Genomic DNA, 112,732 nt, shown 5'->3' on the forward strand with positions numbered 1-112,732 from the left:
CATCGCCACCGGGCGTAAGGTCGACCCGCGCCTGGTGAAGTCGATCGACGGGGTCGAACAGCCCTCAGGCGCCGGTGAGCCGATGGCCGTGAACCAGAACAACCTGCGCAAGCTCCGGCGCGCGATGTACTCGGTCAGTAACGACCGGCGCGGAACGGCCTATGGCAGCCGCATCCTGACCGACGAATTCCGCATGGCGGGCAAGACAGGGACCAGCCAGGTGCGAAACATCACCGCCGCCGAGCGGGCCGCCGGTGTGATCCGGAACGAAGATCTGCCGTGGGAGCGCCGCGACCACGCGCTGTTTGTCTGTTTTGCCCCGTTCGACAAGCCGAAATACGCCGTCTCGCTTGTTGTGGAGCATGGTGGCGGCGGCTCGGCCGCTGCGGCACCGATTGCCCGCGACATCATCCTCCAGGCGTTGTACGATGGCTTTCCCCCGCTGGAAGCCTACCCCGCCAAGGACCGCAGCCGTGTTTCCGCCCAGCAGGAGAGGCTGCAACGCGAGTTGCGCCCTGCCGCCAAGCCTGAAGACAAGGACCGCGCATGAGTTATCTCGAGTATTCGGTCAAATCCACGCCCTCGGGCCTGCGCAAAATTCTCTACATGAACTGGCCGCTGACGCTGCTGCTGATCTCGGTCGCATCCGTTGGTTTCCTGATGCTCTACTCGGTGGCCGGCGGGTCGTTCAGCCCGTGGGCGGAACCCCAGATCAAACGGTTTGCCGTGGGACTTGCGGTGATGACCGTCGTGGCGCTGGTTCCGATCTGGTTCTGGCGCAACATGGCGGTTGTCGCCTACAGCATCTCGCTGCTGCTTCTCGTCTTCGTCGAGCTCTTCGGCGCGGTCGGCATGGGCGCCCAGCGCTGGATCGACCTTGGATTCATGCGCCTGCAACCGTCCGAGTTGATGAAGATCACGCTGGTGATGCTGCTGGCGGCCTATTACGACTGGCTTCCCGGGAAGAAGACGTCGCGCCCGTTGTGGGTTCTGATCCCGGTCCTGATCATCCTTGTGCCCACCGGGCTGGTTCTGAAACAGCCCGACCTTGGTACAGCGATCCTGCTGCTGGCGGCGGGCGGCGGGTTGATGTTTCTTGCCGGTGTCCACTGGGCCTATTTCGCGGCGGTTATCGCGGCTGGCGTGGGTCTGATCACCGCTGTTTTCAAAAGCCGCGGCACCGACTGGCAGTTGCTGAAAGACTATCAGTTCCGCCGCATCGACACGTTCCTGGATCCTTCCTCCGACCCGCTTGGCGCCGGATATCACATCACACAGTCCAAGATCGCCTTGGGCTCGGGCGGCTGGTCCGGGCGGGGGTTCATGCAAGGCACTCAATCGCGGCTGAACTTCCTGCCCGAGAAACACACCGATTTCATCTTTACCACGCTGGCCGAGGAATTCGGTTTCATTGGCGGCTTCTCGCTTTTGTCGCTCTATGCCTTGATCATCGTTTTCTGCATCGTCACCGCACTCGCCACCCGCGACCGGTTCTCGTCTCTGGTCACGATGGGGATCGCCCTGAACTTCTTTCTGTTCTTCGCGGTCAATATGTCGATGGTGATGGGACTGGCCCCAGTCGTAGGCGTGCCCTTGCCCATGGTCAGTTACGGCGGTTCGGCCATGCTGGTGCTGATGGTGGCCTTTGGTCTTGTACACAGCGCCCATATTCACCGACCACGCTGACCCCGAAAAGGATCCCAAATGGCCGTAAACGTACTCTTTTCCGCGCGTCCTGCGCTGTGGCCGGTCTATGAGCCGCTTCTTTCAACCTATCTTGGTGAGTTGGGTATCGATTTCGACCTGCGCACGGAATTCCCGCCCGAAGAGGTCGACTATGTCGTCTATGCCCCAAATGGCGGCCTTAGCGACTTTACACCCTATACCCGCCTCAAGGCCGTGCTGAGCCTGTGGGCCGGGGTGGAAAGCATCGCGGGAAACATGACACTGACCGTCCCGCTTGCCCGTATGGTCGATCATGGCCTGACCCAGGGTATGACGGAATGGGTGGTCGGACATGTCCTGCGGTACCATCTGGGAATGGATGCCCATATCCACGGCCTAAAAGGCGAATGGCGGCAGGACGTGCCGCCGCTGGCCAGCGAACGGTCGGTGGCAATTCTGGGACTGGGGGCCCTGGGACAGGCCTCGGCGCTGGCGCTGTCGGCACTCGGTTTCCAGGTCACGGGGTGGAGCCGATCCCCAAGGCACGTCTCCGGCATCACCTGCCTGCACGGCAGCGAGGGGCTGACCCAGGTTTTGACCGCGGCCGAGATACTGGTGCTCCTGCTGCCCAGCACACCGGCCACGGAAAACACGTTGAGAGCCGAGACGCTGGCGCTGCTGCCGCGCGGGGCGCGGATCATCAATCCGGGCCGTGGGCCGCTGATTGACGATGCCGCTCTGCTGGCAGCGCTCGACAGCGGGCAGGTCGGGCACGCGACGCTCGATGTGTTCCGGACCGAGCCGCTGCCATCCGACGACCCCTACTGGACCCATCCCAACGTCACGGTCACCCCGCATATCGCCTCGGAAACCCGCCCCGTGACCGCCGCACAAGTGATCTGCGAGAACATCCGGCGCGGAGAGCAGGGTGAACCCTTCTTGCATCTGGTTGATCGCGAACAGGGCTATTGAAGGGGCCTAACCCGCCCCTTCATCTCGCTGAAAATACTCCCGCCGGAGGCGAGATTTTTGACGAAAAATCTCAGGCCGCGATCAGACCGCGGCCCTTCAGGAGGGCCTCGACCCCCGGCAAGCGACCACGGAAGGCAAGATAGAGCTCTTCGGCCTCGCGCGATCCGCCGGTCGACAGGATATGCCGTTCCAGCGCCTCGGCCCGTTCGGGATCGAACGCGCCACCCGCCTCCTCGAAGGCGGCAAAAGCATCGGCATCCATCACCTCGGACCACATGTAGCTGTAATAGCCCGAGCTATAGCCATCACCGGCAAAGACATGGGCAAAATGCGGGGTCGCGTGACGCATGCCGATGGCGTGCGGCATGCCCAGCGCCGCCAGTACCTCGGCCTGTTTCTCCATCGGATCGACCGGCGCCGGTCCGTCGTGGAACGCAAGATCCACCAGCGCCGAGGACACGTATTCCACAGTCTGGAAGCCCTGATCGAAATTGGCAGCGCCCAGCACCTTCTCCAGCATCGCCTGCGGCATCGGCTCCCCGGTCTCGGCATGGGTGGCGAATTCGCGCAGGACCTCGGGCACCTCCAGCCAGTGTTCGTAAAGCTGGCTGGGCAGTTCCACGAAATCGCGCGCCACCGAAGTGCCCGATATGCTCTCATAGGTCACGTCGGACAGCATCTGGTGCAAGGCATGGCCGAACTCGTGGAACAATGTGCGCGCATCGTCATAGGACAAAAGCGCGGGGTCCCCTTTGGCAAAGTTGCAGACATTGATCACAACCGGTGCCTGCACTTGCGGGAACCGCGCCTGCGACCGCATCGCCGAACACCAGGCACCCGAACGTTTGGACCCGCGGGCGAAATAGTCACCGATGAACACCGCCACGTGCTGGCCATTGCGGATCACCTCCCAGGCGCGGCAATCGGCGTGGTAAAGCGGCACGTTCAGCGGCCTGAGCTCCAAACCGAACAGGCGGTTGGCGCAGGCAAAGGCCGCCTCGATCATGCGGTCGAGTTGCAGATAGGGTTTCAGCGCGGCCTCATCTAGATCATGGTCCGCCTTGCGCCGTTTCTCTGCGTAGAAATGCCAGTCCCAAGGTTCAAGGTCGCCATTGACGCCATCGGAATGCATCATTGCCGTCAGCACCTGCGCATCCGCCTCGGCGCGGGCACGGGCGGGATCCCAGACCTGCAACAGCAGATCGCGCACCCGGGCCGGTTCGCGCGCCATCTCGGTTTCCAGCTTGTACTGCGCAAAGTTGTCGTACCCCAAGAGCCGCGCACGCTCTTCGCGCAGGTGCAGGGTCTCGGCCGCGATCGCCCGATTGTCGGTCTCGCCGCCATTGGCGCCGCGCGCCATCCAGGCGCGATAGGCGCGTTCGCGCAGATCACGGCGGGGAGAGAATTGCAGGAACGGCACGATCAGCGAACGCGACAGGGTGACAACCGGGCCACCCAGCCCCTTCTCGGCACCGGCGGCGCGGGCGGCATCCACCACAAAGCCGGGCAACCCGTCAAGATCGGCCTCGCTGAGGGTCATGAACCACTCGCGCTCATCCGCCAGCAGGTTCTGGGTGAACTGGGTCCCAAGGGTGGCAAGCCGGCCCTTGATCTCTTTCATCCGAGCCTCTTCCGGGCCGCTCAGCGCCGCGCCGGATCGCACGAACCCGCGATGGGTCAGCATTAACACCCGGTTCTGCTCGTCTGTCAGATCCAGTGTCTCGCGCGCCTCCCACACGGCAGCGACGCGCGCAAACAGCGCCTTGTTGGCCGAGATCTCGGAATAATGCGCGGCCAGTTTCGGTGAAAAGTCGCGCTGCAAGGCCTCGCGGGTCGGATTGCTGTCGGCCCCGGCAACCGTAAAGAACACGCTCAGCACCCTGTCCAGCGCTTTGCCGGCTGCTTCCAGCGCTTCGATCACATTGGCAAAGCTCGGTGATGCCGAACTCTCGGCGATTGCCGCGATCTCGGCTCGGTGGGCGGCCAGCGCCTCCTCCAGCGCGGGGGCAAAATCTTCATCCTTGATCCGGTCGAACGGGGCGATTTCGAACGGTGTCTGCCATTCGGCTAGAAGCGGGTTGGTCATCTGGATCTCCTTTGCGGCTCAAGCTAGGAGCGCGCGCCGGGATGGTCCAGAGGGGCAATGTCGCGAACCGGCTTGCATGTAGGTTTCATGCCCCTCACCCTCGGACCCAAGGAGGACTACCCATGCACAAGACCAATCGCCCGACAGGCCCGATGACCACCGCCATTCACGCGGGCGAAGCGCCGGATCCGGCCACCCTGGCCTCGGCGCCGCCCATTCACATGTCATCGACCTTTGTGTCCGAGGATGTTTCGGGCTTTTCCGCCCATGACCTGACCCCGGACAGCCCCTATGCCTATTCCCGCTGGGCCAACCCGACCGTCGCGATGCTTGAGGCCAAGATTGCCGCGATGCAGGGGACAGAGGCCTGTTTGTGCACCGCCTCCGGCATGGCGGCGGCTGCGGCGATCTTTTTCACCTTTCTGTCCGCAGGGGACCACGTGATCGTGTCGGATGTCTCTTATGCTGGCGTGGCGGAACTGGCCCGAGACACCCTGCCCCGGATGGGGATATCCGTCAGCACCGTGGACATGACCGATCTCGAGGCCGTGGCGGCGGCGATCAGAACGAACACCCGGCTCATCCACACAGAAACACCAGTCAATCCCATCGGGCGCCTGACCGATCTGGCCGCCGTTTCGGCATTGGCACGGCAGGCGGGCGCGTTGCTGAGTTGCGACGCCACCTTTGCCTCGCCCATCGGGATGGATACTGTGGCGCTCGGGGTCGATCTGACCATGCATTCGGTGACCAAGTACATCTGCGGTCATGGCGATGCCGTCGCGGGTGCAGTTTGCGGCCGGGCCGATCTGGTCTCGAAAATGCGGGTCGAGGCCGCCATTCATCATGGCGGGGTCCTTTCGCCTTTCAACGCATGGCTCATCGCACGCGGCGCGGCGACCCTGCCGCTGAGGATGAAGGCGCATGCCGCAGGGGCACAGGCGGTGGCCGAGTGGCTGGAGGCGGACCCGAGGGTGACCCGCGTCATCTATCCGGGCCTGCCCTCGCACCCCCAGGCGGATCTGGCGGCACAGCAGATGTCCAACATGTCGGCGATGATCTCGTTCCAGGTGGGCGATGCCGCAACCGGCGAGCGGATCGCACGGCAAATGATCGAGCGGATGGAGATCATCCATTATGCCGTGTCGCTGGGCCATCACCGCAGCCTGATCTTCTGGATGGGAACCAAAGGGTTGATGGACAGCTCGTTCCGGCTCGAAGGTCGTCAACGCGAGGCCTACCGCGCCTTTGCCGGGGATGGCATTTTCCGCCTGTCGGTCGGCCTTGAGGATCCCGAAGACCTGATAACCGACCTCGACCGAGCATTGGGCTGAAATCTTTCGACAGGCGCGCCGGAACTTGATCTGGCTTAAGGTGGAGATCCGCGGCTTCTGCCAGAGTGGGTGCGCCTTTCCGCAAAGGGAGAATCACCCATGGCCAAGAAGACTTCCGCCTTTCCCACCCCCGAAGCCTTTGCAGACATTCTCAAATCCCTGCAAGCTCCGGCACCGATGAATGCACTGGTCTCACCTCAGATGGAACAGTTCTGGGATGCCCAGGAAAAACTGCTGAGCGAATCCGAACGATTTACCCGCCACTGGTTCGAACGCCGGCATGAAGCGATCCGAACGGCGCTGGATGCCGCCCGGACTGCAACCTCGGCAGAGCGGCCAGACCCGGCCAAGACGATGGAGGCGATGGTCGAATGGCAACGCCATTCCGTCGAGCGGCTGGTCGAGGATGCCCGCGAATGGTTCGACACCGTGTCGCGCTGCGCGGACTACGTGACCAAGACCGAAGCCGAAGCCGTCGAGGAAACGATTGGCGAGGCCAAGGAACTGGCTAGAAAGACGACCCGTTCGGCCAAGTCCGAACCGATCTGATCCGGTCGATCAAGGGAGGAGGACCAGATGTACCGCAACATTCTTGTTCCGGTGGCTTTTGACGACGGTCACGACACGAAGGCGGCCTTTCTGGCCGCCCGCAAACTGGCCAGTGAAAACGCCAAGTTCACCGTTTTCCACGTGATGGAAGCAATACCAACCTATGTCACCGCGCAGATTCCCGCCGAAGTTCTGGCGCGCAGCCACGACGATGCCCAAAAGGCTCTGACACAAATGGCAGCCGGTCTGCCGGGCGCCTCGGCGGTCATGGCGACAGGCCATGCCGGACGCGCCATTGTCGATCATGCCGCCGCGCATGACATTGACTGCATCGTCATCGCATCCCACAAGCCGGGCCTGGAGAACCTGTTGCTGGGGTCAACCGCCGACCGGGTGGTACGACACGCCAAATGTGCGGTGCATGTGTTACGCTAGCTTTGCGTCGACCCGCCGCAGATTGGACAATCTGATCGCCGGGTCAGGCGGATCTTGCGGCTTTCCCCGTAAAGCGCGTCATAGATCAGCATCTCTCCCTTCAGGGCCATTCCCGCCCCGGTGATCAGCTTGATCGTCTCGACCGCCATCATCGCGCCGACAACACCGGGGAGCGGGCCGATCACGCCAGCCTCGGAACACGAAGGCGCCAGGCCGGGTGCGGGCGCTTCGGGAAAGATGCACTGGTAACATGGGCCGTGGTCGGCTGGGTGGAAAACGCTAAGCTGCCCCTCCCATTGCGCCAACGCGCCCGAGACCAGCGGTTTGCCTTGCGCAACCGCGACCTGGTTCGCCAGATAGCGTGTCGCAAAATTGTCCGTGCCGTCGAGGATCAGATCGTATTCCGCAAAAAGCGCCTCCGCGATCTCTTCGGTCAGCCGCCTGTGATAGGGGCGGACCACGACATTGGGGTTCTGCGCCTCCATCGCCGCCTTGGCGGAAAACACCTTGGGCATGCCGATATCGGCATCGCGGTGGATCACCTGCCGTTGCAGGTTGGCATTCTCGACCACGTCGTCATCAATGACCCCAATGGTGCCGACACCGGCCGCAGCCAGATATTGAAGCGCAGGCGCACCCAGCCCGCCCGCGCCAATGACCAGCACCTTGGCCTGTTTCAGCTTTTTCTGCCCCGGCCCGCCCAATTCGCGCAGCACGATATGGCGGGCATACCGGTCCAGTTCCGTTTCGGAGAACAGGGCGGATTTGGTTGCCACGGTCTGTGGTTGCGCCCGCGACTTGAGCCAGGTCAGCAATCGCCCATACGCCAGGGCCAAGGCGGCAAAGCCGCCGATCAGCAGCCACAATGCGGGTGATTGCCCGGTCGCCATGCGAACGGGATGGCCATCCGGCAAGGCGACTTGCGCCAGCATTACCAGCACGAACAGCGCCACCATCAGGCCGATCCGGGCCTGCCGCGATACGCCCATGGCCAGGCCTACGCCCCAAAGAACTGCCGCAAGCCCCAGAACCAGAAGCATCAGCCGCGCCCCGTCGATCCGAACCCACCTGAGCCCCGGGCGGTTTCATCCAGAGTTTCCGTCTCCTCGAACACAGCTTGCAGCACGGGGGCGACCACCAGTTGTGCAATTCGCTCACCGTGCTGAACCGTGAACGGTTCGGTTCCGGCATTCAGCAGGATCACCCCCAGCGGGCCACGGTAATCGCTGTCGATGGTGCCGGGCGTATTGGGCAGGGTGATTCCATGTTTCAAAGCCAGGCCGGACCGGGGGCGAACCTGTATCTCGTATCCCTGCGGTATTTCGACCCGCAGCCCGGTCGGGATCAAGGCCCGCGCCCCGGGCGCCAGCACGACAGATCCGCGATCCGGCAGATTGGCCCGCACATCGGCGCCAGCCGCGCCTGCGGTTTCGTACGAGGGCAATGCAATATCCGCATCCGTGCCCTCGTCTCGGCTTACCCGTATCGAAACCATCTTATTCCCTCATGATCCCGCACGACCGAGCGCCTCGGCGATCCGGAGCGCCAGCCTTTCGGCCACCTGGTCCTTGCCCATGCGTGGCCATTCCTCGGCCCCGCTATCTGAAATCAGGATGACCGCGTTTTCGCTGCCGCCCATGATGCCGGTTGCCGGGCTGACGTCATTGGCAACGATCCAGTCACACCCCTTGCGCAGACGTTTGGCCGTCGCGTTCTCGACAACGTCGTTGGTCTCTGCCGCAAACCCCACCACGAGTTTCGGGCGCCCCTGCTCCAGCCGGCTCACGCGTTTCAGGATGTCCGGGTTTTCGGCGAACTCCAGCTCCGGCAGCCCGTCTTTCGATTTCTTCAGCTTGCGGTCCGAGGCGCTGGCGACCCGCCAGTCCGCCACGGCTGCCGCGAACACCCCGGCATCCACGGGCAGGGCCGCATCGACGGCCGCATCCATTTCGCGCGCGCTTTCCACCCGCACCACATGCACGCCCTGGGGCGGCGGCACGCTTGCCGGTCCGCTGACAAAGATCACCTCGGCCCCCAAGGCGGCCAGAGCGCTAGCCACGGCTGTCCCTTGGGCACCCGAAGACCGATTGGCAATGTAGCGCACCGGATCGATCGGCTCGTGCGTCGGACCGGAGGTCACCAGAATACGCCGCCCCTTCAATGGACCGTCGCCCAGGGCTTTCTCGACAGCTGCCACGATCTCCAGCGGTTCGGCCATCCGGCCCGGCCCGTATTCTCCGCAGGCCATGTCGCCCTCATTCGGGCCGACGAACCGGATGCCATCCCTAGCCAGCTGATCCCGGTTGCGCCGGGTCGCCGGGTGCTGCCACATGCGCACATTCATCGCGGGCGCAACAAGCACCGGCGTATCTGTCGCCATCAGCAGGGTAGAGGCAAGGTCGTTGGCCAGACCGGCCGTCATCTTGCCCATCAGATCGGCAGTGGCCGGAGCGACCACCACAAGGTCGGCCGAACGCGACAGCTGGATATGCCCCATCTCGGCCTCGTCCGTCAGGTCGAAAAGGTCGCGATACGCCTTCTCGCCCGCCAGCGCGGAAACCGACAACGGAGTGACGAACTCTTCGGCAGCCGGCGTCAAAACGGGTGTCACCGCCGCCCCGCGTTCGCGCAAGCGCCGGATCAGGTCCAGCGTCTTGTAGGCGGCGATGCCGCCGCCGATGATCAGAAGGATACGTTTGGATGCCAGCATGTCCGCGCCATTTTTCCCCAAGGATCGGCCCGAACTTAGGAGAGGTAGCGCACAAGTGCCAGCGGATAATCCCCGGCCTCAGCTCTTGTCGAATGCCGCACAGGGGTCTTCGCGCGGCGCTGCCGGGCTGTCGATCACCGCGTCGAAGGTCCCTTCGATTGCACCCTCTTCGGACTGGCCCAGCGTGAAGACACGCAGCCCGGGCTGGACCCGGGACAGGAAGACCGGAATGCCGCGATCGCTGCGGGCATGTCCGTTGCCGGTGATCACCGCGATCGGGCCGCCGGTTTCCTCACGCGCCCGCAGGATCGCACGGGCGAGAACCGCGTCGCGCAAACGCTGAACCGCAACCAGTTTCGGGAGCATTTCGGGCGGCATCGCATTGCAATGCGATGCCTGCTGATCCGCCTCGCGGGCGGCCTGTTCCTCGTCCGACAGCGATACCCCCAGACCAAATCGCGCTGCATCTGCGCCCAGCGCGGCAGCCGCGCCGGTTTCCATCGCCGCGCGCGCCGCCGTACGCGGCACCAGAGCGCCATAGACGGGCGCATCGGCGGCCTGGAAAACCGGCAGATACATCGCCAGCGGCGGCCAACCCAGTTCGGCCCATCGCAGGATACGCGCCAGTTCCTCGGGATCCTGAACGGCCTTGCGGGTCAGCCGGGCCGCGCCCTCTTCGGACAGCATTTCCCAGACCACAGCAGATGGGGCGAGCGCCGTTACCGCCTCGGCCTGGACAAGGTGATGCTGCGGGTTGTCGTGGGTCTCGCCCAGAATAACCACATCGGCCTGACGCATGTCGTTCAGGACATCCGCCGGGATCAGATCACCGGACATGGCCGCCTTTATTGGCGCGACCAGAAACAGAACAAGGGCAAGGCCCGGAATCGCAATGGCTTTCATGCCAAGAAGTGTTGCACCTCACGCGACTGCGCTTCAAGGCTCTTGCGCATCTTGGCAAAGGCCGCCGCTTCAAGCTGACGCACCCGCTCCTTGCTGAGGCCAAGTTCCTCACCCAGGCTTTCGAGTGTCCTCGGCTCTTCGCGCAACTTACGTTCGCGCACAATAAACCGTTCGCGTTCGTTCAGCGCCTTCATCGCCGTCAGCAACCATTCACGCAGTTGGGCGTTATCATGGGCGTGCTCGACAAGTTCGGCCGCCTGTGCGCCGTCATCTTCCAGCGCCTCGATCCATTCGCGCCCTTCCTCGTCCGAGGCCTGCGTCGCATTCAGCGAAAAGTCTGACCCGGACAACCGCCCGTCCATCATCTCGACATCGCGCAAAGGCACACCAATCTCCGAAGCGATCATCTGGTGCAACTGATGCTGGTCCAGGGCGATCCCGTCCGACGCCGCCTCGCGCTCCAGCCGGGCCTGAACCCGCCGCATGTTGAAAAACAGGGATTTCTGGCTGCTGGTCGATCCGGTCCGCACCATCGACCAGTTCCGCATCACATAGTCCTGAATGCTGGCCTTGATCCACCAGACCGCGTAGGTCGAAAACCGGACACCCCGGTCCGGGTCGAACTTGTCGGCGGCCTTCATCAGCCCCAGACCCGCCTCCTGGATCAGATCGTTCATCGGCGCTCCATACCGGCGGAACCGCGCCGCCATCGATATGGCCAACCGCATATATGCGGTGATCAGGCGGTGCAGCGCCTGTTCGTCCCGTTGGTCTCGCCAAGCATACGCCAATCTCAATTCCGTTTCGGCGTCCAGCAACTCGGCCTTCATCGCCTGCTGGGACATGCTTGTATCTCTTGGGCTATTATCCAGTGCCATTCATCACTCCCCAATGTCCGGCGCCAAACTTGACTTTTACCTCGGTCGTATTGTCCTTACGCAGAAACCAGGATTGCGGATCACCTGAAAGGTAAGAAATTTGCATCCCAAATACACCTTGATTATTGGCGGTGCGGCATCCGGCAAATCCGCCTTTGCAGAGGAACTTGTTGTAGCGACTGGGAAATCCCGGAAATATTTCGCGACTTCACAAGTGTTTGATCAGGAAATGCGCAGCAAGGTGGACCGGCATCTGGTGCAACGCGGCACCGGGTGGGAGACCATCGAGGAGCCGCTTGAACCCGGACCGACCCTGTCGGCGCTGTCCGCTGACGACATCTGTCTTTTCGATTGCGCCACGATGTGGTTGAGCAACCAGATGCTGGCCGGTGCCGATCTGAAGGCCGCGCAGAGCCGCCTGATCGAGGCAATCCGCACCTGCCCGGCACAGCTTGTCATGGTCACGAACGAGGTTGGGCATGGCATCGTTCCGGACAATGCGCTGGCCCGGCAGTTTCGCGAGGCACAGGGGCGGCTCAACATCGCGCTTGCGGCAGAGGCCAATCTTGTGGTGCTGGTGACGGCGGGCCTGCCTCTGGTCCTCAAGGGACAGTTGCCATGACCCGGCTGCATCTGATCCGGCACGGACCCACACATGCCAAAACCATGGTCGGCTGGTCCGATCTGCCCGCCGACCTGAGCGACACCGACCTGCTGGCGCGCCTCTCGGGACATTTACCACAGGACGCGCTGGTTGTTTCGTCTGACCTGATCCGCGCCGCCGACACCGCCAGTGCCATCCAGGGCGACCGGCATCGGCTGCCGCACCGCGCCGGCCTGCGGGAAATCAACTTTGGCGCATGGGAACTACGCCGCTATGCCGAGATCGAGGCCGAGGACCCGGTGCTTGCCCGGGCGTATTGGGAAACGCCGGGGGACACATCGCCGCCCGGCGGCGAAAGCTGGCATCAGGTCTGCGACCGCGTGAATGCCGAGATCGACGCGCTGATCGTCGCGCATCCCGGGTCCAATCTGATCGTGGTAGGCCATTTCGGCATGATCCTGACCCAGGTGCAACGCGCTTTGGCAATCACGGCGGAACAGGCGTTTTCGCACCGGATCGACAACCTGTCGGTCACCGAGATCACCCGAATGCCGGACAATTGGCACGTCGGCCGGATCAATCATCTCGTGTGATGCGCGGAACCACGAAACAGCGTTTTACGCGACATGAGTGTCCTGCCTAAATTGCGTCCATGACATACGATCTGTTTATCGGCGACCGCATGTTTTCCAGTTGGTCGCTGCGCGGTTGGCTGATGCTCGAGAAATTCGGCATCCCCTACCGGTCACATATGGTGGGGCTCTATTCCGGGACCATGTCCCAGGATCTGGCCCAGCTCGCGCCCGCGCGCCAGGTTCCTGCGCTGCGTACCCCCGAGGGGGTCGTGGTCGGCCAAAGCCTTGCCATGGCCGAAACGCTGGCCGAACGGCACCCGGACGCGGGGCTCTGGCCCTCGGATCCGGCGCAGCGTGCGACCGCGCGCTGGCTCTGCGCGGAAATGGTGTCGAGCTTTACCGCGCTGCGGGGGCAATGCCCAATGCAGTTGTTGCACATCTACCAGGGGTTCGAGCCATCCGAGTCGACCCGCGCGGATCTGGAGCGCATTGAAACCCTTTGGGCACATGCCCGATCTGTCTCCGGCGCGCATACCGGTCCACTTTTTGGTCGCTACTCTCTGGCCGATGTCTTCTATACGCCGGTGGCGGCGCGGATCATGGGCTATGGCCTATCCGTCAGTGCGGCCAGCCGCGCCTATTGCCTGGAACTGCTCAGCGACACCAGCGTGCGGCAATGGCGCGCGATGGGGGCGACCGTAAATTACGATCCGATGCCCTATGCAATGGACTTGCCGACCTCGCCCTGGCCGGTCGGCACCAGCGGCTCGGCCCGTGCAGTGGCAAACGGCCCATCGATCAACGCCAACTGCCCCTATTCCGGCAAGCCGGTCACCGACTATCTGGAAATGGACGGCCGGATCTGGGGCTTTTGCAACCCGTTCTGCCGCGACAAGACCGCAGCCGACCCCGGTGCCTGGCCAAAATTCATCGCGATGACCGCAGCCGGTTAACCTTTCTTAAACCTGCCTCGCGGTAGCAACGAAGTGTTAACCAAGAGACAAGAACGAATGGTCGCCCGCGCCTATACCGTCGCCTTTCAGGGGGTCGAGGCCCGCCCGGTCGAAGTGCAATGTGCCGTGACCCCCGGCTTGCCGGCGTTTTCCATCGTCGGCCTGCCGGACAAGGCGGTGTCCGAGGCGCGCGACCGGGTGCGGAGCGCACTGAGCGGCATGGCCATTGCCCTGCCGTCCAAGCGGATCACCATCAACCTGTCGCCTGCCGACCTGCCCAAGGAGGGCAGCCATTTCGACCTGCCCATCGCGCTGGCGCTGCTGGCCGCTTTGGAAATCGTACCGGCGGATGCCGCGGAAAGCACACTGGCACTGGGAGAGCTGTCGCTCGACGGGACCCTGATCCCGGTGACGGGCGCCCTGCCCGCCGCGATGACCGCGGCCGAGGAAGACCGGATGCTGCTCTGCCCCAAGGGGTCGAGCGCCGAGGCGGCCTGGGTCGATGCGACCAAGGTGATCGGGGCCGAAACCCTTGCGGCCGTCATCCGCCACTATACCGGACAGGCTCCGATCGACGCGGCGCAACCGGGCGAGGTGCAATCACCGGCATTCCTGCGCGACCTGCGCGACATCAAGGGGCAGGAGCGCGCCAAACGCGCGCTGGAGATCGCCGCAGCCGGGCGCCATCACACGATCATGGTGGGCACGCCGGGATCAGGGAAATCCATGCTGGCGGCCCGTATCCCCGGCATCCTGCCACCGCTGACCGCGATCGAGGCGCTGGAAACCTCGATGATCCATTCGCTGTGCGGATTGCTGGACGAAGGCGGCATCAGCCGAACGCGCCCTTTTCGCGAACCGCATCACACCGCCTCGATGGCGGCCATTGTCGGTGGCGGCAAGGGGGCCAAACCCGGCGAGATCAGCCTTGCGCATAACGGGGTGCTGTTTCTGGATGAGCTGCCCGAGTTCTCTCGGACCGTTCTGGAGACCCTGCGACAGCCGATTGAAACCGGCGAGGTGATGGTCGCCCGGGCCAACGCGCATGTGAAATACCCCTGCCGCTTTATGCTTGTGGCGGCGGCCAACCCGTGCCGATGCGGATATCTGACCGATCCAGCGCGGGCCTGTTCGCGCGCGCCCGGTTGTGGCGAGGATTATCTGGGCCGCATCTCGGGCCCGCTCATGGACCGGTTCGATCTGCGTATCGAGGTGCCGCCGGTGGCCTTTACCGACCTCGACCTGCCGCCCAGCGCCGAAGGATCTGCCGAGGTCGCGGCCAGGGTCGCGGCCGCCCGCGAAATTCAGACGATGCGGTTCACCGGACAATCCGGCATGCGTCAGAACGCCGATGCCGAAGGCAAGATTCTGGACGAAATCGCCACGCCAGATGCCGAGGGCCGGGACCTGCTGCTGAAGGCTGCGGATCGGTTCGGCCTGTCGGCGCGGGCCTATCACCGCATCCTGCGGGTGGCCCGCACCATCGCGGACCTTGCAGGGGAAACAGATGTAAGGCGGCCGCATGTGGCCGAAGCGCTCAGTTTCCGGGTGGCAGCAAAGGCGCTTGCCTGAGCCATTACTTCCGCGTCAGAGCTTGGCCTCGATCGCCTCCCAGATGCGGGCGGCGATGTTGACGCCGTCGAACCGCTCCAGTTCCTGGATGCCGGTGGGCGAGGTCACGTTGATCTCGGTCAGATAGTCGCCAATGACGTCGATGCCGACAAAGATCTGCCCCTTTTCGCGCAGAAGCGGCCCGATGGTGGCACAAATCTCTAGGTCGCGCTCGGTCAGTCCGATCTTTTCCGGGCGCCCGCCCACATGCATGTTCGACCGCGTCTCGCCCTCGGCTGGAACGCGGTTGATCGCGCCGACAGCCTCGCCATCGACCAGGATCACCCGCTTGTCGCCCTTGCGGACGGCGGGCAGGTATTTTTGTACAATCAGGGGCTCGCGCGAGAAGCCGGTGAACAGCTCGTGCAGCGACGACAGGTTACGGTCGTTCTCGTCCAGACGGAACACACCTGCGCCGCCATTGCCATAAAGCGGTTTCAGGATGATGTCCCCATGCCGGGCCTTGAACGCACGGATCGTATCGAGATCGCGGGCAATTGCGGTCGGCGGGGTCAGCTGCGGGAAATTCAGCACCAGCAGCTTTTCGGGATAGTTGCGCACCCAGAACGGGTCATTCACCACAAGGGTCTGGCCCTTGAGCCGATCCAGCAGATGGGTCGAGGTGATGTAGTGCATGTCGAACGGCGGATCCTGACGCAGCCAGACCACGTCGAAATCGGCCAGATCCACCTCGCGCAGCGGTCCCAGAACCGCCGGGTTTCCCGCCACCCGTTGCACGGCCATGTCATGGCCACGCGCGGTGATCCGCCCTTCCTGATAGGCCAAATGGTCCGGGCCGTAGTAAAACAGTTCGTGTCCCCGCGCCTGCGCCTCTTCGGCCAGCCGGAACGAGCTGTCGGCGTTGATGTTCACGGCCCCGATCGGGTCCATCTGAAAGGCGATCTTCATATTGTGTCCCTCGCTAGCGGCTGTCCGATACATGGCGCAGCCGGCAGCGGGGTTCAATGGTCATCCATCATGACCAAAGGCATTCTCGAGGATTTGAAACCGGCCCATACTGTCGACCAGCGCCACATCAAAGCGCACGGGCGTCAATTGCCCCAGCGGTTCTGCCGCCAGGAATTCTGCGGCCGCCTCTTGCAACCGGATCATCTGCCGGGACCCAAGGCTGGCCGCGGCGCTCTCGAAGTTGCGGCTTTGCTTGACCTCGACAAAGATCAATTCATGATCTGCGCGGATGATCAGGTCAATCTCGCCACCTTGACCGCGCCACCGGCGGTGATCGACGCGACAGCCCCGTCTTTCGTATTCCAGCGCGATCCGCGCTTCTGCCGCGTCGCCGGTCAGATGATTGCGCAGACCGCGACGGGTGCGAGACGTCATATCACCGTTTTCCCAGTTTCAACGCCATCTGGTAGACCGGCCGCCGCGGCACGCCGTGCATGCGCGACACCAGATCGGCCGCATCCTTTACCGAATGACTTTCAAGGGCTTCGATCAACGATTGTTCTATATCGACTTCCTTAACCGGATCCGAACGCGCCCGGTCCACCAGAAGGACGATTTCACCTTTCACCGGGGAATCCACCAACGAGGCGCCTATGCTCTCCAGGCTGCCCCGCCGTATCTCTTCGAACTTTTTCGTCAACTCCCGGCACAAGGCCGCCGGGCGCTCGCCCCCCAGCACCGCGCACATGTCGGCAAGACTGTCGCCCACGCGTTTGGGCGATTCGTAGAAAACCAGTGTTCCGGGAACATCGCGCAGGACCTCAAGCCGTGTTTTTCGGGCCGACGTGGAATTGGGCAGGAAACCGGCGAAAAAGAACGCATCGGTCGGCAACCCGGCCAGGGTCAGCGCGGCCAGGGCCGCTGACGGACCCGGGGCGCATGTCACCATGTACCCCGCTTCGGACGCGGCTTTGCTCAGCTCATACCCCGGATCCGCGATCAGCGGCATCCCCGCCTCGGACGCATAGGCGACCGACCGTCCCTCGGCCAGCGCCTCCAGCAGTTTCTCCCGCGCGGCCACACCCGAATGGTCATGATAGGCAATGACCCGCCTGCCATCGAGGGGCACGCCGTGAATATCGAGCAAATGTCTGAGAGAGCGTGTATCCTCGGCCGCGATGACATCGGCCGATGCCAGCACATCCAACGCCCTCAGCGTGATGTCGCGCGCGGCACCGATCGGTGTTCCGACAAAGTACAAACCTGCGGGCAATCTGAGCTTTTGGTAATTCAACGCTGGACCCGTGTTTTGTGACGTTTATTATCGCGGCTCGACCAACGCGGCGGTCTGCCGCCGGATTAGGGAGCTATTCATTAGATGTTTGCCATTTACAAGCCCGCCCGCAAGTTGGCCCTTTCCGCTTTGGCAATTGCGGCTGCCGCGCTGCTGGCCTCATGCGACACCGGCACGATCGGAGGCGGGGGGCCGACCATCAATACCTCGAAACCGGTCCCGGTGGCGTTGCTTGTGCCGCGCGGATCGGCCCAATCCGGCGATGCCGTACTGGCCCAAAGTCTTGAGAACGCGGCCAGAATGGCCATTGGCGACCTGCAAAACGTGCAGATCGACCTGCGTGTGTACGATACCGCGGGGAACGCCAATACAGCCGCAGCGGTTGCGCAGCAGGCGGTGGCCGATGGCGCCAAGATCATTCTTGGCCCGGTCTATGCACAAGCTGCAAACGCAGCCGGCCTGGCGGTGCTGAACCAGAACATCAACGTCCTTTCCTTCTCCAACAACACCAAGATCGCCGGCGGAAACGTCTTTGTCCTTGGGCCGACCTTCGACAACACGGCGAACCGGTTGGCCAGCTTCGCGGCCCGCCAGGGCAAGGGAAACATCGTCGTCGTGCACAGTAACGACGAAGCGGGGCAGGTCGGCAAGGCCGCGATCACCAACGCGATTTCCCAAACCGGGGCAAAACTGGCCGGATCCGTTCAGTTCGAACAGTCGCAGCAGGGCGTGATCGCCGCCGTTCCACAGGTCAAGGCCATGGTCGACGGGACCGGCGCCGATTCGGTCTTTTTCACCGCGACCACGGCGGGTGCCCTGCCGCTCTTTTCGCAACTGCTGCCCGAAGCGGGTGTTTCCCCCGCAGAAAAACAGTTCATCGGCCTGACCCGCTGGGACATTCCGTCTCAGACCTTGGCATTGCCGGGCGTACAGGGCGGCTGGTTCGCGCTTCCCGATCCATCGAAATCCGCCGCCTTCACGGCGCGGTACCAGGCAGCCTATGGCGGTGCGCCGCACCCGATCGGGGGCCTGGCCTATGACGGGATCGCCGCCATCGGCGCGCTGGTCGGCGCGGGCAAGGCGGATGCCCTCACCGGTGCCGCCCTGACGCAAGGCGCCGGTTTCCAGGGTGTCGGCGGCATCTTCCGCCTGCGCCCGGATGGGACTAATGAGCGGGGACTGGCTGTTGCCACGATTCAGAACAAACAGGTGGTTGTGATTGACCCTGCCCCACAAAGCTTCTCCGGCGCCGGCTTCTGAGCCGGACCGAGCTGTCAACCCGATCCGCCCGGACCTGACGGGAGATCTTGTATGCGATCCGGCCTCGGTTTTTGACGCTGAGGCCGTTCTCGCACAGGTCCAGGCGGCGGCGACGGACGCCGCCGACAACGCCGCCTTGCGCGCGGCGGTGGTTTCGATCCTTCGGGAGGTGCAGAAGTCAGGGCGCGCGGCGATCGCAGATGCGTTCGCCGCCCATCCTTTTGCCGCGCGCCCGATGACCCGCGCCTATACCTATCTGACCGACGGGCTGGTCAAGACGGCGATGTATGTGGCCTCTGGCCTGCTTCACCCTTTGGCCAACCCGACCCAGGGCGAGCGCATCGCAGTCATGGCTGTCGGCGGTTATGGGCGTGGCGAAATGGCCCCGCATTCCGATGTAGATCTGCTGTTCCTGACCCCCTACAAGATCACCGCCTGGGCAGAAAGCGTGATCGAGTCGATGCTCTACATGCTCTGGGATCTGCGGCTGAAGGTCGGGCATTCTTCGCGCACCGTGGCGGATTGTGTCCGCTTGGGACGCGAGGACTTCACCATCCGAACCGCCATGCTTGAACACCGGTTCCTGACCGGCCACCGGCCCTTGGCCCAGTCGCTGGACAAGAAGCTGAAATCAGACCTGTTCAAGGACACCGAGCGCGAGTTCATCGAGGCCAAGCTGGAAGAGCGCGATGCCCGGCACCGCAAGCAGGGGCAACGCTATATGGTCGAGCCCAATGTCAAGGAAGGCAAGGGCGGGCTGCGCGACCTTCAATCGCTCTACTGGATCTCGAAATACGTCTACGGGGTCAAGGACACTGCCGAGCTCGTGCCTCTGGGTCTTTTCACTCCGACAGAATACCAGACCTTTGTGCAGGCCGAAGATTTCCTTTGGGCCGTGCGGGCGCATCTGCACATCGTCACTGGCAGGGCCACAGAGCAGTTGACCTTTGACCTCCAGGTCGAGGTCGCCGAGCGCATGGGCTATGAGGATCGAGCGGGCCGGCGCGGTGTCGAAGTCTTCATGCAGAGATATTTCCGCGAAGCCACCCGCGTCGGCGAGCTGACCCGGATATTTCTGACCAAGCTCGAGGCGCAGCACATGAAAAGCGCGCCCATCCTCGAAAGGATTTTCCGGCGCAGACCCAAGACCAAGCCCGAATACAAGGTTGTGCACGGGCGACTGGACGTCGTTGACCCCAAGGCTTTCCTGTCCGACAAGCTCAATCTGCTGCGCCTCTTCGAGGAGGGGCTGCGCACCGGGATGCTGATCCATCCCGACGCCATGCGGCTGGTCACCGCCAATCTTGCCCTGATCGACGACGACATGCGCAACGACAAGGAAGCGCAACGCCTGTTCCTCGATCTGCTGCTGAAGCACGGAAATCCGGAACGTGCGCTCAGGCGGATGAACGAACTGGGAGTTCTGTCGGCTTTCATTCCAGAATTCGAGCCGATCGTGGCAATGATGCAGTTCAACATGTATCACAGCTACACGGTGGACGAGCACATCATTCAGACCATCGTGAACCTAGCCCAGATCGAAAAAGGCGAATTGGTCGAGGCGCTGCCGCTGGCCTCGTCCATCCTGAAAGCGGGCGTCAACCGCAAGGTACTGTACACCGCCCTGCTGCTGCATGACATCGCAAAGGGGCGCCCCGAGGATCACTCCATCCTGGGCGCCAAGATCGCCCGCAAAGTGGCACCTCGACTGGGGCTGAACAAGGCGGACTGCGATACCGTCGAATGGCTGGTGCGATACCATCTGCTGATGTCTGACATGGCGCAGAAACGGGATATCTCGGATCCCCGCACCGTGCGCGATTTTGCCAAGGCGGTGCAGACCGTGAAACGCCTTGATCTGCTGACCGTGCTGACGGTCTGCGACATCCGGGGTGTGGGACCCAATACCTGGAACAACTGGAAGGCCACGCTGCTGCGCGCCCTGCACGCCGAAACCAAGCGTGCGCTGGAAACCGGGATGGAGGACCTCAACCGCGAGGGCCGGGGTAACGAGGCCAAAAAGGCGCTGCGCGAGGCGCTTGCCGACTGGCCGCGCGAGGATCTCAAGACGGAAACCGGGCGCCATTACGATCCCTATTGGCAGGGTCTGAATCTCTCCACCCATATCGAATTTGCCGAAATGCTGCGTGCGCTTGAGGAAAGCGGCGATCCGGGTGCCGTCGAGATTCGCCTAGTGCCCGATCTTGACCGCGACGCGACCCGCGCCTGTTTCGCCATGGCCGATCACCCGGGTATCTTTTCCCGGATGGCAGGCGCGCTGGCGCTGGTGGGGGCAAACGTGGTCGATGCCCGCAGCTATACCACCAAGGACGGCTATGTGACCGACGCCTTCTGGATCCAGGACGCCGAAGGGCACCCTTATGAGGCTGCCCGTCTGCCCCGGCTGAGCCAGATGATCCTCAAGACGCTCAAAGGCGAAGTGGTGGCGCGCGAGGCGTTGAAATCCCGCGACAAGATCAAGAAGCGGGAAAAGGCGTTCAACGTTCCGACCCATGTCACTTTCGACAACGACGGGTCCGAGATCTATACCATCATCGAGGTCGACACCCGCGACCGGCCCGGCCTGCTGTATGATCTGGCCCGCGCGATGGCGGCGGCCAATGTCTATATCGCCAATGCGGTTATCGCGACCTATGGCGAACAGGTTGTCGATACCTTCTATGTCAAGGACATGTTCGGGCTGAAATACTATTCAGAGACCAAGCAGCGCGCACTTGAGAAGAAACTGCGCGAAGCGATTTCCGAAGGCGCGAAACGGGCCGCATCATGAAGCCCATTCGCCTCATGTCCGGATTTTTCACGGTCGGATTCTGGACGCTGGCCAGCCGCATTCTCGGTTTTGTCCGCGAAATGATGCTGGCGGCCTATATCGGCCCCGGCCCGGTGATGGACGCCTTTGTCGCCGCTTTTCGCCTGCCCAACCTTTTCCGCCGCTTCTTTGCCGAGGGCGCCTTTAACGCCGCCTTTGTGCCGATGTTCTCGAAACGGCTGGAGGCGGACGAAGACGCCGTTCTCTTTGCGCAAAAGGCGCTGAACCTGCTGACAGCGGCTGTGCTGACCCTGGTCGGGTTGGCCATGGTGTTCATGCCAGGCCTGATCTGGCTGACGGCCAGCGGGTTCGCGGGGGATGGGCGCTTCGATCTCGCCGTGGGCTACGGCAAGATCGTGTTCCCCTACATTTTCTTCATGTCCCTCGCGGCGCTGTTCTCGGGCGTTCTGAACGCGACGGGTCGTTTTGCTGCCGCCGCCGCCGCACCTGTGCTGCTGAACATCTTTGCCTGTTCGGCAATGCTTGCGGGCTCAATTTTTGGTGGCGCTGTGATCAACTGGCTGATCTGGGTGATCCCGGCTGCGGGCGTGGCGCAACTGGCGCTGGTCTGGATCGCAACCGAGCGGGCGGATATCCGTCTGCGCCCCGGCCTGCCCCGCCTTGACCCCGAGATGCGCCAGCTGGTTCGTGTCGCCTTTCCCGCCGCTCTGGCGATGGGGGTTACGCAGATCAACCTGGTGGTCGGTCAATTGGTGGCCTCGCGCACCGAAAGCGCGGTCAGCTGGCTGTTCACCGCCGACCGCCTTTACCAATTGCCGCTGGGCGTGGTCGGTATCGCGGTCGGTGTGGTGTTACTGCCCGACCTGTCCCGGCGCCTGCGCGCGGGCGACATGGATGGGTCGCGCGATGCCTATTCGCGGGCCGGAGAGTTCTCGCTGATCCTGACCCTGCCTTCGGCTGTGGCCCTGGTGGTGATGCCGCTTCCCCTGGTCTCGGTTCTTTTCCAGCGCGGCGCCTTCGGGCCCGAGGACACCGCTGCAACCGCGATTGCGGTTGCGATCTACGGTTTGGGTCTGCCTGCCTTTATGCTGCAAAAGGTATACCAGCCGCTGTTCTTCGCCCGCGAAGACACCAAAAGCCCGTTCCGCTATGCGGTGGTGGCCATGGTGGTGAACGCCGGGCTGGCCTTTGGCCTGTATCCTATCGTCGGCTGGATCGCCCCGGCGATTGCCGCCAGCGCGGCCGGCTGGGCCATGGTGGCACTCCTCGCCACTGGGGCGCGCCGGATGGGCGATGTGGCCCGTTTCGATGCACGTTTCAATCGCCGGGCTGGCCGAATTCTGGCCGCCTCGCTGATCATGGGCGCGGCGCTTTATGCTGTGCTTATCCCGTTTGGCTGGGTTCTGGCCTTGCCGGGCTGGCGCTATCTCGGTCTGCTGTCGCTGATCCTGCTTGCCGCAATTGTCTACTTCGGGGTCGGGCATTTGATCGGCGCGTTCCGCCTGTCGGAATTCCGCCGCGCGCTGAGGCGGTCATGACCCGGCTGGATTGCCCTCCCGGCACCGTCCTGTTTCGCGCAGGCCAGGAATGCCCGGGTTTTCTGCGCCTGGACGAAGGGTCGATCCGCGTCACCCTGACCGCCGCCAATGGGCGCGAGGTGGTTCTCTACCGGGTCGGCCCCGGCGATGTGTGCCTGCAAACCTTTGCTTGCCTGACCGAGGGGCGCAGCTACAGCGCCGAGGGCGTGACCGAATCCCGCGTGCGGGGAACCCTGATCGGACACGCCGAGTTTCGCCGCGCAATGGCCGAAGACGAAGCGTTCCGGTCCGAGATCCTGCACGCAGTCGCCCGCCGGTTCGCCGATTTCGAACACCTTGTCGAAGACGTCGCGCTGACAGGCTTCGACACCCGCCTTGCCCGCGTCTTGTTGCGGCTTGCACAGGGAGATACCGTGGCCGCCACGCACGAGGCGCTGGCAGCCGAGACCGCATCGGGCCGGGCCTTTGTCAGCCGCCGACTGGCCGAGTTTACCAGACAGGGGCTGGTCGAGCTCGCCCGTGGGCGCGTCACGCTGCGGGACCGCGCCGGATTGGAACGGATTGCCGCAGAAGAACGGTGACACTGTCACCGACACGCGGCGCGTGATCGTACAGAACCGGGGCATCCATATCATCCAGGAAGGAACCCGGACATGACCCGTAACGAAGGCACCCTTGATCGTGCAGCCCGAATCATCCTTGGGCTGATCCTGCTCTCGCTGACTGTCGTCGGCCCGCAAACCATGTGGGGTCTGATCGGCATCGTACCGCTTCTGACCGGTCTGGTCGGCAGTTGCCCGCTCTACAGCATTTTCGGCATCAGCACCTGCCCGCTGAAGAAGTGACCTCTGGCGGCCGGGCCGTCAATCGTGACGGATCCGGCCGCGGATACGGGACCAGCCGCCGGGCGCCAGAAAGAAGGACAGCGCAAACCCGGTCGCAAATCCGGCAAGGTCGGCCACCCAGTCGAGGCCACCGCCAAACAAAAGCCCGAACAACAGTTGCGCCCCCATCAGGAACGCGATCAGGCTGAAGGCGCGGGCCTGATTCTCGCCCACCCGTGAAAGGTTGCGCCACAAAAGCCAGGTAAAGGCGCCGATCAGCCCATAGACCGGCGGGAAGCCTCCAACCAGCGCCACCGGCGAGTCGGTGAGGACACCATAGCCCAGTGCGCCCACGGCACCCGAAGCGATGAACACCACCAGCATGGCAACGCTGCCAAAGCTTTCGGCCACCATCTTGCCCATCGCCAGCACAAAGACGCAGACAAAGAGCGACTGGGTAAAGGACACATTGACGAACGGATAGGTCACAAACCGGATCACATGTTCGACAGGCCAGCGTCCGGAGTCCCACATCCAGGCCAGGATATCGGGTGAAAACGCATAAGACTGCATCGCCGCCAGCCGCCAGCCCACCGCCTGCGGCCCCCCGACGATCCCCCGCGCGCCAAGCGAAAAGGCCAGTTCTATCCCGATGATGAACAGCACCAACGCCACCACGACGGGCGGCAGGGGGTTCACGGGCGATGTATCGTTATCACTGCTCATGGGCGGGCCTTTCCCGGCTGTTGACGTCCCTTTGCCTCATGGGTAAGCGACGGGGGCCGAATTTTCCAGACGGGAGTTCCCCATCATGACCGAAACCAAATTCACGCCGCGCGTGTTTTCCGGCATTCAGCCTTCGGGAAACCTGCATCTTGGTAACTACCTCGGTGCGCTCAAGCGATTTGTGGATATGCAGGGACCAGAGATGGAGACCGTGTACTGCATGGTCGATCTCCACGCGATTACCGTCTGGCAAGACCCCAAGGAACTTGCGCATTCCACGCGGGAACTGTGCGCAGGCTTTATCGCAGCCGGAATCGACCCGGAACAGTCGATCCTGTTCAATCAAAGCCAGGTGCCCGAACATGCGCAACTGGCCTGGATCTTCAACTGTGTCGCGCGCATGGGCTGGATGCAGCGCATGACCCAGTGGAAGGACAAGGCCGGCAAGAACCAGCAGAACGCATCGCTGGGCCTGTTTGCCTATCCGTCGCTGATGGCCGCCGATATCCTGATCTATCATGCCACCCATGTGCCGGTAGGCGAGGACCAGAAACAGCATCTGGAACTGACCCGCGACATCGCCATCAAGTTCAACAACGATTTCGGTGTCGATTTCTTTCCGGTCACCGAACCGGTGATCGAGGGCGCCGCAACCCGGGTGATGAGCCTGCGCGACGGCACCAAGAAAATGTCGAAATCCGACCCCTCCGACATGAGCCGGATCAACATGACCGACGGTGCCGACGCCATCGCGCAAAAGATCCGCAAGGCCAAGACCGACCCCGACGCCCTGCCCTCGGAGATCGACGGGCTGGAGGGGCGGCCGGACGCTCGCAACCTGATCAACATCTATGCCGCCCTTGCCGACCAGAGCGTCGAACAGGTGCTGGCGGATGTGGGTGGCAAGCAATTTGGCGAGTTCAAGCCGATGCTGGCCGAACTGGCCGTTGCGAAACTGTCCCCGATCTCGTCCGAGATGGCACGTCTGATGAACGATCAGGCCGAGATCGACCGCATCCTGGCCCGTGGCGCCGAACGCGCCCGCATCATCGCCGAACCGATCCTGCGGCAGACCTACGACATCGTGGGCGTGGTCTCGTCCGCACGCGGATGATGTGCACCCGCGCAGGCGATTTGCGCGGGATTTCGGCCTTTCGCATGGCGCGTCTTCGCCCGATATTCAGGGGAAAGGAGACGCGCCATGACCTATACCGCCCCGGCTGGCACCTGTGTCGGCCATGTTCATCTGAAAGTATCCGACCTCGACCGGTCCATCGCGTTCTATCGCGATGTCCTGGGGTTCGAGTTGCAGCAGAAATTCGGTGACAGCGCCGCCTTTCTCGGGGCTGGCGGATATCACCACCATATCGGGCTGAACACCTGGCACAGCCGGGGCGGCCCCCAGCCGCCTGCACGGGCAACCGGTCTTTACCATTCGGCTTTCCTGTACCCCGATCGAAAGGCCCTTGGCACAGCCGTGCGCCATGTGCTTGAGTCCGGCGTGCCGCTGGATGGTGCCGCCGACCACGGGGTCAGCGAGGCGGTGTATCTGAGAGACCCGGACGGAAACGGGGTGGAGCTTTATCGCGACCGACCCGTGGATGAATGGCCACGCCTGCCCGATGGCAGCCTCGCCATGGGCAGCGACCCGCTGGACCTTCACGCTCTTATCGCCGACGCAGGATAGATCGGCCCCCGAGAAGGGGGCCAATCTGTTCGAGTTACGCCGCTTTCGGCTGCAAGATCTCGTCGACAATCGCGTCGGCGACTTCTGCCGGGCTGACGGCCAGAGTACGGGCGCGCGTCAGGATCCGGTCCATCGTCCGGTCAAGCGCTGTCAGCTTTTCGGCCACCCATGCCTCGCGCCCCGAAATCTGCTGGATCTCGGTCGCCACATTGATGATGCCGCCGCCGTTTGCTACGTAGTCCGGCGCATAAAGGATACCACGGGCGTGCAGGCGCTTGCCGTCATCCGGTGTGGCAAGCTGGTTATTCGCGCCACCGGCCACAACGGAAACCTTCAGCTGCGGGATCGTCTCGGCATTCAGGATCGCACCAATGGCGCAGGGGGCAAAGATGTCGGCATCGACCCCATAGATCGCATCGGGGGCAACGGCGGTCGCGTCATAAAGCTCTGCCACACGGGCCACCTGGGCGCTGTCGATATCGGTCACGATCAGTTTCGCCCCAGCCTGATGCAGATAGCCGCACAGATAATGCCCGACATGGCCCAGCCCCTGTACAGCGACGGTACGACCCGTCAGGTCGACGGAACCCAGACGGTGTTTCGCCGCCGTACGGATCGCATAGAAAATTCCGCGCGCGGTGATTGGCGAAGGGTCACCGCTGGCGAACGCCCCATCCGCCAGCCCGGCGACAAACCTCGTGCGGGTACCGATCCGCGCCATATCGGCGGGGGTCATACCCATGTCTTCGGCCGTCCAGTAGCGCCCGTCCAGCGTGTACACCGCCATACCGAACGCTTCGAGCAATTCCGGTGTCTTCTGTGTCGCCGGGTCGGCGATGAGCACTGCCTTGCCGCCACCCAACGCCAGATCGGCCGCGGCGTTCTTGTAGGTCATGCCGCGCGACAGGCGCAGTGCGTCGGTCAGCGCGTCAACCTCTTGCGCATAGCGGCGCATCCGCACCCCGCCCGCAGCCGGGCCGCGCAGAGTGGAGTGAATGGCAATATACCCGACCAACCCGCTGGCCCGGTCCTCGATCCGCACCACCTCTTGATGGTCGGGTGCCTCTACGGCGGTAATCTGCATGGAATCCTCCGAATATCCTGGCCGGAAACTGCCACAGACCGGTCGCCGTTTTTCACCAAGATTGCGCGGTGAATGAGATCAGGTTAGAGGAAAACTATAAAAATCATCGCCAGAATGGAGATTTCCCCCAAATGGATCAGATCGACCACAAGATCGTCCGCGCCCTGCAAAAGGATGGCCGGATGACCGTCACCGAGTTGGCGGACAAGGTCGGGCTGTCGCCCACGCCCTGCGCCCGGCGGCTGGACCGTTTGCAACGGGATGGGGTGATCACCGGCTACAGCGCGACTGTGGACCCCGCGAAACTGGGGCTGTCTGTCTCCATCTTCGTCTCGGTCGAACTGGAAAAACAGGACCGGGCGGCGGTGGACGCCTTTGAAAAGGCGATCCTGCGCTGCGACGAGGTGATGGAATGCTACCTCATGACCGGGTCGCGTGACATTCTTCTACGGGTCGTGGCCGCCGATCTGGCGGCCTTTGACAGGTTCCTGGAAAACCGGCTGATGAAAATTCCCGGGATTCGAAATCTGCGCTCCAACTTCGCCCTACGCACGATGGTGCGGCGCGATGCCTTGCCTGCAACGGGGCGCTAAACAGGTCTGGACCTCTGACCCAACCGCGCCTAACGTGACGGCATTCCGAAGGAGGCGACCATGGCAACTGGCAAGAACATCCGCACCTATTTCGAAGGATCCTGGCATGACGGCGACGTGCCGATCATGCGCGCGGCGGATCATGGTGCATGGCTGGGTTCCGGCGTTTTCGACGGGGCACGGTATTTCGACGGCATGGCCCCCGACCTTGAGGCGCATTGTGCGCGCGTCAACCGTTCGGCCCAGGCGCTGATGGTCACACCCACCGTCTCGACCGAAGACATGGTCGAGATCGTGCGCGAGGGGCTGAAGGCCTATGGCAAGGACAAGGCCGTCTACATCCGGCCGATGTACTGGGGTATCGACGGCGACATCACCGCGATTGTTCCCAATGCGGACACCACCGGTTTTGCGATCTGCCTGGAAGAGATCCCGATGGCGCCCGCCACCGCCTCGGCAACGCTGACAACAACCCGGTTCCGGCGTCCCGTGCTGGAAGACGCGGTTGTCAATGCCAAGGCCGGATGCCTGTACCCGAACAATGCCCGTATGCTGCAAGAAGCCCGGTCCAAGGGGTTCTCCAACGCGCTGGTCGCGGACGCCATGGGCAATGTCGCCGAAACCGCCACCGCCAATATCTTCATGGTCAAGGATGGCGAGGTGTTCACCCCTATTGCCAACGGGACGTTCCTGGCCGGCATCACGCGGGCCCGGCACATGAAGAACCTGCGCGCGGATGGCTACAACGTGCATGAAACCGTACTGACCTTCGCCGATTTCCATGCCGCTGACGAAGTGTTCATGTCCGGGAACATGAGCAAGGTGACGCCGGTCACCGCGCTGGACGATACCCAGTACCAGGTTGGCCCTGTCGCCCGTCGCGCGCGCGAGCTCTATTGGGACTGGGCGAAAACAACCGCGTGACCGCGCTGACACTTGGCCTGCGCCAGAACCTGCTGACACTGGCATTGGGCGGCTGTGGGGCCCTGGTTGCGGCACTGGTCCACATGCCGATGGCCTTGCTGGCCGGACCGGCGATCGCAGTATCGCTGGCCGGTCTGTTTGGGCTGAACCCGCAAATCTCGCCGATGCTGCGCGATGGCGGCTTTCTGATTGTCGGTCTCAGTATCGGCTCGATGGTTGGGCCTGACAGCATCGATGCAATGCTACGCTGGCCAGTGGCCTTTGGCCTGCTCGCCGTGCTGACCCTGTTGACCCCGTGGGCCGGGCGCTGGTTGATCCCGCGCCTTCTGCCCATCGACCGGGACGAGGCCTTTCTGGCCTCCGCTCCCGGTCATCTGAGCCTAGTGGTGGCACTGGCCGACAGCCTGCATTTGTCGCTGACCCGGCCGGTGGTGCTGGCCTCGATACGCCTGATGGCACTGACCCTGCTGGTTCCCCTGGCGGCCACGTTGGCCGGGATCGAGGTGGGGCTGGGCTTGCCACAGGCACAGATGGTCACCCCGGGCACCTGGATATTCGGCCAGCTAGTCGCGGCGCTAGCCTTGGCGCCTCTGTTGAAACGGCTGAAACTCCCCGCGCATGTGCTGATCGCCGGAATTCTGGTTGCCGCCACGACCCATTTCGGCGGCTGGACATCGGGCGGACTGCCCGGTTGGGCGTCACAGGCGGCCCTGATTCTGATGGGAAGCCTGATCGGAACCCGGTTTGGCGGTATGGGCTGGCGCGACCTGCGCCGCAGCCTTGCCGCGGGCTTGGCCATTGTCGGGCTGACCACAGGTCTGGCTGTCATGGCAGCGCTCCCCGCCGCTTATCTATCCGGATTGCCACTGCTGGATGTTCTGCTGGGGTTTTCTCCCGGCGGTCTCGAAACGATGATCATCCTCAGCGCCGCCCTTGGTGCGGACCCCAGTTTTGTCGCGGCGGCACATTTGTTTCGATTGTCGGTCCTTGCCGTTGTCCTGACCCTTTACGCCACGGACGTCGCGAGACGGGCCGCCGGGAAAAGCGATGGACAGCGTCAGACCCCTGAGGCAGATTGACCGGGATTGTGGAGGACCGACATGCGCAAGTTCCTAGTTGTACTGGATGACAGCCGCGAATGCCTGAACGCGATGCGGTTCGCAGCGATGCGCGCCGCCCATACAGGCGGCGGGGTTGCCATTCTGTCGATTATTCCGCCCGATGAGTTCAATCACTGGATCGGCGTTGGCGAAGTGATGCGCGAGGAGGCCCGCGAACGCATCCACGCGCATTTCGAAGTGTTTGCCAAATGGATGCGGGACAAGCAGGGCGTCGAGCCCGAACTGGTGATCCGCGAGGGAGAACCCGTCCCCGAGATCATCGCCCATATCCAGGAAGACCCGGAAATCGGTGTCCTCGTTTTGGGCGCAGGCACGGACAAGAAGGGCCCCGGCCCGCTTGTCTCGCAGATGAGCCGGTCGTCCGGCAGCCTGCCGATCCCGATCACCATCGTTCCCGGCGATCTGAGCAAGGAAAAGCTCGAGGCGATCACATAAAGGCCCAGCAATGGCCCGGCGTATCGTTTTCTGGTTCGAGTTCGCGTCGACCTATTCCTATCTGTCGGCGATGCGGATCGAAGAGGCAGCACACCGGCATGGCTTAACTGTGGTGTGGGAGCCATTCCTGCTGGGGCCGATCTTTGCCGCGCAGGGATGGACAAGCTCGCCGTTCAACCTCTACCCGTCCAAAGGCCGCTACATGTGGCGGGACATGGAACGGGTTTGCGAAATGCGCGGCCTGCCATTTGTCCGGCCGGATCCCTTTCCCCAAAATGGACTGGCGGCCGCCCGCCTGGCTTTGGTGGCCCGGGAACTGGACCACATCGCGCCGTTTACCCGCGCTGTTTTCACGGCAGAGTTCGGACGGGGACAAGATATCTCCAACCCCGCGGTTCTGGCCGAGTGCTGGGAAACAGCCGGATTACCGCTGCACGCGATGGAGCAGGCCCGGGCAGAAGAGACCAAGAAAGCCCTGTTTGCTCAGGGGGAAAGAGCCATTCAAGCGGGTTTGTTTGGCGCTCCCAGCTTTGTCGTAAGCGAAGAGCTGTTCTGGGGTGACGACCGGCTTGACCAGGCACTTGCCCTGGCCGCCACACTTTAGAACCGTTCCAAAGATTGACATTGGTGGGGTCTGGCCTCATATCTGACCAGAGAGATAAGGAATTCCGACCATGTTCATCCAGACCGAATCCACACCCAATCCGGCAACGCTGAAGTTCCTGCCCGGACAGACCGTTCTGGACGCAGGCACCGCAGATTTCCCTTCGGCCGAGGCCGCTGAAAAGTCGCCTCTGGCGGCGCGAATCTTTGCGGTGGATGGCGTGACCGGTGTGTTTTTCGGCAACGATTTCGTGACTGTCACCAAGTCTGACGCAGTTGCCTGGGACCATATCAAACCGGCAATCCTGGGCGCGGTGATGGAGCATTACCAGTCCGGCCAGCCCGTGATGGCGGCGGATGCACAGGCGGCTTCGGGCCATGCCGATCACAGCGGCGAGGATTCCGAGATCGTCAACCAGATCAAGGCTTTGCTTGACAGCCGGGTGCGCCCGGCGGTTGCCCAGGATGGCGGCGACATCACGTTCCACGGCTTTGATCGAGGCGTGGTCTATCTGCACATGCAGGGCGCCTGCGCCGGTTGCCCCTCGTCCACGCTGACACTGAAAATGGGGATCGAGAACCTTCTGCGCCATTACATCCCCGAAGTGACCGAGGTGCGCCCCGTTGCCGTCTGACCCGGTCGTTCTGGCATTCGACACATCGGCCGCGCATTGCGCGGCCGCTTTGCTGGTGGGCGAGCGGATCGTTGTTGCACGGACCGAGGATATGGGCCGTGGACAGGCAGAACGCCTTTTCCCGTTGCTCGAAGAGATCCTGTCAGAGGCTGGCAAGACCTGGCGTGATTTGACCGCTATCGGCGTGGGTGTTGGCCCCGGAAACTTCACCGGCATCCGGATTTCCGTTTCCGCCGCGCGCGGCCTTGCTCTGGCCTTGGGTATCCCCGCAGTGGGGATTGACGGGTTCGATGCGCGAAATTCGGTGACACCGGCGGGACAGATCGTTGCAATCCCGGCGCCACGGGAACAGTACTACATCCGTCCCGAGGGGGCTGAAACCGCCCTGGTCTCTCACGCGGAAGCCGCCTTGTCGGGACCGCTGCACACAGATGTCTCTGCACTCGACTTGATCCGGGCCATCGCGGTACTCGCCGCCTCTCGCGCCTGTGCAACCACCACCCCGCCCTCTCCGGTCTATGTCAGGCCGGCCGACGCCGCGCCGTCGCGCGACACGGCGCCCGTCTTGCTGGATCAATGACACCTGCTGATTTGGCCCATGCCCATGCCCGGGCCTTTGACCAGTCGCGCCCCTGGACCGAGAGTGAGTTCGCCGACCTTTTGAACAGCGACCACGTGCAGGTGATCGGAACAACCGACTGTTTCGCGGTGTTCCAGGTGGTCACGGACGAGACCGAGATGCTGACCATCGCCACGAATCCGCAATTGCGCCGCCAAGGTCTGGCCCGAGACCGGATTCAGATCTGGTTATCCATGGCTATCCGCCAGGGCGCCATACGGGCCCTGCTGGAGGTTGCCGCCGACAATTCAGCGGCGATCGCGCTGTACGACCGATGCGGTTTCACCCCCTGCGGACGGCGCAAGGGCTACTACAGGCGGCCAGACGGAGAAATGGTGGATGCGATCATGATGGAACGCGCTCTGCCCTGACGGCAATCACGAATTGCGGACCATGCGGTCAAAAAGCGGTTGACCCGCGCTATTGCAACCGGCCTTAATTATCGTCATCACAGCAGTTCTGCTCGCTATGAGCGGGGTGTCCGGATTTGTCCACCGCCCCGGAATAATAACCAACGGGAGTACAATATGACCCTCATGAAAACCCTGATGGGCGCCGCCACAGCCGTCGCGCTGACAGCGGGCGCCGCGCTGGCCGAACCTGCCCTGATCTTTGATCTGGGCGGCAAGTTCGACAAATCCTTCAACGAAGCCGCCTTTAACGGTGCCAAGCGTTGGGCCGACGAGACCGGTGGCAGCTTCCGCGAGATCGAACTGCAATCCGAGGCCCAGCGCGAGCAGGCCCTGCGCCGCTTTGCCGAGGCAGGCGCCAACCCGGTGATCACCATGGGCTTTGCCATGGCCGATCCGCTGAGCGCCGTGGCGGCGGATTACCCCGACACCAAGTTCGTTGCCGTTGACGTCACCTGGCTGGATGCGCCGAACATCCGTCAGATCGGCTTTGCCGAGCACGAAGGCTCCTATCTGGTCGGCATGCTGGCGGCGATGGCCTCGAAATCGGGCACCGTCGGCTTTGTCGGCGGCATGGACATTCCGCTGATCCGTCATTTCGGCTGCGGCTATGCCCAAGGCGCCAAGGCTGTGAACCCCGATGTCAAGATCGTGGCCAACATGACCGGCACCACGCCTGCGGCCTGGAACGACCCGGTCAAGGGCTCGGAACTGACCAAGGCGCAGATCAGCCAGGGGGCTGACGTTGTCTATGCCGCCGCTGGCGGCACGGGTGTCGGCGTGCTGCAAACCGCCGCCGACGAAGGTATCCTGTCGATCGGTGTCGACAGCAACCAGAACCACCTGCACCCGGGCAAGGTGCTGACCTCGATGCTGAAACGCGTCGACGTGGCCGTCTATGATGCGATGAAGGCAGGCGAGAACCTGGAAACCGGCGTGTTCAACATGGGCCTCGCCGAAGAAGGCGTCGGCTATGCGCTGGACGACAACAACGCGCCGCTGATCTCGGACGAGATGAGGGCTGCGGTTGACAAGGCACGCCAGGACATCATCGACGGCAACCTGAAGGTCGTCAGCTATTACGAGAATGACAGCTGCCCGGCTGTGAACTTCTGATCCTGAACGCGGGCCGGTCCGCCGGCCCGCACTCACCTGCCGCTTGTTTCCTCCGGCGGATCGTCTTCGCGATGACATCCGCTTTCGGACAGGCGTCTTTTCGGCCATCGAGGACAAGACATGACAGTCCCCGCCATCGAGCTCAAAGGGATATCCAAAGCCTTTGGGCCTGTGCAAGCGAACAAGGATATCTCGATCAGCGTTGCCCCCGGCACGATCCACGGGATCATCGGAGAAAACGGCGCTGGAAAATCCACGCTGATGAGCATCCTTTACGGCTTCTACAAGGCCGACAAGGGCGAGATCTGGATCAACGGCAAAAAGACCGAGATCCCCGATAGCCAGGCGGCCATTGCCGCCGGGATCGGCATGGTCTTCCAGCACTTCAAGCTGGTACAGAACTTTACCGTTCTGGAAAACATCATCCTCGGCGCCGAAGACGGCGGCCTGCTGAAACCTTCGCTGGCAAAGGCGCGCAAGACACTGGCCGAACTGGCGGCGGAATACGAGCTGAACGTGAACCCAGACGCGGTGATCGAAGAGATCGGCGTCGGCCAGCAGCAACGGGTGGAAATCCTCAAGGCTTTGTACCGCCAGGCGGAGATCCTGATCCTGGACGAACCGACCGGCGTGCTGACCCCGGCCGAGGCAGATCAGCTGTTCCGCATCCTTCACCGGCTCAAGGATGAGGGCAAGACGATCATCCTGATCACCCACAAGCTGCGCGAGATCATGGAGGCGACCGATACCGTCAGCGTGATGCGGCGCGGCGAGATGACCGCCACCGTCAAGACAGCCGAGACCAGCCCCGAACATCTGGCCGAGTTGATGGTGGGCCGCAAGGTGCTGCTGCGTGTCGACAAGGTGCCCGCCCAGCCCGGCAAACCGATCCTGGAGATCGAAAACCTGCGCGTGGTCGATGACAAGGGCGTCGAACGGGTCAAGGGTATCGACCTGACCGTGCGCGCGGGCGAAATCCTGGGCATTGCCGGTGTCGCGGGCAACGGGCAGTCGGAACTGCTCGAAGTGCTGGGCGGAATGCGTCCGGGCAGCGGTGCGATCCGGCTGAACGGCGCCCCCCTGCCCTTGAGTGGCCCGGGATCCGACGCCCGCGCCCGCCGCGCCGCCCATGTGGCCCATGTCCCCGAAGATCGCCAGCGCGAAGGGTTGATCATGGAATTCCACGCCTGGGAAAACGTGGCCTTTGGCTATCACCACGACCCGGCCTATCAGTCCGGCATCTTCATGAACAATGCCGCCCTGCGCGCCGATACCGACCGCAAGATTGAGAAATTCGATGTCCGCCCCGCCGACGGGTGGCTCGCGGCCAAGAACTTCTCGGGCGGCAACCAGCAAAAGATCGTCGTGGCGCGCGAGATCGAGCGTAGTCCCGACCTGTTGCTGGTCGGTCAGCCCACGCGCGGCGTCGATATCGGCGCCATCGAATTCATTCACAAGCAGATCGTCGCCCTGCGCGATCAGGGCAAGGCGGTGCTGCTGGTCTCGGTCGAGCTGGAGGAAATCTTTGGACTCGCCGACCGGATCGCCGTGATGTTCGACGGCCATATCATGGGTGAACGCTTGCCGCATGAAACCAACGAAAAGGAACTCGGCCTCTTGATGGCCGGTGTCAACGGGGAGGCCGCCTGATGGACAAGATGCCCAAATGGGCCGATGTGGTGCTGATCCCGCTGATCAGCCTGATCCTGGCCGCAATCCTGTCGGCGCTGGTGATCCTTGGCATCGGCGAGGATCCGGTGGCCGCCGTCAACATGATGGTATCGGGCGCGCTGGGATCGACCTATGGCTGGGGTTATACGCTCTACTACGCCACCAACTTCATGTTCACTGGTCTGGCTGTGGCCGTCGCCTTTCATGCCCGCCTGTTCAACATCGGCGGCGAGGGGCAGGCGATGCTGGGCGGCCTTGGCGTGGCTCTGGTCTGTCTCTACGTCCCCTGGCCACACTGGACCATCGCGCTGCTGGCGGCCTGCGCAGCCTCGATGCTGTTTGGTGCGATCTGGGCGGCGATCCCGGCCTATCTGCAAGCCCGGAGGGGCAGCCATATCGTGATCACCACGATCATGTTCAACTTCATCGCCGCGGCCTTTCTCAACTATATGCTGGTCAACGTGATGCGCCCGGTGGGCTCCATGGACCCCGCGACCGCGCGGTTTAACGAGAGCGTCCATCTCCCGACCCTGCACGAGCTATTGGCCCCGATCGGTATCAACTTTTCCAAGGCGGCCCCTGCCAACGTCTCTCTTCTGGTTGCGGTTCTGGCCTGTGTCGTGGTCTGGGCGCTGATCTGGCGGACACGGCTTGGATATGAGATTCGCGCCTATGGCCACTCCGAGACCGGCGCGCTTTACGCTGGCATATCGCCCTACAAGATCACCATGATCGCCATGCTGATCTCAGGCGCCCTGGCCGGCCTCATGGCCATCAACAATGTGATGGGAGAGGCCGAGCGGCTGGTACTGAACTCGACCGAGGGCGCCGGGTTCATCGGCATCGCCGTCGCCCTGATGGGGCGCAGCCACCCGTTTGGTGTGTTCCTGGCCGCGATCCTGTTCGGGTTTCTCTACCAGGGCGGCGCGGAACTGGCGCTGTGGACCAATATTCCGCGCGAGTTGATCGTCGTCATTCAAGCGCTGGTCATCCTGTTCACAGGGGCGCTCGACAACATGGTGCGGATGCCGCTTGAAAAGATCTTCCTGGCCCTTCGGAAAGGCAACGCGTGATGGACTTTCTGACGATCATCCAGGTTCTCGATTCCACCGTCCGCCTGGCCACGCCGCTGCTGCTGGCGTGCCTGGCGGGCCTGTTTTCGGAACGTGCTGGCATCTTTGACATCGGGCTCGAGGGCAAGATGCTGATGTCCGCCTTCTTTTCCGCAGCCGTCGCCGCCGTCACCGGTTCGGTCTGGTTGGGCCTTCTGGCGGGTATCGCGGCGTCGCTGGTGCTGGCCGGGCTGCATGGGCTCGCCTCGATCACCTTTCGCGGTAACCAGCTTATTTCCGGCGTCGCCATCAACTTCCTCGCCGCGGGCATGACCGTTCTGATCGCGCAGGACTGGTTTCAGCAGGGCGGCCGCACACCTTCTCTGATCGGGGGCGGCCGGTTTGGTCCGATTGACTGGCCGCTCAGCGAAACCCTGGCCGGTGTTCCCGTGGTCGGACCAGTCTATTCCGAGCTGTTGTCCGGTCACTCGATCCTTGTCTACATCGCCTTCCTGGCGGTTCCCGCGACCTGGTGGGTGTTGTTCCGCACCCGGTTCGGCCTGCGCCTGCGGGCCGTCGGCGAAAACCCGGCAGCGGTGGACACGGCAGGTGTTTCCGTGGTCGGGCTGCGTTACGCCGCCGTAATGATCTGTGGCGTGCTCTGCGGTATTGCCGGCGCCTATCTGGCCACCGCGCTTCAGGCCGGGTTCGTCAAGGACATGACCGCCGGGCGCGGCTTTATCGCGCTGGCGGCGCTGATCTTTGCCAAATGGCGGCCTTGGCATGCCATGTGGGCCTGTCTGCTGTTCGGCCTTTTGCAGGCAATCGCCCTGCGGTTCCAGAACATAGACCTCGGCGGCGTTGTGATCCCGGTGCAGGTGATGGACGCGCTGCCATATGTTCTGACCGTGGTCATCCTGGCCGGTTTCGTTGGCAAGGCGATTCCGCCCCGCGCAGGCGGCGAACCCTACGTGAAAGAGCGTTGATAGGGCCAGATCGACAGGTAATTTCAGTCCTGTTCGCTGCATGGCGGCATTCTTCGTTGATTTATGGGGGGCGAGCAGTTTAACAAAAAACATGCAGATATACCTCCCCATCGCCGAAGTGTCAGCGAACCCGGTCGTCTTGCTTGGGATCGGCGGGTTCGTGGGGGTATTGTCAGGCATGTTCGGCGTTGGTGGCGGCTTTCTGATCACGCCCATGTTGTTCATGATCGGTATCCCCCCCGCAATCGCCGTGGCAACATCGGCCAATCAGGTTGTGGCGTCTTCGATCTCGGGCGTTCTGGCGCATCTTCGAAAGCGGACAGTTGACCTGAAAATGGGCGGCGTATTGCTGCTGGGGGGGCTGTTCGGTGCCGCCGCAGGAATGGTCTTGTTCAATCTGATGAAAAGCCTGGGCCAGGTCGATCTGGCGGTCCAGCTTTGTTATGTCCTGTTTCTGGGTGTCATCGGCGGGCTGATGTTCATCGAAAGCATCAACGCGATACGCCGGTCGCGCGCCACGGTGCCGACCGCGCCATACAAACGCAGACAACGCGGTTGGGTCCAATCCCTGCCGTTGAAGGTGCGCTTTCGCACGTCGAACCTTTATATTTCCGCGATCCCGCCGGTTCTGGTGGGTTTTGGCGTCGGTGTCCTATCCGCGGTCATGGGGGTTGGCGGCGGCTTCATCATGGTCCCGGCGATGATCTACGTCCTGGGCATGCCCACCAAGGTGGTGATCGGCACCTCGCTGTTCCAGATCATCTTCGTTGCCGGGTTTACGGCAATGATGCATGCGACCACCAACTATTCTGTCGACATCGTGCTGGCCCTGTTTCTGCTGATCGGAGGGGTGCTGGGCGCGCAGTTGGGCACCCGCATCGGCGCCTATCTCAAGGCGGAACAACTTCGCGTTCTGCTGTCGCTCCTTGTACTGTCGGTATCAACCAAGATCGGGTTCGAATTGCTGCTCGAACCGGGTGACCATTTCAATCTTTCTGTTCCAGGCGGGTTCTGAGCGTGCAGATATATCTCCCCATTGCCGAAGTTTCAGTAAATGCCTTTCTGCTTCTGGGCCTGGGTGGGATGGTCGGGATACTGTCGGGCATGTTCGGGGTCGGCGGCGGCTTTCTGATGACGCCGCTTTTGTTCTTTATCGGCATTCCTCCCGCAGTCGCCGTTGCCACCGAGGCCAACCAGATCGTCGCCTCCTCGTTTTCGGGCGTTCTGGCGCATTTCCGAAGGCGGACGGTTGACCTGAAAATGGGGACGATCCTGCTGATCGGGGGTCTGATCGGGGCCGCTCTGGGGCTTGTGTTGTTCAACCACCTCAAGAGCCTGGGTCAGGTCGATCTGCTGGTCAAGCTTTGCTACGTCGTCTTTCTGGGCGTAATTGGCGGGCTGATGTTCGTCGAGAGTCTGAACGCCATCCGCAAATCGCGCAGACCCGGCGGCGCCCCCCCGAAAAGACGGCAGCGCGGCTGGATTCACGCCATGCCGCTGAAGATGCGGTTTCGCACTTCGGGCCTCTATATCTCGGTCATTCCACCGCTCGCCGTCGGACTGCTGGTCGGTGTCCTGTCGGCCATCATGGGCGTCGGGGGCGGGTTCATCATGGTCCCGGCAATGATCTACCTGCTTGGAATGCCGACCAAGGTTGTGGTCGGTACCTCACTGTTCCAGATCATCTTTGTCACCGCGTTCACGACCATGCTGCACGCCACCACCAACTATACGGTGGATGTCGTTCTTGCCGTGCTGTTGCTGGTTGGCGGGGTTATCGGGGCGCAGATTGGCACAGTTATCGGCAGCAAGATGAAGGCGGAACAGCTGCGCATTCTTCTGGCGGGCCTGGTCCTGGCCGTCTGCGGAAAACTGGCCTTGGACCTTCTTCTGATGCCAAGCGAACTTTATTCGCTTGGCCCCGCCGGAGGACATTGAGATGCGCGTGCTCACCTCTTTGGCATTCCTGGCCGCGCTGATCGTCCCTGCGTCCACCCAGGCGACCGAAGAGCAGGTCGTTCTTGGCCTCAGCCGGGACCGCGTTGCCATCACAGCCAATTTCGACGGCTCCGACATCCTGATCTTTGGCGCGATCAAGCGAGAGACACCAATCCCGGACGGTGATCCCCTTCAGGTCATCGTCTCGGTCTCCGGGCCTTCGGCCCCCGTGCTCGTACGCCGCAAGGAAAAGAAGCTTGGGATCTGGGTGAATGCCGACAGCGTTCTGGTTGATTCAGCGCCCAGCTTTTATGCCGTGGCGACCAGCAGCCCGTTTCACGAGGCCATATCCGACACCGAGGACTTGCGCCACAAGATCTCGATCAAGCGGGCAATCCGTTCGGTTGGGGCTGACATGAACATCCAGAATGCCCAGGAATTCGCCGAAGCCGTAGTGCGTATCCGGGCGAACGAAAGGCTCTATTCCATACGGGAAAACACCGTGGCCGTGGACGAACAGACCTTGTTCCGGACCGAAATCGACATGCCCGCAAACTTGACCGAAGGCAATTATTCGGCCCGGATATTCCTGACGCGGGGCGGCAAGGTCGTGTCGACCTATCAAACCACGATCGACGTGCAAAAGGTCGGGCTGGAACGGTTCCTGTTCAACCTGTCGCGGCAGCAGCCCATTGTCTACGGGTTGATGTCACTGGCCATCGCAATCGCGGCGGGCTGGGGCGCCTCGGCTGCCTTCCGGGCTCTACGCGGCACCTGATCCCGCGGGGCTCACCCCCGGCCGACATATGCCATTGTCGTCGCCATCACTGTCATAAATAGAACGTTGGCATCGGCCGGCAGGCTGGCCATGTGCAGCACCGAGCGCGCGGCATCGGCAACACCCATTGTCGGATCCGGGTCGCGCCCCTGTTCCAACGCAGCCTTGTTCAGGCCCGCGACCATCTCGGTCCGAGCGTTGCCTATGTCGATCTGACCCGCCGCAACCCCATATCCCCGACCGTCCAAGGACAGACTGCGGGTCAGCCCGGTGATGGCGTGTTTGGTCGCCGTATAGTGCACCGAGTTGGGCCGCGGCGCATGCGCGGCGATCGAACCGTTGTTGATGATCCGGCCGCCTTGAGGCTCTTGCCGCCGCATCCTGGCAAATGCCGCGCGTGCGCACAAAAACATCCCGTTCAGATTGACGTTCACCGAACGGAACCAGTCCTCCAGTGCAATCTCGTCGATGGTTCCGCCCGGCGCAAAGATCCCGGCGTTGTTGAACAGGACATCTAGTCGCCCGGCCTGCGTGCAGAACCGGTCAAACGCCGCCTCAACAGCCTCTGGATCGGTGACATCCGCGACCAGGGGAATGGCCCGCTCGTGACCATTGGCCAATGCGTCCAACAGATCGCCGCGCCGTGCCAACACTCCAACCGTCCACCCCTCGGCCAGGAACAATTCGGCCGTTGCCCTGCCAATGCCTGAACTGGCGCCGGTAATCAGAATGCTTTTCACAGCGTGATCTCCTCTTCCAATCTCAGAACAGGCGCCTCTGCCTGTTTCAGATCATCCACTCGCAGGGGCTGTGTCGGCTTTGACAGCCGATTGCGCACCACCCAGATCAACCGTTCCTGCGCCCGAGTGATCGCCACATAGGCAAGGCGCTTCCACAATGGCTGTCCCGCCTCAACCCGACCGGCGCGGGCAGCGGCAAAGATATCCGGGGCAAAAACCTGAACCGTATCCCATTGCGACCCTTGCGCCTTGTGTATGGTAACGGCCGCACCATGCAGAAACGTGGCCCCCATGCGGGCAGCAAAGGGGATAAAGGGTTCTTCTTCGTCGGGTTTTTCGATTTTGACGATTGACGCCGCCGACACCTGAGGATCCTCAGCGCCCATCACATGCAGGCGCGAGAACCCCGGTTTGCGTCCCGGCCCGAGATAGATCACCTGCGCCCCCTTGATCAGCCCGCGCGCTTCAAGATCCAAGCGCTTTTTTCGGTGTTTGAGTGGCAGTTCAATCCCGTCGCAGATCAGCGGCTCGCCTTCCATCAGCTCTTGCTCGGGGGCGCCATAGACCGTTCGAAAGGCATTGATCAGACGAATGCGCGTCGCGTTGCGCCAGACCAGAACCGGACTGCGGGCCATCAGATCGACTTCGACCCTTTGTCCCCAGACAACACGCTCGTCCTGGCGGGCCTTCTCCTCGACAATATGCTCGAAGGTCTCGAAATCGACCTGCGGATCCGCCAGCGCATGGGCAAGGTCCAGGATCGGGCTATCCGCTTCCTGCCGGTGAATACGGCTCAGGTTCAGCTTTCGGGGTTCGGGCAACTGGTCAAACACCATCGAACCCGACTGGTTCACCGGCGCCAGCTGTGCCGGATCCCCAAACAGGACCAATGTCGGGAAAATCTCTTTCAGGTCCTCGAACTGCCGGTCATCCAGCATCGACGCCTCGTCGATGAACCCGATGTCCAACGGCTCATCTCGCCGCTTCCACCCGGTAATGAAGTCAGACCCCCGCAGCCCAGCGGCCGCAAGCGCGCCGGGAATCGAACTGTTGCGGGCATAAAACGCAGCCGCCCGGTCGAGCGACTCTTCACTCAGACCCTCCACCTCGGGGCGCTCGCCATTTCCGGCAAGCCATTCGGCGATCCGTTCGTAATCGGGGTCATAGACCGGGGTATAGAGAATTCGGTGAATCGTGGTTGCCGGGACCCCACGCAGACGCAGCACGCTGGCGGCCTTGTTGGTGGGCGCCAGTATCGCTAGCGTGCGCCGGTCCTTGCTCTTGCGGCCTTCGTAGTCTCCGGACACGACCTGCACACCGGCTTGTGTCAGAGCCTTGCACAGCTCGGCCAGCAGCATCGTTTTTCCCGACCCCGCCTTGCCGATGACAGCCATCACGCCCGTTGCGCCGCCTTCCGGAGGGCGCAACAGAGAATCATCATCCAGGTCGACGCCCGCCGCTTGGAGCAGCTCGGCGATAGCGTCATATGCACTGGCCTGGTCGTCGGAATAGGTGACCGCGTTCATTGTCATGGCGCGACCCTACAGGCGAGGGACGCGCCACACCAGTACCGTCCGAAAGCAACCTCAGGATTACGCCGTCCGCAGTTTCCGGCGCTGCCGATCCGTCCCGAATGCCGCATTGAACCACATGCGCGACAGCTCACGCGATACACCCGCACGCGCCGCTACACGCTCGCAATCCGCCGGAGAATAAGGCCACAAACCGACGTAGACCCGATTGCGGCCCTCGCCTTCACTCCCCAGCACCTCGGGCGAGGATCCGATCAACCGGTAGATGCGGATCATCCGGTCGTCGAACACGCCCGCAATATGGGTCAATCCGAACCCTTCCATCACCTCGCCACCACTCAGCATGATCGCGCCCGCGACGATCGAACTGGCCCGACGTGACAGACAGAACCGTGTCACCTCCCAGATCAGCGGGCTGCAAATCGGGCTGCCGCCGGTCAGGTGACCAAACACATCGTTGATCATGACCGGCCCGGTCGTGGGCAGAAACCGCATTGAGCCACCGTGACTGCCATCCGGTTCTTCCCAGATCACGTAAAGCGGGTTCAGGTCGTCGTACTGATCACGCTCTTCTCCCGCCTCGCTGACGTCGACATCCCATCCAAGGCGTGTCTTGAATTGGTCGGCGCGGTCCAAGAACATCGACCTCGCCAGTTTGGGAAATCTGTGCAACTCGTCCGCATATAAATACCGCAGCATGTCTTTTTTCCCCTTGCCGTACCGATATGGAACAAAAGGGGTACATAGGATTGGTTAATATCTGGTCAGCAAACCGTTCACCCGGTTAAACGACGATCAACCCGCGACTCATCGCCGTTGCTATCGCGTGGGTTGTGTTCAGGGCGCCAAGTTTGAAGCGCGCGCTTTCGATGTAGACGCGCAAGGTATGCTCCGAGATCGACAGGGAATGTGCGACCTGAGCCCGGTTGTACCCCAGGGCCAACAGGGTCATCGCGTCGACCTCTCTGGGGGACAGGGTGCGCGAGAATTCAGGCTGCCGGTTGGCTTCGAATTCCAGGGCCTTGCGGTTGAAGTAATGCGCGATCAGGATCAGATCCCGTGAATAGGTCGCAGTAAAATCGGACCAGGTCGAGTCGTCACAAGAGTTGTTGACGGTAAAAAGGGCAAACTGACCGTTCGGACCCCGGATCGGGATAGAGAACCCCTGGTTGCCGACTCCATGTTCCATCGCGTCCTTCAGAAACGCTTTGGCCGCCTTGCCGGACCAGTCCAACCGTTTCCAATCGACCGGATGAAACCTTTGGAAACAGCCAAGAATGACCGGATCAATCCGATGGTAGTTTTGGGTTAGATAGCGATCCACCCAGGATTGCGGATAGGTTGTACACCCGTATTGATCGCCGGCACTGTCCACCCAGTGATAGACGATGTGATCGATACCAAGTGTGTCGCGCAACCGCCTGTTGGTCTGCTCCAGCCCGTCAAGCGCGCTGGCAGCGTCCAGTTCCTCCAGGATGGGTTCCAAATCGACCTTTCCGCCCATTTGCAAGCGCCAACGCCTCTTCGTGCTTGGACGCGATTTCGGCGGCGGCAATCAGCTTGGTGTCATCAAGCTGTTCTGCAAGCGCGTTCAGACCATTCGCAGTCGCGAAAGATTTGAGGTCCGACAGTACGTCCAGGATCCATTCATTATGTTGCACCAGACTCTCCCCGAAATGATTAACGAAGCGTTAACTCAACTATAGCATGTGCTGCTTCCGTTAAGAAATTCACTGGTTTCCACTCCCCAAAAATAGCGAGGCAGGTGTTTGCAAGTCTCTGAAACCGCAAAGCTTGGGCAGAATCTGAAAAAACCCGCGATCCACAGACGTGATTCGCGGGCCATCCTGTCGGCGTTTTCCGTGTGCGGCGTCAGCCGCGAGAGTCGAGGACCTCTTCCAAAGTCCGCAGGCCGGTGCGCGGCGACTGGACCAGAACCGACATGTTGCCGGGTTTGTGCTCGTTGCGCATCATCTTCATATGCGCCTCAGGCAGATCGTTCCAGGTGAACACTTCGGACATGCACGGATCAAGCCGGCGCTCCAGCATCAGCCGGTTGGCGGCGGCCGCCTGCTTGAGATGGGCAAAGTGCGAACCCTGCAAGCGCTTCTGGTGCATCCACATGTACCGCACATCAAAGGTACAGTTGAACCCGCTGGTCCCGGCGCAGATCACCACCATGCCGCCCTTTTTCACCACCAGCGACGACACGGGGAAGGTCGCCTCGCCCGGGTGTTCGAAGACCATGTCGACGCTCACACCCTTGCCGGTGATATCCCAGATCGCCTTGCCGAACTTGCGCGCCTCTTTCAGCCACTCGGCATATTCCGGTGTGTTGACGGTCGGCAGCTGACCCCAGCATTTGAAGTCCTTGCGGTTGATCACGCCCTTGGCGCCCAACCCCATGACGAAATCGCGCTTGTCTTCGTCCGAGATCACGCCGATCGCATTGGCGCCTGCGGTATTGATCAACTGGATCGCATAAGAACCCAGACCGCCCGACGCGCCCCAGACCAGAACGTTCTGCCCCGGTTGCAGGTCATGCGGCGGGTGGCCAAACAGCATCCGGTAGGCGGTGGCAAGCGTCAGCGTGTAGCAGGCGCTTTCTTCCCAGGTCAGGTGCTTGGGGCGCGGCATCAGCTGCTGCGCCTGCACGCGGGTGAACTGGGCAAACGACCCGTCGGGGGTCTCATAGCCCCAGATCCGCTGGCTGGGCGAATACATCGGATCGCCGCCGTTGCATTCCTCGTCGTCGCCATCATCCTGGTTGCAGTGGATCACGACCTCGTCGCCGACCTTCCAGCGCTTGACCTTGTCGCCCACGGCCCAGACGATGCCCGAGGCATCGGAACCGGCAATGTGATAGGGTTGCTTGTGGCCGTCAAAGGGGCTGATGGGCTTGCCCAGGGCCGCCCAGACGCCGTTATAGTTGACGCCTGCGGCCATCACCAGCACCAGAACGTCATGGCTGTCGAGCACCGGGATATCCACGACTTCCTGCTGCATCGCGGTATTGGGTTCGCCGTGCCGTTCCTTGCGGATCGCCCAAGCATACATCTTCTTGGGCACAAACCCCAGCGGGGGGATTTCACCCATTTCATAGAGGTCTTTCTCGGGCGCCTCGTAGGACGCGATGCCGCTGTCGGTATCCAAAGCCATCTCGGCCTCCTTTATCAAGTCATTGCCGCAATGCAGAATCGCGGCCCTGAGGATGAAGTACTAACGAGTGCGCAACATTGCAACAGCATTCGGCATCATTTTGTAATTTTATGACCCAGCAATTGCAGAAAGTTCCTTCGCATATGCAGCATTTCCATCCATCAGATGCGCTATCGAGGCCGCGTAATAGGTCAACAGCTCCTGTCGCTCGGTCCCCGGCCGGAACCGTCCGTCCCGCTCCACCACGATGCGCCGGTCGACCAACAGACGCAGTCCCACTTCAATGGCATAATGGCGATCGTCACGCGGCAAGTGGATATGAGCATTCGGAAGCCGCGCCAGGACCTGGTCAAAGGCCGAGGCCAGCGCGCTGCGGGTCATTGGCCCATTCTGTTGGATAAGCCAGGCCACCATGGGCACAGGCAGCACCGGTACAACCGCCCCGATGCGCAGCATCAACTCCCGCGCCAAAGGCACGGTGACATCCCCTTCCCTATCCTGCCGGAATGCACTCAAGGATAGCGGCGCTCCAAAACTCACGGCGGCGTATCCGAACCGATGGAACCGCCCCGTCAGCTTGCGCCAGAATTGTGTCAGGGACCATTTCGCAATAACCCCGATCCGCGCCCGGAACCGGCGCTCGCCGCTGTTTGCCGCAGCGGTCAGGATCGTGTCCTCCAGCACCCGGTCGTAATTCAGCGACACCGGCACAAACACCACGTCCGGCCCCGCGGGTTCAGCCCCGTCCAGGATATATTTCAAAAGACCCAGCTTGGGCCTGCCCAGCCCCCCGGTCAGGCTCAACCCACCCTCTGGAAACATCGCCTGTGTCACACCGGCCTTGGTCGCGTGACGGACATAAGTGGCCAGCACCTTGCGGTAGAGATCGCTGCGCGACCTTCGTCGAATGAAATAGGCTCCCATCGCGCGGATCAGACGGCTCAATGGCCAGACCCGGGCCCATTCCCCCACCGCGTAACTCAGCGCCGACTGGTCGGCCGCGAGATAGGTGACCAGCACGTAATCCATGTTGCTGCGATGGTTCATCACGAAAACAACTGTCGCATTCGGGTCGATCGCTTTCAGCGCCTCGGCGTCCAGATGCCCCAGCCGCACCCGGTAAAACGAGTTCGACAGGAACCGGGCAAGACGGATCGCGAAACTGAAATAGGCAAACGCGGAAAAGCCGGGGACGATCTCGCGCGCGTACCTGCGTGCCTGTTCAAATGCGACAGCTTCGGGAATGCCCTCTTCCTGTGCATGTGTCTGAACGGCGCGGGCGACCTCGGGGTCATAGATCAGCCGCTGGATCATGTCGTGTCGCCGCGCCAGTTTGAACGGCTGAATTGGCCGCGCCAATCGCGAATTGAGTCGGGTGACCGCACGCTCCAACCGGCGACGGAAAAACCATCGCACCGACGGGAACAGAAAGTGCGATGCAAAAGTGACCGCTGCGAACAGCACGATCAGCACAAACAGCCAAAGCGGAAGCTCAACAGTCTCGGTCATATGCGCACCCTGCCACCAAACTGCTTGTCTCACAATCGCCAGACACTCCCCACTTTTGCCGCGACGCAGCGAATTGACATGTCTCAAAAATTACGATTTAGAACCTCTCAGAGTAATTTTATTGCCGCTCCAGAATCGAGGATGTCACTCATGTCGCAGACGCAGAAAGACAGTCAGACCGCAAGCGCCGAGCGCAAGGCCGATCGTCCCTGGCTGATCCGGACCTATGCGGGACATTCGACCGCCCTGAAATCCAACGCGCTCTACCGGTCCAACCTGGCAAAGGGACAGACCGGCCTTTCCGTGGCCTTCGACCTGCCGACGCAGACCGGCTATGACAGCGATCACGTACTGGCGCGCGGCGAAGTGGGCAAGGTCGGTGTACCAGTTTGCCATCTGGGCGACATGCGGGTGCTCTTCGACCAGATCCCGCTGGAGCAGATGAACACCTCGATGACGATCAACGCCACTGCCCCCTGGCTGCTGGCACTCTACATCGCCGTGGCCGAGGAGCAGGGCGCCGACATCTCGAAACTGCAAGGCACCGTCCAGAACGACCTGATCAAGGAATATCTCAGCCGCGGCACCTATATCTGCCCGCCGAAACCCTCGCTCAAGATGATCGCGGACGTGGCCGAGTACTGCTACACCAACGTGCCCAAGTGGAACCCGATGAACGTGTGTTCCTATCACCTGCAAGAGGCGGGCGCGACACCGGAACAGGAACTGGCCTATGCGCTGGCCACCGCCATCGCCGTGCTGGACGAGTTGAAGCCCCGCGTCCCGGCCGAGGATTTTCCGGCGCTCTGCGGCCGTATCTCCTTCTTTGTGAACGCGGGCATCCGTTTTGTCACCGAGATGTGCAAGATGCGCGCCTTTGTCGATCTCTGGGACGAAATCCTCGAAACCCGTTACGGCATCGCAGACCCGAAATTCCGCCGCTTCCGCTATGGCGTGCAGGTCAACAGCCTGGGCCTGACCGAACAGCAACCGGAAAACAACGTCTATCGCATCCTGATCGAGATGCTGGCCGTGACCCTGTCGAAAAAGGCCCGCGCCCGCGCCGTGCAACTGCCCGCCTGGAACGAGGCGCTCGGCCTGCCGCGCCCCTGGGACCAGCAGTGGTCGATGCGGATGCAACAGATCCTGGCCTATGAAACCGATCTGCTGGAATATGGCGATCTGTTCGACGGCAACCCGGTCGTGGATGCCAAGGTCGAAGAGTTGAAGGCAGGCGCGCGCGCAGAACTGGCCAACCTGGACTCGATGGGTGGAGCAGTCGCCTCGATCGAATACATGAAATCCCGTCTGGTCGATTCCAATGCCGAGCGCCTGAACCGGATCGAGCGCAACGAAACCGTGGTGGTCGGTGTCAACCGCTGGACCGAGGGCGAACCCTCGCCCCTGCAAACCGAGGATGGCGGCATCATGGTCGTCGATCCCGCGGTCGAACAGGAGCAGATCGCGCGGCTCGATACCTGGCGCCGCGACCGGGACGATGCGGCCGTGCAAGCGGCGCTGGCTGCACTGCGCGAGGCCGCGCGCACCGGATCCAACGTGATGGCGCCGTCCATCGCGGCGGCCAAGGCAGGCGTCACCACCGGCGAATGGGCCGAAGAGATGCGCAAGGCCTATGGCACTTATCGCGGCCCGACCGGTGTCTCTGGCTCGGTCTCGAACAAGACCGAAGGTCTCGACACCATCCGCGCCGAGGTCGACGCAGTCAGCGACCGCCTTGGCCGGCGCCTGAAATTCCTTGTGGGCAAACCGGGTCTCGACGGACACTCGAACGGCGCGGAACAGATCGCCTTCCGCGCCCGCGATTGCGGCATGGATATCAGCTATGACGGCATCCGCCTGACGCCTGAGGAAATCGTAAGCGCGGCGCAGGATCAGAATGCCCATGTCGTTGGCCTGTCGATCCTGTCGGGCAGCCACCTGCCGCTGGTTCAGGACGTCATGGATAGCATGAGAAAAGCCGGGCTGGGCCATATCCCCGTGCTTGTCGGCGGCATTATTCCCGACGATGATGCCCGGCAACTCAAAGCGATGGGAGTAGCAAAAGTTTATACGCCAAAGGATTTCGAATTGAACTCGATAATGATGGATATTGTGACACTGGTCGGCACAAAAGACATCGCGGCAGAGTAATTTCTCTGTTTCTCCAAAATATGTTGCTGAAGTGCGTCTTAAACTGTGCTTAACGTGGCGCTAATAGCGCTACGTTTGGAGCGTTATATAAATAACACAAAAAGACGGAGACCAGAATGGGAATCGACCTTACCGGCATGTCTCGTAAGGAACTGGTAGCGCTTCGGGCGAAACTGGATTCAGCGATAAAAGAAGCCGAACAAAAGGAACGGCAGGAAGCCCTGAAAGCCGCCGAGAAGGCCGCGGCCGAATTCGGCTTTTCTCTGGCAGAGTTGGCCAGCGAGCCGCGCAAGTCGACAAAGGGAACCAAAGCGACAGCGAAATACCGCAACCCTGCCGACCCGGAACAGACCTGGTCGGGCCGCGGGCGGAAACCCCAGTGGATTCACGACGCCCTCCATTCCGGTGCCGATATTTCCGATCTGGAAATCTGAACTGGAAACCGCCCGGAAATGACAATTCACATTGGCGCTGAAAAAGAAGACATCGCTGAAACGGTGTTGCTCCCCGGTGATCCCTATCGGGCGAAATGGGCTGCCGAAACTTTTCTGACCGATGTCAAACTGGTCAACCAGGTACGCGGAATGCTTGGGTTTACCGGTTTCTGGAACGGGAACCGCGTAACATTTCACGGGTCCGGCATGGGAATGCCGTCGCTGTCGATTTATGTCAACGAGTTGATCCGCGACTATGGCGCTCGGACCCTGATCCGCATCGGCTCATGCGGCGGCATGCAGAACAGCGTGGCGGTTCGCGATGTGATCCTGGCAATGACAGCCTCGACCCTCAGCACCCCGTCACGCGGGATATTCCGCGACTTGAACTATGCACCTTGCGCAGATTGGTCTTTGCTCAACGCCGCGGCCAAAGCGGCCGAAAAACGCGGGGTGAAAACTCATGTCGGCGGGATCTATTCGTCCGATGTGTTCTACGACGAGCGGCCCGACCTGAACGAACAGATGGTTCGGCACGGCATTCTCGGCGTCGAGATGGAAGCGGCCGAACTCTATATCCTGGCAGCCCGTCACAAATGCCGGGCCCTGGCGGTTCTGACTGTTTCCGATCACCTGCTCACGGGCGAGGCGCTGCCCAGCGCCGATCGCGAATCCAGCTTTGGCGACATGGTCCAGATCGCGCTCAACGCGGCATTCCCGTCCTGACACCCAACAGACCGGGCGCGGCCCTGGGGCCGTGCCCGTCCTTCAGCGTCCGTGGCTGCGGTCATAGGCGTTGACCGGCGGTTCCGACCAGCCGTCCAAGGCGCCTGGCACCGGCGCAAAGATCTCCACCAGCAAGGGATGGCAGGCGGCCGTGTCCGACGAGTGTTCGGACGAACAATCGCCCCCGGGACAGGCGCTCAGATTGCCCAGCAGGTCGATCTCGGCAAAGAAATCCAGGTAGTCGCCCGGCCGCACCGGTGATGCCTTCATGAAATACTGCCCCGTATCGCGGGTAAATCCGGTGCACATAAAAACGTTCAATACGTCATGCACCAGCATTTCCGCCTCGCTCAGCGGCAGGCCGGTATGGTCGGCCAGGGACCGCGTCAGGTTCGAATGACAGCAATGGTGATAATGACCCCCGGCCAGCAGATTGCCGGTATAGGGATCACAGCGGGTGCCGATGACATCGTGAACCGAGCCGCCAAATGGGTCGATGCCATACCATCCCAGAGTATCCTCGATAATGGTCGCCATCGGGCGCAGATAGGGCAGGTTCGACCACAGCCGCTCCCCAGTCGTGACATGTGTCCCGTGCAGCGCACGGGTCTTGCCCGAAAAGAACCGCTCTTTCAGGTCATGCAGATTATGCAGGTTCAAATCGCCCACCTGCGGCCCCTCGACCGAACTTATGCGAAAGAACTGCCCCGCCTTCACCTCGAAACACCGACCCTCGCGCGGCGGAACCAGGACCTCCCCGACTTTCCCGGCCGTCGCCCGCGCAGAATGGTACAACCCCAGATCGGGCACGGGCAGTGTATCGATGGGATAGCAGATCACCGGCGAAATCGCGCGGCGGGCTTCGGCGTCAGGGGGCGCTTGGGTCATGGGGGATCACCTGTCAGTTGTCCCCCCATAAAGCCGCCCCGCAGTCGGCGACGCAAGGCCGTCGCCGACTTGGAGCCTTCAGATCGCGACAACGTCAAGCGGCGGGAAGCCGTTGAAGCCGACGCTGGCATAGGTTGAGGTGTAAGCGCCGCAATTGCGGATCACTATCCGGTCACCGGCGCGCAGACCCACGGGCAACTGCACCGGTTTCTTTTCGTAGAGCACATCGGCGCTGTCGCACGACGGACCGGCCAGAATGCAGGGACCGGTTGCCTCGTGCTCACGCTCGGTCAGGAACTGATAGCGGATCGCCTCGTCCATGGTTTCGGCCAGACCCGAGAACTTGCCGATGTCCAGATAGACCCAGCGATGCAGGTCGTTGGTGGATTTGCGCGACACCAGCAATACCTCGGCGGCAATAGCACCGGCTTCGGCCACCATGCCCCGGCCCGGTTCGGCCATGACATGGGGAACATCGCCGAACCGGTCGCGCACCAGGCGGATCACCTCGGCGGCATACAGCTCGGGCGCATCCACTTCCTGACCGTAGAAGGCCGGAAAGCCACCGCCGATATTCAGCAGGCTCAGGCGATGGCCTGCGTCGCGGGCCGCATGCCAGACGGCGGCGACCTGATCCAGCACCGGCACCCACATCTGGGCACGGCGGGTTTGCGAACCGACGTGGAACGACAGACCAACCGGCTTCAACCCGACGGAACGCGCATAATCGAGCACAGCAATTGCCTTGTCAGGCGCACAGCCGAACTTGCGGCTCAGCGGCCAGTCGGCCTCGCAGGCTTCGACGATCATCCGGATATAGACCTGCGCACCCGGTGCATGCGCTGCGATCTTGTCCAGCTCGTCCTCGGCATCCGCCGCAAAAAGCGTTACCCCAACCGCATGCGCCCAGGCGATATCGGCCGGTTTCTTGACCGTGTTGCCAAAGGAAATCCGCTCTGCCGAAGCACCGGCGGCAAGGCACAGCTCGATCTCGGCGCGCGAGGCGGCATCGAAATTGCTGCCCAGCCCAACCAACGTTTCAAGGATCTCGGGCAGCGGGTTGGCCTTGACCGCATAGTGGATACGCGCACGACCCAGCCCCTGCGCCAGTGCGGCGAACTGGCGGGCTACGGCCTCGGTGTCAATCACCAGTGTCGGCCGCTCAAAACGGTTGGTCAGGGCAAAAACTTCGGCGCGGGACAGAGTCGCGCCTTCGCGGGCCAAAAGCCCGGTTACGAGAGCGTTCATGGTCATCTCCAACAAGCACGGTCAATGCCGTGAGGCTAAGGTGGAGACGTTACCGTCGCTGCGTAACCATAGGGTGCGTCCCTTACGACAGAGGCGCGTGCGTTGGCGTCTTAAAACCGCATATCGGGCCATCTTTGAGTCGTTTCAAGAAAAAATTTCTCAGCCCGCAGAAATTTTTTCACTGACCCCGATTCAGTATTTGAACGCAACAGGTTGGGGACTTATCCACAGGGCCGCTGATGCGTCCGCCGCAAAATGCACAAGCCCATTCACCGGCATCGCGATCCAATCGCCACCGGCAGTTTCGGGTCAGGGTCGTTGTACGCGCGCGCCACAGGAAATAGCCAAAAACCCCTAGCGCCAGAATGAGAAGAAGGACGGGCATGACCCCGTCCTATCGGTCTGGAGTCGTGCTGGCAACACGTGCCTCAGGCGGCATTGGCGTATTGGAACAACTCCAACTGCTCTTCACGCTGCACCGGCTGCTTCTCCGGTGTGTAATAGGCCCAGGCCTGCTCCAGCATGGCGAGCGCCTCTTGTGCGGGGCTGCGGCGCGTGTCGGCGGGTTTGATTACGGCGTTCATGGGCGTCATCCTTGTTTCAGATTTGGCCCCTCCCTGCGGCACAACCTAAGTTCGAAACAGGGCGAATGCATCGCACAGTTGCGCAGGCTCGACATGCAGAAAAAGCAAGGCTGTTCGCGCCCTGAAAAAGAAACAGGCCCGCCAGAGGCGGGCCCGCTAAAACGTTCTAAGACCGGAGGTCAGACAGTCCGTTCGACCATCATCTTCTTGATCTCGGCAATCGCCTTGGCCGGGTTCAGCCCTTTGGGGCAGGTCTTGGCGCAGTTCATGATCGTATGGCAGCGGTACAGCTTGAACGGGTCTTCCAGGTCGTCCAGGCGCTCGCCCGTCGCCTCGTCCCGGCTGTCGATGATCCAGCGATAGGCATGCAGCAGGGCGGCAGGGCCGAGGTAGCGGTCGCTGTTCCACCAGTAGCTGGGGCACGAGGTCGAACAGGACGCGCACATCACGCATTCATAAAGGCCATCCAGCTTCTTGCGATCCTCGATGGACTGTTTCCACTCCTTGGCCGGGCGGTTGGTCTTGGTTTCCAGCCAGGGCATAATCGACGCGTGCTGCGCATAGAAATGCGTCAGGTCGGGGATCAGGTCCTTGACCACCGGCATATGCGGCAGCGGATAGATCTTCACGTCGCCCTTGATCTCGTCCATGCCATAGATACAGGCCAGGGTGTTGATCCCGTCGATGTTCATCGCGCAAGAGCCACAGATCCCCTCGCGGCACGACCGGCGAAAGGTCAGCGTCGGGTCGATCTTGTTCTTGATGTAGATCAGCGCATCCAGAACCATCGGCCCGCAATCGTCCATGTCGACGAAATAGGTATCGACCCGCGGGTTTTGCCCGTCATCCGGGTTCCAGCGATAGATCTGGAACTTGCGTATGTTCTTTCCCTCGGGCTTGGGCCAGGTCTTGCCCGTGGTGATGCGAGAGTTCTTGGGGAGTCTGAATTCAGCCATGGGTCCGTCTCCTTAGAACGTCCGCGCCTTGGGCGCGATTCTCTTCAGGCTGATGCCACCTTGCTCTTCGGTGGTCAGCGGATCGACAACAACCGGACGATAGCTCAGATCCACCTTGTTGCCCTTGACACGGGACACGGTGTGAACGCGCCAGTTCTCGTCATCGCGGGTGGTGAAATCCTCGTGCGCATGGGCGCCCCGGCTTTCCTTGCGTGCCTCGGCGCCGACGATGGTGGCCAGTGCGTTCGGCATCAGGTTGGTCAGCTCCAGCGTTTCCATCAGGTCGCTGTTCCAGACCAGGCTGCGGTCGGACACGCTCAGGTCATCCATCTTGGCAGCAATCGCGGTCATCTTCTCGACGCCTTCGGCCATGGTCTTGGCGGTGCGGAACACGGCGGCGTCGGCCTGCATCGTCTTCTGCATCTCCAGCCGCAGCTCGGCGGTGGCAATGTTGCCCTTGGCATGGCGCAGCCCGTCGAACCGGTCGAACGCCCTTTCGATCGAAGCCATGTTCAGCACCGGGTTCGATGCATCGCGGTCCACGACCTTGCCGGCCCGGATCGCGGCCGCACGACCGAACACAACCAGGTCGATCAGCGAGTTCGACCCAAGCCGGTTCGCCCCGTGAACGCTGGCACAGCCCGCCTCGCCCACGGCCATCAGGCCCGGAACAACCGCGTTCGGGTCAGCGGCGGTCGGGTTCAGAACCTCACCCCAGTAGTTGGTCGGAATGCCGCCCATGTTGTAATGCACGGTCGGCAGAACCGGGATCGGTTCCTTGGTCACGTCCACACCGGCAAAGATCTTGGCGCTTTCCGAGATACCCGGCAGCCGTTCCGCCAGCGCCTCGGCCGGCAGGTGGCTCAGGTTCAGGTGGATATGGTCGCCATCCTTGCCCACGCCGCGGCCTTCGCGGATTTCCATGGTCATAGAACGGCTGACATAGTCGCGCGGCGCCAGGTCCTTGTACTGGGGCGCATAACGCTCCATGAACCGCTCGCCTTCGGAGTTGGTCAGGTAACCGCCCTCGCCCCGCGCGCCTTCGGTGATCAGGCAGCCCGAACCGTAAATCCCGGTCGGGTGGAACTGCACGAATTCCATGTCTTGCAGCGCAAGGCCCGCACGGGCCACCATGCCGCCACCGTCGCCGGTGCAGGTATGCGCCGAAGTGGCGGAAAAATAGGCGCGGCCATAACCGCCAGTCGCCAACACCACCATCTTGGCGTTGAACACATGCATGGTGCCGTCATCCAGCTTCCAGCAGACAACGCCCTGGCACTGCCCATCCTCGGACATGATCAGGTCGATGGCGAAATACTCGATGTAGAATTCCGCGTTGTTCTTCAGCGACTGGCCATAAAGCGTGTGCAGGATCGCGTGGCCGGTCCGGTCCGCCGCCGCACAGGTGCGCTGCACTGCCGGGCCTTCGCCAAACTCGGTCGTATGCCCGCCAAACGGGCGCTGATAGATCTTGCCCTCTTCGGTACGCGAGAACGGCACACCGTAATGTTCCAGCTCATACACCGCCTTGGGCGCCTCGCGGGCGAGGTATTCCATCGCGTCGGTATCGCCCAGCCAGTCCGACCCCTTGACGGTATCGTACATGTGCCACTGCCAGTGGTCCGGCCCCATGTTCGACAGCGACGCGGCGATCCCGCCCTGCGCGGCCACGGTGTGCGAGCGGGTCGGGAACACCTTGGTCACACAAGCGGTGCGCAGCCCCTGTTCGGCCATGCCCAGCGTTGCGCGCAGACCGGCCCCACCGGCGCCGACCACGACAACGTCATATTCGTGCGTTTCGTATGCGTAAGCAGCCATTGTATCCAAGCTCCGGTCTTAAAGTGCGATGCGCGCGATGGCGAAAAGGCCGGTCGCGGCAGCGGCATAGGAAAGGCAGATCACCAGGATGATCAGAACCTTCTGCATCAGCCCGTGCACATAGTCCTCGATCATCACCTGGGCGCCGTCGGCGAAATGCTTGAAGCCGACAACCAGCGTCAGGGCGGCCACAATCGCCGGGAACGGGCGCGAGAAGTATTCCAGTACCGCTTGGTGCGGCTCACCCAGCATCGGGCCAAAGGTAAAGACGAACAGCGGCATCAGCAGCAGCAGCGCCACGGCCTGTACCTTCATCATCCAGAAATGGTGCACGCCCGATTTGGCCGAACCCATGCCAACGGCGCGTTTACGGTCGGTAAGATAACGCATCTTCGGCCTCCGTTATGCGATGACCAAGAGGGTCACGAGTGTCAGGACAAAAGAGCCGATCACAACGGCCCAACCCAGTTTCTCGGCTGTCGGCAGGTCCAGACCCAGGGCATAGTCCCAGATCAGGTGCCGGATACCCGCCAGGGTGTGATACCACAGCCCCCAGAGCGAGGCCGCCATGACCAGATCGCCGAGAAGCGAGGTGATGACCCCGTCGGCAACGGCGAAATACTCGGGCGAGGTCGCGGCCGCGAGAAACCACCAGACAATCAGCAGCGCGGCAAGGATCAGCGCGTTGCCGGTAATCCGGGTCAGGATCGAAGTGACAGAGGTCAGCTGCGGACGATAAATCGACAGATGCGGCGAAAGCGGGCGGTTGCCCCGATTGACATCGGCCATGGTGGCTCCTTTCCGTTGGCTGCGCTTGGTTTTACCGGTTTTTTTCGATCTGTCACGCGCTGCAACTGCAAAATGGCGCGGTTTTTTGTCCTTGCCACCCAGAATTTCGCTTTTGTGATCACGCAAATAAACAGCGTGATCACATTTCATTCCTATCGACTGGAATGTGAGCGATAGCAGCGGGAAGGCTTGTGATCACGAATCCGGGCCGCCTCAATCCAAAGCGGCGTTCTGCTGGGTGACTTCGCGCAACAGCTTTTTCCGGATGCGTTCGGGGTAATCGGCGAATCCCGACGCGGTGACGACAAAGGCACCCTCTCCGACGATCACGTTTTCATAGTAATAGGCGGTCAGATCCGGCTCGCTCTGTTCAATGGCAATCGCATTCACCGTGATGCCCAAGGCCCGCAAATAGGGGTGCAGCGCTTTCGGCTCGATCCCTTCGTTTGATGGTCCGTCGCCGGACAGGTCGATCAGATGTCGCGTGCAATCGCCGACCTCGGCAAACGCCTCCATCGTGGTTTCCAGCGCCTCGCCCACGGCGGTGGAGTAGTTCCGCCAGACACGCGGGTCGTTCGCGACACGCCCGGCAAACGCATCCAGCGCCTCGAATGTATCGACCGTTGTCCAGGGGATGGTGATCTGTTGTCGGGAAACGCCGGTCCACTGCACGAGCATCAGCCGCGCCCGGGCCCGCACCAGCGCCTCGGAGATCACGGAATCATTCAGGGCAAACGCCAGCCCGTCCATCTGGATGCGGTATTCCTCGGCATCGACCGAACCCGACACATCCACCGCCAAGGCCAGCGCCAAATCGCAGGCTACGACCGGGCCAGAGATCAAAACCGCCAACGGCGAAAGCAAAAACCGCATGGAAAGCAGGCTACAACAGGCTGGGCAATCTGTCCTGCGATAAAGGAGCCGATCACGATTTCGGGAACCGGCGCCGCGCGACGGCAGGGCCTTGCGCAATCAGGCGCTGTTGCCTCTGAACACAAAAAACAACGCGATAGCGATCAGTGTAACCTGAAACTCCATCCCGCCATAGGGATGGGTTTCACTCGGTGTAAAACTCCACTGTCCCCAATGGACCACTGAAATCGCCCCGACCAGAATGACGATCGCCAGCAGGCCCGCCAACCTGGTCAGCACGTCGCCCAACTGGGAACTTGTCAGACCGCCCAGGGCCAGAAAAGCCGGTACGGCGAATTCCACAGAGGCCACCATGGTCATCGTCCCGGTCGACAAACCAAACGTCTCGGCCGCGGTCGGAATCTGCGTGGCTTTGTTTGCGCCGTGAAAGAGAAACGTTGCCGACAACGCAAATCGTAACAGCCAATGTGCCATCGGCGCATCCATCGACAATGTGCTTCCTAGATTCTTTCGATGAAAATCATATTCCTTGTAACGCTCGGTCACGGGTCGATTCCTTTCGGTTGCGAGTCCGCCAACTTCAAGGCTCAAGTATATCAAAAACGGGATCCGTTGGCACGGACCCCGTTCTGTTCTTTCGTATAGGTCGCTTAATCCGCCTTGGAACCAGCCCTCAGACGGGCATCAGCGCCCAATAGTCGAGGTCCAGCAGCACGTCGGGCCGGTACTTCCCCGCCTCATCGCGCAACTCGAACGGCGCACCGCCCTTGGTCGCCACCAGACGCAGACGCAGCGCGCCGACACCGGGAACCCCGGTCTCGGCCTTGTCCAGCACCTCGCTCCACGCCTTGATCGTGTCGCCCGCAAAACAGGGATTGGCATGCGCCCCGCCGTTCAGCCCCACGATCATCTGCGCATTGGCCAGCCCGTTGAAACTCAGCGCGCGCGCCATCGAGATCACGTGCCCGCCATAGATCAACCGCCCCTCGGGGCGGAAGGTCAGGTCAAAATGCACCTTGGCCGTGTTCTGCCACAGGCGCGTGGCCAGCATATGCTCGGCCTCTTCCACCGTCACGCCGTCCACATGGTCGATGGTCTCGCCCACGGCATAGTCGCCCCAGCGATGCGGCTCGCCCGCCAGCGCGAAATCATAGGTCGAGAAATCCAGCCCCTCGGGCACCACCAGATCGGCGGGCGCCAGCGCCTTTTTCAGTTCGGGCACCACGGTTTCCGGCGCGGGCGCCTCCAGGTCGCGTTTGCGCACCATCACCCAGCGGACGTATTCCATGACGGTCTCGTCACGCTGGTTCAGTCCGCGCGTGCGGACATAGACCACGCCGGTCTTGCCGTTGGAGTTCTGCTTCAGCCCGATCACCTCGGAAACCGAGCGCAGCGTATCCCCCGCATAGACCGGTTTCAGCCAGCGGCCTTCGGCATAGCCCAGGTTGGCCACCGCGTTCAGCGACACATCCGGCACCGTCTTGCCGAACACCACATGAAACGCCGCCAGATCGTCGATCGGGCTGCCCGGCAACCCGCATGCCTGCGCAAACGCATCCGAGGAATAGAGCGCATGGCGTGCCGGATAAAGCGCATGGTACAACGCGCGCTCGCCATTGGTCACAGTGCGCGGCACCGCGTGGTGCAGAACCTGACCTACGGCATAGTCTTCAAAGAAACGGCCCGGATTGGTCTTTGCCATCATTGCTGTCCCAGTTTCATGTCAGCGGAGTAGTCGGCCGGGACATCCTTGGTCACTGCCTGCGCACAGCGCATGATGCCATTGGCCGCGTCATAGGCATAAGCCGGAGAGCCATAAAGCTCCCACCCCTTGGCCAGCGCGTCCGACACCTTGTGGCAGAAGGCCGACGTGTCCTCCTCGGTCAGGAGGCGATAGAGTTTCGACATTTGAGGTTCCTTACATCGGGAAGGGCGACGGGCCGACCAGCCCGTGGATATATCCGATCACGCCCAGCAGAACGACAGACGCGACAAAGAACATGCCATCCTTTGCCAATGTTCCCTGCGGACCCGGGGTCCACTCCGGCTCGGCCGCATTGATCACGGCGACCTCGACGATGCCCCAGACAAACAGGCCGCCGAACAGGATGATCGAGGCCAGATCGCCATTGACCAGCAGGTGCGCCGCCGCCCAGGCCCGGAACCCGGCCAGTTGCGGATGCCGCATCTTGTGCAGCAGCTTGCCCTTGGTACCGGCCGGGCTCATCATCCAGATCGCCACCAGCATCAGCAGGTTGTTGGCATGGGTCATGTAAGAGGGCGGTGCCCAGACATGCACATAGGGCGTCATCCTGAACCCGATCACCATCAGCGCGACCGAGGCCAGCAGCACCAGCGCCACGACCCCCTTGCCACGATCGCCCATCGCGGCGCGCTGCGCAGGCCGGACCCGCTTGAACAGATGTGCACCCCACCAGAGTGCCACACCAAGGATCAGAAGAACGAAGCCCATAACGGTTTATCCTGCTTGCAAAGACAATATCGCCTCTGCTTTTGCCAGAATTTCACGGGCAGTTGCAACGTGCAGGTTTTCCACGATCTTGCCATCCACCACGGCCACGCCCTGCCCGCTGGCCTCGACCTCGGCAAAGGCGGCAATCTGGCGGCGGGCCAGGTCGATCTCGGCCTCGGACGGGGCAAAGGCCGCGTTGGCGATATCCACCTGCGCCGGATGGATCAGCGTCTTGCCGTCAAACCCCATGTCGCGGCCCTGCGCGCATTCGGCGGCCAGCCCCTCGTCATCCTTGAACGCGTTATAGACGCCGTCGATGGCGATCAGCCCCTCGGCCTTGGCCGCCAGCAAGCACAGGCCCAGCGAGGTCATCATCGGCAGCCGGTCGGCCCGGAACCGGGTCTGCAACTCCTTGGCCAGATCGTTGGTGCCCATCACAAACCCGGTCAACAGCGGATGCGCGGCTATCTGGGCCGCGTTCAGCATCCCGCGCGGGGTTTCCATCATCGCCCAGATCGGCAGGTCGCCAGTGATCGCCGCCAACGCGTCCACATCCGCTGCTCCGCCCACCTTGGGCAGCAGCACCAAGTCGGCATCCATCTCGCGCACCGCCTCGGCATCAACCCGACCCCAAGGCGTGTCCAGCCCGTTGATCCGCACGATCCGCACCTTCTGGCCATAGCCACCCTGCGCCAGCGCCGCCTTCAGCGTCTCGCGCGCGTTGTCCTTTTCGTCTGCGGCCACCGCGTCCTCAAGGTCAAAGATGATCGCGTCCACCGGCAGGCTGCGCGCCTTGTCCAGCGCCCGCTCCTTGGAGCCGGGAATGTAAAGGACGGAACGATAAGGGCGCTGGCGCGGGTCCATGAGTCTCTCCCAAAGCAATATTGTTGCGCGGAGAGGGACATTTTTTACCGGAATGTTCAAGGCAAAAATCGCCGCATTGCAGCATATGCCCTGCGTTGCGGGGGCCCGCACGCAGGGTTAACCGGTTTGCAGAAGGTTATCGGCAGGCTTTTTCCCACTGGATCGGGGAGCCGGGCACGGCGGGCCGTGCCGGGCGACCCCGGGGAAAGGGGAAGACCCATGAAGAATACCATGTTCAAGATGACGATGGGCCTAGGCCTGATGGCCCTTGCGGCCCAGCAGGTGAACGCTCAGACCCAAGGGCAGAACTGCGCCCCGCGCACCGTGGTCCTGAAACACCTGACGGAGAAATACGGCGAGGCGCGCCGCGGTATCGGCCTGGTGCAACAAGGCTCGGTGATGGAGGTGTTTGCCTCTGACGAGACCCGCACCTGGACCATCATCGTGACATTGCCCAACGGCATAACCTGCATGGTCGCTTCGGGCGAGGCCTATGAAACACTGACCGAGGCGCTGCCCGCCTCCGGCAACGACGCCTGAACCGGCGGGGGCCCGCCGCCCCCGCCCCACCGCTCAGGTCAGCGCGTCCCAGATCAGCTTGACCCCGGTGACCGTCAGCATCAAATGCGCCAGCGCAAAGAACAGCCGCTCGGACACCATGTGATGCGCCCGCACCCCCAGCCAGGCGCCCAACAGCGCAAAAGGCGTCAGCAGGACATCGGCCCAGGCGGTCTCCAGCGTGAACATTCCCAGCCAGGCATAGGGTATGAACTTGGCGATGTTGATCGCCCAGAAGGTGACAACCGTGGTGGCCTGAAACTCGGTCTTGCCCAGCTTCTGCGACAATAAATAAACCGCCGCAGGCGGCCCGCCCGCATGGCTCACGAAACTGGTGAACCCCGCCACCGCCCCGGCCAGCAGCCCGGCGGACGGCGGCAGGCGGTTGGCGAACTCCCGCACCCAGCCGCGCCCCCGCGCCACCTGCCAGACCACAAACGCCACCGAGATCCCGCCGATGAGCAGCCGCAGCAGATCGGCGTCCGTGGCATGATACAGCCACGCGCCCAGCGCCACACCCGGCATGCCCCCCAGGATCAGCAAACGGGCATCGGGCCAGCTCCACCGCCGCCGATAAGGGCCAAGCGTGGCCAGGTCGATCACCATCAACAACGGCAACATCAGCGCCAGCGCCTGCCCCGGATCGAGATAGATCGCCAGAATCGAGGCCGAGGCAAATGCGACGCCAGAGCCGAAACCGCCCTTTGATATTCCGGCGAAAATCACCGCCGGGATGGTCACCGCGAAAAAGCCGATACCCAGTTCCGGCACGCTCTTTGCCCCATAAATCCCTGTGCAGAAACAGCTTTAGCGCAACCAACCCCGACCGGACAGGGTAAATGCGCCGTGATGCCGCGTCGCAGAACCCTTGCGCGATGCCGCATTACGCACTAGCACAACGTCGATTTTCAACCGGACCGGAGATACTCCAAATGGCCAGACCCAAGATCGCGCTCATCGGCGCAGGTCAGATCGGCGGCACGCTCGCCCACCTCGTCGCGCTGAAGGAACTGGGTGACGTCGTCCTCTTCGACATCGCCGAAGGCACGCCCGAGGGCAAGGCGCTCGACATCGCGGAATCCGGCCCCTCCGAAGGGTTCGACGCCAAGCTCAAGGGCACCCAGTCCTATGCCGATATCGCGGGCGCCGATGTCTGCATCGTCACCGCCGGTGTGCCGCGCAAGCCGGGCATGAGCCGCGACGACCTCCTGGGCATCAACCTCAAGGTCATGAAATCGGTCGGCGAAGGCATCCGCGACAACGCGCCTGACGCCTTTGTCATCTGCATCACCAACCCGCTCGACGCGATGGTCTGGGCGCTGCAACAGTTCTCGGGCCTGCCCGCGAACAAGGTCTGCGGCATGGCGGGCGTGCTCGACTCTGCCCGTTTCCGCCACTTCCTGGCCGAAGAATTCAACGTGTCGATGAAAGACGTCACCGCCTTTGTGCTGGGCGGCCATGGCGACACCATGGTGCCGTCGGTCCGCTACTCAACCGTAGCCGGTATCCCGCTGCCCGACCTGGTCAAGATGGGCTGGACCAGCCAACAGAAACTTGACGCCATCGTGCAGCGCACCCGTGACGGCGGCGCCGAGATCGTTGGCCTGCTGAAAACCGGTTCGGCCTATTACGCCCCGGCGACCAGCGCCATCGAAATGGCCGAGGCCTATTTGAAGGATCAGAAGCGCGTTCTGCCCTGTGCCGCCTATTGCGACGGCGAACTGGGCGTCAAGGGCATGTATGTGGGCGTGCCCACCGTGATCGGCGCCGGCGGCATCGAGCGTATCATCGACGTGTCGCTGACCAAGGAAGAGCAGGACATGTTCGACAATTCAGTCAACGCGGTCAAAGGCCTGGTCGAGGCCTGCAAGGGCATCGACAACTCGCTGGCCTGAGGCAGCTCGGAAAACACCGGCACAATCCGGTTTTTCCAATGACAGATTTGCGATGGGCCCGGAAATCCGGGCCCTTTTCCTTTGGCAGCCCGGCCTACGACCTGACGAGCGCCAGGGCGATCACCCGCTGCATCTCGGCCAGGTAATCCGCCGCGCTCCAGCCGTTTTCCAGAACGCAATGCGCCCAGCCATCCATGTTGAGCAGCGTGAAATACAAGTCCGCCGCCCGCTCCTCGGAAAGGTGAACCAGCAGATCGCCATCGGCGCGCAGGGCCGCAACCGCCGCGGCACAGCCCTCCTTCATGGCGCGAATGCGGTCGTCCCATGCGGCCCTTGCCTCCTCGTCGGCCGGTCCCAACCGCTCCAGCGCCTGTTTGAGCGGATAGATCGCCGGGAAGAACTCCAGCATGGCCGTGGTATAGGCCGCCAGACGGCTGCGCCCGTCCGGCGCCGCGCGGCTGGGGGCAAGCCGGGCATCGACCTCCAGCGTATCGCCAAAATGCAAGATCGCCGCGATCAGCATGTCGGTTCGGTTGGTAAAGTGGTCATAGACCGTCTGCCGCGTGACACCGGCGGCCCGTGCCACGTCGATCATCCGCATCGGGGAGCCTTCGGGGGCCATCAGCAGCGACAGAACCGTTTCCAGCAGCAACAGGCGGGTTTGTTCCCGTTTATTTGACATAGTGTAAGATTTTACTTGACTCGATGTAAGATTCTGCCCCATTCAACCACTCATCTTACATTGTGTAAAGTGAGTCCTGCCATGTCCAATCTCGTCAAGATCTTCCTGCTTGTCTCCGCTGCCGTCCTGATCCTGATCGGCGCCCTGCTCAGCTTTACGCCCGAGGTTCTGTATGCCAGTTCCGGGCAAAACCTTACCGATGTCGTGTTAATCCGCTCGGACCTGCGTGCGGGCGGGATGTTGCTGCTTTTGTCGGGCCTCGTCGTGCTAGCGGCCGCGCTGCGCGGCCGCCACACCACATCCGCGCTGCAACTCTCGGCGCTGATCTACCTGGGCTACGGGCTGGGCCGTCTGTTCGGTATCGGCTTTGACGGCGCACCGGATGCGATGCTGATCGCGGTCACGGGCGTGGAATGGGCGCTGGGCCTGGGCGCGCTTGCCCTGCTGCGTTGGGGTCAGACTGGACCCGAAGCCCGGGTACTGGCACCCAATTGACACCCTTCCCGCTCGCACCCCGCCGGTCCCGGCCTTTTCAGGCCGGGACAGAGCCTTGGTCCTCGAAATGCATCCGGTAAAGCCGCCGCCACCGCTTGCGATGACGGTCGAGGTCGGGCACCTCAAAGTCCAGCCCATCATCAAAGGCCCGAACCGACAGGTCACCCGCCCGCCCCATGGCGTGCAGCGCCGCGCCCGGGTCGATCTGCGGCCGGCGCACCAGGCCCAGCGCCTCCATCCGCGCCAGATCCTCGGGCGGCAGCGCCTTGAGGTTCTGGTGCAGTTGCAGCAGTGCGAACATGTCGCCGCGGTTCTCGTCCACATAGCCGATCTGGGCCTGACGGGACGGCACCAGCCCGCCATGCGCGGCGGCGCCGCCGCCACGATCGGACCAGCCCCGCAACAGCTTCATGATCCAATGGAACCCAGTCAGCCCGTCGAAATGCAGCACCCGTGCCGTGGTCGCAGGCCAGTGCAACAGGGCGTCGCGCCCGCTCCGGGCGCGCGGTGAATGGATGCCCATCAGGCAGTCGCGATCGCTGCGCACCACCGATTTCCCCTGCGAATGCGCGACGATCCCCCGATGCAGCATCGGTTGCACCTCAGGATCCAGAACCTCGGCCTGTACCGGCCACCCCCGCGCCAACGGCGCCCGCATGTAACCGTCGAACAGCTGCGCCTGCGGGCGGGTCGCGTCAAACACGCGCTCGAGGTTCGGCAGGTGCAGATAGTCGACCGTATCCGGCAAGGCGCCCAGAACATCCGCCAGCGGCACGTCCGCCTCGATGAACTCATCCGCATCCAGATGCACGATCCAGTCCGCCTCGGCGCGGGCATAGGCCCGTCCGGCATTGCGCAACTGCCGTTTTTCATTGGCTGGCGGCCGCGGCCCGCCCAGCGTTTCCCGCCAATACGCGGCATCGCAGACAGTGACACGGCAGCCCGGAATCCGCGCCAGCGCCGCCTCTTGCACAGGGTCCGGAGCATCGAGATAAAGCTCGACATAGGCCGCCCCCTGCGCCAGGTGATGGGTCACGAAACTCAGCGTCAGAACCAGGCTCTCGCGACAGGTGGCCACCACCGCCCAGGTCACACGCTCGGTTCCGGCGTCGCGAAAATACATGCCTGCCTCTCTGCCCGCGCGCCTGCCGCGCTTGCCTCACAGGCTAGCTCCAGCCCCGGGGCAGATCAACCGCCCCTGCGCCCGGACAGCGCCGCCGACCGTTAGCGCCCAAGCTCCAGGCCGCCGTGGAAACCAAGTTTTCTGCAACTGCGAATCAACGGTACTCACGGGTTTTCGAATATGTGATCACACATTTTCAACGTGTGATCACAAATATCGAAAATCTTCCTCAAAAACCCGGGAGGCGTCAAAAAACCCTTTAAGGATCGGCATTAGACAACCCTATATGCTGGGTAATCGCAGTCAGACGGGACAGAATTCTATGAATATCCATGAATATCAGGCCAAGGCACTTCTGCGCAGCTACGGCGCTCCGGTGTCCGACGGCCGCGTGGTTCTCCGGGCCGAGGATGCCAAGACCGCGGCCGGTGAACTGGACGGGCCGCTCTGGGTGGTCAAGGCCCAGATCCACGCAGGTGGTCGCGGCAAGGGCAAGTTCAAGGAGGCCGATGCCGGCGAAAAGGGCGGCGTCCGTCTGACCAAGTCGGTCGAAGAGGCCGCCGAGGAAGCCAAGAAGATGCTGGGCCGCACGCTCGTCACTCACCAGACCGGCCCCGCCGGCAAGCAAGTGAACCGCATCTATATCGAGGCAGGCTCGGGCATCGAGACCGAACTGTACCTGGCGCTGCTGGTCGACCGTCAGACCAGCCGCATCTCCTTTGTCTGCTCGACCGAGGGCGGCATGGATATCGAGGAAGTCGCCGCCAGCACCCCGGAAAAGATCCTGTCCTTCGCCGTCGACCCGGTGACCGGCTACATGCCCTACCACGGCCGCCGCATCGCGTTTGCCCTGGGCCTGCAAGGCGCTCAGGTGAAACAGTGCGTGTCGCTGATGGGCCTGCTCTATCGTGCCTTCGTCGAGAAGGACATGGAGATGCTGGAAATCAACCCGCTGATCGTCACCGACAAGGGCGACCTCAAGGTGCTCGACGCCAAGCTGGGCTTTGACGGCAACGCGATCTACCGCCACTCGGACATCGCCGAACTGCGCGACACCACCGAGGAAGACCCCAAGGAACTCGAAGCCTCCAAGTACGATCTCAACTACATCGCACTCGATGGCGAGATCGGCTGCATGGTCAACGGCGCGGGCCTGGCGATGGCCACCATGGACATCATCAAGCTCTACGGTGCCGAGCCCGCCAACTTCCTCGACGTCGGCGGCGGCGCCACCAAGGAGAAGGTGACCGAAGCGTTCAAGATCATTACCTCGGACCCCAACGTCAAAGGCATCTTGGTCAACATCTTCGGCGGCATCATGCGCTGTGACGTGATCGCCGAAGGCGTGGTCGCCGCGGTCAAGGAAGTGGGCCTTCAGGTTCCGCTGGTCGTCCGTCTCGAAGGCACCAATGTCGAAAAGGGCAAGGAGATCATCAACACCTCCGGCCTGAACGTCATCGCCGCCGACAACCTGTCGGACGGTGCCGAGAAGATCGTGAAAGCGGTCAAGGGCTGAACGTAGGGTGGGCGGCCCGCCCACCATCCCCCAATGAATGGTGGGCAAGTCTGCCCACCCTACGACAGATTTCAAAGGAGAACGCCAAGATGGCAGTCCTCATCGACGAAAATACCAAGGTCATCTGCCAGGGCTTCACCGGCTCGCAGGGTACCTTTCACTCGGAACAGGCCATCGCCTATGGCACCAAGATGGTTGGCGGGGTCACCCCCGGCAAAGGCGGCAGCACCCACCTCAACCTGCCCGTCTTCAACTCTGTGCACGAGGCCAAGGCCGTGACCGAGGCCAACGCCTCCGTCATCTACGTCCCGCCGCCCTTTGCCGCCGACTCGATCCTCGAGGCGATCGACGCCAAGATGGAGCTGATCGTCTGCATCACCGAGGGCATCCCGGTGCTCGACATGATGAAGGTCAAGCGCGCCCTCGAAGGCTCGTCCTCGCGCCTCATCGGCCCCAACTGCCCCGGCGTGATCACCCCCGGCGCCTGCAAGATCGGCATCATGCCCGGCCATATCCACAAGCGCGGCAGCGTCGGCGTTGTGTCCCGCTCGGGCACCCTGACCTATGAGGCGGTGAAACAGACCTCGGATATCGGTCTGGGCCAGTCCACCGCCGTGGGCATCGGCGGCGACCCGATCAAGGGGACCGAGCATATCGACGTGCTGGAATGGTTCCTGGCCGACGATGAAACCGAAAGCATCATCATGATCGGCGAAATCGGCGGCAGCGCCGAGGAAGAGGCCGCCCAGTTCCTGAAAGACGAGGCCAAGAAAGGCCGCAAGAAGCCGGTCGCCGGTTTCATCGCGGGCCGCACCGCCCCTCCGGGCCGCCGCATGGGCCACGCGGGCGCCATCGTCGCCGGCGGCAAGGGCGGCGCCGAGGACAAGATCGAAGCCATGCGCTCGGCCGGGATCGTCGTCGCCGACAGCCCGGCAACCCTGGGCGAGGCCGTGCTGGCCGCCATCGGCAAGTAACCCGCCGGCCCCGCGCCGGCGCGGGGCGGCATTGAAATCGGGAGGACACATGACGTTCGGTCAATCCATAGGAACGTGTTTCTCGAAATACTTCACTTTCTCCGGGCGGGCCTCTCGCCCGGAGTACTGGTATTTTTTCCTGTTCATGGTGCTGGGCAACGTGGTGGCAACCCTGCTCGACGCGGCGCTGTTCGATTCCGTGACCACAACGGTCGAAACCTCGGACACCGGCGCCAGCGCCAGTATCGAGAATACCGGCCCCATCAGCGCGCTGTTCTCGCTCGCCCTGTTCCTGCCGCATCTGGCCGTGGCCTTTCGCCGGATGCACGACACCGGCCGCAGCGGGCTTTTTGCGCTGTTCCCCATTTTGCTGATGATCGGCGCCGGATTGCTCCTGGTCTTCGGCATCGGCATCGCCTCCAGCTTCGCCGCTGGCGGCTCGCTCGACCTTCTCTTCACCCGCGCCACGCTGCTCTTGCTGATCCCGACGCTCGCCGTCCTGATCATCTCGCCGCTTTTGGTGCTGTGGTGGCTGACCCGGCCCAGCCAGCCGGGCACCAATCAATACGGTCCCAACCCTCATGAGGTACAAAAATGACCGAACAATCGCCCAACTCTCAGTTTCATGCCTCGTCCTTCATGCAGGGGCATAATGCGGAATACCTCGAACAGCTCTATGCCCGATACGCCAACGACCCCGCGTCGGTCGATGCCGCCTGGGCCGAGTTTTTCCGCGCCATGGGCGACGCGGACACCGATGTAAAGAAAGAGGCCGACGGCCCCAGCTGGGCGCGCGCCGACTGGCCGCCGATGCCCGCCGACGACCTGACCGGTGCTTTGACAGGTCAATGGGCCGAGGTTGATGGCAAGGCCGCCGGTAAGAAGATCAAGGAAAAGGCCGCCGCCGCAGGCGTCGAGATCAGCGAAGAGCAGGTCAAGCGCGCCGTGCTGGATTCGATCCGCGCCCTGATGATCATCCGCGCCTATCGCATCCGGGGCCATCTCGTGGCCGACCTCGACCCGCTGGGCATGCGCGCGGGCACCCCGCACCCCGAGCTTGACCCGCGCACCTACGGGTTCTCGGATGCCGATCTGGACCGGCCGATCTTCATCGACAACGTGCTGGGCCTGACCCATGCCTCGATGCGGCAGATCATCGACATCGTCAAACGCACCTATTGCGGCACCTTCGCGCTGCAATACATGCATATCTCGGACCCCGAAGAGGCTGCCTGGCTGAAGGAACGGATCGAAGGCTATGGCAAGGAGATCTCCTTCACCCGCGAAGGGCGCAAGGCCATCCTGAACAAGATGGTCGAGGCCGAGGGTTTCGAGAAGTTCCTGCATGTCAAATACATGGGCACCAAGCGCTTTGGCCTCGACGGCGGCGAGGCGCTGATCCCCGCGATGGAACAGATCATCAAGCGCGGCGGCGCGCTGGGGGTCCGCGAGATCGTCATCGGCATGCCGCACCGCGGCCGCCTGAACATCCTGGCCAACGTGATGGGCAAGCCCTATCGCGCGATCTTCAACGAATTCCAGGGCGGCAGCTTCAAGCCCGAGGATGTCGACGGCTCGGGCGACGTGAAATATCACCTCGGCGCCTCCTCGGACCGAGAGTTCGACGGCAACACGGTTCACCTCAGCCTCACCGCCAACCCCTCGCATCTCGAGGCGGTCAACCCCGTGGTTCTGGGCAAGGCCCGCGCCAAGCAGGACCAGTTCGGCGACAAGGACCGCACCTCGGTCATGCCGGTGCTGCTGCATGGCGACGCCGCCTTTGCCGGTCAGGGCGTGGTGGCGGAATGCTTCCAGCTTTCCGGCATCCGCGGCCATCGCACCGGCGGCACCATGCATATCGTGGTGAACAACCAGATCGGCTTTACCACCGCGCCGCATTTCAGCCGTTCCAGCCCCTATCCCACTGATATCGCCCTGATGGTCGAGGCACCGATCTTCCACGTCAACGGCGACGACCCCGAGGCGGTGGTACACGCCGCCAAGGTAGCCACCGAGTTCCGGCAAAAGTTCCGCAAGGATGTGGTGATCGACATCTTCTGCTATCGCCGGTTTGGCCATAACGAGGGCGACGAGCCCATGTTCACCAACCCGATCATGTACAAGCGGATCAAGACCCACAAGACCACGCTCAGCCTCTACACCGAGCGTCTGGTCCGCGACGGGCTGATCCCCGAGGGCGAGATCGAGGACATGAAGGCTGCCTTCCAGGCGCATCTGAACGAAGAGTTCGAAGCCGGCAAGGACTACAAGCCCAACAAGGCCGACTGGCTGGATGGGCGCTGGTCGCATCTGGACAAGAACAAAGAGGAATACGTGCGCGGCGAAACCTCGATCTCGCCGGAAACCCTGGCCGAGGTCGGCAACGCCCTGACCCGCGCGCCCGACGGCTTCGCCATGCACAAGACGGTCGAACGCCTGCTCGACACCAAGAAGGCAATGTTCGACACCGGCAAGGGCTTTGACTGGGCCACCGGCGAGGCGCTGGCCTATGGCTCGCTCCTGACCGAGGGCTATCCGGTTCGCCTGGCGGGCCAGGACGCCACGCGCGGCACCTTCAGCCAGCGCCATTCCGGCCTGATCAACCAGGAAACCGAAGAGCGCTACTACCCGCTCAACAACATCCGCAACGGTCAGGCGCAGTATGAAGTCATCGACTCGATGCTCAGCGAATACGCGGTGCTGGGTTTCGAATATGGCTACAGCCTCGCCGAACCCAACGCGCTGACGCTGTGGGAGGCACAGTTCGGCGACTTCGCCAACGGCGCCCAGATCATGTTCGACCAGTTCATCAGCTCGGGCGAAAGCAAATGGCTGCGCATGTCCGGCCTCGTGGTGCTGCTGCCCCACGGGTTCGAGGGCCAGGGCCCCGAGCACAGTTCAGCCCGCCTGGAACGCTTCCTGCAAATGTGCGGCCAGGACAACTGGATCGTGGCCAACTGCACGACACCGGCCAACTACTTCCACATCCTGCGCCGGCAGATCCACCGCACGTTCCGCAAACCGCTGATCATGTTCACGCCCAAGTCGCTCCTGCGGCACAAGCTGGCGATCAGCACGGCCGAGGATTTCACCACCGGCTCCAGCTTCCACCGGGTCCTGTGGGATGACGCGGAAAAGGGCAACTCGGACACCAAGCTGGTCGCCGACGACAAGATCAAGCGCGTCGTCATGTGCTCGGGCAAGGTCTATTACGACCTGCTCGAAGAGCGCGACGCGCGCGGCATCGACGATGTCTACCTGCTCCGGATCGAACAATACTATCCCTTCCCCGCCCACTCGCTGATCGCCGAGCTGGAGCGGTTCAAGGGGGCCGAGATGGTCTGGTGCCAGGAAGAGCCCAAGAACCAGGGCGCCTGGTCCTTCATCGAGCCCAATATCGAATGGGTGCTGACCCGTATCGGCGCCAAGCACTCCCGCCCGACCTATGTGGGCCGTGCCACCTCGGCCTCGCCTGCCACCGGTCTGGCCAGCCAACACAAAGCCCAACAAGAGGCGCTCGTGAACGAAGCGCTGAGCATCGAAGGAAAATAACCGATGACGATCGAAGTTCGTGTCCCCACGCTTGGCGAATCCGTGACCGAGGCCACCGTGGCCACCTGGTTCAAGAAACCCGGTGATGCCGTGGCCGTGGACGAGATGCTCTGCGAGCTGGAAACCGACAAGGTGACCGTCGAGGTCCCGGCCCCCGCCGCTGGCGTGATGGGCGAGATCGTGGCCAAGGAAGGCGAAACCGTGGGTGTCAACGCCCTGCTGGCCACCATCACCGCGGGCGAAGGCGCCGCCGCCGCCCCCGCCGCCGCTGCGGCCCCTGCCGCCGCCACCCCCGCAGCCTCCGGCGGTTCGGTCGACGTGATGGTGCCCACGCTGGGTGAATCGGTGACCGAGGCCACCGTCTCCACCTGGTTCAAGAAAGTGGGCGATACCGTTGCGCAGGACGAGATGCTGTGCGAGCTGGAAACCGACAAGGTCTCGGTCGAGGTCCCCGCACCCGCTGCCGGTGTTCTGGCCGAAATCGTGGCACCCGAAGGTGCCACCGTGAATGCCGCCGCGAAACTGGCGGTGATCTCGGGCAGCGCCTCGGGCGCCTCTCCCGCGCCTGCGGCGCCTGCGGCCGCCGTCACCCCGTCGCTGGCCACCTCCAAGGACGTGGCCAATGCACCCTCGGCTGAAAAGGCGATGGCCGAGGCCGGGATCAGCCCGGCTCAGGTCACCGGCACCGGCCGCGACGGCCGCATCATGAAAGAGGACGTCGCCGCCGCCGTGGCCGCCGCCGCAGCAGCACCCGCCGCCGCCGCGCCTGCCGCTCCGGCCCCTGCTGCCGCAGCCCCCCGTGCGCCGACGCTGGCCGAGGATGCCGCCCGCGAGGAACGCGTCCGCATGACCCGCCTGCGCCAGACCATCGCCCGGCGCCTGAAGGACGCCCAGAACACCGCCGCGATCCTGACCACCTATAACGAGGTGGACATGACCGAGGTGATGGAGCTGCGCAACACCTACAAGGACGCGTTCGAGAAGAAGCACGGCGTGCGCATGGGCTTCATGTCCTTCTTCACCAAGGCCTGCTGCCACGCGCTGAAAGAGGTACCCGAGGTCAACGCCGAGATCGACGGCCAGGACATCGTCTACAAGAACTATGTCCACATGGGCGTCGCCGCCGGCACGCCGCAGGGGCTGGTGGTGCCGGTCATCCGCGACGCCGACCAGATGTCCTTTGCCGAGATCGAAAAGGCCATCGCCGAAAAGGGCAAACGCGCCCGCGAAGGCAAGCTCTCCATGGCCGAGATGCAGGGCGGCACATTCACCATCTCCAACGGTGGCGTCTACGGCTCGCTGATGTCCTCGCCGATCCTGAACCCCCCGCAGTCGGGCATCCTCGGCATGCACAAGATCCAGGACCGCCCGATGGTCATCAACGGCGAGATCAAGATCCGCCCGATGATGTACCTGGCTCTGTCCTACGATCACCGCATCGTCGACGGCAAGGGCGCCGTGACCTTCCTGGTGCGCGTCAAGGAAGCGCTCGAAGATCCCCGTCGCCTGCTCATGGATCTGTGATCCAAGACAACCGGCCTCGCACCATGTCCGGTGCGAGGCCGAAACCATCCAAGGCCGGACAGGCAAACAATCCGGGTAAGACGGGTCAGATGATTGACGGAATGCTATCCAGATTTGCCGCGCTCCGGGTCAAGCACCGGCGGCCCGCTGCCTTACATGCCGGATCAAAAGGACACTAACCCATGGCAACCCATGCCCTCTGGCAGGCCGACGTGGCCGATTTCGACTCCTGGCTCAAGGTATTCCGCGAGGATCGCGCAATGCGCAAGGCCGCGGGCATCCGCGACCTGCATGTCTGGCGCGACCCCGAACGCGCCGACCATGCCGTGGCCCTGTTCGAGATCACCAACCTCGCCTCGGCCAAGGCCTTCTTCGACAGCGAGGAACTGGCCATGCATCACGAACGTGGCGGCATCGCCCATATCACGGTGAAACTGCTGACACCGGTCTGATCCGGCGACGGCACGACATTTCAGGCACCGGGCCGCAACAGCCCGCCCGGCGCACACGAAGGAGAGATAAAATGGCTAGTTATGACGTTATCGTAATCGGCGCCGGCCCCGGCGGCTATGTCTGCGCCATCCGCTGCGCCCAGCTGGGTCTGAAAACCGCCGTGGTCGAAGGCCGCGAAACCCTGGGCGGCACCTGCCTGAACGTGGGTTGTATCCCCTCGAAGGCGCTGCTGCATGCCTCTCACAGCCTGCACGAGGCACAGCACAACTTTGCCAAGATGGGCCTCAAGGGCAAGGCGCCCTCGGTCGACTGGAAACAGATGCTCGCCTATAAGGACGAGGTGATCGAGGGCAACACCAAGGGCATCGAATTCCTGTTCAAGAAGAACAAGATCGACTGGATCAAGGGCTGGGCCACCATCCCCGCCGCAGGCAAGGTGCAGGTGGGCGACGACACCCACGAGGCCAGGAACATCATCATCGCCTCCGGGTCTGAGCCCGCCTCGCTGCCGGGTGTCGAGGTAGACGAGAAAACCGTGGTGACCTCGACCGGCGCGCTGGAACTGGGCAAGATCCCGAAATCCCTGGTGGTGATCGGCGCCGGTGTCATCGGGCTGGAACTGGGCTCTGTCTATGCCCGCCTGGGTGCCGAGGTGACCGTGGTCGAATTCCTCGACGTGATCACCCCCGGCATGGACGGCGAGGTGCAAAAGACCTTCCAGCGCATCCTGAAAAAGCAGGGGCTGAACTTCGTCATGGGCGCCGCGGTGCAAAAGACCGAAGTGGCCAGGGGCAAGGCCAAGGTCACCTACAAGCTGATGAAGAAGGACACCGAGCACGAGATCGAAGCCGATACCGTGCTGGTCGCCACCGGGCGCAAACCCTATACCGCCGGTCTGGGCCTCGACAAGCTGGGCATAGAGATGACCCAGCGCGGCCAGATCAAGGTCGGCAAGGACTGGCAGACCAACGTGCCCGGCATCTACGCTATCGGTGACGTGATCGAAGGCCCGATGCTTGCCCACAAGGCCGAGGATGAGGGCATGGCCGCCGCCGAACAGGTCGCTGGCAAGCATGGCCATGTCAACTATGGCGTCATCCCCGGCGTGATCTACACCTCACCCGAGGTCGCCAATGTCGGCGCCACCGAGGAAAACCTCAAGGCCGAAGGCCGCGCCTACAAGGTCGGCAAGTTCATGTTCATGGGCAATGGCCGCGCCAAGGCCAACTTCGCTGCCGACGGTTTCGTCAAGATCCTCGCCGACAAGGACACCGACCGCATCCTTGGCGCCCATATCATCGGCCCGGCCGCGGGTGAGCTGATCCACGAGGTCTGCGTCGCGATGGAATTCGGCGCCTCCGCCGAGGATCTGGCACTCACCTGCCACGCCCACCCGACCTATTCCGAGGCCGTGCGCGAAGCCGCGCTTGCCTGTGGCGACGGTCCGATCCACTCGTGACCCGCGCCTGCGGGGCGGTGCCCACCGCCGCCCCGCACCCCTCTGCCCAAGGGGCGTCAAACCCGGCCACTCTTGCTGCCCGGCATACACCATTTTGAATTTTCGACACTTTCAGGCATGATGACCTGATCCGAACCGGATGATCGCACCACTCGGGGGAAAGGGGTGTCATGGTCGATCAGGTCAAGCTCGCCGCCTTTTCAAGCTGGCTGATGGCCGGCGCACAACCGCCCAAGCCCATCGAGGCCGTTGTCGAGGAAAGCGCCGCCCGTCTGCGCGCGGCCGGTCTGCCGCTTGACGTGCTGATCGTCAACGGCCTGTTCATCCACCCCGATATCCGTGGCATCCAGATCCGCTGGACCGCACGGAACGGCGTGCGCCGGGTCACCTTCCGCCACGCCTATTTCGAAAGCAGCGATTTCGCCGCGACCCCGATCTCGCGCACCATCGCGACCGGGCGCTCCATGCGCTTCGAACTCGCGCGCCAGGACCCTGGGACCGATACCGCCTATGCCGCCGCGTTCCGGGCCTCGGGCTATACCGACATCCTGGTGTTGCCGCTCATCAACTTTGACGGCACGATCTCCGGCTGCATCGAGTTTGCCACCCGGACCGCCAAAGGGTTCACCCAAGAAGACATTACCGCCCTGCGCCGGGTTCAGGCGCCGCTGGCCCGGATGAAGGAGTTCTTCACCGAACGGTTCGACAAGCAGATCACGCTCGCCACCTATGTCGGCGACGCCACCAGCCGCAAGGTGCTGAGCGGCCAGATCGTCCGCGGCGACGGCGAGACCATTTCCGCCGTCATTCTCTTTGCCGATATCAAGGGCTTCACCGCACTGTCGAACCGCACCGCCTCGGCCGAGGTGCTGCAAGTGCTCAATCGCTTCTTCGATGTTATCGACAACGCCGTGACCCGCAACAATGGCGAGATTCTCAAGTTTCTCGGCGACGGGGTGCTGGTGATCTTTCCCACGCCCGACGACCTCACCGCGCAAGAGGCCGCCGCCCAAAGCGCGATGGCCGCCGTCACCGAGGCCCGGGAAACGCTTGCGGAACAAACAGGCCCGTTACAGATCGCCTTTCGCGCGGCGCTTCACATGGGCGATGTGTTCTTCGGCAATGTCGGCAGCCGCAACCGGCTCGACTTCACCGCCATCGGCCCAGCGGTGAACCTCTGCGCCCGCATGCTGCACGAGGCCTCGTCGCGTGACGCCAGAACGCTGTGCTCGGCGCAGTTCCGGACCATCGCCATCGGCCTCACCGGCACCCCCTTCACCTGCGAGGTCGCCGGTTTCGAGAAACCGGTCGAATTCCACGTCCTGGATTGACGGTTCCGCCGCCGCGCCGCATCGTCCGGCCAGAGGTGCCCGCCATGACCGATTTCGACCTGCCCGCCTACCTGAGCCGCATCCGTCTCGCCCCCGTTCCCGTCACCGCCGCCGGGCTGCACCAGCTCCAGCAAGCGCAGCTGCGCGCCATTCCCTTCGAGAACATCGACCCGTTTCTGGGCCGCACCCCCGACCTCGCGCCCCGGGCGCTGGCGGCCAAGCTCCTGCACGCCGGGCGCGGCGGCTATTGTTTTGAGCTGAACGCACTCTTCGGCGCCGCGCTCCGGGCCTGCGGCTTCGAAACCCGCCGCCTGCTGGCCCGGGTCCGCAACGGCAGGCCCACCGCCGGGTCACGCAGCCATGTGGCGCTGATGGTCACACTCGACGGGCGCCGCTACCTCGCCGACGCGGGCTTCGGCGGCCCCGGCCCGCTTGTTCCGCTGCTGATCGACACCGACGCAGCGCAGAGCGCACCGAACGGCACCTACCGCTTCCGCACCGATCCCGTTACCGGCGAGCGCCTGCTGCAACGCGACACGCCCGAAGGTCCCTTCATCCTCTACGGCTTTGACGAGGCCCATGTCAGCGAGGCCGATATCGAGGCCGCCAATCACCTCTGCGCCACCTGGGAAAAAATGCCGTTTCGCAACAACCTCTTGCTCTCGGGTTTCGACGGCACAACCCGCATCGGCGCCTTCAACCGGATGCGCACCCGCGACGCTGGCGGCGGGCTCGACAAGCAAGAGCTCACCACCCCCACAGACCTCACCACCCTGCTGACCCGCGATCTCGGGCTGCGCCTCGACCCGGCCACGCTCACGGCGCTCTGGGATCGCCTCGGCGTCACCTGACCCAATTCAGCTTCTTTCTGGGCGAAAACACTCCGGGGGTGAATTGGCCGCAGGCCAAGAGGGGTTGCAGCGCCCCCTGCCTCCGGTCGCCACGCGATCCGGCTCAGCCGGCCGCCCGTCCGGCCTCTTCCATCAGCGCATTGGACCGCTGCTCTACCGCCTCTTCCAGCCGCGCCATGAATTCGCCCCGCGCGATGCCCGGCGGGATCGGTTCCAGGAATTCCACCACTGCCAGCCCCGGCTTGCGCCGGATTCCCTTGCGGGGCCAGAACAGGCCCACATTGGTCGCCGCCGGCACGCAAGGATATTGCAACCCTTCGTACAGAACCGCGCTGCCCACCTTGTAGGGTTTGTACACCCCCGGCGCCACCCGCGTCCCCTGCGGATAGATCACCAGCTGGCCGGGTTCGGAAAACTCCTTGGCGACATCCTTGACCATCTTGGCCACCGCCGCGCCGCGCTTGCCGCGATCGACCGGGATACAACCCAGCCGCTTGGCATAGACCCCGATGATCGGTGTCCACAACAGCTCGCGCTTCATGATGAACTTGGCATGCGGCACCGCGTCAAAGATCAGCAGGATATCGAAAAAGGACTGGTGCTTGGCCGCTATCACCACCTCGCCCGTGGGCACCGGTCCCCGTACCTCGCCCCGGATCCCCACCATCCAGCTCGCCAGCCAGATGGTCGACCGGGCATAAAGCTTGCAGGCCTTCAGCGCCCCGCGCTTGGATACCAGCGCATAAGGGGTGAACACCAGGCCCAGCACCGCCATCCACAGATAGATCAGGACAACAAAGACCAGCGAACGCAGCCATTGCACCATCAGCTCAGCTCCTTCAACGTGCGCCGCGCCGCGGCCCAGGTGGCGGCAAAGGCCACCCCCGCGCCCAGCACCGGAATGACCAGCGGCAAGAGCCAGCCCAGCCCCTGAAACCCGAGCCCGGTCAGAAACCCGCCCTCGTCCGTGGCTTCGGGCAACAGCATGACACCCGCCATGCCCAGCACAACCCCCACCGCCGCGCCGATCAGCGCGCGCAGGGTGAACCGGCGCACAAAGGCGCCAGCGATGTAACGGTCACGCGCGCCCACCAGGCGCAGGACCTCGACCACCTGCGCATTGGCCGCCAGCGCCGCATTGGCCGCCAGCGTGATCATCGCCGCCGTGGCGCCACCGATCAGCAGGATGGACACCAGCGCCAGGCGGCGCAGCGAATTGGCCGCATCCACCAGCGGTTCCCGCCAGCGGGTATGGTCGTCCAGCACCGCACCCGGCACCTCGGCCGCCAACCGCAGCCGCAGGCCCTGCGCGTCATATCCCGGCTCAGCCCCCCGGATCTCGATCAGCTGCGGCACCGGCAGCGCGTCCAGCGGCAGATCCGCCCCGAACCAGGGCGCCAGCAGCGCCGCCTGCTCCTCGCGGCTCAGCGCCCGCACCTCGGCCACGCCCGGCGTCTGGCGCAGGATGGTCAGCGCCGTCTTGGTCTGCGCCGCGACCTGATCGCCCGGCGCGTTGATACGCAGCGTCGCCGCCCGCGCCAGTTCCGAGGCCCAGCGATCCGCCAACCGCCCCGAGGCCAGCGACAGCGCCAGCGCAAACACCGCCAGAAAGGCCATCGCGCCCGACACGAACAAGGTCAGTTGCGCGGTGAACCCCGACGGCGGCACCACCCGGTCGGCCTGCTTGTCGACCATGATCAATGTGCGGATGGTTCCCTCGCTCACAGGTCCGCCCCCGCCAGTTGCAACCGCCGGTTCGAAATCCGCAACACCCGCGCCTGCACCTGGCTCTTGGCGGCGCGGATCAGGCTCAGGTCATGGGTCGCGATAAGGATGGTCTTGCCCATCCGGTTCAGCTCGATCAGCAGCTGCAACAGCCGCTGCGACATCTCCCAGTCGACGTTGCCGGTGGGTTCGTCGGCCAGCACCACATCGGGCGACATGATCACCGCCCGCGCCAGCGCCGCGCGCTGGCGCTCGCCGCCTGACAGTTCCGGCGGCAGGGCCCCGGCCCGTTTCGTCAGCCCGACCCAGGCCATCAGCTCGTTCAGATTGTCCTGCTGCCCGGCCAGTCCGTGACCCGATACCGTCAGCGGCAGCGCGATATTCTCGGCCAGCGGCAAGTGGTCCAGAAACCGGCAATCCTGATGCACTACGCCGATACGGCGCCGGAACAGCGCCATCTGGTCCCGGTCCAGCTTGCGCAGATCCTGACCAAAGCCCATCACCTGTCCGGCGGTGGCCTGCAACGCGCCATAACACAGCTTCAGCAGCGTGGTCTTGCCCGATCCCGACGGCCCGGTCAGGAAATGGAACGATCCCGGTGACAGATCGACCGAGATATCGCCGAGAAGCTCGCCGCCGCCATAGCTGTAGCCCACATTCTCCAACTCGATCAAAACGCTGCCCCCTGCCGGTTCACCGCCTTTCTTGCCCGATGGGGAATACAGTTTCAATGCCCGCCTGAGTCCAATAGGCGACACATCACCGGTTCCGGGCCAAATCTCTCTTTCCGCAATCGGCTCAACCGCCTATGATCCGGGGAAAAACAAGCTCAGGCAGAATGAAAACCGGGAGACAGTATGCGTCTGACATGCCCGAACTGTGACGCACAATACGAAGTGCCGGACGAGGTGATCCCCACCGAGGGGCGCGACGTCCAGTGTTCGAATTGCGGCCATACATGGTTCCAGCCGCCGGCCGGCGCACCGATGCCGGACACCTCGGAGACCGAGGACGAGACGCTTCCGCCCGTCTATGACGACGTCGAGGAATACGACGACGCCGAGGAATACGAGGACGAACCGCACCCGACCGGCCCGGACCACGGCCAATCGGGCGCCTATGACGACGATTATGACGATTACGACGACGAGGATGACGAGGCGCCCGCCGAACCGGCCCCAAGCGGGCAGACCGGACGCGGCATAGACCCCGATATCTCGGAAATCCTGCGCCAGGAGGCCGCGCGCGAAGCCCAGCTTCGCGCCCGCGAGGCGGAAGCGCTGGAAAGCCAGCCGGACCTGGGTCTCGACGCCTATCCGGGCGACGAACCCAAACGGCGCGCCCGCGAGGCGCAGGACCGCATGGCTCGGATCCGCGGCGAAGAGCCCGAGACCGAGGCAGAGGCCGCCGGATCGCGGCGCGGCCTGCTGCCCGATATCGAAGAGATCAACTCGACCCTGCGCGGCGCAGACACCGTTCCGGCCGCCCCGGCGCCGGTCACCTCGAAACGGGCGCGCAAGCGCGGCTCCGGCGGGTTTATGCGCGGCCTCCTCGTGATGCTGCTGTTCGGCGCGGTGCTGTTCCTGCTCTATACCAACGCCCCGCAGATCGCCCGCAGCGTGCCGCAGACCGATCCGATGCTCAGCGCCTATGTCGCGCTGGTCGATCAGGCCCGGATCTGGCTCGACGCCCAGGCCGCGGCGTTCATGCCGCGTCCCTGACAGCGCCGGGACCTGCGCACAGGCATCCACGAGATTTTTCGACGAAAAATATCGGCCTCCGGCGGGAGTATTTCAGGCAAGGTGAAAGCGCGGACCGGCGTCAGAACCGGTCCAGCAGGCGCTTGAGATACTCCAGCTCGATCTGCGGCCGTTCCCGCTCGCCCGAGCGGCGGCGGATCTCATCGAGCAGCTCGCGCGCCCGGCGATAGACATCCTCGCCGCCCAGCAGGTTCTCGTCGGTGTGGATGCCGCCCTGCGACCCGGGCGTTCGACCCAGCGGGTCGCGGTTCTGGGCACGCATGTCGCCCTCCTGGCTGCCCTGCCCCGGCTGCTGTTCCTGCGCCAGCGCCTCGCCCAGCGAGCGCATGCCCTCGCGCAGTGCCTCCATTGCCTCGGCCTGACGGTCGATCGCCTCTGGCAGGTCGTCCTGCCGCAAAGCATCTTCGGCGCCCTCCATGGCCCGGCCGGCGCGGCCCAGCGCCTCGCGCGCCGCGTCGCCCTCGGGCGTACCCTGCCCCGGCAGGTTCTGCTGCTGGCGGCCCAGCTCGTCGCGCAGTGCCTGCTGCCGGTCGGCCAGCGTGCCCGGATCGGGCTGCCCGCCCTGACCGTCCTGACCGCTGCCCGGCTCGCGGCCCGCCTGGCCCTGCCCCTCATGGCTCTGGCCCCGGCCCTGGCCACCGCTGCGGCCTTCGTTCTGCTGGTTCTCGCCCGCCTGCGCGCCGGGGTTGAACTGTTCCTGCAAATCGCGGAACGCCTGATCCGACAGGCCCTGCTGGTTGCGCAGTGTCTCGGCCAGCCCTTCCATCGCGCGCTGCCCCTCGGACTGGCCGTTCTGGCCCTGCCCCTGGGTCACGCGCATGTTCTCCATCATCTGCTGGAACTCCTGCAAGGCCTGCTGCGCCTCGGCCATCCGGCCCTGTTCCATCAGCTCCTGGATCCGGTCCATCATCCGTTGCAGGTCGTCCTGCGTCATTTGCAGGCTCTGCTGGTCCTGGCCCTGCTGGCCATCGCGTTCCTGGCTGTCGCCATCGCGCTGCGCCTGCTGCATCAGCTGTTGCAGGTAATCCTCGGTCGCCTCGCGCAGCTCCTGCATCAGCTCGGCGATCTCCTGATCGCTGGCACCGTTCTTCATCGCCTCGCTCAGCCGTTCCTGCGCCTGGCGCATCCGCTCCAGCGCGTCGCTCAGCGTGCCCTCCTCCAGAAGCAGCGCCAGATCCCACAGCGCCTGCGCGATCTCCTCCTGCTGCGAAACCTGCAAGCCGTAGCGGTTCAGCGCCTCAAGCCGCCGCAGGATCACCCGCAGCCGCAGATAGGCGGTTTCGGATTTGAATACTTCCTCGGGCCGGTGCGACACCGCCCGCAGGATCAACGCCACCCTTGCCGCGTTCTCGCGCGACCACAGCAGGTCGCGGCGCATCTCGATCACCGCCGCCGCCAGCGGGTCAAAGAACCGCCGCGCCGGCAGCGCCACGCCATAGGGCATGGTCTCGGCCTCCTGCCCGGCGGCATCCTGCGCCACCAGCGTGATCGTCACCGGCAGATGCGCCCAGGGGTGTTGCGAGAAATCCTCGATCAGATTCTCGGTGAAATCGCGCCGGTCGCCCGAGATCGGCAAGGGCAGATCGACCGTGACCGCCTCGCGCGGCTCGGGGTCCACGCTCAACCCGTGGCGGCGGTCGACCGCCGTCAGATCCAGCGTGATCCGCGCCTCCCCGCCCGTCACGCCATAGTCGTCGGCGGCGGCATAGGGCATGACCATCTGACCGCCCGCGCCGCTTTCGGCTTCACCCGCGATCTCAACCACCGGAGGTTGGTCCGGTTGCATCGCAACCTGCCACCCGCGACCTCCCGGCCCCTCGATCTCCAGCGTGCCGCTGCGGACCACCGTCAGCGACTGTTCCGGGTTCTCGGGCTGCGCCAAGGGCGTGTCCGACAGCGTCTCGGCCAGGCTCAGCTGCCCCGGCTCGCCATAGAACCGCAAAACGATCCGCGTGCCTTGCGGCACTTCCAGCGCATCCGCCACCTGATCGTTCAGGTAAAGCGTCGGCAGACCGGTATAGCGCGGCGGCTCGATCCAGCCTTCCCAACTGGGTCCCACCTCGGCAGCGGCCGCCCCTGGGGCGAGCCCCGCAACCGTGCTCACCTGCCGGACCGAACCAAAGATCACCGCAACCGCCAGACACAAGGCCGCCATATACCGCAGCCCCAGCGGATCGCGCGACCGCAGGGCCAGATCGGGCGGCACCGCCCGCGCCCCGGCCACCCGCGCCGCCATCCGCGCCTGATGCGCCCGCCACAGCCCGACCGACGCGGCATCCCCTGCCCCGATCGCCTGATGATCCAGCAGGGCCTGCACCGGCCGCCCCGGCAGGGTCGCGTCAAGCCGCGCCAGCATCTCGGCCCGGTCGGGCCAATGCATCCGCCGTGCGCCCCGGACCAGCGCCCACAGCAGGCCAAGACCCAAACTGCCCGCGCCCGCCCAAGTCCATTCGACCGGCACCATGTCCTGAAGCCCCAGCATCAGCACCGACAGTCCCAGCATGAGCAGAGAGAACAGCGGCCAGAACGCGCGCAACAGACGCTCGGCGATCATGCCCGCGCCCGTCGCCCCCAGCACGAGGCGGCGCAAGGGCAGGATCTGGGTCTGGTTGCGTTTCAAAACGGGCCTCCTTCGGGGCCCGCGCGGGTCACCCGCGTCAAAGCCACGAGGGAATGGTATCGCGGTTTATGATTTCGTCAAAGCTCGGCCTTGCGCGAATAACCGCGAATTGATCCCCGTTCACCAGAACCTCGGGGATCAGCGGCCGGGTATTGTACTCGCTCGACATCACCGCGCCATAGGCCCCGGCGCTGCGGAACGCCACCAGATCACCGGCGGCAAGCGGCGGCATCAGCCGACCCTTGGCAAAGGTATCGCCGGTCTCGCAGACGGGCCCCACGATGTCATAGGGCTGCGGTTCGACCCCGGGCACGGGCTCTATCACCGGCACGATATCGTGATGCGCGTCATACATGGCCGGGCGGATCAGATCGTTCATCGCCCCGTCAAGGATCAGGAAATCGCGCCCCTCGCCGGATTTGACATAGATGACCTTGGACACCATCAGCCCGGCATTGCCCGCGATCAGGCGGCCCGGCTCGATCTCGATCTCGCAGCCCAGATGCCCCAGCGTGCGCTTGATCAGCGCGCCATAGTCCAGTGGCAGCGGCGGCGCCTCGTTCGAGCGGGTATAGGGAATGCCCAGGCCCCCGCCCAGATCCAGTCGGCGGATGTCATGCCCCTCGGCACGTAACCGCTCGGTCAGATCGGCAACTTTCCGATAAGCGGCCTCGAACGGTGCCAGATCGGTCAGTTGCGAGCCGATATGCACGTCTATACCCACCACCTCCAGACCCGGCAGGGCGGCGGCATGGGCATAGACCGCGCTGGCGCGCGCGATCGGGATGCCGAACTTGTTCTCGGACTTGCCGGTTGCGATCTTGGCATGGGTCTTGGCGTCCACATCCGGGTTCACCCGGATGGTGATCGGTGCCACCTTGCCCAGGCTCAGGGCCACGGCGTTGATCGCCTCCATCTCGGGTTCCGATTCCACGTTGAACTGGCGCACACCGCCCTCCAGCGCGACCCGGATTTCCTCGGCGGTCTTGCCCACGCCCGAGAACACGATCTTCTCGCCCGGCACACCTGCGGCCTTCGCCCGCAGATACTCGCCCATCGAGACCACATCCATCCCCGCCCCGGCCTGCGCCAATGTCCGCAAGATCGCCTGGTTGCTGGCCGCCTTCATCGCGTAACAGACCAGGTGATCGGTCCCTTCCAGCGCCTCGTCGAAGAGCTGGAAATGCCTCAGCAGCGTCGCCGTGGAATAGACATAGAACGGGGTGCCCACCGCGGCGGCGATGTCGGTCAGGGGCACATCCTCGGCGTAAAGCGCGCCGTCGCGATAGAGAAAATGATCCATGTTGCGCGCTTATCCCGAAACGCCCCGCCAGATCAATCGGTCCCGCAATTTTGAGTATTCATGACCAGAAAGAAGCCCAAACGCGACCCTGCTTCTTTCTGGTCGAAAATACCACCGGGGGAGACGCGCAAAGCGCGACGGGGGCAGCGCCCCCTATCGCGACCGCAGGAACAGGTAAAGCGGCAAGCCGCAGCTCACCCCAATACCGAACGTGGCCGGCACAGCCAGCAGACCGGCCCAGTTGCGGCTCCGCCAGGTCTCGGCCAGAACCCAGACCGTCAGCGCCACGGCCGAGATCGTCAGGTCCCAGACCAGCCCGGAACTGGCGGCATTGGCGTGCCAGGCATCAACCATCGCCCCCAGGTCGACGCCGTTTTCGGCGAACCATTGCAGGAAATACCACATGGGATGGATCGCCCCCCAGATCGCGAGGGCGAGAAAGATCAGGCGCAACGGGGTCAAGGTCATCTCCTCGTGTTGCGCCTCGATCTAGGGCACGGACCGGTATGGTCCAGCCCGCCGGTGTCAGGCGGACGCAACCATCGTCCGGTCAGCCCCGCTCAGCCCCGCGACCGGCGTTTCCGGCTCGCCATCGGCGCCACACCCCGACAGCAGCGCGCCCAGCGCAACGATCAGGCCCAGGCGGATCGCACTCATGCCAGCATCTCCTTCCAGCGGGCGATCTGCGCGCGCACCTGCGCGGGCGCCGTGCCGCCATAGCTCTGGCGCGAGTTTACCGAGTTTTCCACGCCAAGCACACCATAGACATCCGCCGTGATGCCCGCATGCGCCGATTGCATCTCGTCGAGGCTCAGGTCCGGCAGATCGCAGCCCTTCTTCTCGGCCAGCGCCACCAGGCTGCCGGTCACATGATGCGCATCGCGGAACGGCAGGCCCAGCACCCGCACCAGCCAGTCTGCCAGGTCCGTCGCGGTCGAGAAGCCCGACCCGGCAGCGGCGGCCAGAGACGGGCGGTTCGCGGTCATGTCGCGCACCATCCCCTCCATCGCCGCCAGCGCCAGCATCCAGTTGTCGGCAGCGTCAAAGACCTGTTCCTTGTCCTCCTGCATGTCCTTGGAATAGGCCAGCGGCAGCCCCTTCATCACCATCATCAGCGCGGTATTGGCGCCAAAGATGCGGCCCACCTTGGCCCGGATCAGCTCGGCCGCGTCGGGGTTCTTCTTCTGCGGCATGATCGACGACCCGGTCGAGAACCGGTCAGACAGGATCACGAACCGGAACTGGGCACTGGACCAGATCACCAGCTCCTCGGCAAAGCGCGACAGGTGCATGGCGCAGATCGAGGCGACCGACAGGAACTCCAGCGCAAAATCGCGGTCACTGACCGCGTCCAGCGAATTGGCCGTGGGCCGGTCGAACCCCAGCGCCGCCGCCGTCATGTGCCGGTCGATCGGGAACGACGTTCCCGCCAGCGCCGCCGAGCCCAGGGGCGATTCGTTCATCCGCGCGCGGGCGTCGCGCACCCGGCTCAGATCGCGGCCGAACATCTCGACATAGGCCATCATGTGATGGCCCCAGGTCACCGGCTGTGCCGTCTGGAGATGAGTGAACCCCGGCATCACCCAATCGGCCCCCGCCTCGGCCTGACCGAGCAGCGCCCGGATCAGCGCCAAGAGCCCCTGTTCGGCGGCGTCGAACTGGTCGCGCACCCACAGCTTGAAATCGGTCGCCACCTGGTCGTTGCGCGACCGCGCCGTGTGCAGCCGCCCCGCCGGCTCGCCGATGATGTCCTTCAGCCGCGCCTCGACATTCATGTGAATGTCCTCCAGCGCGGTGGAAAAGGTAAACGAACCGCCCTCGATCTCTGACAAAACGGTGAGCAGCCCTTCCCGAATGGCCTCGGCATCACTATCCGTAATAACGCCCGTGGCCGCCAACATGGCCGCATGGGCCCGCGAACCCGCGATGTCCTGGGCCGCCATCCGCTTGTCGAACCCGATCGAGGCATTAATTGCTTCCATGATCGCGTCCGGTCCGGCGGCAAAGCGGCCGCCCCACATCTGGTTCGAGGTCTTGTCGGTCATCGTGCTAAACCCTTCGGAGGGGATATGAAGAAACTGTTGCTCGCCCTCGTCTATACCGCCGCCGCGCTGGGCGCAAACCCATCCACGGGCCTCGCCGCCGACCGTGCCGAGATCGAGGCGCTGCGCGACGGCGACCTGAAGAAACTGATCGTGCTGCCCGAACGTCGCGTCGTGTCTCAGGTGCCGTTCCAGCTTGCCGACGGCGCGGGCGAGGCCACTTTGGGCGACTACAAGGGCAAGGTGGTTCTCCTGAATTTCTGGGCCACCTGGTGCGCCCCATGCCGCAAGGAAATGCCGCAGCTTTCGGCGCTCCAGTCCGAACTGGGCGGCGACAGGTTCGAGGTGCTGACCATCGCCACCGGCCGCAACTCGCCCGCCGGGATCGAGAAGTTCTTTGGCGAGATCGGGGTCGACAACCTGCCCCGCCACCAGGACCCCAAACAGGCGCTGGCCCGTGAAATGGCGGTGATCGGCCTGCCGATCACGGTGCTGATCGACGCCGACGGCATGGAAGTCGCCCGCCTGATCGGGGACGCCGACTGGAACTCGGACAGCGCCCGCGCCATCATTTCAGCGGTGATCGGCACCGGCAGCTAGGTCGCGACCTCCGGAGTGTTTCATGCTACCCTGCTTGGGCCTGCACGCCGGAGGAAAACAGTATGTGGCCCGACCAGAGATTGTGTGACCTTCTGGGGATCGAACACCCGATCATCCAGGCCCCGATGACCGGCACCTGCACGCCTGCGCTGGCCGCTGCGGTTTGCAATGCAGGCGGGCTCGGCTCGCTGGGCTGCGCCGAAAAACCGCTGGACCGGATCCGGCGCGAAGTGGCCGAGCTGCGCGCCCTGACGGGCCGCCCCTTCAACCTGAATTTCTTCACCGTCGATGCGCCCCGCACCGATCCACAGACCCTCGCCCGCACTCGGGACCGCCTGAAGCCCTGGTATGACCGCTACAACCTCGGCACCCCGCCCGTGCAGTTGCCCGACCTCAAGCCCGGGTTCGACGCCGAAAAACTCGACCTGATGCTGGAGCTGCGCCCGCGCATGGTCAGCTTCCATTTCGGTATACCCGAGGCCGCCGTGCTGACCGCGCTCAAGGGCGCCGGGATCATCCTCGTCGGCACCGCCACCACCGCTGCCGAGGCCCGCGCGCTGGACCGTGCGGGCTTTGACGCGATCATCGCCCAAGGCTGGGAGGCGGGCGGTCACCGTGGCTCGCACCGCGTGACCCGATCTTACGAGGGCGTCGGCACGATGGCGCTGGTGCCGCAGGTGGCCGATGCGGTCTCGGTACCGGTGATCGCGGCGGGCGGCATCGCCGACGGGCGCGGCATCGCCGCCGCGCTGGCGCTGGGGGCATCCGGCGTGCAGATGGGCACCGCCTTTCTCCGCTGCCCCGAGGCAGCCACCGCAACCGCCTGGCGCGACCGGCTGCGCACCGCGACCGAGGCAGACACGATGGCCACCGATGCCTTCTCGGGGCGCTGCGCCCGCGCGCTCCGCTCGCGCCACGCCGAGGAGATGGCGCAGCACCACGACCCCCTGCCCGGCTTCATCCAGATGTATGCGCTCTCGGGCCCGCTGCTCGACGCCGCCCCGGACGAGGAGGTCTCGTTCCACCTCTGTGGTCAGGCCCTGACGCTCGGCCGCGACATCACCGCCGCCGACCTGATCGCGCGGCTGATCGCGGAGACACGGAACAGTCTGGCCCGCCTCGCCCCGCGCTGACGTCACGCCACCCTTTGACAAGCGCCGCGCTCCGGTTCCACTCTGTGTGTCACGGAGGAACTCATGCCACTTGAAATCCTGCTGATCCTGGTGATCGGCGGCATATCGGCCATCGCCGTCATCCTGCACCTGACCGGTCGCTCGGACCGGGCGGTCCTGTTGCCCGAGGATGCGCGCGCCGCCTGGCACCGGCATTTCCCCGACGACATGATCCTCGGCGTCACCGTCGCCCAGGACGGTCACGCCGCCCTGGTCGAGACCGAACAGGGCCCCGGCCTTCTGTGGTCCTTCGGGGCCGATACCGTGGGCCGGCACCTGCGCGATTTCGACCTTTTCGACCACCCCCACGGCCTGCGCGTCCTGTTCCACGATTTCACCGCGCCGCAGGTGACGCTGCACCTTTCCCCCGACGAACGCCGCGACTGGCAGGCCAGGATGACCCCCAGATGACCGACACGCTCAGCTTTCCCGACCCCACGCAACTGGCGGTTCCCTTCTTCATCGCTGCCATCCTGATCGAGTTCCTGTGGATCGCGATGAAGAAACGCGGCGGCCGGTACGAGACCCGCGATGCCGTCACCTCGCTCCTTATGGGCGCCGGATCGGTGGCCGAGGGCATCATCCTCGGCTTCATTGCCTGGGGCTTCTTCATGTTCCTCTGGCGGCTGACGCCGCTCGACCTCGGCACCTCGGTCTGGGCGCTGATCGCCTGTTTCGTGCTGGATGACCTGCGGTATTACTGGGTCCACCGCTTTGGTCACCGCATCCGCTGGGTCTGGGCCAGCCATGTCAACCACCATTCCAGCCAGCACTACAACCTGACCACCGCGCTGCGGCAGACCTGGACCGGCACCTTCACCTTCATGATGGTGGTCAAGGCGCCGCTGGTGCTGTTGGGCTTTCACCCCGCGCTGGTCCTCTTTGCAGGCGGGCTCAACCTCATCTACCAGTTCTGGATCCATACCGAGGCGATCGGCAAACTACCCCGCTGGTTCGAGGCGGTGATGAACACGCCCAGCCACCACCGCGTGCACCACGGCCGCAACCCCCGCTATCTGGACTGCAACTATGCGGGCGTGTTCATCATCTGGGACAAGATGTTCGGCACTTTCGTACCCGAGCAAGAGGATGAAAAGGTCGATTACGGCCTCGTCCACAACCTCGGCACGTTCAACCCGCTGCGGGTGGCCTTTCACGAATGGCTGGGGATCTTGCGCGACATCACGCAACCCGGCCTGACCCTGCGCCAGCGGCTCGCCTATGCCTTTGCCCCGCCGGGTTACAGCCATGACGGCAGCCGCGACACCTCGGAACAGATCAAGGCCAAGCACCTCGCCCGCCACCCGCAGGACCGTGGCACGCCGGGATTTCGCACCTGATCCGGGCAGAAACCTCGGATTTTAGCCATTTCGGCCGACCCGCACGGCACCGGCACGATCACCCCGCAGGCGCCCAACACGCTGAACCCGGGGCGTTTTTTCCATCCACCCCCGGACGCGAGAGGGATATCGCGCATTTTAGGAAAACGCGTGCCTTAACCCCCGATTCACGGTTTTGGCAAACTCTGGGCAGGCTCGCCGCCGACCCATGGGATGGAACCACCGTCATGCAGAACCGCCGCACCCGACTGGCCGACTTGCCGCCCTGCACCGACAGCCCGCTCAGCGCCGCGATCTCCAGCCGCGACCGCTCGGCGGTCAAAATGGCGACCGACGCGGTGCGCCACGGCGATTGCATGCTGGCCTATCAGCCCGTGATTCAGGCCCGCCCGCCGCACACCGTCGCCTTTTGGGAAGGCTTCATTCGCGTGCTTGACGAGACCGGCCGCCAGATCCCCGCGCGCGATTTCATGCCCCAGGTCGAAAACACCGAGATCGGCCGCGAACTGGACCGCATCGCGCTCGACACCGGACTCCGCCTCCTGCGAGAGAAACAGGACATCCGCCTGTCGATCAACATGTCGGCCCGCTCCATCGGCTTTCAGTCCTGGATGCAGACCTTGGAGCAGCACCTGTCCCGCGACCCGTCGCTCGGCGAACGGCTGATCCTCGAGATCAACCAGACCTCGGCCATGGCGACACCGGAACTGGTGATCGACCTGATGGACCGGCTGCAACCGCGCGGCATCGCCTTTGCGCTGGACGATTTCGGCGACGGCCCCATCGACTTCAATGCCTTCCGCGACTTCTTCTTCGACGCGGTCAAGATCGACGGCCGTTTCGTGCGCGGGGTCAGCGGCGACGCCGGCAACCAGGCCATCGTGCGCGCCCTCATCGCGCTGGCCCGCGAGTTCGAGATGCTGATCATCGCGGAATCGGTCGAGACAGAGGCCGACGCCGCCTTTCTCGTCGAAAACGGCGTGAACTGCCTCCAGGGCTATCTCTACGCAGCCCCCACGGTTACCCCGAAATGGGGCAAAAAGCGTGCAAATCCAACGCCCAAGGCCACCGCCTGACAAACCCCCTCCGATCTCGCGCAGATGTGAGACAAGCTGTCCGTTGCTGCACATGCAGCGTTACGTTATGTCAAGGGCGCTTCATCGGGGAATAAGCTGCGCTCCAGAGTCGACATATGACTCGTTTGCCGTCAGATTTCCCACCAGACCATGACGGCAAAGGATCGGATCACATGACCAACATCGTAATTGCATCGGCCGCCCGTACCGGCGTCGGCAGCTTTGGCGGATCTTTCGCAAACACCCCCGCCCATGACCTCGGCGCCGCAGTGCTCGAAGCGGTCGTGGCACGGGCCGGCATCGACAAGGCCGAGGTGAGCGAAACCATCCTCGGTCAGGTCCTGACCGCGGCCCAGGGCCAGAACCCCGCCCGCCAGGCCCATGTCAACGCGGGCCTGCCCAAGGAAAGCTCGGCCTGGGGCATCAACCAGGTCTGCGGCTCGGGCCTGCGCGCCGTGGCGCTGGGTGCCCAGCACATCCTGCTCGGCGACGCCGACATCGTCATCGCCGGTGGTCAGGAAAACATGACCCTCTCGCCCCATGCCGCGCATCTGCGCGCCGGTCACAAGATGGGCGACATGAAATACATCGACACCATGATCCGCGACGGGCTGTGGGACGCGTTCAACGGCTATCACATGGGCCAGACCGCCGAGAATGTCGCCGAACAGTGGCAGATCAGCCGCGAGATGCAGGATGAATTCGCCGTCGCCTCGCAGAACAAGGCCGAAGCCGCGCAAAAGGCCGGCAAGTTCGCCGACGAGATCGTGCCCTTCGTGATCAAGACCCGCAAGGGCGACATCGTGATGGACAGTGACGAATACATCCGTCACGGCGCCACCATCGAGGCGATGCAGAAACTGCGCCCCGCCTTCACCAAGGACGGCAGCGTCACCGCCGCCAATGCCAGCGGCCTGAACGACGGCGCCGCGGCCACCCTGCTGATGACCGCCGAGAACGCCGAAAAGCGCGGGATCGAGCCTCTGGCCCGCATCGCCTCTTACGCCACCGCCGGGCTCGACCCGTCGATCATGGGCGTCGGCCCGATCCACGCCAGCCGCAAGGCGCTGGCCAAGGCCGGATGGAAGGTCGAGGATCTGGACCTGGTCGAGGCCAACGAAGCCTTTGCCGCCCAGGCCTGCGCGGTGAACAAGGACATGGGCTGGGATCCGGCCATCGTCAACGTGAACGGCGGCGCCATCGCCATCGGTCACCCGATCGGCGCCTCGGGCTGCCGCGTCCTGAACACCCTGCTCTTCGAGATGAAGCGCCGCAACGCCAAGAAGGGTCTCGCGACCCTCTGCATCGGTGGCGGCATGGGCGTCGCCCTCTGTGTGGAGCGTGACTGATCGCCCGAACCGGCCATAGGAACAGGGCGCCGTCAGGCGCCCTTTTTCGTGGCATTCCAAGAACATGCTGCACCTGCGACAATATTGTTACTCTGCAATGCGGAAATTCTCCGCGAAACAATGTTGCGCATTTCAACCCCGCAGCGTAACACCATTATCAAGCCAATTCAGATCTGGAGGATTCTTCAATGGCACGTACAGCACTCGTCACCGGCGGTTCGCGCGGCATCGGCGCCGCGATTTCCAAGGCGCTCAAGGCCGAAGGCTACAATGTCGCCGCCACCTATGCCGGCAATGACGAAGCCGCAGCCGCCTTCACCGCCGAAACCGGCATCAAGACCTACAAGTGGAACGTCGCCAGCTACGAGGAAAGCGCCGCAGGCATCGCCAAGGTCGAGGCCGATCTGGGCCCGATCGACGTCGTGGTCGCCAACGCAGGCATCACCAAGGACGCGCCCTTCCACAAGATGACCCCGGAACAGTGGCAGCAGGTGATCGACACCAACCTCACGGGCGTGTTCAACACCGTTCACCCGGTCTGGCCCGGCATGCGCGAGCGCAAGTTCGGCCGCGTCATCGTGATCTCGTCGGTCAACGGTCAGAAAGGCCAGTTCGCCCAGGTCAACTATGCCGCGACCAAGGCAGGCGACATCGGCATCGTCCGCTCCCTGGCCCAGGAAGGCGCCCGCGCCGGCATCACCGCCAACGCGGTCTGCCCCGGCTATATCGCAACCGAAATGGTCATGGCGGTGCCGGAAAAGGTCCGCGAGTCGATCATCGCCCAGATCCCCGCAGGCCGCCTGGGCGAGCCCGAGGAAATCGCCCGCTGCGTGGTCTTCCTGGCCTCCGACGACGCCCAGTTCATCAACGGCTCGACCATCTCGGCCAACGGCGCCCAGTTCTTCGGCTAAACGCCGGTCCAGCCGCAAGGACAGGCCGCCCTCTGGGGCGGCCTTTTTCGTTCAACCCGGGCGTATCGCTCGAAAAAATTAGGCGCAGGGACCATGACGGCCTTATCCTGAGGCATACCGCATGACCGGAGCACAGGATTTGGCCCTTCACCCGCCTCCAGACACATCGCCTGCCCTGGGCCGCGAAGAGGCGCTGCGCGGCATCCTCGATATCATCAGCACCTCGCGCGCCGATACCGGGCCCGTGTTCGAACGGATCCTGGAAAACGCCTGCCAGCTTTGCGCGGCCCCCTTTGCCGGTCTCTACCTCGTCGACCCCTCCGCCACCCGCGCGGATCTGGTCGCCAGCCTGGGCGCCCGGCCCGAATATCTCGAACGGGCCCTGACCCGCTGGCCACTGGCCAACCCGGCCTCGATCCCAAGCGCGATCAATTCCGGCACCGTGGTTCAGATCCCCGACCTTGCCGATACCGACCTCTACCGCGCGGGCGACCAGCGCCGGGTCGAGGCGGTGGATATCGAAGGCATCCGCACCTTTTTGGCTGTCCCCCTGATGCAGGGCACCCGCGCCATCGGCGCCATCGGCCTCTACCGGCGCGAGGTGACCCCCTTCACCCCCGACCAGATCGCGCTGGTGGAAACCTTCGCCACCCAGGCCGTCATCGCCATCGAGAACGTGCGCCAGTTCCAGGAAGTGCAGGAACGGTTGGAGCGGGAACAGGCCGTCAAGAATATCCTGAGGGTGATCTCGGAATCGCCGGACGACGAACAACCCACGTTTGAGGCGATCCTCGACAGCGCCACACGGCTTTGCGGTACACCTTATGCCTCGCTGGTTCTTGGGCGCAAAGGCGATGCCGCACAAATGATGGTGGCGCACCGACATTCCACCCCCGAAACGGTGCAGCACTATGCTGACGGCAAGGTACCGATGGACCCGCGGGATTCCCTCGCGGCGCAGGCCATCCTCGAAGGCCGGACGATCCTCGTGCCCGACATGGCCGCAACCCAGCAATACAAGGAGGGGCATCCGCGCTTCAAGATGCTGGTGGACGACCAGGGCCTCAGGACCAACCTGTTCGTGCCATTGATCTCGCCCACCGGAGGGATCGGCTGTTTCATCCTGTGGAAAAAAGAGCCGGTGCCGTTTACCGAGGACCAGATCGCGCTGGTCGAAACCTTCGCCTCTCATGCCGTCATCGCCATCGAGAACGTGCGCCAGTTCCGCGAGGTGCAGGAAAGGCTGGAACGGGAAACCGCCCTGGCCGAAATCCTCAAGGTCATCAGCCAAAGCCGCGATGACGAATGGCCGGTCTTCGACGTCATCCTCAAAAGCGCCGCGCGCCTGTGCCATGCGCCCCTGGCGGATCTGGATATCGTCGACCCTGACGGTGCCCACCTGCGCGAGGTCGCGACCTTCGGCAATTCGAAACGCGTCATCCCGTCAGATCGCTGGGTCTGGCCGATGGATGCCCCCAACTATCACGTCGAGGCGGTCCGCACCGGCAAGGTCATCCATATCCACGATCTGCGCGAATCCGAGAACTACCGCTCCGGCAACCCGATGACGCTTGCCGCCGTGGATACCGAGAACATGCGTACTCTGCTGGCCGTGCCGCTGCGCTCGGGCGACCGGGGCATCGGCTGCCTGGTGCTGTTTCGGCAAGAGGTGCGCCCCTTTGCCCCGGACGAGATCGCGCTGGTCGAAACTTTCGCCGCCCAGGCGGTGATCGCCATCGAGAATGTCCGCCAGTTCCGCGAGGTCCAGACCCGGCTGGAGCGAGAGACCGCGACCCGCGACGTTCTTGAAGTCATCAGCCGATCGCGCGACGACGATCAGCCCGTGTTCGACGTGATCCTGGACAAAGCCCTGAGCCTGTGCGACGCGCCCTTCGGGTTTCTGGTTCTGCCAAACCGGGATCGCACGCAACTTGAGATCAAGGCGTGGAGCGGAATGCACTCCGACATGATTGACTGGTTGCGCGAGAACCCGTTTCCGCTTGACCCGGAGCGGCTCGCCGTGGCCCGCGCCATCAACGAGTGCAAGGCGCAGCATGTTCCGGATGCACAGGGGTCCGAAATGTACCGCGCCGGGGAAATGTACCGGCGCAAGATGGTCGACGAAGAAGGCTTTCGCAGCTTCATCTCCGTGCCCCTGGTCAGCAAAGGCATCGGCATTGGCGCCTTCACGCTCTACCGGCGGGAAAAGCGCCCGTTTTCCCCCGGTGAAATCGCCCTGGTCGAAACCTTCGCCGCCCAGGCGGTCATCGCCATCGAGAATGTCCGCCAGTTCCGCGAGGTCCAGACCCGTCTCGAACGGGAAACCACCACCAAGAACATCCTCAGCGTCATCTCGCAATCCCGCGACGACGAAACACCGGTCTTCGACGCCATACTCGACGGCGCGGCGCGGCTTTGTGATGCACCGCTGGCCTACATCCGCCTGATCACGCCGGATGCGGCCGCTCTGGAACTGGTCGCGTTCCACGGCACCTCCTTGGAATTCGTCGCGGTGATGAAGTCCAGCCCCCTACCACTCGACCCGACACAGTCGGACACGGCGCGCGCGGTCACGGAAAGGACCGTCGTACATGTCGAGGACCTGGCCGCCGGCCCGCTCTACGCCGCAGGCCAGACCCTGCGCGTGCATGCTGTCGAGACCGAGGGGATGCGAACCCTGCTTGTGGTCCCGCTCACCAGCGGCGCGACGTGCCTCGGAACCATCTCGCTCTATCGCCGCGAAGTGGCGCCGTTTTCCGATGACCAGATCGCCCTGGTTCAGGCCTTTGCCGCCCAGGCCGTCATCGCCATCGAGAATGTCCGCCAGTTCCGCGAAGTACAGCAGCGTTTGCGGCGCGAGCGCGCCTCGGCCGAAATTCTCGAAGTCATCAGCCAGAGCCGCGAGGACGAGAAACCGGTCTTCGAGGCGATCCTCGAAAACGCCTGTGCCCTGTGCAACGCGCCGCTCGCCGGGCTGATCCTGGGGACCCGGCAGGATGCGGCCCAGAGACTGGCCGCACACAGAGGCATGTTTCCCGCCGCGATCGAACTCTACGACACGGGCCGGATGCCGATGGATGCCAGCCTGTCCTACGCGGCAAGATCCATCATGGAAAACCGACTGATCTCGTTCGAGGACATGGGGCAAAGCGAGCTTTATCAGGCAAACAGCCCGGTTGTGCGCGCGATGGTGGACGAATCCGGTGTCCGCAGCGTTCTGTTCGTTCCCCTGACCAGAGGCGGCGAGGGGATCGGAAACCTGACCCTGTTCCGGCGCGAGGTGAAACCTTTCGACCAATCGGAAATCGCGCTGGTCGAAACCTTCGCCGCCCAGGCTGTGATCGCCATCGAGAACGTCCGCCAGTTCCGCGAAGTGCAGGACAGGCTGGAGCGGGAAAAGGCCAGCGGCGAAATCCTCGGCGTCATCAGCCAGAGCCGCGCCGACGAGACCCCGGTATTCGACGCCATCCTGGCAAACGCCTGTCGGCTCTGCGATGCACCGCTCGCCTTCATGAGTATCGTGGACGACGAGGGCACGCATTTCCGCGTCCCCGCCCATCGCGGGGCCGGTCCTGAAATGGCGCGGGTCTGGAACACACAGGTCGAACCAATCCAAGGTTCGGTCCTCACCACCTCTCAAGCGATCACAGAGCGGCGCATCATCCAGATAGAGGATCTGTCGGCCCTGGACCTGCCTGACACCGCCGAAGGCCGCCGCGCGCAACTGGCAGAGCTGGAAAAGATCCGCTCGTATCTGGTGATCCCGCTGATCCGGGGCACGCGCGCAATCGGAACCATCAACCTCTACCGCCGCGAGATCCACCCGTTCACGCCTGACCAGATCGCCTTGGTCGAAACCTTCGCCGCGCAGGCGGTGATCGCCATCGAAAACGTGCGCCAGTTCCGCGAGGTGCAGGAGCGGCTGGAACGCGAACGCGCCTCGGCCGAAATCCTCGAAATCATCAGCCAGAGCCGGGACGATGAAAGCCCGGTTTTCGAAGCGATCCTCAGTCGCGCCGCCCGCTTGTGCAGCGCAGTGGGGGCGACGCTGTTGCTGCTGAATGAAAACCGGCACCTGCTGAAACTGCGGGCTGAATGGAGCACGCTGGAAAACGACCTGGAAACCGACGAGGTGTTCCTGGATGTCGACGGAGAGTCGCTGGCGGCGGAAGCTGTCCGAACCGGCAAGTCCCGGGCCGTGGGCGATCTGACCAAAGAAGCAAGCTATACAAAAGGCGATACGCTGACCCGCCGTTTCGTGGACACAACCGGCATTCGCTCGATGCTGTCGGTTCCGTTGCTGTTCAACGGCGAGGCGGTGGGATGCATCGACCTGTTTCGCCACGAGGCCGCTTCGTTCCAGCACCGTGATATCGCCCTCGTCGAAACCTTCGCCGCCCAGGCCGTCATCGCCATCGAGAACGTGCGCCAGTTCAAGGCGCTCGAAGCGCTGAACGCCGAGTTGGAGACCCGGGTCGAGGATCAGGTGGGCGAGATCGAACGTATGGGCCGCCTGAAACGCTTCCTGCCCGCCGCCGTGGCCGACACCGTGGTCTCTTCGGGGTCAGAGAAGATGCTGTCCAGCCACCGCGCCCTGTTGGGGGTGCTGTTCTGCGACATTCGCGGCTTTACCGCCTTCTGCGAAACCGCCGAACCCGAAGAAACCATCGAGGTGCTGCAAACCTATCACCAGGAGATGGGTAAGCTGATCAACGCCCATGGCGCCGGGGTCGATCACCGGATGGGCGACGGCATCATGGTGCTGTTCAACGATCCCCTCCCCTGCGACGATCCGGCGGGCGAGGCGGTAAGGCTGGCGCTGGCCATGCGCGACCGCATGGCCGATCTCTGCCGCGGCTGGAAACGGCTGGGGCACCGGCTGGGCTTCGGCGTTGGTGTCGCTATGGGATATGCGACCGTCGGCATGGTCGGCTACGAGGGGCGGTTCGACTACACCGCCTCGGGCACTGCCGTGAACCTCGCCGCCCGTCTCTGCGACGAGGCCGAGGACGGAGAGATCCTGCTCAGCCCCCGCGCCTCGATCGCGGTCGAGGATGACTACGCCGTCGAATCGAAGGGCGAAGTCACCCTCAAGGGCATTCGCGAACCGGTCGAGATCTTCCGCCTAAAGCGTATCCAGTTTTCATAGCATGAAACGTCATCGCTTTTCGCGTTCGAGCGAAGCGAGAGGCAGCGAACAAGCGATGCAGCATAAACTGGAAACGCTGTTGCAAGCGGCTGAGGCGCCTCTGCGCCCAGTACAAAACGGTCAATCGCCCGTTTGCAGCGGGTACAAAACGGTCATTTTCCGGTACAAAACAGGATCGGGGCCAACCCGGCAGGGTCGACCCCGATCATCCCGTAAGTCCGCGCGCGCAGCGGTCAGCGGGAACCGAACAGCCAGCTCCAGGCGTTCCTGATGGCGCGGGCGCGTTCCTTATGCGCGCGCTCCATGGCCCGGCGGGCAGCGGGGTTTGTCGTCATCTCGATCATCTCGGGCTCCTTTTCATTGATTCAGTTTCTCTTGACTTGACCCCAATATGACTCCAGAAAATCAAAGTCACAAACGAGAGTTTCTCTTTCTTCAGTCAAGATTTTCTTACTCCATGATCGACCGCCTGCCGCCCCTCACCGCCCTGCGCGCCTTCGAGGCCGCCGCCCGGCACATGTCCTTTGCCAAGGCTGCCGAAGAGCTGAATGTCACCCCTGCCGCGCTGTCGTTTCAGATCAAGTCGCTGGAGGAGCACGTCGGCCAACCCCTGTTCCGCCGCCTCAACCGTGCGGTCGAACTCACCGAGATCGGCCGCGCTTTGTCTCCCGGAATAAGTGATGGTTTTCAAATACTTACAGATACATGGCGCAGTGTTCGGCGGATGCAGGACAATACCACCCTGACCGTCACAGCCGGCCCCGCGCTCACCGCAAAATGGCTGGCGCCCCGTCTCTATGACTTTGCCCGTAAACACCCCACGATCGATCTGCGCTTCTCGGCAACCCTGCGCGTTATGGACCTCGCGCGCGAGGATGTGGATGTCGCGATCCGCTTCGGCTATGGCCTTGATGACGAAGGACTTTATTCGCTCCCGGTGCGTAAGGAATGGCTTACCCCGGTGATGTCGCCCGAGCTTGCCGAACGCTACACGACCCCCGAAAGCCTGATCGAAGCCCCCCTCATCTTCGACGATTCCATCGCCTTCCTCCGCCCGCCCGTCGACTGGCCCGTCTGGTTCCGCGCGGTCGGCATCTCCTTTACCCCCACACACGGCACGCATTTTTCCAACGCCGACCACGCCGTCGATGCAGCCGTTGCAGGCGCGGGTGTGGCGCTCGCCAGAAGAGCGATGATTATCAAGGACTTGGAAGAGGGTCGCCTGGTCGCACCCTTCAAGACCGCGATTGAATCGCAGGGGCGTTTCCGCTTCCTTTGCCTGAAAGGTGCCGAGACCCGCCCCCAGATCGCCGCCTTTCGCGACTGGTTCATGGCCGAGATTGACAAGACCGCGCATATCTCCGACGCCTTCACCATCATACCTATCGAAGAGATCGCGCCGCAATGACCCGCATCCGCGCCACCGCCATCGGCTTTGTCGCCGTCCTTCTGTGGGCCTTGCTGGCCCTGCTCACGGTTGGATCAAGCCCCACGCCGCCACTGTTGCTGAACGCGATCTGCTTCACGATCGGCGGCACGCTCGGGCTGATCTGGACGGCTGCAACCGGCGGCCTTGGTCAGTTGCGCGGAGTACGGTGGCAGGTCTATGCTTTTGGAACGATTGGTCTTTTCGGCTACCACGCGCTGTATTTCTCGGCCCTGCGGCTGGCCCCTGCGGCCGAGGCGGGGTTGATCGCCTATCTCTGGCCCTTGCTGATCGTGCTCTTCTCGGGCCTGCTGCCGGGCGAACAATTGCGACGCGGTCATTTCCTGGGCGCTTTGGTGGCCTTTGCCGGGGCCGCACTGATTATCACCGGCGGCGGAGGACCGGGGTTCAGCACGGCTTACCTGCCGGGATACGGCCTGGCCCTGCTCTGCGCCCTGACCTGGTCGGGATACTCGGTCCTGTCGCGCCGCATCGGAGACGCGCCCACCAGTTCGGTCGCGGTGTTTTGCCTGGCCACTGCCGCGGCCTCGTGGCCGCTACATTTCGCCCTGGAAACAACGGCTTGGCCGCAGGGCGCGCTCGGCTGGGCCGCCACAATCGGCCTCGGCCTTGGGCCGGTGGGCCTTGCGTTCTATGTCTGGGATATCGGGGTCAAGCGTGGGGACATCCAACTGCTGGGCACCAGTTCATATGCGGCCCCGCTCTTGTCTACGCTTGTGCTGGTTCTGACAGGGATCGCGGCGCCCAGCTGGACACTGGGCCTGGCCGCGATCCTGATCACCGGCGGCGCGCTGCTGGCAGCGCGCGCCAGCTTTGCGAATTAGGTCGAAAGACGCTCGATCTCTTCCTTGATCTTGAGCTTCTGTTTCTTCAGTTGGGTGATCTGAAGGTCGTCGATACCGGGCGAACGCTGGGCTTCTTCAACTTCGATACTGAGGGTTGCATGCTTCTTCTTCAGTTCCGTCAAATGCGCGCTCACACTCATGGCGATCCTCCTCTCAGTTGTGGATAGATCAAGTTGAGCACATCCCGATCACCCTGTCACGCGGCCTCGACGGAAATCTGTCACAAAACTGAAATATCGGCCGAAGTCGGCTCACCTGACCTCGGGCCATGGAAGCGCAGCCGCTTCGCGCTGAACGCGGGAGATCTCCGGCACATAGTGATCCCGGTCTCCGGGGTGCTGTGTGCCTTCGTGCAGAACAAGACCATGGTGCAGGCGAAACGCCGCCTTTCCGCCCTTGCGGGCGCGCAGGATCATCAGCTCTGCTGCGCGCCCCGCGCGCGGCACCAGCGGCAGCACCTCGATCGAGCCCAACCGACTGTCGCAGGCGGTCAGCAGGTCGGGCAGGCGGTCGGCCTTGACGATCATGTGCAGATAGCCGCGATGGATCAGACGCCGCGCGGCGGCGTCCACCCAGGCAGCAAGCGGCGTTCCCTCGCCCAGCGCCATCGCCCGCCCCGCGTCACTGGCCGAACTATGTGCCCCCGGGCGGTAATAGGGCGGGTTGGCGATCACGTGGTCGAACTGGCGCTGCCGCAGAGCAGCAGGAATCGCCGAGATATCGCCCTCGACAATGTCCAGCGGGATGGTGTTCAGGTCCGAATTGCGCCGCGCCAACGCCGCATAAGGCGGTTGCAACTCTATCCCGGTCAGGTCCAGCCCACTCACCCGCCGCCCCAGGCACAAGATCGCTGCGCCCGCGCCGCAGCCCAGTTCCAGCACAGTTTGTCCTGGCCGCGCCGGGACCGAGGCGGCCAGAAACACCGGATCGACCCCGGCCCGGTATCCGGTGAGCGGCTGGAACAGCCGCAACCGCCCCCCCAGAAAGTCGTCGCAACTCAGCTGATCTTCGCGGAAATCCGTCATTTCCCCAGGGGGATACCGTTGTCGCGCATCACCAGTGCCGCCCGGTCATAGTCTTCTTCCCTGACCATCATCCGCCGGGGGAAAATCCCTATCCCGCCTTCGAGGATGCTCATATTTACGTCCATCTGAAAGCAGTCTATATCCTCGCCCTGAAGAAGGGCGGAGGCAAAGGCCATGACTGTCGGGTCGGTGCTGCGCAGAAGCTCTTTCATGGGGATGGATGTAAGGGCAAGGCTGCGCCATTGTCGAGCCTAGTAAAGAAGAACGAAGATGGACGCCAAGGTGAACACGAAACCGCATGACCGGCTGGCCGCCACCCTGTCCTCGGAAATGCAGGACGTGAACGCGCTGATCCGTACCCGTATGGCATCGGAACATGCGCCGCGCATCCCCGAGGTGACCGCCCATCTGGTCGAGGCCGGCGGCAAGCGTCTGCGCCCGATGCTGACGCTGGCGGCGGCGCGGCTCTGCGGCTATCAGGGCAGCGATCACGTCAAGCTGGCCGCAACGGTCGAGTTCATCCATACCGCCACCCTGCTGCATGACGATGTGGTCGACGAAAGCGCCCAGCGGCGCGGACGCCCCACCGCCAACCTGCTCTGGGACAACAAATCCTCGGTATTGGTGGGTGATTACCTGTTTGCCCGCAGTTTTCAGTTGATGGTCGAGACGAACTCGCTGCGGGTGCTCGATATTCTGGCCAATGCCGCCGCGACCATCGCCGAGGGCGAGGTGCTGCAAATGACTGCGGCGACCGACCTGAAAACGGATGAAAGCGTTTATCTGAAGGTTGTGCGCGGCAAGACAGCGGCGCTGTTTTCGGCGGCGACCGAGGTTGGCGGCGTGATCGCGGGCGCGCCCGAAGCGCAGGTCAAGGCGCTGTTCGACTATGGCGACGCGCTCGGGATCGCGTTCCAGATCGCCGACGATCTGCTCGACTATCAAGGCGACGCCAAGGCCACGGGCAAGAACGTGGGCGACGATTTCCGCGAGCGCAAGCTGACCCTGCCGGTGATCAAGGCGGTGACGCAGGCCACCGACGAAGAGCGCGCTTTCTGGGTGCGCACCATCGAAAAAGGCAAGCAAGTCGAAGGCGACCTGGAACAGGCGCTGGCGCTGATGGAGAAATACGGCACCCTGGCGGCCACGCGAGCGGATGCTCAGGCTTGGGCGGCCAAGGCGCGCGCGGCGCTGGATGTGCTGCCCAGCCACGAGATTCGCACCATGCTGAGCGACCTGGCCGATTACGTGGTCTCACGGCTGAACTGAGGCAAAGGGGGCGCTGCCCCCTCGGCCCTCGCGGGCCTCACCCCCGGAGTATTTTTGGGCGAAATGAAGGGCTGGGCGGGCTAAAGAACACGCCCGTGAGTACACCACCACTCTGGATGCTCAAGAAATAGCACGGCCTTGGCAACCGACTTGGCGGAATGCCCATCGGGCGGGAATAGACCGAAACAGGTGGCCCCCGAACCGGACATGCCGGCGAAAAGCGCCCCGGCGTCGCGCAGGGCGTCCAGCACATCGGCGATCACCGGCTGCTGCGCGATGGCGGGCGCGGCCAGATCGTTGCGCTGACCGCCAAGCCAGGAGATGAACGCGGGCAGATCGCGCCAGTGTGGCAGATCCGGTTCCATAGGCGGGTTTTCCTTGACCGTCAGCATTCTGAAAACAGCGGGTGTCGAAACCGCGACGCGCGGGTTGACCAGCACGATATCCATTTCCGGGAGCTGCGGCACCGGGTCCAGGCGCTCGCCGATCCCGCGCATGCGGGCGGGCGAGGTGGACAAGCAGACCGGAACGTCGGCGCCAAGCGTCAACACCTGCTCCGCTCCGGGCATTGGCAGATCCCACAATTGCGACAGGGCCCCCAAAGTGGCGGCTGCATCCGCCGACCCGCCACCGATGCCCGAGGCCACCGGCAACCGTTTCGTCAGGGTGATCGCGGCGCCGCGCCCGGGCGCCAGCAGCCGCGCCGCGCGCAGCACCAGGTTGTCTGGCTCGGCGGACAGCCCGCCAGCCTCTGGCCCGTCGATCTCCAACGACAGCGCGTCCGAGGGTGCCACTCGGATCCTGTCACCGACACTGGCAAAGACCACCAGCGAATCGAGCAGGTGATAGCCATCGTCGCGCTGGCCGGTCACATGCAGGGTCAGATTGATCTTGGCCGGCGCAAAGGCCTCAATCGCCATTGGCCACCTTCAGGGGTGGCGATCCTTCCTCGGCCAGAACGGCGTCCAGACCGGTTTCCAGCTTGCGTCGGATCCGGTCGGGATCGGCCTCGCCATCGGTATCCTCGGGCTTGATGAAAGACAGCGCGCGCCGCCACTGGAACTCGGCCTCGCGCACCCGCCCCACGGCCCAAAGCACATCGCCCAGATGGTCGTTGACCACCGGGTCCACCGGCATCAGCTCGACCGCGCGCTCCATATGGCCCACTGCCTCGTCATAGCGACCGAGGCGGAACAGCACCCAACCAAGGCTGTCGACGATATAGCCGCTGTCAGGCCGCGCGGCGACGGCGCGCTGGATCAGGTCCAGCGCCTCGTCCAGTTTCTGCTGCTTCTCGACCAGCGAATAACCGAGGTAATTCAACACTTGCGGCTGGTCCGGGTTCAGCGCCAGGGCGGCGCGGAAATCGGCTTCGGCCTTGTCCCAGTTGCCCAGGCGCTCGTTGCAGATGCCGCGGGCATAGTGAAGGAACCAGAGGTTCGGCGCCTCGCCTTCGGTCAGTTCAAGCGCCCGGTCATAAGCGACTGCGGCCTTGTCATAGCTTTCCTGCTGGCGTTGCAGGTCACCCAGAGAGATATAGGCTTGGGGCTGGTTCGGGTATTCCTTGGCGAGCTTTTCCAGCACTTCGATCGCGGCGTCAGGCTTGGCCGCGCGGCGCAGCGCCTCGGCCCGGCCCAGTTCGGCGGCATGGTAATCGGGACTGTCGGACGGGATTTTCTTGTACGTGGCCTCTGCCAGGTCGAACTGGCCCATTTCCTCAAGCAACCCGGCCGTCATCAACAGGGCGTCGATGTGATCGGGGCGCAGGAAAACGGCGGTGCGGATATAGACCAGCGTATAATCGTCGGACGCCTCGCCGTTCAGGGCGGCCCCGATGGTAAAGAACACCTCGGCCAGCCCGTCCTCGACCGAGCGCACCAGCGAGAACGGCAGGGTTTCACCGGCCGCCAGCCGGTCCGCAATGTCACTCAGCGCCGGATCGAAGCCGCTGGCGAACACATCGCGGAGCATCTCCAGCGCCTGTTCGTTACGGTCGAGCTGCGACAGAATTTCCGCCCGGGCGATGGCGGCCCTGCGCGAGATCGTCGTCAAGGCGCCATCATCGGCGGAAAACAGGGCCTCGGCGCCTTCGAAATCGCCGACCGAGGCCAGGGCCATCGCCTTGTGGTAATAAGCAAACCCGCGCAGGCCCGCCTCGTCCGCCACCACATCGAACTGTGCCAGCGCCTTGGCCACCGACCCGGTGCCCATATGGGCCCAGCCGGCAATCAGCCCGTCGACCAGCTTGCCTACCGCGCGGCTTTCGGAGTCACGGTCCAGGACCTCCTGAAACTTTCCCTCGGCCAGCAGGTTCGCGATCACAGCGATACTGGCGACCTGGCTCTTGAGGCCCATCGCCTCCATCTGCTCGGCGATGGTCACGGCCTGATCCATCCGACCGAGGGCCAGTTGCGACAGCACGACATTTTCCAGAAGCGCCGGATTCTTGGGGTCGAAAGCCAGCGCGCGAACATAATGTTCCGCGGCGGCTTCGAAATCGTTGGCATAGGCGGCCTGTCGCGCGGCCAGATACGAACCCGCGGCCACGTCTGCGCCAACCGGGAATGCAACTGCCGACAGCAATGCCGCCAGCACCGTCTTTCTGACCAGAGAAATCGCCAAGGGTCCGCCTTTCCTGCTGCCTTGTCCAAAGCTAGGGCGTAGCAGGGTCCGGTGCAATGGCCGAAGCACGGGAAGGCTGGTCACAATCGCTCAACGGCATGTCTTTGCCTGCTCGTGCCGCAAAAGAAAACGCCGGGCAGGGCCCGGCGCTGTCCACTGTGAAGAGGCCCCATCACATATTGGGATAGTTCGGCCCGTCGCCCCCCTGCGGCGTGACCCAGGTGATGTTCTGGCTGGGGTCTTTGATATCGCAGGTCTTGCAGTGCACGCAGTTCTGGAAGTTGACCACGAAGCGCGGGCCGCTCTCGTCCTCGACCACTTCGTAGACACCCGCCGGGCAATAGCGCTGCGCCGGTTCGGCGTATTTCGGCAGGTTCACCTTGACCGGTACATCCGGGTCGGTCAGCCGCAGGTGACAAGGCTGGCTTTCCTCGTGGTTGGTAGCAGCAAAGGACACGTTGGTCAGCCGGTCAAAGCTGATTGTGCCATCGGGCTTGGGATAGTCGATCGGCTTGTGCTTGCTGGCCTCTTCGGTCGCGGCCGCGTCGGTCTTGCCATGACCCAGGGTGCCGAACAACGAGAAACCCAGCGTGTTGGTCCACATGTCGAGCCCGCCCAGCGCCAGCGAGGGCACCAACCCCCACTTGGACCACATCGGCTTGACGTTACGGACCTTTTTCAGGTCCTTGCCGATGGCGCCAGTGCGCACTTCGGTCTCATACGCGCTCAACTCGTCCGACTGGCGACCCGCCTGGATCGCGTCATACGCGGCCTCGGCCGCGGCCTTGCCAGACAGCATGGCGTTATGGTTGCCCTTGATGCGCGGCACGTTGACCATGCCGACCGAACAGCCCAGCAGCGCCACGCCGGGCGCCACCATCTTGGGCATCGACTGGTATCCGCCCTCGGTGATGGCGCGGGCGCCATAGGCGACGCGCTTGCCGCCCTTCAGCAGCTCGGCCACCATCGGATGATGCTTGAACCGCTGGAATTCCATATAGGGGAACAGGTGCGGGTTCTTGTAGTTCAGGTGCACCACAAAACCCACATAGACCTGATTGTTATCCAGGTGGTAGATGAACGAGCCACCGCCCGCATTGCCGCCCAGAGGCCAGCCCATGGTATGGGTCACGGTGCCTTCGCGGTGCTTGGCCGGGTCGATCTCCCAGATCTCTTTCATGCCAATGCCGAATTTCTGCGGCTCCTTGCCCTTTTGCAGGTCGTATTTGGCGATCACTTCCTTGGCCAGCGAGCCGCGCACCCCTTCGGACAGGAAGACATATTTGCCGTGCAGCTCCATCCCCGGCTCGGTGTTGGGGCCATAGGACCCGTCCGCCTCAAGGCCGAAGACACCGGCAACCACGCCCTTGACCTCGCCATTGTCGCCATAGACCAGTTCGGAACAGGACATGCCGGGGAAAATCTCGACACCCAGTTCCTCGGCCTGTTCGGCCATCCAGCGACAGACATTGGCCATCGACACGATGTAATTGCCGTGGTTGTTCATCAGCGGCGGCATCGGCCAGTTCGGTACACGGATCTGCCCGGCCTCCCCCAGGACATAGAAGTTGTCCGCTTTCACCGGCACGTTCAGGGGGGCGCCTTTTTCCTTCCAGTCGGGGATCAGCGCATCCAGGCCGCAGGGATCCAACACCGCGCCCGACAGGATATGCGCGCCCACTTCCGAGCCCTTTTCCAGCACGACGACATTCAGGTCGGCATCGAGCTGTTTCAGACGAATGGCCGCCGACAGGCCCGCCGGACCCGCCCCGACGATCACCACGTCATATTCCATCGCTTCGCGTTCAATCTCGGCCATCGTGACGCTCCTTGGCTTTGGTTTGGCTCTCCGGTCGCGGGCCGGACGCAATAAAGTTTCGCGTTTGATTACAGGCTATGCAGGTCAAGCGTCAATTGAAACGCGAGGTTATATTCGCACATGCAGCATTTCCCCGGCCTGTTGCGGGTGTTTGCAGGCGTTTCGGGATCATTTGCCGCAACCCCGGGAATCGCCGTACTCTGCCCTCACCCTTTTATCTGGAGAGATTGAATGCCCGTATCCTTGCAAGTCGCCTATCCCGCCCGCGACGACACCAGCTTCGATTACGACTACTACCTCACCACCCACATGGGTCTGGTCGCCGAACACATGGGCCCCCACATCCAGAACACGGTTGTGACCAAAGGTTTGGCTGGCGGCCCCGACACGCCGCCGCCGTTTCACGCGATTGCTACCATCGTGTTCGCCGACCAGAACGCGATGAACGCGGCGATGGCCGCAGCCGGACCGGTGGTCGCCGACATCCCCAATTTCTACAACCAGGCGCCGCAGATGCTGATCGGCGAAGTGGTCGGCTGAACTGGGGTCAGAGGCTCTCTGCCTCGTCCAGGACGAGGCGGGGGCCGGGCCCCTTGCTCGCCGCGCGATCGGCCGGATTGTACAGCGCGCAATTGGGCAGGCTGAGACAGCCGCAACCGATACAGCCGTCCAGATTGTCGCGCAGCCGCTCCAGCGTTGCGATTCGCTGGTTCAGACGGTCGCGCAGCCTGGTGCTGATACGGGTCCAGTCGGCGCGCGTGGGGGTCCGGTTGCCGGGCAGCCCGGCCAGGACATCGCGAATCTCTGGCAGGGTCAGCCCCAGCTGTTGCGCGATCATGACAAAGCTCAACCGCCGCAGGTCGGCGCGTTGATAGCGCCGCTGCCCGCCCGCATTGCGCCAGGGCGCGATCAGACCTTGGGTTTCGTAATAGCGGATCGCCGACACCGCTAACCCAGTGCGCCGGGCCAATGCACCGATCGAGAGACCTTCGGAAGCGGGCATATTTTTTTCCTGCATAGACCTTGACCTAAAGTTAGGTTTAGAAATTATCTTCACTCGTGGCAACAGAGCAAAAGGATGATTTTCATGAAGGCCACACTGGAACACGCAAACTTCACCGTCGCCGACCCCAAGGCGACTGCCGCATGGCTGAACACGGTATTCGGCTGGAAAACCCGCTGGGAGGGCGCCGCGATAGCCGGTGGCTATACCGTGCATGTGGGCGACGCCGACACCTATCTGGCGCTTTACGCCCCGCCCGCGCCGGTCGCCTCGGCCGAGACCAGCTATGACGTGATCGGCGGGCTGAACCACGTGGGCGTTCTGGTCGATGATATCGACGCGACCGAGGAAAGGGTGCGCGCCGCGGGCTTCACCCCGCATAACCACGCCGATTACGAACCCGGGCGGCGGTTCTATTTCGACGATGACAATGGCATCGAATTCGAGGTGATCAGCTACGCATAAGGCGGGGTTCTGCCCAACCACCGCTTGTCCCCTCTTGCATTCCACGCCCGGTTTGGGTCAGGTAAACAGCAACCCAACAGTCGCCCCGACGCATCGCGCGGCGGGGCGATGCAATTTCTGCGTGGACGAGAAGAGATGGAAAAGATCCCAATGACGCCTTCGGGCCATGCCGCGCTCGAGGCAGAACTGAAGCAACTCAAAAGCGTCGAGCGTCCGGCCATCATCCAGGCGATCGCCGAAGCGCGCGAGCATGGCGACCTGTCGGAAAACGCTGAGTACCATTCTGCCCGGGAAAAGCAGTCCTTCATCGAAGGCCGCATCAAGGAGCTCGAAGGCGTGCTGTCGCTGGCCGACGTAATCGACCCCGCGAAGCTGTCCGGCTCGGTCAAGTTCGGCGCCCGCGTGACGCTGGTGGACGAAGACACCGACGAGGAAAAGACCTGGCGCATCGTCGGCGAGCACGAGGCCAATATCGAAAACGGCCTCTTGAACATCAAATCGCCCATCGCCCGCGCCCTGATCGGCAAGGACGAAGGCGACAGCGTCGAAGTGAACACCCCCGGCGGCATCAAAGCCTATGAGATCCTGAGTATCGAGTACTCCTGACGGAGCCTGAACATGTCCGGCAAAACGCCAGACCGCGACCCCGCCCGCCCTTCTCCGATTGGGCTCTATGACCGGCCCAGGCGGCCCAGTGTCACGGGTGTCGAAATCGTGGCGCTGGTGCTGACGGTTCTTTGGCTGTTGGTCTCGGTCTACATCTTTTTCATCGCCGAGGCCGGATCCGGTCAGGGCGTTGGCGTCATCGTGTCGATGATGGCCATCTTCCTGCCGGTTGCAATGATCTGGGTCGCGGCAACCGCGACCCGGGCCAGCCGCGTCATGCGCGAGGAAAGCCAGCGGCTGCAAGCCGCGATCGACGCGATCCGGCAGGCCTATATCACGCAACAGCAACGCCATGCGGCGGGCCACGAACCCTCTGTCACCAAGAAGCTGGACGAAATCGCCGCCGCCGCGAAGAAAACCGAAACCGCGCTGGCGACGTTCCACACGTCGCGTCGCGACAGGCCCCCGGTGCCGCTCTCGGTTCCGGTCGAGACCCTGGGTGATCAGGGATCGCTGGAGCTTGGCACCCCGGCCGAGGCGCTGTCACCACCGCTGTCGACCGAGGATCTGATCCGCGCGTTGCATTTCCCGGAAACGGCTGAGGATACCGAGGGTTTCGCGGCGCTGCGCCGCGCGCTCAAGGATCGCAAGGCCGCGCAATTGATCCAGGCGTCCCAGGATGTTCTGACCCTGCTCAGCCAGGAAGGCATCTATATGGACGACCTGCGCCCCGACATGGCCCGGCCCGAAGTCTGGCGCCAGTTCGCCCAGGGCGCGCGCGGGCGCGCGGTGGCCGGTCTCGGCGGCGTCCGGGATCGCTCCTCGCTGGCGCTGACCGCTGGACGCATGAAGCAGGACCCGATCTTTCGCGATGCCGCGCATCACTTCCTGCGCCTCTTCGACCGGATGCTGACCGGGTTCGAGGCCCAGGCGACCGATCAGGAGATATCGGCGCTTGGCGACACCCGCACCGCCCGCGCCTTCATGCTGTTGGGGCGCGTCGCCGGAACCTTCGACTGATACCGCGCCCTATCCTGTCAAGGGCAGCCGCATCCGGGTGGCGGAGCGGAACCCGAACACCCAGGCCAGCGGCCCGGTGTGTTCAGTGCCGGTGGCCACAAACCCCACCCGTTCATACAGCGCCTTTGCGCGCGGGTTGCTGTCGATGACATCCAGCTGCACCTCGCCCGCGCCAGACCTTTCGGCCTCGGCCCGGATCGCCGCCAACAGGGCGCTGCCAACCCCTTGGCCCCGCGCACGCTCATCGACAAAGATGCCATCCATCTGAAACACGCCCGGTTGCAGCGGTCGCTCCAGGAGTTCCAACAAAGGCCCCCGCCACAAGGCGCCGACCCAGCCATAAACCCGGGCCAGATCGCCCATCCCTGCATCGACCAGCCCGCCTTCGGCGGTCTTGAACCCGGCAAGCCCCAGCATCTGCCCTTTCCCGTCCCGCGCGCCGAGCGCAAAGCGCGGATCAAGCGCCGGGTGGAGAAAGCGCAAGGCCCTGTCCTCTGGCCCCAGCACCCGGCCCAGCTTGGCCGCGAAGGCCTGCCAGAACAGGCGCGCGGCCTCTGGCCGCTCGCTTTCGTCAAAGCCCCGGTTGATGCGCAGGGTCACAATCCGAACCCGCCATAGGGGATGAACCGCACCAGATCGCCGGGTCTGATGTGGCGGCCATCGTCGCCGATCTCCACCAGCCCTTCGGCCCAACTCAACCCGCTCACCCGGCCCGACCCTTCGGAGGCAAAGACCTCCACCCGGCCAGCCCGCACACGGGCACGCAGGTACTCGCGCCGTCCGGGTTTCTTTCTCTTCTCAAAGCCCGCAGGCAGGTCAAAACCCTGCGGCTCGGCCCAGGCCTCGCCTGCCAGAACCGCCAGCGCCGGGCGCGCGAAAACCAGAGCACAGACCATCGCAGCCACCGGGTTGCCCGGCAGACCGAACACCGGCTTGCCTTGCCATAAGCCCAGCGCCAGCGGTCGCCCCGGTTTCAGCGCGATCCTCCATTGCTGCATGGCGCCCACTTCGCGCAACAGGGCCGAGACATGGTCCTCATCCCCCGCCGAGGCACCACCGCTGGTCAGGATCACATCGGCCTCTTGCGCTGCCCGGTCCAAGGTCGCGCGCAACGCCGCCCGGTCGTCCGGAACCCGCCCCATGTCGCACACCCGGTATCCCAGCCGCTGCGCCAGCGCGCAAAGCATCGGCCGGTTCGCGTCATAGATCTGGCCTGGCCCGGCCTCTGCCCCCGGTTCGGTCAACTCGTCGCCGGTGGACAGGATCGCCACCCGCAGGGTAGCCCTTACTGCCACCTCGGCGATGCCGACCGACGACAACAGCGCCAGATCCGCAGGGGTCAGCCGCCGCCCTTCGGGCAGCACAACCGCGCCCGCGGCCACGTCCTCGCCCGCCTTGCGGGTGTTGGCGCCGCGTTTCAACGGCCCGCGAAAGGCGATCTCACCGTCGCCCAGCGTCACATCCTCTTCGAGGATCACGGTCTCGACCCCCTCGGGCAGCGCCGCGCCAGTCAGCACCCGCAACGCGCGGCCCGTGGGCAAGACGCCATCAAACGGCACCCCCGCCGCCGCCCGACCGTCCGCCAGCGGCATCACATGCGCGCCCTCGGGCACGGCCCCGGCAAAGCCATAGCCATCGACCGCGCTGTTGGCTTGCGGCGGGCTGGCCCGCCGCGCCACCGCGTCCGCCGCCAGCACCGCGCCCAGCGCCTGCGCCAGCGGGCGCCGCTCGACCCCGGTTACCGGCCCCAGCCTGTCCCGCAGCATGGCCAAGGCGGAATCGACCGGCGTCCATTCGACCCCGGCAGGCAGGGCGAAACAATCGTTGCGCAGCGGCGGCGGTTTCAGCCCGGTCATCCCTGGTCCACTCCCAATATCCACCCTTCCTCGGGCGCGGTCACATCCAGCCGCCGGGAAAGCTCGGCCTGCGGCAGGCCCGCCAGATCGCCGGCGACCCGCTCCACCTGCCACGCATCCTTGATCCGGCCCTCAGGCGCCTTGCCCAGAGTCAACGAAGGCCAGATTTCCACCAATGCCACCGGCTTGTCCAACGGCTCGAACGGCCAGGCAGAGACCCGCCCGGCAAAGCGACGCCGCAATCGCGCCAGCACCGGCAGCCCCATCATCACCTGACCGCCG

At 63.5% G+C, this 112,732-nt stretch carries 115 protein-coding genes (2 of these 115 only partly in view); 63 read left to right on the forward strand and 52 right to left on the reverse strand.

Features of this window, described 5'->3' with window-relative positions:
* The 3 genes in view from mrdA to G0P99_RS09200 are tightly spaced (at most 18 nt apart) and all read left to right on the forward strand, a layout consistent with a single transcriptional unit that may run on beyond the window.
* Positions 1-550, forward strand: the 3' end of a protein-coding gene (mrdA, locus tag G0P99_RS09190) for a penicillin-binding protein 2 (RefSeq protein ID WP_164129076.1). Its footprint begins 1,397 nt before the window's first position; the window shows 550 of its 1,947 coding nt (coding positions 1,398-1,947); its start codon lies off the left edge, out of view; its stop codon occupies positions 548-550.
* A complete protein-coding gene (gene rodA, locus G0P99_RS09195) occupies positions 547-1,686 on the forward strand; it encodes a rod shape-determining protein RodA (RefSeq protein WP_164129077.1) in 1,140 nt (379 codons plus the stop codon). Before mrdA ends, rodA begins: the two co-directional genes overlap by 4 nt.
* An 18-nt stretch (positions 1,687-1,704) precedes the next feature.
* Entirely contained in the window at positions 1,705-2,637 is a 933-nt protein-coding gene (locus tag G0P99_RS09200) for a glyoxylate/hydroxypyruvate reductase A (protein ID WP_164129078.1), read from the forward strand.
* Positions 2,638-2,707: 70 nt separating this feature from the next.
* Here the strand turns inward: G0P99_RS09200 and G0P99_RS09205 are convergent, their stop codons facing one another.
* On the reverse strand, positions 2,708-4,723 hold the full coding sequence (locus G0P99_RS09205; protein ID WP_164129079.1) for a M3 family metallopeptidase: 2,016 nt from the start codon (positions 4,721-4,723) through the stop codon (positions 2,708-2,710).
* A 122-nt stretch (positions 4,724-4,845) separates the two neighbouring features.
* On the opposite strand from G0P99_RS09205, the gene G0P99_RS09210 reads away from it, so the two are divergent.
* From G0P99_RS09210 to G0P99_RS09220, 3 genes are all read left to right on the forward strand, one after another.
* Positions 4,846-6,057, forward strand: coding sequence for a PLP-dependent aspartate aminotransferase family protein (locus G0P99_RS09210; protein ID WP_164129080.1), 1,212 nt, complete (start codon positions 4,846-4,848; stop codon positions 6,055-6,057).
* Between the two features lie 99 nt (positions 6,058-6,156).
* Positions 6,157-6,606 carry a phasin family protein gene (locus G0P99_RS09215; protein WP_164129081.1) on the forward strand — a complete coding sequence of 150 codons (450 nt, stop codon included), beginning with the start codon at positions 6,157-6,159 and terminating at the stop codon, positions 6,604-6,606.
* A gap of 27 nt (positions 6,607-6,633) precedes the next feature.
* Positions 6,634-7,041, forward strand: coding sequence for a universal stress protein (locus G0P99_RS09220; protein WP_164129082.1), 408 nt, complete (start codon positions 6,634-6,636; stop codon positions 7,039-7,041).
* Here G0P99_RS09220 and G0P99_RS09225 read toward each other — a convergent pair.
* The 5 genes from G0P99_RS09225 to G0P99_RS09245 all read right to left on the reverse strand — a co-directional run bounded on the left by G0P99_RS09225 (position 7,038) and on the right by G0P99_RS09245 (position 11,532).
* A complete protein-coding gene (locus G0P99_RS09225) occupies positions 7,038-8,081 on the reverse strand; it encodes a HesA/MoeB/ThiF family protein (RefSeq protein ID WP_164129083.1) in 1,044 nt (347 codons plus the stop codon). The two genes, G0P99_RS09220 and G0P99_RS09225, sit on opposite strands and share 4 nt — an antisense overlap.
* On the reverse strand, positions 8,081-8,536 hold the full coding sequence (gene dut, locus G0P99_RS09230; protein WP_164129084.1) for a dUTP diphosphatase: 456 nt from the start codon (positions 8,534-8,536) through the stop codon (positions 8,081-8,083). The genes G0P99_RS09225 and dut overlap by 1 nt, the downstream gene beginning before the upstream one ends.
* Positions 8,537-8,545: 9 nt before the next feature.
* Positions 8,546-9,751, reverse strand: a complete 1,206-nt coding sequence (coaBC, locus tag G0P99_RS09235; protein WP_164129085.1) for a bifunctional phosphopantothenoylcysteine decarboxylase/phosphopantothenate--cysteine ligase CoaBC — start codon at positions 9,749-9,751, stop codon at positions 8,546-8,548.
* A 78-nt stretch (positions 9,752-9,829) separates the two neighbouring features.
* Positions 9,830-10,654: a ChaN family lipoprotein gene (locus tag G0P99_RS09240; protein WP_164129086.1), complete on the reverse strand. Its 825-nt coding sequence runs from the start codon at positions 10,652-10,654 to the stop codon at positions 9,830-9,832.
* Positions 10,651-11,532 carry an RNA polymerase factor sigma-32 gene (locus tag G0P99_RS09245; RefSeq protein ID WP_164129087.1) on the reverse strand — a complete coding sequence of 294 codons (882 nt, stop codon included), beginning with the start codon at positions 11,530-11,532 and terminating at the stop codon, positions 10,651-10,653. Before G0P99_RS09245 ends, G0P99_RS09240 begins: the two co-directional genes overlap by 4 nt.
* Positions 11,533-11,632: 100 nt before the next feature.
* Here G0P99_RS09245 and cobU point away from each other — a divergent pair, with 100 nt between their 5' ends.
* Genes cobU through G0P99_RS09265 form a run of 4 tightly spaced genes read left to right on the forward strand, consistent with a single transcriptional unit; the run spans position 11,633 to position 15,236 of the window.
* Positions 11,633-12,154, forward strand: a complete 522-nt coding sequence (cobU, locus tag G0P99_RS09250) for a bifunctional adenosylcobinamide kinase/adenosylcobinamide-phosphate guanylyltransferase (protein ID WP_164129088.1) — start codon at positions 11,633-11,635, stop codon at positions 12,152-12,154.
* Positions 12,151-12,729: a histidine phosphatase family protein gene (locus G0P99_RS09255; RefSeq protein ID WP_164129089.1), complete on the forward strand. Its 579-nt coding sequence runs from the start codon at positions 12,151-12,153 to the stop codon at positions 12,727-12,729. The genes cobU and G0P99_RS09255 overlap by 4 nt, the downstream gene beginning before the upstream one ends.
* Before the next feature lie 59 nt (positions 12,730-12,788).
* Positions 12,789-13,664, forward strand: coding sequence for a glutathione S-transferase (locus G0P99_RS09260; protein ID WP_164129090.1), 876 nt, complete (start codon positions 12,789-12,791; stop codon positions 13,662-13,664).
* A 57-nt stretch (positions 13,665-13,721) separates the two neighbouring features.
* Positions 13,722-15,236, forward strand: a complete 1,515-nt coding sequence (locus tag G0P99_RS09265; RefSeq protein ID WP_164129091.1) for a YifB family Mg chelatase-like AAA ATPase — start codon at positions 13,722-13,724, stop codon at positions 15,234-15,236.
* A 15-nt stretch (positions 15,237-15,251) separates the two neighbouring features.
* Here the strand turns inward: G0P99_RS09265 and gshB are convergent, their stop codons facing one another.
* The 3 genes from gshB to rsmI are packed head-to-tail and all read right to left on the reverse strand — an operon-like array spanning position 15,252 to position 17,478.
* The gene (gene gshB / locus G0P99_RS09270; RefSeq protein WP_164129092.1) at positions 15,252-16,184 is read right to left on the reverse strand and encodes a glutathione synthase; all 933 of its coding nucleotides are present in this window, start codon (positions 16,182-16,184) and stop codon (positions 15,252-15,254) included.
* A 60-nt stretch (positions 16,185-16,244) separates the two neighbouring features.
* Entirely contained in the window at positions 16,245-16,619 is a 375-nt protein-coding gene (locus G0P99_RS09275) for a YraN family protein (protein ID WP_164129093.1), read from the reverse strand.
* 1 nt (position 16,620) lies between these two features.
* Positions 16,621-17,478 (reverse strand): 16S rRNA (cytidine(1402)-2'-O)-methyltransferase, encoded by an 858-nt coding sequence (gene rsmI, locus G0P99_RS09280; RefSeq protein WP_164129094.1) that lies wholly within the window; start codon positions 17,476-17,478, stop codon positions 16,621-16,623.
* An 84-nt stretch (positions 17,479-17,562) separates the two neighbouring features.
* On the opposite strand from rsmI, the gene G0P99_RS09285 reads away from it, so the two are divergent.
* The 5 genes from G0P99_RS09285 to G0P99_RS09305 all read left to right on the forward strand — a co-directional run bounded on the left by G0P99_RS09285 (position 17,563) and on the right by G0P99_RS09305 (position 23,912).
* Positions 17,563-18,738: a penicillin-binding protein activator gene (locus G0P99_RS09285; RefSeq protein ID WP_164129095.1), complete on the forward strand. Its 1,176-nt coding sequence runs from the start codon at positions 17,563-17,565 to the stop codon at positions 18,736-18,738.
* Complete coding sequence (locus G0P99_RS09290; RefSeq protein ID WP_164129096.1) at positions 18,698-21,529, forward strand: [protein-PII] uridylyltransferase; 2,832 nt, start codon at positions 18,698-18,700, stop codon at positions 21,527-21,529. The genes G0P99_RS09285 and G0P99_RS09290 overlap by 41 nt, the downstream gene beginning before the upstream one ends.
* The gene (gene murJ / locus G0P99_RS09295) at positions 21,526-23,067 is read left to right on the forward strand and encodes a murein biosynthesis integral membrane protein MurJ (RefSeq protein ID WP_164129097.1); all 1,542 of its coding nucleotides are present in this window, start codon (positions 21,526-21,528) and stop codon (positions 23,065-23,067) included. The genes G0P99_RS09290 and murJ overlap by 4 nt, the downstream gene beginning before the upstream one ends.
* Complete coding sequence (locus G0P99_RS09300) at positions 23,064-23,648, forward strand: Crp/Fnr family transcriptional regulator (RefSeq protein WP_164129098.1); 585 nt, start codon at positions 23,064-23,066, stop codon at positions 23,646-23,648. The genes murJ and G0P99_RS09300 overlap by 4 nt, the downstream gene beginning before the upstream one ends.
* A 72-nt stretch (positions 23,649-23,720) precedes the next feature.
* Complete coding sequence (locus tag G0P99_RS09305; protein WP_164129099.1) at positions 23,721-23,912, forward strand: DUF2892 domain-containing protein; 192 nt, start codon at positions 23,721-23,723, stop codon at positions 23,910-23,912.
* An 18-nt stretch (positions 23,913-23,930) separates the two neighbouring features.
* Here the strand turns inward: G0P99_RS09305 and G0P99_RS09310 are convergent, their stop codons facing one another.
* Complete coding sequence (locus G0P99_RS09310; protein ID WP_164129100.1) at positions 23,931-24,617, reverse strand: rhomboid family intramembrane serine protease; 687 nt, start codon at positions 24,615-24,617, stop codon at positions 23,931-23,933.
* Between the two features lie 85 nt (positions 24,618-24,702).
* Between G0P99_RS09310 and trpS the strand changes: the two genes are divergently transcribed.
* Entirely contained in the window at positions 24,703-25,731 is a 1,029-nt protein-coding gene (gene trpS, locus G0P99_RS09315) for a tryptophan--tRNA ligase (RefSeq protein ID WP_164129101.1), read from the forward strand.
* An 87-nt stretch (positions 25,732-25,818) separates the two neighbouring features.
* A complete protein-coding gene (locus G0P99_RS09320) occupies positions 25,819-26,304 on the forward strand; it encodes a VOC family protein (RefSeq protein ID WP_164129102.1) in 486 nt (161 codons plus the stop codon).
* 34 nt (positions 26,305-26,338) lie between these two features.
* Here G0P99_RS09320 and G0P99_RS09325 read toward each other — a convergent pair whose 3' ends face one another.
* On the reverse strand, positions 26,339-27,388 hold the full coding sequence (locus G0P99_RS09325) for a Glu/Leu/Phe/Val dehydrogenase (RefSeq protein WP_164129103.1): 1,050 nt from the start codon (positions 27,386-27,388) through the stop codon (positions 26,339-26,341).
* Positions 27,389-27,519: 131 nt separating this feature from the next.
* Here G0P99_RS09325 and G0P99_RS09330 point away from each other — a divergent pair, with 131 nt between their 5' ends.
* The 15 genes from G0P99_RS09330 to G0P99_RS09400 all read left to right on the forward strand — a co-directional run bounded on the left by G0P99_RS09330 (position 27,520) and on the right by G0P99_RS09400 (position 40,269).
* Positions 27,520-27,981: an Lrp/AsnC family transcriptional regulator gene (locus G0P99_RS09330; RefSeq protein WP_164129104.1), complete on the forward strand. Its 462-nt coding sequence runs from the start codon at positions 27,520-27,522 to the stop codon at positions 27,979-27,981.
* Between the two features lie 60 nt (positions 27,982-28,041).
* Complete coding sequence (locus G0P99_RS09335; RefSeq protein ID WP_164129105.1) at positions 28,042-28,905, forward strand: branched-chain amino acid aminotransferase; 864 nt, start codon at positions 28,042-28,044, stop codon at positions 28,903-28,905.
* Positions 28,902-29,984, forward strand: coding sequence for an AbrB family transcriptional regulator (locus G0P99_RS09340; protein WP_164129106.1), 1,083 nt, complete (start codon positions 28,902-28,904; stop codon positions 29,982-29,984). Before G0P99_RS09335 ends, G0P99_RS09340 begins: the two co-directional genes overlap by 4 nt.
* A 21-nt stretch (positions 29,985-30,005) precedes the next feature.
* Positions 30,006-30,461, forward strand: coding sequence for a universal stress protein (locus tag G0P99_RS09345; protein ID WP_164129107.1), 456 nt, complete (start codon positions 30,006-30,008; stop codon positions 30,459-30,461).
* A 10-nt stretch (positions 30,462-30,471) separates the two neighbouring features.
* Positions 30,472-31,065 carry a 2-hydroxychromene-2-carboxylate isomerase gene (locus G0P99_RS09350; RefSeq protein ID WP_164129108.1) on the forward strand — a complete coding sequence of 198 codons (594 nt, stop codon included), beginning with the start codon at positions 30,472-30,474 and terminating at the stop codon, positions 31,063-31,065.
* A gap of 70 nt (positions 31,066-31,135) precedes the next feature.
* The gene (locus tag G0P99_RS09355; RefSeq protein ID WP_164129109.1) at positions 31,136-31,699 is read left to right on the forward strand and encodes a NifU family protein; all 564 of its coding nucleotides are present in this window, start codon (positions 31,136-31,138) and stop codon (positions 31,697-31,699) included.
* The gene (gene tsaB, locus G0P99_RS09360) at positions 31,689-32,279 is read left to right on the forward strand and encodes a tRNA (adenosine(37)-N6)-threonylcarbamoyltransferase complex dimerization subunit type 1 TsaB (RefSeq protein ID WP_164129110.1); all 591 of its coding nucleotides are present in this window, start codon (positions 31,689-31,691) and stop codon (positions 32,277-32,279) included. The genes G0P99_RS09355 and tsaB overlap by 11 nt, the downstream gene beginning before the upstream one ends.
* Positions 32,276-32,689 carry a GNAT family N-acetyltransferase gene (locus G0P99_RS09365; RefSeq protein ID WP_164129111.1) on the forward strand — a complete coding sequence of 138 codons (414 nt, stop codon included), beginning with the start codon at positions 32,276-32,278 and terminating at the stop codon, positions 32,687-32,689. Before tsaB ends, G0P99_RS09365 begins: the two co-directional genes overlap by 4 nt.
* A 156-nt stretch (positions 32,690-32,845) precedes the next feature.
* The gene (locus tag G0P99_RS09370) at positions 32,846-33,844 is read left to right on the forward strand and encodes a BMP family protein (RefSeq protein WP_164129112.1); all 999 of its coding nucleotides are present in this window, start codon (positions 32,846-32,848) and stop codon (positions 33,842-33,844) included.
* Positions 33,845-33,964: 120 nt separating this feature from the next.
* Positions 33,965-35,494, forward strand: coding sequence for an ABC transporter ATP-binding protein (locus G0P99_RS09375; RefSeq protein ID WP_164129113.1), 1,530 nt, complete (start codon positions 33,965-33,967; stop codon positions 35,492-35,494).
* Positions 35,494-36,588: an ABC transporter permease gene (locus tag G0P99_RS09380; RefSeq protein WP_164129114.1), complete on the forward strand. Its 1,095-nt coding sequence runs from the start codon at positions 35,494-35,496 to the stop codon at positions 36,586-36,588. Before G0P99_RS09375 ends, G0P99_RS09380 begins: the two co-directional genes overlap by 1 nt.
* The gene (locus G0P99_RS09385) at positions 36,588-37,553 is read left to right on the forward strand and encodes an ABC transporter permease (RefSeq protein ID WP_164129115.1); all 966 of its coding nucleotides are present in this window, start codon (positions 36,588-36,590) and stop codon (positions 37,551-37,553) included. Before G0P99_RS09380 ends, G0P99_RS09385 begins: the two co-directional genes overlap by 1 nt.
* Positions 37,554-37,644: 91 nt before the next feature.
* Entirely contained in the window at positions 37,645-38,568 is a 924-nt protein-coding gene (locus G0P99_RS09390) for a sulfite exporter TauE/SafE family protein (protein WP_164129116.1), read from the forward strand.
* A gap of 2 nt (positions 38,569-38,570) precedes the next feature.
* On the forward strand, positions 38,571-39,491 hold the full coding sequence (locus G0P99_RS09395; protein ID WP_164129117.1) for a sulfite exporter TauE/SafE family protein: 921 nt from the start codon (positions 38,571-38,573) through the stop codon (positions 39,489-39,491).
* A gap of 1 nt (position 39,492) precedes the next feature.
* Entirely contained in the window at positions 39,493-40,269 is a 777-nt protein-coding gene (locus G0P99_RS09400; protein ID WP_164129118.1) for a TIGR02186 family protein, read from the forward strand.
* Between the two features lie 11 nt (positions 40,270-40,280).
* Here G0P99_RS09400 and G0P99_RS09405 read toward each other — a convergent pair whose 3' ends face one another.
* From G0P99_RS09405 to G0P99_RS09435, 7 genes are all read right to left on the reverse strand, one after another.
* Positions 40,281-41,009 (reverse strand): SDR family oxidoreductase, encoded by a 729-nt coding sequence (locus G0P99_RS09405; RefSeq protein ID WP_164129119.1) that lies wholly within the window; start codon positions 41,007-41,009, stop codon positions 40,281-40,283.
* Complete coding sequence (locus G0P99_RS09410; protein ID WP_164129120.1) at positions 41,006-42,541, reverse strand: ATP-dependent RecD-like DNA helicase; 1,536 nt, start codon at positions 42,539-42,541, stop codon at positions 41,006-41,008. Before G0P99_RS09410 ends, G0P99_RS09405 begins: the two co-directional genes overlap by 4 nt.
* A 60-nt stretch (positions 42,542-42,601) precedes the next feature.
* Positions 42,602-43,240, reverse strand: coding sequence for an acyl-homoserine-lactone synthase (locus tag G0P99_RS09415; protein ID WP_164129121.1), 639 nt, complete (start codon positions 43,238-43,240; stop codon positions 42,602-42,604).
* Positions 43,241-43,325: 85 nt separating this feature from the next.
* Positions 43,326-44,045 carry an autoinducer binding domain-containing protein gene (locus tag G0P99_RS09420; RefSeq protein WP_164129122.1) on the reverse strand — a complete coding sequence of 240 codons (720 nt, stop codon included), beginning with the start codon at positions 44,043-44,045 and terminating at the stop codon, positions 43,326-43,328.
* A complete protein-coding gene (locus G0P99_RS09425) occupies positions 43,984-44,202 on the reverse strand; it encodes a hypothetical protein (RefSeq protein ID WP_164128592.1) in 219 nt (72 codons plus the stop codon). Before G0P99_RS09425 ends, G0P99_RS09420 begins: the two co-directional genes overlap by 62 nt.
* A gap of 211 nt (positions 44,203-44,413) precedes the next feature.
* Positions 44,414-45,700 (reverse strand): crotonyl-CoA carboxylase/reductase, encoded by a 1,287-nt coding sequence (gene ccrA, locus G0P99_RS09430; protein WP_164129123.1) that lies wholly within the window; start codon positions 45,698-45,700, stop codon positions 44,414-44,416.
* A gap of 108 nt (positions 45,701-45,808) precedes the next feature.
* Positions 45,809-47,209 carry a 1-acyl-sn-glycerol-3-phosphate acyltransferase gene (locus G0P99_RS09435; RefSeq protein ID WP_164129124.1) on the reverse strand — a complete coding sequence of 467 codons (1,401 nt, stop codon included), beginning with the start codon at positions 47,207-47,209 and terminating at the stop codon, positions 45,809-45,811.
* Positions 47,210-47,359: 150 nt separating this feature from the next.
* Here G0P99_RS09435 and G0P99_RS09440 point away from each other — a divergent pair, with 150 nt between their 5' ends.
* From G0P99_RS09440 to deoD, 3 genes are all read left to right on the forward strand, one after another.
* A complete protein-coding gene (locus G0P99_RS09440; RefSeq protein WP_164129125.1) occupies positions 47,360-49,360 on the forward strand; it encodes a protein meaA in 2,001 nt (666 codons plus the stop codon).
* Positions 49,361-49,476: 116 nt separating this feature from the next.
* Positions 49,477-49,794, forward strand: coding sequence for an H-NS family nucleoid-associated regulatory protein (locus G0P99_RS09445; RefSeq protein WP_164129126.1), 318 nt, complete (start codon positions 49,477-49,479; stop codon positions 49,792-49,794).
* 18 nt (positions 49,795-49,812) lie between these two features.
* On the forward strand, positions 49,813-50,520 hold the full coding sequence (gene deoD / locus G0P99_RS09450; protein ID WP_164129127.1) for a purine-nucleoside phosphorylase: 708 nt from the start codon (positions 49,813-49,815) through the stop codon (positions 50,518-50,520).
* A gap of 42 nt (positions 50,521-50,562) precedes the next feature.
* Here the strand turns inward: deoD and G0P99_RS09455 are convergent, their stop codons facing one another.
* From G0P99_RS09455 to G0P99_RS09515, 13 genes are all read right to left on the reverse strand, one after another.
* Entirely contained in the window at positions 50,563-51,408 is an 846-nt protein-coding gene (locus G0P99_RS09455) for a DUF1989 domain-containing protein (protein ID WP_164129128.1), read from the reverse strand.
* A gap of 78 nt (positions 51,409-51,486) precedes the next feature.
* Positions 51,487-52,656, reverse strand: a complete 1,170-nt coding sequence (locus G0P99_RS09460; protein WP_164129129.1) for a type III PLP-dependent enzyme — start codon at positions 52,654-52,656, stop codon at positions 51,487-51,489.
* A 428-nt stretch (positions 52,657-53,084) separates the two neighbouring features.
* Entirely contained in the window at positions 53,085-53,240 is a 156-nt protein-coding gene (locus G0P99_RS09465) for a hypothetical protein (protein WP_164128593.1), read from the reverse strand.
* Between the two features lie 179 nt (positions 53,241-53,419).
* Entirely contained in the window at positions 53,420-54,196 is a 777-nt protein-coding gene (locus tag G0P99_RS09470) for a succinate dehydrogenase iron-sulfur subunit (RefSeq protein ID WP_164129130.1), read from the reverse strand.
* Between the two features lie 12 nt (positions 54,197-54,208).
* Positions 54,209-56,014, reverse strand: a complete 1,806-nt coding sequence (gene sdhA / locus G0P99_RS09475) for a succinate dehydrogenase flavoprotein subunit (protein ID WP_164129131.1) — start codon at positions 56,012-56,014, stop codon at positions 54,209-54,211.
* An 18-nt stretch (positions 56,015-56,032) separates the two neighbouring features.
* On the reverse strand, positions 56,033-56,404 hold the full coding sequence (sdhD, locus tag G0P99_RS09480; protein ID WP_164129132.1) for a succinate dehydrogenase, hydrophobic membrane anchor protein: 372 nt from the start codon (positions 56,402-56,404) through the stop codon (positions 56,033-56,035).
* A 12-nt stretch (positions 56,405-56,416) separates the two neighbouring features.
* Positions 56,417-56,803, reverse strand: a complete 387-nt coding sequence (gene sdhC / locus G0P99_RS09485) for a succinate dehydrogenase, cytochrome b556 subunit (RefSeq protein ID WP_164129133.1) — start codon at positions 56,801-56,803, stop codon at positions 56,417-56,419.
* Between the two features lie 213 nt (positions 56,804-57,016).
* The gene (locus G0P99_RS09490; protein ID WP_164129134.1) at positions 57,017-57,676 is read right to left on the reverse strand and encodes a DUF1194 domain-containing protein; all 660 of its coding nucleotides are present in this window, start codon (positions 57,674-57,676) and stop codon (positions 57,017-57,019) included.
* Between the two features lie 99 nt (positions 57,677-57,775).
* Positions 57,776-58,222: a DoxX family protein gene (locus G0P99_RS09495; RefSeq protein WP_164129135.1), complete on the reverse strand. Its 447-nt coding sequence runs from the start codon at positions 58,220-58,222 to the stop codon at positions 57,776-57,778.
* A gap of 127 nt (positions 58,223-58,349) precedes the next feature.
* Complete coding sequence (locus G0P99_RS09500; RefSeq protein ID WP_164129136.1) at positions 58,350-59,378, reverse strand: MaoC family dehydratase; 1,029 nt, start codon at positions 59,376-59,378, stop codon at positions 58,350-58,352.
* A complete protein-coding gene (locus G0P99_RS09505; protein WP_164129137.1) occupies positions 59,378-59,584 on the reverse strand; it encodes a DUF1737 domain-containing protein in 207 nt (68 codons plus the stop codon). The genes G0P99_RS09500 and G0P99_RS09505 overlap by 1 nt, the downstream gene beginning before the upstream one ends.
* A gap of 10 nt (positions 59,585-59,594) precedes the next feature.
* Positions 59,595-60,149: an NnrU family protein gene (locus G0P99_RS09510; RefSeq protein WP_164129138.1), complete on the reverse strand. Its 555-nt coding sequence runs from the start codon at positions 60,147-60,149 to the stop codon at positions 59,595-59,597.
* A 6-nt stretch (positions 60,150-60,155) separates the two neighbouring features.
* Positions 60,156-61,013 (reverse strand): CoA ester lyase, encoded by an 858-nt coding sequence (locus tag G0P99_RS09515; protein WP_164129139.1) that lies wholly within the window; start codon positions 61,011-61,013, stop codon positions 60,156-60,158.
* Positions 61,014-61,232: 219 nt separating this feature from the next.
* Here G0P99_RS09515 and G0P99_RS09520 point away from each other — a divergent pair, with 219 nt between their 5' ends.
* Complete coding sequence (locus tag G0P99_RS09520; RefSeq protein ID WP_164129140.1) at positions 61,233-61,553, forward strand: hypothetical protein; 321 nt, start codon at positions 61,233-61,235, stop codon at positions 61,551-61,553.
* A 33-nt stretch (positions 61,554-61,586) separates the two neighbouring features.
* On the opposite strand, the gene G0P99_RS09525 is transcribed toward G0P99_RS09520, so the two are convergent.
* A complete protein-coding gene (locus G0P99_RS09525) occupies positions 61,587-62,342 on the reverse strand; it encodes a sulfite exporter TauE/SafE family protein (RefSeq protein WP_164129141.1) in 756 nt (251 codons plus the stop codon).
* Between the two features lie 161 nt (positions 62,343-62,503).
* Here G0P99_RS09525 and mdh point away from each other — a divergent pair, with 161 nt between their 5' ends.
* Positions 62,504-63,466, forward strand: coding sequence for a malate dehydrogenase (mdh, locus tag G0P99_RS09530; RefSeq protein ID WP_164129142.1), 963 nt, complete (start codon positions 62,504-62,506; stop codon positions 63,464-63,466).
* Between the two features lie 94 nt (positions 63,467-63,560).
* Here mdh and G0P99_RS09535 read toward each other — a convergent pair whose 3' ends face one another.
* Positions 63,561-64,148 carry a TetR/AcrR family transcriptional regulator gene (locus tag G0P99_RS09535; protein ID WP_164129143.1) on the reverse strand — a complete coding sequence of 196 codons (588 nt, stop codon included), beginning with the start codon at positions 64,146-64,148 and terminating at the stop codon, positions 63,561-63,563.
* An 81-nt stretch (positions 64,149-64,229) separates the two neighbouring features.
* Here G0P99_RS09535 and G0P99_RS09540 point away from each other — a divergent pair, with 81 nt between their 5' ends.
* Positions 64,230-64,643: a DUF4345 domain-containing protein gene (locus tag G0P99_RS09540; protein ID WP_164129144.1), complete on the forward strand. Its 414-nt coding sequence runs from the start codon at positions 64,230-64,232 to the stop codon at positions 64,641-64,643.
* A gap of 37 nt (positions 64,644-64,680) precedes the next feature.
* On the opposite strand, the gene G0P99_RS09545 is transcribed toward G0P99_RS09540, so the two are convergent.
* Entirely contained in the window at positions 64,681-65,766 is a 1,086-nt protein-coding gene (locus G0P99_RS09545; protein WP_164129145.1) for a glycosyltransferase family 2 protein, read from the reverse strand.
* Between the two features lie 322 nt (positions 65,767-66,088).
* Between G0P99_RS09545 and sucC the strand changes: the two genes are divergently transcribed.
* From sucC to G0P99_RS09590, 9 genes are all read left to right on the forward strand, one after another.
* Positions 66,089-67,282, forward strand: a complete 1,194-nt coding sequence (gene sucC / locus G0P99_RS09550; RefSeq protein ID WP_093028093.1) for an ADP-forming succinate--CoA ligase subunit beta — start codon at positions 66,089-66,091, stop codon at positions 67,280-67,282.
* 89 nt (positions 67,283-67,371) lie between these two features.
* Complete coding sequence (sucD, locus tag G0P99_RS09555; protein WP_164129146.1) at positions 67,372-68,256, forward strand: succinate--CoA ligase subunit alpha; 885 nt, start codon at positions 67,372-67,374, stop codon at positions 68,254-68,256.
* Positions 68,257-68,305: 49 nt separating this feature from the next.
* The gene (locus G0P99_RS09560) at positions 68,306-68,854 is read left to right on the forward strand and encodes a DUF805 domain-containing protein (RefSeq protein ID WP_164129147.1); all 549 of its coding nucleotides are present in this window, start codon (positions 68,306-68,308) and stop codon (positions 68,852-68,854) included.
* Positions 68,851-71,808, forward strand: coding sequence for a 2-oxoglutarate dehydrogenase E1 component (locus G0P99_RS09565; protein ID WP_164129148.1), 2,958 nt, complete (start codon positions 68,851-68,853; stop codon positions 71,806-71,808). The genes G0P99_RS09560 and G0P99_RS09565 overlap by 4 nt, the downstream gene beginning before the upstream one ends.
* Before the next feature lie 3 nt (positions 71,809-71,811).
* Positions 71,812-73,332, forward strand: a complete 1,521-nt coding sequence (odhB, locus tag G0P99_RS09570; protein ID WP_164129149.1) for a 2-oxoglutarate dehydrogenase complex dihydrolipoyllysine-residue succinyltransferase — start codon at positions 71,812-71,814, stop codon at positions 73,330-73,332.
* Positions 73,333-73,514: 182 nt separating this feature from the next.
* Positions 73,515-73,784, forward strand: coding sequence for a hypothetical protein (locus G0P99_RS09575; protein ID WP_164129150.1), 270 nt, complete (start codon positions 73,515-73,517; stop codon positions 73,782-73,784).
* A gap of 71 nt (positions 73,785-73,855) precedes the next feature.
* Positions 73,856-75,244, forward strand: coding sequence for a dihydrolipoyl dehydrogenase (gene lpdA, locus G0P99_RS09580; protein ID WP_164129151.1), 1,389 nt, complete (start codon positions 73,856-73,858; stop codon positions 75,242-75,244).
* 170 nt (positions 75,245-75,414) lie between these two features.
* Positions 75,415-76,575, forward strand: coding sequence for an adenylate/guanylate cyclase domain-containing protein (locus tag G0P99_RS09585; protein ID WP_164129152.1), 1,161 nt, complete (start codon positions 75,415-75,417; stop codon positions 76,573-76,575).
* Positions 76,576-76,619: 44 nt separating this feature from the next.
* Complete coding sequence (locus G0P99_RS09590; protein WP_164129153.1) at positions 76,620-77,426, forward strand: arylamine N-acetyltransferase; 807 nt, start codon at positions 76,620-76,622, stop codon at positions 77,424-77,426.
* A 103-nt stretch (positions 77,427-77,529) separates the two neighbouring features.
* On the opposite strand, the gene G0P99_RS09595 is transcribed toward G0P99_RS09590, so the two are convergent.
* From G0P99_RS09595 to G0P99_RS09605, 3 genes are read right to left on the reverse strand one after another with little or no spacing between them, the layout of a single operon-like run.
* Positions 77,530-78,252, reverse strand: coding sequence for a 1-acyl-sn-glycerol-3-phosphate acyltransferase (locus G0P99_RS09595; RefSeq protein ID WP_164129154.1), 723 nt, complete (start codon positions 78,250-78,252; stop codon positions 77,530-77,532).
* The gene (locus G0P99_RS09600) at positions 78,252-79,151 is read right to left on the reverse strand and encodes an FtsX-like permease family protein (protein WP_164129155.1); all 900 of its coding nucleotides are present in this window, start codon (positions 79,149-79,151) and stop codon (positions 78,252-78,254) included. The genes G0P99_RS09595 and G0P99_RS09600 overlap by 1 nt, the downstream gene beginning before the upstream one ends.
* Positions 79,148-79,825, reverse strand: a complete 678-nt coding sequence (locus G0P99_RS09605) for a cell division ATP-binding protein FtsE (RefSeq protein WP_164129288.1) — start codon at positions 79,823-79,825, stop codon at positions 79,148-79,150. The genes G0P99_RS09600 and G0P99_RS09605 overlap by 4 nt, the downstream gene beginning before the upstream one ends.
* Positions 79,826-80,008: 183 nt before the next feature.
* On the opposite strand from G0P99_RS09605, the gene G0P99_RS09610 reads away from it, so the two are divergent.
* Positions 80,009-80,872: a zinc-ribbon domain-containing protein gene (locus G0P99_RS09610; protein WP_164129156.1), complete on the forward strand. Its 864-nt coding sequence runs from the start codon at positions 80,009-80,011 to the stop codon at positions 80,870-80,872.
* 100 nt (positions 80,873-80,972) lie between these two features.
* Here the strand turns inward: G0P99_RS09610 and G0P99_RS09615 are convergent, their stop codons facing one another.
* The 5 genes from G0P99_RS09615 to argH form a co-directional block, all read right to left on the reverse strand.
* The gene (locus G0P99_RS09615; RefSeq protein ID WP_239059734.1) at positions 80,973-83,531 is read right to left on the reverse strand and encodes a TIGR02302 family protein; all 2,559 of its coding nucleotides are present in this window, start codon (positions 83,529-83,531) and stop codon (positions 80,973-80,975) included.
* Between the two features lie 37 nt (positions 83,532-83,568).
* Entirely contained in the window at positions 83,569-84,834 is a 1,266-nt protein-coding gene (gene lysA / locus G0P99_RS09620) for a diaminopimelate decarboxylase (RefSeq protein WP_164129157.1), read from the reverse strand.
* A 153-nt stretch (positions 84,835-84,987) separates the two neighbouring features.
* On the reverse strand, positions 84,988-85,302 hold the full coding sequence (locus tag G0P99_RS09625) for a DUF2834 domain-containing protein (RefSeq protein WP_370462742.1): 315 nt from the start codon (positions 85,300-85,302) through the stop codon (positions 84,988-84,990).
* Positions 85,303-85,359: 57 nt separating this feature from the next.
* Complete coding sequence (locus tag G0P99_RS24930) at positions 85,360-85,491, reverse strand: hypothetical protein (RefSeq protein WP_255455774.1); 132 nt, start codon at positions 85,489-85,491, stop codon at positions 85,360-85,362.
* Positions 85,488-86,879: an argininosuccinate lyase gene (gene argH / locus G0P99_RS09630; protein ID WP_164129158.1), complete on the reverse strand. Its 1,392-nt coding sequence runs from the start codon at positions 86,877-86,879 to the stop codon at positions 85,488-85,490. Before argH ends, G0P99_RS24930 begins: the two co-directional genes overlap by 4 nt.
* A 24-nt stretch (positions 86,880-86,903) precedes the next feature.
* On the opposite strand from argH, the gene G0P99_RS09635 reads away from it, so the two are divergent.
* The 10 genes from G0P99_RS09635 (at position 86,904) to G0P99_RS09680 (ending at position 100,744) form a co-directional block, all read left to right on the forward strand.
* On the forward strand, positions 86,904-87,476 hold the full coding sequence (locus tag G0P99_RS09635; protein ID WP_164129159.1) for a TlpA disulfide reductase family protein: 573 nt from the start codon (positions 86,904-86,906) through the stop codon (positions 87,474-87,476).
* 62 nt (positions 87,477-87,538) lie between these two features.
* Positions 87,539-88,609, forward strand: coding sequence for a nitronate monooxygenase family protein (locus tag G0P99_RS09640; protein ID WP_164129160.1), 1,071 nt, complete (start codon positions 87,539-87,541; stop codon positions 88,607-88,609).
* 63 nt (positions 88,610-88,672) lie between these two features.
* The gene (locus tag G0P99_RS09645; protein WP_164129161.1) at positions 88,673-89,059 is read left to right on the forward strand and encodes a hypothetical protein; all 387 of its coding nucleotides are present in this window, start codon (positions 88,673-88,675) and stop codon (positions 89,057-89,059) included.
* The gene (locus G0P99_RS09650; RefSeq protein ID WP_164129162.1) at positions 89,056-89,988 is read left to right on the forward strand and encodes a sterol desaturase family protein; all 933 of its coding nucleotides are present in this window, start codon (positions 89,056-89,058) and stop codon (positions 89,986-89,988) included. The genes G0P99_RS09645 and G0P99_RS09650 overlap by 4 nt, the downstream gene beginning before the upstream one ends.
* A 227-nt stretch (positions 89,989-90,215) precedes the next feature.
* Positions 90,216-91,064: an EAL domain-containing protein gene (locus G0P99_RS09655; RefSeq protein WP_164129163.1), complete on the forward strand. Its 849-nt coding sequence runs from the start codon at positions 90,216-90,218 to the stop codon at positions 91,062-91,064.
* Between the two features lie 173 nt (positions 91,065-91,237).
* Positions 91,238-92,413, forward strand: coding sequence for an acetyl-CoA C-acetyltransferase (locus G0P99_RS09660; RefSeq protein ID WP_164129164.1), 1,176 nt, complete (start codon positions 91,238-91,240; stop codon positions 92,411-92,413).
* A 188-nt stretch (positions 92,414-92,601) separates the two neighbouring features.
* Positions 92,602-93,324 carry an acetoacetyl-CoA reductase gene (phbB, locus tag G0P99_RS09665; protein ID WP_164129165.1) on the forward strand — a complete coding sequence of 241 codons (723 nt, stop codon included), beginning with the start codon at positions 92,602-92,604 and terminating at the stop codon, positions 93,322-93,324.
* Between the two features lie 121 nt (positions 93,325-93,445).
* Complete coding sequence (locus G0P99_RS09670) at positions 93,446-98,473, forward strand: GAF domain-containing protein (protein ID WP_164129166.1); 5,028 nt, start codon at positions 93,446-93,448, stop codon at positions 98,471-98,473.
* A gap of 457 nt (positions 98,474-98,930) precedes the next feature.
* Positions 98,931-99,881, forward strand: a complete 951-nt coding sequence (gene gcvA, locus G0P99_RS09675) for a transcriptional regulator GcvA (RefSeq protein ID WP_164129167.1) — start codon at positions 98,931-98,933, stop codon at positions 99,879-99,881.
* Positions 99,878-100,744 (forward strand): DMT family transporter, encoded by an 867-nt coding sequence (locus G0P99_RS09680; RefSeq protein ID WP_164129168.1) that lies wholly within the window; start codon positions 99,878-99,880, stop codon positions 100,742-100,744. Before gcvA ends, G0P99_RS09680 begins: the two co-directional genes overlap by 4 nt.
* On the opposite strand, the gene G0P99_RS09685 is transcribed toward G0P99_RS09680, so the two are convergent.
* The 3 genes from G0P99_RS09685 to G0P99_RS09695 form a co-directional block, all read right to left on the reverse strand.
* Positions 100,741-100,905 carry a YdcH family protein gene (locus tag G0P99_RS09685; protein ID WP_164129169.1) on the reverse strand — a complete coding sequence of 55 codons (165 nt, stop codon included), beginning with the start codon at positions 100,903-100,905 and terminating at the stop codon, positions 100,741-100,743. The two genes, G0P99_RS09680 and G0P99_RS09685, sit on opposite strands and share 4 nt — an antisense overlap.
* A 111-nt stretch (positions 100,906-101,016) precedes the next feature.
* Positions 101,017-101,790: a tRNA1(Val) (adenine(37)-N6)-methyltransferase gene (locus tag G0P99_RS09690; protein ID WP_164129170.1), complete on the reverse strand. Its 774-nt coding sequence runs from the start codon at positions 101,788-101,790 to the stop codon at positions 101,017-101,019.
* Positions 101,787-102,002, reverse strand: a complete 216-nt coding sequence (locus tag G0P99_RS09695; protein ID WP_164129171.1) for a DUF2007 domain-containing protein — start codon at positions 102,000-102,002, stop codon at positions 101,787-101,789. The genes G0P99_RS09690 and G0P99_RS09695 overlap by 4 nt, the downstream gene beginning before the upstream one ends.
* 58 nt (positions 102,003-102,060) lie before the next feature.
* Here G0P99_RS09695 and G0P99_RS09700 point away from each other — a divergent pair, with 58 nt between their 5' ends.
* Entirely contained in the window at positions 102,061-103,059 is a 999-nt protein-coding gene (locus G0P99_RS09700; protein WP_164129172.1) for a polyprenyl synthetase family protein, read from the forward strand.
* A gap of 80 nt (positions 103,060-103,139) precedes the next feature.
* Here G0P99_RS09700 and G0P99_RS09705 read toward each other — a convergent pair whose 3' ends face one another.
* The 3 genes from G0P99_RS09705 to G0P99_RS09715 form a co-directional block, all read right to left on the reverse strand.
* Entirely contained in the window at positions 103,140-103,979 is an 840-nt protein-coding gene (locus G0P99_RS09705) for a 4-(cytidine 5'-diphospho)-2-C-methyl-D-erythritol kinase (RefSeq protein ID WP_164129173.1), read from the reverse strand.
* On the reverse strand, positions 103,969-105,681 hold the full coding sequence (locus G0P99_RS09710; protein WP_239059735.1) for a tetratricopeptide repeat protein: 1,713 nt from the start codon (positions 105,679-105,681) through the stop codon (positions 103,969-103,971). Before G0P99_RS09710 ends, G0P99_RS09705 begins: the two co-directional genes overlap by 11 nt.
* 172 nt (positions 105,682-105,853) lie before the next feature.
* Positions 105,854-107,500 carry an electron transfer flavoprotein-ubiquinone oxidoreductase gene (locus tag G0P99_RS09715; protein WP_164129174.1) on the reverse strand — a complete coding sequence of 549 codons (1,647 nt, stop codon included), beginning with the start codon at positions 107,498-107,500 and terminating at the stop codon, positions 105,854-105,856.
* Between the two features lie 231 nt (positions 107,501-107,731).
* On the opposite strand from G0P99_RS09715, the gene G0P99_RS09720 reads away from it, so the two are divergent.
* Positions 107,732-108,040: an EthD family reductase gene (locus tag G0P99_RS09720; RefSeq protein ID WP_164129175.1), complete on the forward strand. Its 309-nt coding sequence runs from the start codon at positions 107,732-107,734 to the stop codon at positions 108,038-108,040.
* Positions 108,041-108,047: 7 nt separating this feature from the next.
* On the opposite strand, the gene soxR is transcribed toward G0P99_RS09720, so the two are convergent.
* Positions 108,048-108,503: a redox-sensitive transcriptional activator SoxR gene (soxR, locus tag G0P99_RS09725; protein WP_164129176.1), complete on the reverse strand. Its 456-nt coding sequence runs from the start codon at positions 108,501-108,503 to the stop codon at positions 108,048-108,050.
* A gap of 84 nt (positions 108,504-108,587) precedes the next feature.
* Here soxR and G0P99_RS09730 point away from each other — a divergent pair, with 84 nt between their 5' ends.
* From G0P99_RS09730 to G0P99_RS09740, 3 genes are all read left to right on the forward strand, one after another.
* Complete coding sequence (locus G0P99_RS09730) at positions 108,588-108,968, forward strand: VOC family protein (protein WP_164129177.1); 381 nt, start codon at positions 108,588-108,590, stop codon at positions 108,966-108,968.
* A 135-nt stretch (positions 108,969-109,103) separates the two neighbouring features.
* Positions 109,104-109,574, forward strand: a complete 471-nt coding sequence (greA, locus tag G0P99_RS09735; protein ID WP_164129178.1) for a transcription elongation factor GreA — start codon at positions 109,104-109,106, stop codon at positions 109,572-109,574.
* A gap of 12 nt (positions 109,575-109,586) precedes the next feature.
* Complete coding sequence (locus G0P99_RS09740) at positions 109,587-110,594, forward strand: hypothetical protein (RefSeq protein ID WP_164129179.1); 1,008 nt, start codon at positions 109,587-109,589, stop codon at positions 110,592-110,594.
* A 9-nt stretch (positions 110,595-110,603) separates the two neighbouring features.
* On the opposite strand, the gene G0P99_RS09745 is transcribed toward G0P99_RS09740, so the two are convergent.
* The 3 genes in view from G0P99_RS09745 to G0P99_RS09755 are tightly spaced (each overlapping or abutting the next) and all read right to left on the reverse strand, a layout consistent with a single transcriptional unit that may run on beyond the window.
* Positions 110,604-111,194, reverse strand: coding sequence for a GNAT family N-acetyltransferase (locus G0P99_RS09745; RefSeq protein WP_370462743.1), 591 nt, complete (start codon positions 111,192-111,194; stop codon positions 110,604-110,606).
* On the reverse strand, positions 111,191-112,450 hold the full coding sequence (glp, locus tag G0P99_RS09750; RefSeq protein WP_164129180.1) for a gephyrin-like molybdotransferase Glp: 1,260 nt from the start codon (positions 112,448-112,450) through the stop codon (positions 111,191-111,193). Before glp ends, G0P99_RS09745 begins: the two co-directional genes overlap by 4 nt.
* Positions 112,447-112,732 carry the 3' end of a molybdopterin guanine dinucleotide synthesis gene (locus tag G0P99_RS09755; RefSeq protein WP_164129181.1) on the reverse strand. It continues 515 nt past the right edge of the window, so the window shows 286 of its 801 coding nt (coding positions 516-801); its start codon lies off the right edge, out of view; the stop codon is at positions 112,447-112,449. Before G0P99_RS09755 ends, glp begins: the two co-directional genes overlap by 4 nt.

Origin of the sequence: Ruegeria sp. PrR005, assembly GCF_010500245.1 — a bacterium.
Lineage (GTDB): Bacteria > Pseudomonadota > Alphaproteobacteria > Rhodobacterales > Rhodobacteraceae > Ruegeria_B > Ruegeria_B marisflavi.

Coding starts and splice junctions, on each gene's coding strand:
- G0P99_RS09305 (WP_164129099.1), top strand. CDS start 23,721: ATGACCCGTAACGAAGGCACCCTTGATCGTGCAGCCCGAATCATCCTT.
- G0P99_RS09275 (WP_164129093.1), bottom strand. CDS start 16,619: ATGACGTCTCGCACCCGTCGCGGTCTGCGCAATCATCTGACCGGCGAC.
- G0P99_RS09510 (WP_164129138.1), bottom strand. CDS start 60,149: ATGGGCTTCGTTCTTCTGATCCTTGGTGTGGCACTCTGGTGGGGTGCA.
- deoD (WP_164129127.1), top strand. CDS start 49,813: ATGACAATTCACATTGGCGCTGAAAAAGAAGACATCGCTGAAACGGTG.
- sucC (WP_093028093.1), top strand. CDS start 66,089: ATGAATATCCATGAATATCAGGCCAAGGCACTTCTGCGCAGCTACGGC.
- G0P99_RS09515 (WP_164129139.1), bottom strand. CDS start 61,013: ATGGACCCGCGCCAGCGCCCTTATCGTTCCGTCCTTTACATTCCCGGC.
- G0P99_RS24930 (WP_255455774.1), bottom strand. CDS start 85,491: ATGAGTGCGATCCGCCTGGGCCTGATCGTTGCGCTGGGCGCGCTGCTG.
- G0P99_RS09220 (WP_164129082.1), top strand. CDS start 6,634: ATGTACCGCAACATTCTTGTTCCGGTGGCTTTTGACGACGGTCACGAC.
- G0P99_RS09590 (WP_164129153.1), top strand. CDS start 76,620: ATGACCGATTTCGACCTGCCCGCCTACCTGAGCCGCATCCGTCTCGCC.
- G0P99_RS09380 (WP_164129114.1), top strand. CDS start 35,494: ATGGACAAGATGCCCAAATGGGCCGATGTGGTGCTGATCCCGCTGATC.
- G0P99_RS09410 (WP_164129120.1), bottom strand. CDS start 42,541: ATGACAATGAACGCGGTCACCTATTCCGACGACCAGGCCAGTGCATAT.
- murJ (WP_164129097.1), top strand. CDS start 21,526: ATGAAGCCCATTCGCCTCATGTCCGGATTTTTCACGGTCGGATTCTGG.
- G0P99_RS09640 (WP_164129160.1), top strand. CDS start 87,539: ATGTGGCCCGACCAGAGATTGTGTGACCTTCTGGGGATCGAACACCCG.
- G0P99_RS09265 (WP_164129091.1), top strand. CDS start 13,722: ATGGTCGCCCGCGCCTATACCGTCGCCTTTCAGGGGGTCGAGGCCCGC.
- G0P99_RS09560 (WP_164129147.1), top strand. CDS start 68,306: ATGACGTTCGGTCAATCCATAGGAACGTGTTTCTCGAAATACTTCACT.
- phbB (WP_164129165.1), top strand. CDS start 92,602: ATGGCACGTACAGCACTCGTCACCGGCGGTTCGCGCGGCATCGGCGCC.
- G0P99_RS09670 (WP_164129166.1), top strand. CDS start 93,446: ATGACCGGAGCACAGGATTTGGCCCTTCACCCGCCTCCAGACACATCG.
- G0P99_RS09415 (WP_164129121.1), bottom strand. CDS start 43,240: ATGCTGCGGTATTTATATGCGGACGAGTTGCACAGATTTCCCAAACTG.
- sdhC (WP_164129133.1), bottom strand. CDS start 56,803: ATGGCCGATGTCAATCGGGGCAACCGCCCGCTTTCGCCGCATCTGTCG.
- G0P99_RS09240 (WP_164129086.1), bottom strand. CDS start 10,654: ATGAAAGCCATTGCGATTCCGGGCCTTGCCCTTGTTCTGTTTCTGGTC.
- lysA (WP_164129157.1), bottom strand. CDS start 84,834: ATGGATCATTTTCTCTATCGCGACGGCGCGCTTTACGCCGAGGATGTG.
- G0P99_RS09470 (WP_164129130.1), bottom strand. CDS start 54,196: ATGGCTGAATTCAGACTCCCCAAGAACTCTCGCATCACCACGGGCAAG.
- G0P99_RS09455 (WP_164129128.1), bottom strand. CDS start 51,408: ATGACCCAAGCGCCCCCTGACGCCGAAGCCCGCCGCGCGATTTCGCCG.
- G0P99_RS09625 (WP_370462742.1), bottom strand. CDS start 85,302: ATGACCTTGACCCCGTTGCGCCTGATCTTTCTCGCCCTCGCGATCTGG.
- G0P99_RS09285 (WP_164129095.1), top strand. CDS start 17,563: ATGTTTGCCATTTACAAGCCCGCCCGCAAGTTGGCCCTTTCCGCTTTG.
- G0P99_RS09445 (WP_164129126.1), top strand. CDS start 49,477: ATGGGAATCGACCTTACCGGCATGTCTCGTAAGGAACTGGTAGCGCTT.
- G0P99_RS09310 (WP_164129100.1), bottom strand. CDS start 24,617: ATGAGCAGTGATAACGATACATCGCCCGTGAACCCCCTGCCGCCCGTC.
- trpS (WP_164129101.1), top strand. CDS start 24,703: ATGACCGAAACCAAATTCACGCCGCGCGTGTTTTCCGGCATTCAGCCT.
- G0P99_RS09325 (WP_164129103.1), bottom strand. CDS start 27,388: ATGCAGATTACCGCCGTAGAGGCACCCGACCATCAAGAGGTGGTGCGG.
- glp (WP_164129180.1), bottom strand. CDS start 112,450: ATGACCGGGCTGAAACCGCCGCCGCTGCGCAACGATTGTTTCGCCCTG.
- G0P99_RS09680 (WP_164129168.1), top strand. CDS start 99,878: ATGACCCGCATCCGCGCCACCGCCATCGGCTTTGTCGCCGTCCTTCTG.
- G0P99_RS09695 (WP_164129171.1), bottom strand. CDS start 102,002: ATGAAAGAGCTTCTGCGCAGCACCGACCCGACAGTCATGGCCTTTGCC.
- G0P99_RS09700 (WP_164129172.1), top strand. CDS start 102,061: ATGGACGCCAAGGTGAACACGAAACCGCATGACCGGCTGGCCGCCACC.
- coaBC (WP_164129085.1), bottom strand. CDS start 9,751: ATGCTGGCATCCAAACGTATCCTTCTGATCATCGGCGGCGGCATCGCC.
- odhB (WP_164129149.1), top strand. CDS start 71,812: ATGACGATCGAAGTTCGTGTCCCCACGCTTGGCGAATCCGTGACCGAG.
- G0P99_RS09345 (WP_164129107.1), top strand. CDS start 30,006: ATGCGCAAGTTCCTAGTTGTACTGGATGACAGCCGCGAATGCCTGAAC.
- G0P99_RS09490 (WP_164129134.1), bottom strand. CDS start 57,676: ATGCGGTTTTTGCTTTCGCCGTTGGCGGTTTTGATCTCTGGCCCGGTC.
- G0P99_RS09225 (WP_164129083.1), bottom strand. CDS start 8,081: ATGCTTCTGGTTCTGGGGCTTGCGGCAGTTCTTTGGGGCGTAGGCCTG.
- G0P99_RS09385 (WP_164129115.1), top strand. CDS start 36,588: ATGGACTTTCTGACGATCATCCAGGTTCTCGATTCCACCGTCCGCCTG.
- G0P99_RS09610 (WP_164129156.1), top strand. CDS start 80,009: ATGCGTCTGACATGCCCGAACTGTGACGCACAATACGAAGTGCCGGAC.
- sdhA (WP_164129131.1), bottom strand. CDS start 56,014: ATGGCTGCTTACGCATACGAAACGCACGAATATGACGTTGTCGTGGTC.
- G0P99_RS09215 (WP_164129081.1), top strand. CDS start 6,157: ATGGCCAAGAAGACTTCCGCCTTTCCCACCCCCGAAGCCTTTGCAGAC.
- sucD (WP_164129146.1), top strand. CDS start 67,372: ATGGCAGTCCTCATCGACGAAAATACCAAGGTCATCTGCCAGGGCTTC.
- G0P99_RS09200 (WP_164129078.1), top strand. CDS start 1,705: ATGGCCGTAAACGTACTCTTTTCCGCGCGTCCTGCGCTGTGGCCGGTC.
- argH (WP_164129158.1), bottom strand. CDS start 86,879: ATGACCGACAAGACCTCGAACCAGATGTGGGGCGGCCGCTTTGCCGCC.
- G0P99_RS09655 (WP_164129163.1), top strand. CDS start 90,216: ATGCAGAACCGCCGCACCCGACTGGCCGACTTGCCGCCCTGCACCGAC.
- G0P99_RS09535 (WP_164129143.1), bottom strand. CDS start 64,148: ATGTCAAATAAACGGGAACAAACCCGCCTGTTGCTGCTGGAAACGGTT.
- G0P99_RS09365 (WP_164129111.1), top strand. CDS start 32,276: ATGACACCTGCTGATTTGGCCCATGCCCATGCCCGGGCCTTTGACCAG.
- G0P99_RS09355 (WP_164129109.1), top strand. CDS start 31,136: ATGTTCATCCAGACCGAATCCACACCCAATCCGGCAACGCTGAAGTTC.
- G0P99_RS09690 (WP_164129170.1), bottom strand. CDS start 101,790: ATGACGGATTTCCGCGAAGATCAGCTGAGTTGCGACGACTTTCTGGGG.
- G0P99_RS09650 (WP_164129162.1), top strand. CDS start 89,056: ATGACCGACACGCTCAGCTTTCCCGACCCCACGCAACTGGCGGTTCCC.
- G0P99_RS09330 (WP_164129104.1), top strand. CDS start 27,520: ATGGATCAGATCGACCACAAGATCGTCCGCGCCCTGCAAAAGGATGGC.
- G0P99_RS09400 (WP_164129118.1), top strand. CDS start 39,493: ATGCGCGTGCTCACCTCTTTGGCATTCCTGGCCGCGCTGATCGTCCCT.
- G0P99_RS09300 (WP_164129098.1), top strand. CDS start 23,064: ATGACCCGGCTGGATTGCCCTCCCGGCACCGTCCTGTTTCGCGCAGGC.
- G0P99_RS09635 (WP_164129159.1), top strand. CDS start 86,904: ATGAAGAAACTGTTGCTCGCCCTCGTCTATACCGCCGCCGCGCTGGGC.
- G0P99_RS09540 (WP_164129144.1), top strand. CDS start 64,230: ATGTCCAATCTCGTCAAGATCTTCCTGCTTGTCTCCGCTGCCGTCCTG.
- mdh (WP_164129142.1), top strand. CDS start 62,504: ATGGCCAGACCCAAGATCGCGCTCATCGGCGCAGGTCAGATCGGCGGC.
- gcvA (WP_164129167.1), top strand. CDS start 98,931: ATGATCGACCGCCTGCCGCCCCTCACCGCCCTGCGCGCCTTCGAGGCC.
- G0P99_RS09565 (WP_164129148.1), top strand. CDS start 68,851: ATGACCGAACAATCGCCCAACTCTCAGTTTCATGCCTCGTCCTTCATG.
- G0P99_RS09205 (WP_164129079.1), bottom strand. CDS start 4,723: ATGACCAACCCGCTTCTAGCCGAATGGCAGACACCGTTCGAAATCGCC.
- sdhD (WP_164129132.1), bottom strand. CDS start 56,404: ATGCGTTATCTTACCGACCGTAAACGCGCCGTTGGCATGGGTTCGGCC.
- G0P99_RS09370 (WP_164129112.1), top strand. CDS start 32,846: ATGACCCTCATGAAAACCCTGATGGGCGCCGCCACAGCCGTCGCGCTG.
- dut (WP_164129084.1), bottom strand. CDS start 8,536: ATGGTTTCGATACGGGTAAGCCGAGACGAGGGCACGGATGCGGATATT.
- soxR (WP_164129176.1), bottom strand. CDS start 108,503: ATGCCCGCTTCCGAAGGTCTCTCGATCGGTGCATTGGCCCGGCGCACT.
- G0P99_RS09435 (WP_164129124.1), bottom strand. CDS start 47,209: ATGACCGAGACTGTTGAGCTTCCGCTTTGGCTGTTTGTGCTGATCGTG.
- G0P99_RS09720 (WP_164129175.1), top strand. CDS start 107,732: ATGCCCGTATCCTTGCAAGTCGCCTATCCCGCCCGCGACGACACCAGC.
- G0P99_RS09465 (WP_164128593.1), bottom strand. CDS start 53,240: ATGAACGCCGTAATCAAACCCGCCGACACGCGCCGCAGCCCCGCACAA.
- lpdA (WP_164129151.1), top strand. CDS start 73,856: ATGGCTAGTTATGACGTTATCGTAATCGGCGCCGGCCCCGGCGGCTAT.
- G0P99_RS09210 (WP_164129080.1), top strand. CDS start 4,846: ATGCACAAGACCAATCGCCCGACAGGCCCGATGACCACCGCCATTCAC.
- G0P99_RS09505 (WP_164129137.1), bottom strand. CDS start 59,584: ATGTCGAAACTCTATCGCCTCCTGACCGAGGAGGACACGTCGGCCTTC.
- greA (WP_164129178.1), top strand. CDS start 109,104: ATGGAAAAGATCCCAATGACGCCTTCGGGCCATGCCGCGCTCGAGGCA.
- G0P99_RS09500 (WP_164129136.1), bottom strand. CDS start 59,378: ATGGCAAAGACCAATCCGGGCCGTTTCTTTGAAGACTATGCCGTAGGT.
- G0P99_RS09730 (WP_164129177.1), top strand. CDS start 108,588: ATGAAGGCCACACTGGAACACGCAAACTTCACCGTCGCCGACCCCAAG.
- G0P99_RS09595 (WP_164129154.1), bottom strand. CDS start 78,252: ATGGTGCAATGGCTGCGTTCGCTGGTCTTTGTTGTCCTGATCTATCTG.
- G0P99_RS09440 (WP_164129125.1), top strand. CDS start 47,360: ATGTCGCAGACGCAGAAAGACAGTCAGACCGCAAGCGCCGAGCGCAAG.
- gshB (WP_164129092.1), bottom strand. CDS start 16,184: ATGAAGATCGCCTTTCAGATGGACCCGATCGGGGCCGTGAACATCAAC.
- rodA (WP_164129077.1), top strand. CDS start 547: ATGAGTTATCTCGAGTATTCGGTCAAATCCACGCCCTCGGGCCTGCGC.
- G0P99_RS09705 (WP_164129173.1), bottom strand. CDS start 103,979: ATGGCGATTGAGGCCTTTGCGCCGGCCAAGATCAATCTGACCCTGCAT.
- G0P99_RS09660 (WP_164129164.1), top strand. CDS start 91,238: ATGACCAACATCGTAATTGCATCGGCCGCCCGTACCGGCGTCGGCAGC.
- G0P99_RS09320 (WP_164129102.1), top strand. CDS start 25,819: ATGACCTATACCGCCCCGGCTGGCACCTGTGTCGGCCATGTTCATCTG.
- G0P99_RS09245 (WP_164129087.1), bottom strand. CDS start 11,532: ATGGCACTGGATAATAGCCCAAGAGATACAAGCATGTCCCAGCAGGCG.
- G0P99_RS09460 (WP_164129129.1), bottom strand. CDS start 52,656: ATGAACGCTCTCGTAACCGGGCTTTTGGCCCGCGAAGGCGCGACTCTG.
- G0P99_RS09335 (WP_164129105.1), top strand. CDS start 28,042: ATGGCAACTGGCAAGAACATCCGCACCTATTTCGAAGGATCCTGGCAT.
- G0P99_RS09255 (WP_164129089.1), top strand. CDS start 12,151: ATGACCCGGCTGCATCTGATCCGGCACGGACCCACACATGCCAAAACC.
- G0P99_RS09645 (WP_164129161.1), top strand. CDS start 88,673: ATGCCACTTGAAATCCTGCTGATCCTGGTGATCGGCGGCATATCGGCC.
- G0P99_RS09740 (WP_164129179.1), top strand. CDS start 109,587: ATGTCCGGCAAAACGCCAGACCGCGACCCCGCCCGCCCTTCTCCGATT.
- G0P99_RS09390 (WP_164129116.1), top strand. CDS start 37,645: ATGCAGATATACCTCCCCATCGCCGAAGTGTCAGCGAACCCGGTCGTC.
- G0P99_RS09575 (WP_164129150.1), top strand. CDS start 73,515: ATGGCAACCCATGCCCTCTGGCAGGCCGACGTGGCCGATTTCGACTCC.
- G0P99_RS09545 (WP_164129145.1), bottom strand. CDS start 65,766: ATGTATTTTCGCGACGCCGGAACCGAGCGTGTGACCTGGGCGGTGGTG.
- G0P99_RS09685 (WP_164129169.1), bottom strand. CDS start 100,905: ATGAGTGTGAGCGCGCATTTGACGGAACTGAAGAAGAAGCATGCAACC.
- ccrA (WP_164129123.1), bottom strand. CDS start 45,700: ATGGCTTTGGATACCGACAGCGGCATCGCGTCCTACGAGGCGCCCGAG.
- G0P99_RS09520 (WP_164129140.1), top strand. CDS start 61,233: ATGAAGAATACCATGTTCAAGATGACGATGGGCCTAGGCCTGATGGCC.
- G0P99_RS09375 (WP_164129113.1), top strand. CDS start 33,965: ATGACAGTCCCCGCCATCGAGCTCAAAGGGATATCCAAAGCCTTTGGG.
- G0P99_RS09585 (WP_164129152.1), top strand. CDS start 75,415: ATGGTCGATCAGGTCAAGCTCGCCGCCTTTTCAAGCTGGCTGATGGCC.
- G0P99_RS09260 (WP_164129090.1), top strand. CDS start 12,789: ATGACATACGATCTGTTTATCGGCGACCGCATGTTTTCCAGTTGGTCG.
- G0P99_RS09350 (WP_164129108.1), top strand. CDS start 30,472: ATGGCCCGGCGTATCGTTTTCTGGTTCGAGTTCGCGTCGACCTATTCC.
- G0P99_RS09715 (WP_164129174.1), bottom strand. CDS start 107,500: ATGGCCGAGATTGAACGCGAAGCGATGGAATATGACGTGGTGATCGTC.
- G0P99_RS09420 (WP_164129122.1), bottom strand. CDS start 44,045: ATGGGCGGAAAGGTCGATTTGGAACCCATCCTGGAGGAACTGGACGCT.